The organism is Bordetella genomosp. 4, from assembly GCF_002261185.1.
Classification (GTDB): Bacteria; Pseudomonadota; Gammaproteobacteria; order Burkholderiales; family Burkholderiaceae_B; genus Bordetella_A.
The window spans coordinates 456,792-572,134 of the sequence record NZ_NEVQ01000013.1 but is presented as its reverse complement, the minus strand read 5'-3'; the positions used below and the strand labels follow the sequence as shown (position 1 = coordinate 572,134).

Below are 115,343 nucleotides of genomic sequence, written 5' to 3'. Positions count from 1 at the left end.
CCCGCGTTGGTCAGCGCGCGCGTGTAGTTCTCGACGAAATGCGGGCCGGGCAGCAGCGACATCGGTGCAGCGGCGACTTCCTGGGCGGTCTGGGTCGAGGCGACAAATGTCACATACAGCGGAAAGGCGACCAGCGCCACCCCGCACAGCAGGATGATGTGAGCGAGGATGTCCAGCCAGGGGCGGCGTTCAACCATGATGCGTAGCCTTTTTGATCAGTACTGGACTTTGCGGTCGATGTAGCGGAACTGCACGACGGTGAGCGCCACGACGATGGCCATCAGCACGACGGACTGTGCGGCCGAGGAACCCAGGTCCAGGCCGTTGAAAGCATCGCTGTAGACTTTGTAGACCAGGATGGAGGTGGACGTGCCCGGGCCGCCTTGCGTGGTGGTGTCGATCACCGCAAACGTATCGAAGAACGCATAGATGACGTTGACGACCAGCAGAAAGAACGTGGTCGGCGACAGCAGCGGAAAGACGATGGTCCAGAAACGGCGCGTAGGCGACGCGCCATCGATCGCGGCGGCCTCGATCAACGAGCGCGGAATGGATTGCAGGCCAGCCAGGAAAAACAGGAAGTTGTACGAGATCTGTTTCCAGACAGCGGCAATGAGCACCAGCATCATGGCCTGGTCGCCGTCCAGCCGCGGATTCCAGCCTATGCCCATTTTGCCCAGCGCGACGGCCAGGATGCCGACCGATGGGGAAAAGAGGAACAGCCACAGCACGCCAACGACCGCAGGCGCGACGGCGTAGGGCCAGATCAGCAGGGTTTTGTACAAGCCTGCACCGCGGATGACGCGATCGGCCATGACGGCCAACAGGAGGGAAACGGCCAGCCCGACAAAGGCCACCAGCGCCGAGAACACGGCGGTGACCCGGAAAGATTCCAGATAGGCCGTCTGGTTGAACAGATCAACGAAATTGTCCAGGCCTACGAATTCAGTAGATAGACCGAAGACATCCTGTAACTGCGTCGATTGCCACAGGGCTTGGCCGGCAGGCCAGAAAAAGAACACCAGCGTGACCGCAATCTGCGGCGCCAGTAACAGGTATGGCAGGGTCTTGTGTCGGAAGACGACGCGTTTTTCCATGAGGCAAGCCCTGGTCAGCTAGCAAAAAGGTCCGTCATCAGACCTATCAATGTAATTTGGAAATACATATCACCGCAAAAAAAGCGGCGGCTCTCCTGATGAAAGCCGCCGTGACAGCGGGTTTTACTTCACGCTCTTTTCGAATTTCTCGAGCAGCTCGTTGCCACGCGTGACCATGGTCTTGATGCCATCCTGGGCGCTGGTCTTGCCGGAAACGATGCGTTCGATTTCCTGATCTTCGATTTCACGGATCTGCGGCAGGTAGCCCAGGCGCAGGCCGCGCGATTGCGCCGTGGTCTGGACGTTCAACTGTTTGACGCCGACTTCGGTACCCGGATTCTTGTCGTAGTAGCCGGATTTTTTGGTTTGCTCGTAGGCGGCGACGGTGACGGGCACGTAGCCGGTCTGTTGGTGCCAGCGGGCAGCGATTTCGGGGCTGGCCAGGAAATGGAAGAACTTGGTCACGCCTTTGTAGACCTCGGGCGATTTCTTGGCAAAGACCCACAGCGAGGCGCCGCCGATGATGGTGTTCTGCGGTGCGCCTTTGACGTCCGCGTAGTAGGGCAGTGTCGAGGTGCCGAATTCGAATTTGGCGTTCTTGGCGATGTTGGCGCGCAGACCGCTGGAACCCGTAATCATGGCGCATTTGCCGCCGATGAACAGTGAGTTGGGCTGGTCGCCGCGGCCGCCGTACATGAAGATGCCTTCTTTGGCGAGCTTGGCCAGGTTTTCCAGGTGGCGTACGTGCAGCGGCGTGTCGATCGCCAGACGGGCGTCCAGGCCGCCAAAGCCGTTGTCTTTGGTGGCGTAGGGCACGTTATGCCAGGCCGACAGCGTTTCCAGCTGGACCCAGGACGGCCAGGACGTGGTGTAGCCGCATTCCTGGCCGGCGGCCTTCAGTTTCTGGCCGGCGTCCGCGAGCTCTTCCCAGGTCTTGGGCGGCTTTTCGGGATCGAGGCCGGCTTTCTTGAAGGCGTCCTTGTTGTAGTAGAACACCACCGTCGAACTGTTGAACGGCATGGAGATCAGCTTGCCGTCTTGCGACGAGTAGTAGCCTGCCACCGCGCCGATAAAGGCTTTCGGATCCAAGGGCTCGCCGGCTTCTTCGGACATCTCCTGCACCGGCTTGACGGCGCCCTTGGCGTACATCATGGTGGCCGTGCCGACCTCGAATACCTGCAGAATGTCGGGAGCGTTGCCGGCGCGGAACGCGGCGATGCCGGCGTTCATCGACTCGCCATAGTTGCCTTTGTAGACGGCATTGACCTTGTAGTCGGGATTTTTCTTGTTGAATTCCTGGACGAGTTCATTGACGCGCTCACCCAATGCGCCTTCCATCGAGTGCCAGAATTGGATTTCCGTCGCGGCGTATGCCGAGGTCGCGGCAAAGGCAGTCATTAGTGCGGCAAAGGTGAGGGCTAGGCGTTGCGGTCTCATGGATTTGTTCTCCGGTTTGCGTGCGTAGTGGGGGCCAAGGGTACTGGGCCGCAATGAACACGACACCTTATGTATGGGATGTGACAGAGTTGTGACTTTTACACCACTGAGGGGCGCTGTCAAATATCCAGAGGTTCGGGCCGCGCCAGATTCCACATCAGCGCTCGGAAGGGTGCCAGCATGCTGACGTTGACGACCAGTTTGATGGCCAGATCGCCGAGCATCCAGGTCACCCACGGCGTTCCGGTCGCGGCAAAGGCTACGCTGAAAAACACCGCGGTATCGAGCAGGGCGCCGACAGTGCCTGACAGCAGCGGCGCGCGCCACCAGCGCTGATCGCGCAGCCGGTCAAAGACCTGGATGTCGGCCAATTGTGCGCAGATGTAGGCCAGCCCCGAGGCCAGCGCGATACGGGGAGAGGCCAGCCAGATGGATACGGCGAGGGCCAGGGCAAAGCCCACCCAGGCGACGCGGCGCGCTGCGCTCGGGCCAAAGCGCCGGTTCAGGACATCGGTCACCAGAAACGCGATCGGGTACGACAGCCCACCCCAGGTCAGCCAGTCGTTGAGCGGTACCTGGACGAGGATGTTGGACCCGACGACGATCAGACCCATGCAAAAGACGGCCACGGCGAACTGGCCGGCCGTCATTGCCTGAAAATGGCGGGATGTGGGCGGGGCCGGGTTGATGCTGCTCAAACCAGGCTTAGGGGTATTGATGTTCATTGCTTGCATGGAGGGTATCTGACATCGCGATGTCAGATACCCCCTCGGGACTTATTTGCCGAACTCGTCAGCGAGCTCTCGCGAGCGCTGCGCGGCGGCTTCGAGAGCCTGGCGCACGATGCCGCGCAGGTCGGCTTGCTCAAACACCTGCAATGCAGCGGCAGTGGTGCCGCCCTTGGAAGTGACGCGTTCGCGCAATACTGATGGCGAATCGGTAGCCTGCTCGGCGAGCTTGGTTGCGCCAGCCAGGGTGCCCAGGGCCAATTGATGTGCCTGGTCAGGGCTGAGGCCGACGGCCACGCCGCCTGCAATCAGGGACTCCAGAAACAGGAAGACATACGCCGGGCCGCTGCCGGACAGCGCGGTGACCGCGTCCAGGGCGGCATCGTCCGCTACCCATACGACCTGACCTACCGAGGCCAACAGGCTTTCGGCCAAGGAACGGCCCGCATCATCGACGCCGGGCAGGGCAGCCAGGCCGGACACGCCCGCACCGACCAGCGCCGGTGTATTGGGCATGCAGCGCACCAGGTTCTGCCAGGGCCGGCCGGGCTCGCCCAGCCACTCGGCCAAGGTGTCAGCGCGGATGCCTGCGGCCACGCTGATAATGAGGGTATCGGGCTGCAACCACTGACGTGTCGCGGCGACGACATCGCGCAGTTGTTGAGGTTTGACGGCATAGAGCCAGACTTTGCAGGCGCGCAGTGCCTCGTCGGGTGCGCCTGCGGCTGTCGCGCCGCGTTGGCGCCAGGCGTTTTGTACGTCGGCGTTGGGGTCGACGACATGCAGGTTGCCAGCAGGGCAGGTTTTTCCGGCGAGCCCGCTGGCCAGCGCCGTGGCCATGTTGCCGCCACCGATAAAGGCGATAGAGAGGTCGTGATTCATGGCGTGATTGTAGCTGTCAGCCAGGAATATGGGCGTGAGACGTCGGTGTTTTCCAGGGGTATTTATTATTTGCAAGCTTGGCGTAAGTAAGCTGATGAATACTTGCGCGCCTCTTTTTCCCAGGGCAGCGGGGGAATTCGGTAATGAAAAGGCTGCGTGCGCCATGTCCGGCAGACAGGTGGAGCGCCATGGCGAGATTGCTGCGATGCGTCCCTGAATATGTGGCATTACACGATATTGGGGATTACACGCAGTGACAGGGTGTCAGGCAGCTTTCAGAATACCGCCCACGCTGTACCTTTGCCCAAGAAGCCGGCAATGCACGTCTGGGGCCGCCGGGTATCCCCCGTCGATGCCAAAGCCGTACAACGCTGTCCATCCTTATCGCCGGAGAATATCGAATGAAGCTTCTGCATCGCGTTAACCCCATCGCTTTGGCCCTGGGTTCGTTGCTGTTGGCTGGCGCTGCCCATGCAGCCGACACCATCAAGATCGGCATGCCCCAGCCCATGACTGGCCCCAATACTCAGTATGGGACGCAGATCCAGGCCGGCGCGCTGACCGCCATTGAAACCATCAATGCACAAGGCGGCGTCAAGGGCAAAAAGCTCGAAGCCATCCTGATCGATGACGGCTGCGAGCCCAAGCAGGCCGTGCCTGCCGCGAACCGCGTAGTCAACTCCGGCGCCAAGTTCGCCGTGGCGCACGCGTGCTCGGGTGTTACAGTGCCCGCAGTGAACGTCTATGAACAAGAAGGCATCGTTGCCATCACCCCGGGCGCGACGTCGCCGCTGGTGACGGACACGATCAAGCCGCATTTCTTCTTCCGCACGATCGGCCGCGATGACCAGCAAGGCCCGTTCGCCGCGAATTACATCGCAAAAACGCTCAAGCCCAAGAAAGTCGCCGTGCTGCACGACAAGCAGACTTACGGCTCGGGCGTGGCCTCGCAAGTGAAGGCCTCTCTGGAAAAAGAGGGTGTGAACATCGCCCTGTACGAGGGCATCAACGTTGGCGATAGCGACTATTCGGCCGTGATCACCAAGCTCAAATCCGCGGGCGTAGATCTGGTCTATTTCGGCGGCTATCACCCCGAACTCGGCTTGTTGCTGCGCCAGTCGCGCGAACAGGGCCTGACCGTGCAGTTCATGGGCCCCGAGGGCACCGCCAACCAGGATCTGGTGGCAATCGCCGGTCCGGCCATCGAAGGCTTGCTGGTCACGCTGCCGGCTGACTTTACCAAGATGCCCGGCAACGAAGGCATCGTGAAGGCCTTCAAGGACGCCAAGCGCGATCCGGACGGCGCGTTCCAGATGCCGGCCTACGCCGCTGTGCAAATCCTGGCCAAGAGCATCGAAGCCGTGGGCGAAGATCCCGCCAAGGTTGCGGACTACATGCACAGCCATTCGTTCGATACCGGTATCGGTAAAGTCGAATACGACGCCAAGGGCGACCTGAAGGACTTTGAGTTCGCCGTATTCAAGTGGGACAAGGACGGTAAGAAAACCCAGCTGTAAACACGCGAAGCTCTGGCTATCCGCTAGGGCTTGTCCGCACGCCCAGGTTTCCGGCTCCGGGTTGTTGTTACCGGGGCCGGTGCCATTTGGAGCATAGGTAATTATTCATGTCAGACCTTATCCCTCAACTCACCCAGCAGATCTTTAACGGTCTGTCTCTGGGCGCGATTTACGCGTTGATCGCCATCGGCTACACAATGGTCTATGGCATCATCGGTATGATCAACTTTGCTCACGGCGAGATCTATATGATCGGCGCCTACGTGGGCCTGGTCACATTGACCGCGATCGGCACAGGCAGCGGTTTGCCTCTGCCGTTTATCGTAGCTGCCATGCTGCTGGTGGCGATTGTGGTGACCGGTATCTATGGCTTCAGTGTCGAACGCGTGGCCTATCGGCCGGTACGCGGCAGCCAACGGCTGGTGGCGCTGATTTCCGCTATCGGTATGTCGATTTTTCTGCAGAACTGGGTCGCATTGGGCCAGGGCGCACGCGATATGGCGGTGCCGTCGCTGGTGTCAGGATCGCTGCAGTTCCACATGGGTACGAACTTTGATGTCACGCTGCCGTATTCGCGCATCATGATTATTGTGGTGACGGTGCTGTTGATGATCGCGCTGTCGCTGTTCATTAAATACTCGCGTATGGGCCGTGCATCGCGCGCTTGCTCGCAAGACATCCACATGGCCAATCTGCTGGGTATCGACACCAACCGGGTGATTTCCTTCACCTTTGTTCTGGGCGCGATGCTGGCGGCGGTAGGTGGCGTGTTGATCGCTATCACGGTCGGCAAGCTCAATCCCTTCATCGGCTTTCTCGCCGGGATCAAGGCGTTCACGGCGGCGGTGCTGGGCGGTATCGGCAGCATTCCCGGCGCGATGCTGGGCGGGGTGTTGCTGGGGCTGGCAGAGACGCTGGCGGCAGCCTATATCTCGTCGCAGTACAAGGACATCGTGGCTTTTGCGCTGCTGGTCTTGATTCTGCTGTTCCGCCCGACCGGGCTGCTCGGCAAACCTGAGGTGGAAAAAGTCTGATGGCTAATAACACGATAAAGAACGCTTTCATGGCGGCCGTGTTGACGGCTGTCATTGTGATGCCGGTGTTTGGGCTGCAACTGATTCGTCAGGGCGCGCAAACCCATCTGGAATCCCGCTGGGACCTGGTGGCTTTGGCCGCCGCAGTGGTGTTCGTTTTCCAACTTTTGCGCCCGTGGTTGGCGGTGCCGTTCCGGCGCCTGAAAACCAGCGTGCCGGTATTACCGGCGGCACCGACCAAAGGCCGTAAATGGATCTTTGTCCTGCTGATCGCGGCGGCGGTGATCTGGCCGTTTTTCAGCGGCCGCAGTTCGGTGGATATCGCCACGCTGGTGCTGATTTACGTGATGCTGGGCTTGGGCCTGAACATCGTGGTGGGCTTTGCAGGGCTGTTGGATCTAGGCTTTGTGGGCTTTTATGCGGTGGGCGCGTACACGTATGCCTTGCTGTATCACTGGGCCGGCTGGGGCTTTTGGGAGGCGCTGCCTTTCTCCGGCGCCATGGCGGCGTTGTTCGGTTTTCTGCTGGGATTCCCGGTGCTGCGCTTGCGCGGGGATTATCTGGCGATTGTGACGCTGGGCTTTGGGGAAATCATTCGCCTGTTGCTGATCAATTTGAATTTCTTCACGGGCGGTCCGGATGGGATTTCGGGGATTCCGAAACCTACCGTCTTTGGCTTTGAGATGGCGCGCCGTCCGAGCGAAGAGGGCACGCAGACCTTTCACCAGTTGATGGGCTGGACGTTCGATAACCAGCACATGGTGAACTATCTGTATTTGATGGCTTTGGCGCTGGCGCTGGTGACCTTGTTCGTATCGACGCGCTTGATCCGCATGCCGGTAGGACGCGCCTGGGAAGCTCTGCGCGAGGACGAAATCGCTTGCCGTTCGCTGGGGCTGAACCCGACGCGGATCAAGCTGTCGGCCTTTACGCTGGGCGCGATGTTTGCCGGTTTTGGCGGCGCTTTTTTTGCGGCCCGCCAAGGCATGGTGAACCCGGAATCCTTTACCTTCATCGAGTCGGCATTGATCCTGGCGATCGTGGTGCTGGGCGGGATGGGGTCGCAGGTGGGCGTCATTCTCGCGGCGATTCTATTGACCGTGCTGCCCGAGGTGGCGCGCGAGTTTGCCGAGTACCGGATGCTGATGTTCGGTCTGGTAATGGTGTTGATGATGATGTGGCGTCCACAAGGGTTGTTGCCCATGAAGCGTCCCCACGTGGAGCTGGATAAATGAGTGAAGCCTTGTTGAAAGTATCTGGCCTGACGATGCGGTTCGGCGGTTTGTTGGCCGTCGACAGCGTCGGGTTCGAGGTCAAGCGTGATGAGGTTTTCGCCATCATCGGTCCTAATGGCGCGGGCAAGACGACTGTGTTCAACTGCGTGGGCGGTTTTTACAAGCCGACCGGCGGCGAGATCATCATGGATGGCAAGCCCATCACCGGTTTGCCCAGCCACAAGGTGGCGCATCATGGGTTGGTGCGCACTTTCCAGAACGTGCGCTTGTTCAAGCAGCTGACAGTGTTGGAAAACCTGTTGGTTGCGCAGCACACGCAGGTGGAGTCGCGCCTATTGCCTGGGCTGTTGAAGCTGAAGTCGTATCGCCAGTCGGAGGCTGACGCGTTGCAGCGTGCGGCGCAGTGGCTGGATTTCATGGGACTGCGCGAATACGCCAACCGCGAGGCGGGCAATCTGGCCTATGGCCACCAGCGCCGTCTGGAGATCGCGCGCTGCATGATCACCAAGCCTCGTCTGTTGATGTTGGATGAGCCCGCAGCGGGCCTGAACCCTCAGGAAAAGCGCGATCTGCAGCATTTGATCGACCAGTTGCGTCGCGAGTTCGGTGTGGCGGTGTTGTTGATCGAGCACGATATGAGCCTGATCATGGGCATCTCGGACCGGATTCTGGTGATGGAACACGGCAAGCCTATTACGACGGGCACGCCGGATCAGGTGCGCAACGACGAGCGCGTCATCAAAGCGTACCTGGGGGAAGAATGATGCTGAAGCTGGACAATATTCATACCTACTATGGTGCGATCCAGGCGTTGAACGGCGTGTCGGTCGAGGTCAATCAAGGTGAGATCGTCACGTTGATCGGCGCGAACGGTGCGGGCAAGACGACGTTGTTGATGACAGTGTGCGGGAATCCTCGGGCGCGTTCCGGGACGATCACGTTCGAGGGCGAGGATATTACGCACAAGGAAACGCATCACATCATGCGTAGCGGGATCGCGATTTCGCCCGAGGGCCGTCGGGTGTTCAAGGATCTGACGGTGGCGGAAAATCTGATGATGGGGGGCTTTTTCGCTGACCGTCATGCGATCGAGGCGGGGCTCGAGCACGTGTATAAGCTGTTCCCTCGTCTGAAGGAGCGGGCTTCGCAGCGTGCGGGGACCATGTCTGGCGGGGAACAGCAGATGCTGGCGATTGGGCGGGCGTTGATGACGCAGCCTAAGTTGCTGTTGCTGGATGAGCCTACGCTGGGCTTGGCGCCGCTGATTATTGCGCAGATCTTTGAGATCATCCGGACGATACGGTCCGAGGGCGTGACGGTGTTCTTGGTCGAGCAGAATGCGAACAAGGCGCTGCAGGTGGCGGACCGAGGGTACGTGTTGGAAAACGGCAAGGTCGTGCTGCAGGATACGGGGGCGAACTTGCTGGTTAACGATGCAGTGCGGAAGGCTTATCTCGGAGCGTGACGGTCAGAGAGCCCTATGATGCGCCTGCAAGCGGCGTCGGTCTTCAGGCTCTCTGATGTGACGAGCGCGGCAGGTCAGTTCGCCATGCCGCTGTGGCGCAGCAGGGCGTCGATCCGTGGGGCGCGGCCGCGGAAGGCGGCAAAGGATTCCGCTGCGGGACGGGCGCCGCCAACGGCGAGGATTTCTTTGCGGTAGCGTGCGCCGGTGACAGGATCCAGGGTGCCCGCCGTGCTGTTTGCGTTGGCTTGGGCGGCTTCTTCGAATGCCTCGTAGGCGTCGGCGGACAGGACTTCGGCCCACTTGTAGCTGTAGTAGCCAGCGCCATAACCGCCTGCGAACAGGTGGGAGAAGGCGTGGGGGAAGCGGTGCCAGGCGGGCGGGAATAAGACGGCGACTTCTTTGCGGACTTGCTGTAGCAGGTCCATGGTCTGCGCGATGGTCGCGCCGTCGGTGCGGCTATGCAGCAGCATATCGAATAGTGCGAATTCGATTTGACGCACGGTCTGCATGCCGCTTTGGAAATTGCGGGCGGCGACGAGTTTGTCGTACAGCGCACGTGGCAGGGCCTCGCCGCTGGTGACGTGGGCAGAGAGGCGTTGTACGACGGGCCATTCCCAGCAGAAGTTCTCCATGAACTGCGAGGGCAGTTCGATGGCGTCCCATTCGACGCTGGAGAATGCCGAAGCGCCGGGCTCGTCGACTTCGGAAAGCAAGGCATGCAAGGCATGGCCGGTTTCGTGGAACAGCGTGATGACGTCGTCGTGGGTGAGCAAGGCGGGCTTGCCGTCGCCGGGGCGAGCAAAGTTGCAGGTGAGGTACACGACCGGCGTCTGGACATGATCGCCTAGACGGCGGCGGCTGCGCTCACTGTCGACCCAGGCGCCGCTTTGTTTGCCGGCACGGGCGTAGAGGTCCAGGTACAGGTGGCCGATCAGCGCACCCTCGGGCGATTCGACGCGCACGCCTCGTACGTCGGCGTGCCAGCGCGAGACGTCGGTTTCGCGCAGGCGTACGCTGAATAGGGACTCAATGACCTGGAACAGGCCTTCGAGGACACGCGGCTCGGTGAAGTACTGTTTGATCTCGTCTTCGGAGTAGGCATAGCGCGTCTCGCGCAGGCGCTCGGAAGCGTAAGGAATGTCCCAGGGCTCGAGCTCGGCCAGCCCGAGTTCGCTGGCGGCAAAGGCCTTGATCTCTGCCAGGTCGCGTTCGGCGTAGGGGCGGGCACGTGATGCGAGGTCGCGCAGAAAACCGGTGACCTCGTCGGCATCGCGGGCCATGCGGGTTTGCAGGCGCAACGCGGCAAAGGTGCCAAAACCCAGCAGGCCGGATTCCTCGGCGCGCAGGGACAGCAGTTCCTCGATCAGGGGGGAATTATCAAAGCGGGTGTCGCCTTGTTCAGAGGCTACGGTGCCATAGGCGCGATACATCTGTTCGCGCAGGCTGCGGTCGCGTGCGTATTGCATGACGGGCAGGTAGCACGGCATTTTCAGAGTCAGTTTCCAGCCGGTATCGTGTCCATCATCCTGAGCAGCCTGGCGAGTGGCCTGCAACACATCGGCAGGCAACCCTGCGAGGCGGGATTCGTCCTCGACGAGCAGCGACCAGGCGTCGATGGAATCGAGAACGTTTTCCGAGAATTTTTGCGACACCTGCGCCTCGCGGTCGGAGATCTCGGCATAGCGCTCGCGCGCTTCGCCTTGCAGTTCGACGCCGCTCAGCCGGAAATCACGCAACGCCAATTCGATCACCCGGCGCCGCACTGGATCCCAGCTATCGAAATCGCTGGCGGCACGCAGGCGTTGGTATTGCTTGTACAGTCCCTCGTGCAGGCCCACCCAGGTCGAAAACTCAGTCACCAGCGGCAGGGCAGCGTTATAGGCCTCGCGCAATTCCGGCGTGTTGACCACGGCATTCAGATGGCCCGCGACCGACCAGGCGCGCCACAGGCGCTCTGAAGCGGTATCCAGCGGTTGCACCACAGATTCCCAATTGGCCGGCAAGCCCGGATCCGCCGCTGCATCAACAGCCTGTCGCGCGCCGGCCAGCAGTTCTTCGATGGCGGGCACGATGTGCGCGGGCTGCACGGTGGCATAGTCGATCAGGTCGGAGACGGGGGCAAGCAGGGGATTTTGAGTCATGTGCGGTGTCGCTGCGGATGAGACGGATATGCGATAAAGATGAGGGCGTTTGTGCGGAAAACAAGGGCAGTCCTGCGGGAGGAACTCGCCGACGATAAAATGCCCTCTGTGCTGCACAGCTTATCGCAGTTCAGAGGCGTTTGGGATGATCGATATTGTGGTGAAGACGCTGATGTGGGGGACGTCTTCGGTTTTGCTATTGGCTTATTTCTTTGGCGTTACGCTGAGAAAACCGTTCAAAACGGTGGCTGTGCATTTTTTGATGGTGCTGGCTGTGCATGTCGTGCTGAGTGCAGCGGCGATCCTGCTCACGAAACATGGTCAGGGCATCAAGTCTTTAGGGCTGCGGGGTTCCCCGGGCGTGGCAGCGGCACTGCTGCTCGGCATCAAGCTATACATGGCGGTCTTGATGATTTTTCTGCTCAATTTTTTCGCCGCCCTGGCGCAAAGAGGTGTGAGCGCAATGGCGAAATTTCACACCACGCATAATGCCGCCAATCTGGATCGCCAGCCTGTGCGAGGGTTCTTGCGTCATCAGCAGCCCATCGTCAGGGGATATCAGGCCCTGTTCATGACGGGCGGCGTGTTCATGCTGTGGGCGTTGTGGTTCCGATTTCGATAGGAACTTGAGGCGATAGTCAACGATGCCAGGAATTTATGATGATCCCCGGCATCGTTGCCACATATCAGGCAGCCGCTCGTTCAGCCGCCTCAACGGTATTCACCAGCAGCATGGCAATGGTCATAGGTCCAACCCCACCCGGCACTGGCGTGATAGCACCAGCGACTTCACGCGCCGAAGCAAAATCCACGTCTCCGCAGAGCTTGCCGTCGGCGCCGCGGTTGATGCCGACGTCGATGACGACCGCACCCGGTTTGATCATGTCGCCGGTGATCATGCCTGGCTTACCCGTTGCGACCACCAATACATCCGCACGTCGCGTCTGCGCGGCCAGATCACGGGTTTTGGAATTGCAGATCGTGATGGTGGCGCCGGCCTGCAGCAGCAACATGGCCATGGGCTTGCCCACGATGTTGCTGGCGCCCACGATGACAGCCTCGGCGCCACGCAGGGTGACGCCCTCGGATTCCAGCATCTTCATCACGCCGTAGGGCGTGCAGGGGCGAAACAAGGGCTGGCCTGTCATCAGCAGCCCGGCATTGCTGATGTGAAAACCGTCCACGTCCTTTTCGGCGGCGATCGCTTCGATGACCTTGTGGCTGTTCATGTGCGGCGGCAGCGGCAGCTGAACCAGAATGCCGTGAATCGACGGGTCGCGATTGAGCGCATCAATGCGGGCCAGCAGATCGGCCTCGGTCATGTCCGCGGGGTACTGCTCTTTGATCGAGTGCAGGCCGGCCTTTTCGCAAGCAGCGACCTTGTTGCGTACATAGACCTGCGAGGCGGGGTCTTCGCCGACCAGCACGACGGCCAGACCGGGACGGGTTCCCTTGGCGGCGAGGGCCTGCACACGTTGTGCGACCTCTTCGCGGATGCGTTGCGACAGAGCGGTGCCGTCAATGATGCGTGCGCCTTGGACGGCGGGTGTAGAAGGGTCCTGCAGGGTCATGCGTGTGCCTCGGGTTTTGCCAGCGCGACTTTCATCAAGTCGGCGACAGTGGTGACTTCCAGTTTTTCCATGATGTTGGCGCGATGCGCTTCCACCGTTTTGATGCTGATGCCCAGATCGTCGGCGATCTGCTTGTTCAGACGGCCGGCGACGATGCGTTCCAATACCTGCTGCTCGCGCGCGGTCAGGCGGGCCAGCATGGCTTCGTGGTCCTTTTGAGCCTGGAACTGGCTGATGCGCTGGGTCGCTTGCTCGAGCATGCGGGCCACGATCTCGCGCAGATCCGATTCATTGAAAGGTTTTTCCAGAAAATCGACCGCGCCCTTTTTCATGGTCGATACCGCCATGGGAACATCGCCGTGACCGGTGATGAACACGATGGGCAGCGGGGCATTGCGGGCCAGCAGTTGCTCTTGCAACTCGAGGCCGCTCATGCCGGGCATACGCACGTCGGCGATCAAGACGCCGATCTGGCTGGGATCATATTCCTCGAGAAAGGTCTCGCCACTGGCGAAAGCGCGCACGCGATAACCGTTGGCTTCGAGCAGCCAGCGCAATGAATCGCGTACCGCTTCGTCGTCATCGACAATGAATACCGTGCTCGACTGGGGGGGGGTGTTCATGCGTGCAACTCCTCAGGCTGATCGTTCTGTGCGGGCTTTTCAGGCACCGCGCAGGGCAGTGTAAAGCGGAAAATAGTACCGCCGGCGGGATTCGGATCCGCCCACAGGCGGCCATGGTGCGATTCGATAATGGTACGGCAGATATTCAGACCCATGCCCAGGCCCTGGGTCTTGGTGCTGAAGAAAGGCTCGAACAGACGCTCGGGATCGGTCAGGCCATGGCCACGATCCACGACAGCGACTTCGATGTGCTGTTCATGCGGAATGACCGCGACCTTGAGCTCGTCGGAATCGCTCTTGTCCATGGCCTCCAGGCCATTTTTCAGCAGATTGAGCAATACCTGTTCGATCAGAATCGGGTCGGCCAGCACGTCGGGCGCGTTGGACGGCACAAACGAATCAATGCGGATGCGGCGTTTGCGTGCGTCGATCTCGGCAAAACCGATGGCATTGTCGACGATGCGGCTGATCGGCACGCGCTGGCGGCGCGGCTCGCTGCGTTTTACGAATTCGCGGATACGGCTGATGATCTTGCCGGCGCGCTCGGCCTGCGACGCGGCCTTTTCCAGTGCGGGCAGCAGCATGGTCGGGCTGGTGTGGCCGGCTTTGACCAAAGCGACCGCGCCCATGCTGTAGTTGGCGATGGCAGTCAGAGGCTGATTCAGCTCGTGAGCCAGGGACGAAGCCATCTCGCCCATGGTGGTCAGGCGGCTGGTGAGCTGGATCTTTTCCTGCTGGATGCGCGAGGCTTCTTCGTGGTCGCGGCGCTCGGTAATGTCGCGTGCGACCTGCATGCGTACGCGGCGGCCATCGGTCCAGGCCAACATACGGTGGTGCACCTCGAACCAGCGCTGTACCGAGGGCGCAAATATCTCGATCGCCTCATCGGTGAAGCGGCCGCGGCGTCGTGCCAGCAGTTCGTTGTGGCCGCCGGTCTGCGCGCCGAACACGCGGCGGTAAGTGCGGTTGGCGAATAGCAGTTCGAGGCCGTCATGAGTGTCCGCAGTCACGGAAATCGCGTCGTCGAGCCCTTCGAGCACGGTCATGAAACGTTCATGCGCGGCGGTCAGGGCCTCGCGAATGCGCTTGGGCTCGGTGATGTCCGTCATCGAGGTCATCCAGCCGATCTGCGTGCCATTGGGGTCGAGCAGCGGCGATACATACATCCGAGCAGTAAAGCGCGAGCCGTCGCGGCGCTGGGCTTCGATTTCGAGTCCGCTGCTGGGGGTTTTGCCCGAGGTCAGCACATCGAGCGTGTGCTGGTGCTGCTCGTGCCGCCCCGGCACCCAATAGGGGAAAGGGGGACTGCGTCCGATGAGATCCGCCTCGTTCCAGCCGATCATGCGGCAGAACGCGGGATTGACATAGGCGATGCGGCCCTCCATATCGAGTACGCGCATCCCCGTGGACATGGAGTTTTCCATGGCGCGGCGAAAACCGGTCTCGGCAATCAGCGCGGCCTCGGCAGTAGAGCGGAAACGGGTGTAACGCCACAGCATCAGCAAGCTGATGATGATCACACAAGACAGTGCCAGCACGACCCAGATCAGACGCTGTTGGCGGACCTCCTGGTCGATCGTGACGAACATGACGCTGTCGTCGTGCAGGCGCTGCAGCCAGAAAAACGCACCCATTACGCACAGGTACAGGATCAACACCACCGCTGGCGTGACCCAGTACACGCCCCGCCGGCGTTTGCGAGCGTGGTCGTGAAACGAATTGGGAATGCTGGATTTGTAAGGGCTGGACATGACAGTCGGCACGTATAGACCCGGCATTTTAGAGCGTGTTGCGCCTGTGTGCGCAGAGTAGGGTGCTGCGGTCTGTCATGATGAGGAAAATAGATTCAGGAATTTGTCATTATTCCGCATTATGAAATGCCGTACCGCAACATGAAATTTTCACGCAGACAGGTTAATCTTCGCGTTTCGTACTTGCTGCCTGACGCGATAGCATTGAGCGTTCAGGCGGCAAGACACGCCCCGGCCAGGAGCCGGACCCCTTTGGATTGCCCGGTCCATGACATTGGAGCGGGCCTGCTCAGAACTCCCACAGGAGACATACGATGTCCTCTAATGCCCAGGCTAGCGCGCTATCGGCCGCCAACGACGAAGACACTCTAGAAACCCAAGAGTGGCTTGAAGCCCTGGCTGCCGTACTCGACCGCGAAGGTCCCGAGCGTGCCCATTACCTGCTGGAACGCCTGATTGACGAGGCCCGTCGTTCGGGGGCGCATATCCCATTTTCGCCCAACACGGCCTATGTCAACACCATTCCGCCTGGACTGGAGCCGGCCCATCCCGGCAACCTGGAGCTGGAATCCCGTATTCGCTCCTATGTGCGCTGGAACGCCATGGCCATGGTGGTCAAGGCCAACAAGCATAACCCGCCCGACGGCGGCGATCTGGGCGGCCACATTGCCTCGTTCGCCTCGCTGGCCACCATGATTGGCTGCGGTCAGAACCATTTCTGGCATGCCGAGAGCGAAGACCACGGCGGCGACCTGGTGTATTTCCAGGGCCACACCTCGCCGGGCATGTACGGCCGCGCCTACCTCGAAGGCCGTCTGACCGAAGAGCAGCTCAACCATTTCCGCCAAGAAGTCGACGGCAAGGGCCTGTCCTCGTATCCGCATCCGAAGCTGATGCCCGATTTCTGGCAGTTCCCGACGGTGTCGATGGGCCTGGGCCCGCTGATGGCGATCTACCAGGCCCGTTTCCTGAAATACCTGCATGCCCGCGGTCTGGCCGACACCAGCAAGCGCAAGGTCTGGGTATTCTGCGGCGACGGCGAAATGGACGAGCCCGAGTCGCTGGGCGCGATTGCGCTGGCCGCTCGTGAAAAGCTCGACAACCTGATCTTCGTCATCAACTGCAACCTGCAGCGTCTGGACGGACCGGTGCGCGGCAACGGCAAGATCATCCAGGAACTCGAAGGCGATTTCCGCGGATCGGGCTGGAACGTGATCAAACTGATCTGGGGCGGCTACTGGGATCCGCTCTTGGCGCACGACAAAGAGGGCATCCTGCGCAAGATTATGGAAGAAACCGTCGACGGCGAGTACCAGGCGTACAAGGCCAACGATGGCAAGTTCGTGCGCGAACACTTCTTTGGCAAGCACCCCAAACTGCTGGAAGCCGTCTCGCGCATGAGCGACGAGGACATCTGGCGCCTGAACCGTGGCGGCCACGATCCGCACAAGGTCTACGCGGCATTCAAGGCGGCCAGTACGCACACCGGCCAACCCACCGTCATTCTGGCCAAGACCATCAAGGGCTACGGCATGGGCCACGTGGGCCAGGCCAAGAACCCGACTCACCAGCAAAAGAAACTCGAGCTCGAGTCGATCCGCGAATTCCGCGATCGTTTCGCGATTCCGATTCCCGACGACCAACTCGAAAAACTGCCTTATTTCAAGCCGGCCGAAGACTCGCCGGAAATGAAGTACCTGCACGAACGCCGCAAAGCGCTGGGCGGCTACCTGCCTGCGCGCCGCGCCAAGGCCGACGAGCAGCTCAAGGTCCCGACGCTGGACGCATTCAAGGCTGTGCTCGAACCCACCGCCGAAGGCCGCGAGATCTCGACCACGCAGGCGTTTGTGCGTGTGTTGAATCAGATCCTGCGCGACAAGGACCTGGGTTCGCGCGTCGTGCCTATCCTGGCCGACGAGTCGCGGACTTTCGGTATGGAAGGCCTGTTCCGCCAGATCGGTATTTATGCACCGGAAGGGCAGAAGTACGTGCCGGTCGATAAAGACCAGGTCATGTACTACAAGGAATCCGCCGACGGCCAACTGCTGCAGGAAGGCATCAACGAAGCCGGCGCGATGAGCTCGTGGATTGCCGCGGCCACGTCGTACTCGACGAACAACCGCATCATGGTGCCGTTCTACATCTATTACTCGATGTTCGGCTTCCAGCGCATTGGCGATCTGGCTTGGGCGGCAGGCGATATGCAGGCGCGCGGCTTCTTGCTGGGCGGCACTGCTGGCCGCACCACGCTGAACGGCGAGGGCTTGCAGCACGAGGATGGTCATAGCCATATCCTGGCCTCGACCATTCCGAATTGCGTGTCCTATGACCCGACGTTCGGCCACGAGCTGGCCGTGATCATCCAGCACGGCTTGAAGCGCATGGTCGAAGACCAGGAGAACGTGTACTACTACCTGACGGTGATGAACGAAAACTACCCGCAGCCCGGTCTGACCAAGGGCGACGAGGAAGGCATCATCAAGGGGATGTACAAGCTCAAATCCCATGGCAAGGGCAAGACCCGCGTGCAACTGATGGGCTCCGGCACCATCCTGCGCGAAGTCATGGCGGCTCAGGAACTGCTCGAAGCCGACTGGGGCGTCGCCTCGGATCTGTGGAGCGTGACCAGCTTTACCGAGCTGCGCCGCGATGGCCTGGATGCCGATCGCCACAACCTGCTGCACCCGGAACAGAAAAAGCCGCAGGTGCCCTATGTCACGCAGCAGCTCGAAAAAACCGAAGGCCCGATCATCGCGTCGACCGACTACATGAAGTTGTTCGCCGACCAGATCCGTCCGTTTGTGCCGAAGGACCGCACCTATCGCGTACTGGGCACCGATGGTTTCGGCCGTTCGGATTTCCGCTACAAGCTGCGCGAGCACTTCGAGGTCGATCGCCATTTCGTGGTGTTGGCCGCATTGCGCGCCCTGGCCGACGAGGGCAAAGTCCCCGCTGCCAAGGTCGCCGAGGCCATCAAGAAATACGGCATCAACCCGGAAAAAGCCAACCCGCACCACGCTTGAAGGTAAACAGACATGAGCAAACTCGTGGAAATCAAGGTACCCGACATCGGTGATTTCAAAGAAGTCGAAGTCATCGAAGTTCTGGTCGCGGCGGGTGACACGATCAAGGCCGAACAAAGCCTGATCACCGTCGAGTCCGACAAGGCATCGATGGAAATCCCGGCGTCGGCCGGCGGCGTCGTGAAGTCCGTCAAGGTCAAAGTCGGTGACAAGGTTGCCGAAGGCACCGTCATCCTGGAAGTCGAGGCGGGCGAAGCGTCGGCTGACGCCGCGCCTGCAGCAGCCCCTGCGGCCGAGGCCGCTCCGGCGGCAGCGCCTGCAACTGCTGCCGCACCGGCGGAACAGGACCAGAAAGGCGGCGGCCTGGTGGAAGTTGCCGTGCCCGATATCGGCGATTTCAAGGAAGTCGAAGTCATCGAAGTCATGGTCGCGGTGGGCGACACCATCAAGGCCGAACAAAGCCTGATCACCGTCGAGTCCGACAAGGCCTCGATGGAAATCCCGGCGTCGGCCGGCGGTGTGGTCAAGGAAATCAAGACCAAGGTGGGCGACAAGGTGTCCAAGGGCACCGTGATCGTGGTAGTGGAAAGCGGCGCCGGCTCCGCGCCTGCAGCAGCCGCGGCACAGCCCAGCGCACAGCCCGCAGCCGCTGCCGCCGCACCGGCTGCCAGCACCCCTGCGCCTGCCGCAGCACCTGCTGCATCGGCTGCCAAGCCCGCGCCTACTGCCGCGCTCGAAGATCCGGGTCTGAAGCCCGGCCAGTTGCCGCATGCGTCGCCCTCGGTGCGCAAGTTCGCGCGCGAGCTGGGCGTGAACCTGAGCAAGGTCAAAGGCTCCGGCCCGAAAGACCGCATCACGGCCGACGACGTGCGCGCCTTCGTGAAGCAAGCCTTGGCGGCTCCGGCTGCAGCGGCTTCTGGCGGCGCCGACGGCGCTGCGCTGGGCCTTCTGCCGTGGCCGAAGATCGACTTCACCAAGTTCGGTCCGATCGACGCCAAGCCGCTGTCGCGCATCAAGAAAATCTCGGGTGCAAACCTGCATCGCAACTGGGTCATGATCCCGCACGTCACCAACAATGACGAAGCGGACATCACTGACCTGGAAGCCTTCCGCGTGACCTTGAACAAAGAGAACGAAAAAGCCGGTGTCAAAGTCACCATGCTGGCGTTCTTGATCAAGGCCGTTGTTTCTGCGCTGAAGAAATTCCCCGAGTTCAATGCGTCGCTCGATGGCGATCAATTGATCTACAAGCAATACTTCCATATCGGTTTTGCTGCCGACACGCCTAACGGTTTGGTCGTGCCGGTCATCCGCGATGCGGACAAGAAAGGCATTATCGAGATCGCCAAGGAAATGGGCGAGCTGTCCAAGAAGGCTCGCGAAGGCAAGATCTCTCCCGCCGAAATGCAGGGCGGCTGCTTCTCGATTTCGTCGCTGGGCGGGATCGGCGGCACGCACTTCACGCCCATCATCAATGCGCCGGAAGTCGCCATCCTCGGTGTGTCGCGTTCGGCGCAAAAGCCCGTCTGGGACGGCAAGCAGTTCGTGCCGCGCCTGACGATGCCGCTGTCGCTGTCCTATGACCATCGTGTCATCGACGGTGCCGCTGCCGCGCGTTTCAATGCGTACTTGGGTCAGTTGCTGGCCGACTTCCGCCGCATCTTGCTGTAAGGAGGCCTCATGAGCACACTGGTTGATATCAAGGTACCCGACATCGGTGACTTCAAGGAAGTCGAGGTCATCGAGGTGCTGGTTGCCGCGGGCGACACGATCAAGGCCGAACAAAGCCTGATCACGGTCGAATCCGACAAGGCCTCCATGGAAATCCCCGCGTCCGCAGGCGGCGTGGTGAAATCCGTGCAGGTCAAGGTCGGCGACAAGGTCGCCGAGGGCACGGTGATCCTGCAGGTCGAGGCTGCTGAGGCGGCGTCGGCGGACGCGGGCAAAGCCGCAGCACCCGCGGGCGGCAATGCCCAGGCCGAGACGAAAGCGAGCGGCAACGCGTCGCAGGCCTCGTCTGCGCCGGCACCGGCACCGGCGGCTGCCGCGGCTGACAAAGCCCCGGCGCCGACGGCGGCGTCGTACAGCGGCTCCGCAGATCTGGAATGCGACATGCTGGTCCTGGGCGCAGGCCCCGGCGGCTATTCGGCGGCTTTCCGTGCAGCAGACCTGGGTCTGTCCGTCGTGCTGGTCGAGCGTTACGAAACGCTGGGTGGTGTCTGCCTGAACGTAGGCTGCATTCCGTCCAAGGCGCTGTTGCACAACGCAGCCGTCATCGATGAAGCACGTGCGCTGGCTGCGCACGGGATCAGCTTTGGCGAACCCAAGATCGATCTGGACAAGCTGCGCGGCTACAAAGACAGCGTGGTGGCGAAGCTGACTGGCGGCCTGGCCGGCATGGCCAAGGCGCGCAAGGTCAAGGTGGTCACGGGTGTCGGCGAGTTTGCCGATCCGCACCACTTGTCGGTCAAGAGCGCTGATGGCAAGACACAGACCATCCGTTTCAAGAACGCCATCATTGCGGCGGGCAGTCAATCGGTGAAGCTGCCGTTCCTGCCCGATGACGAACGTATCGTCGACTCGACCGGGGCATTGCAGCTGCGCGAGATTCCGAAAAAAATGCTCATCATCGGCGGCGGGATCATCGGCCTGGAAATGGGCACGGTGTATTCCACCTTGGGCGCGCGTCTGGACGTCGTGGAAATGCTCGACGGCCTGATGCAAGGTGCGGATCGTGATCTGGTCAAGGTCTGGCAGAAAATGAACGCCGACCGTTTTGACAACATCATGCTCAAGACCAAGACCGTCGGCGCCGAAGCGAAGAAAGACGGCATTTACGTCAGCTTCGAAGGCGAGGGCGCACCGAAAGAACCACAACGCTATGACCTGGTGTTGCAGGCGGTGGGCCGCAGCCCGAACGGCAAGAAAATCGCCGCCGACAAGGCCGGTGTTGCCGTGACGGATCGCGGCTTTATCGAAGTCGATCGTCAAATGCGCACCAATGTGCCGCATATTTATGCGATCGGCGACATCGTGGGCCAGCCCATGTTGGCGCACAAGGCCGTGCACGAAGGCCATGTGGCTGCAGAGGCTGCGGCAGGCCAGAAGTCGTTCTTCGATGCCCGTGTGATCCCGTCGGTAGCCTATACCGATCCGGAAGTTGCATGGGTCGGCTTGACCGAGGACGAGGCCAAGAAACAGGGTATCAAGGTCGAAAAGGGCCTGTTCCCCTGGGCGGCATCGGGCCGCGCGATTGCGAACGGCCGCGACGAGGGCTTTACCAAGCTGCTGTTCGATGCCGAAACGCACCGCATTCTGGGTGGCGGCATTGTCGGCACGCATGCGGGCGATTTGATCAGCGAGATCGCGTTGGCGATCGAGATGGGCGCGGATGTAGTCGATATTGCCAAGACCATCCATCCGCATCCGACGCTGGGCGAGTCTGTCGGTATGGCGGCTGAAGTCGCGGAAGGCGTGTGCACGGATTTGCCTCCGATGCGCAAGAAGTAATCCTTTCGTGAACGCCTGTTTGCCCAGCCCATGAGCGTCAAGACAGCGCTGCGCGTCATCGAGATCATAGAAACCTATGCTCGCGAGCGGCGCGCGTTGCCCTTGTCGGAGCTGGCGCGCCTATTGGGCGTGCCGGTTTCGAGCTGTCTGGCGCTGATTCGTACGTTGGCCGATCTCGGCTATTTGTACGAGACAGGACGTCGGCAGGGTTATTACCCTACGGGTCGGCTGCTGGCGATGGCGCAACGCATCGCCGCGTCTGATCCGGTCCTGGACCGTGTTTATCCCAGCTTGGTCGAACTGCGCGATGCGACGCAGGAAACGATTGTGTTCGGCAAGCTCAGCGGAGACGGCAAGGTTGTCTATCTGGATGTGCTGGATTCTCCGCATACCATTCGCTATGCCCCGGTAGCGGGCGAGTTTCGCGAGGTGCATGCGAACTCTTTAGGCAAGGCGTTGCTGTCTGTCCTGGATACGAAGGCTCGGCATGCGTTGCTCAATAGCTATTCTTTGACTCGCTATAACGAGCGTACCTTGACCTCCATCGAGGCCGTTGATGCCGACCTCGAATTGTCTCGGCAGCGGGGGTGGTTCATGAATCTCGGTGAGTCGATTTCCGACGTTTGCGCACTGGCTTGGCCTGTGACATTGTCGGGGGAGACGTATGCGATTTCTGTGGGGGGGCCGGTTTATCGGCTGGAGCCTCGGCAGGAGGAGTGTGCTCGGATATTGAGGGCGGCTTGTACGGGGTTGGAGCAGGGATAGGGTTTTTGCTTGCGGTGAGGGGTTCTATTGGTCGTCGAGCCGAGGCAATCGGCCCGGCCGGGCTTTACAAAGTCGGTCCGGCGCGCGGGCGCCGGACACCGTGTTCGCTCACCTCGTCCGGCCCGTTCGGGCCTACCTACGGTGTCCGCTCCACTCGACTTTGAGGCGCCCGGCCGGGCCGATTGCCTCGGCTCGACTGGCAGCAATTAGAATTCTCTGCATCGCTGGCACGACTTTCTTGCTTGGCGTTTTTTTGCCGCCGCAATGGTAGAGAGAAAGATCTTGCGGTGCTGCTTTCGGCGGCCGCCCTGCGCGGCCACCTCAAGCTATCGGTCCGGGCATGCGGGAGGGGGGGGCGTGGTGCCTGGTTGGAAGATCTGTTTGGCTGCGTTGAGGCTTGCGACGATGATGCGGGGAGGGTCTCTTTGGAGACTCGTTGATTGCATGCCTGCGCCTCGCAGGAGGTCCGTCAGTACTCTCTAATCTTCAACACCAATAGTCTCTCCACGCCGATTCAATAAGACTTTGGCAAACCCAGCACCTTCTCCGCTATGAAGCACATGATCAATTGCGGGCTGACCGGTGCAATGCGCGGGATATAGCTCTCCCGCAATAAACGTTCAACGTGGTATTCCTTGGCATAGCCCATGCCACCCAGGGTGAGTACGGCTGTCTGGCAGGCATTATGTCCCGCCTCTGCAGAGAGATACTTGGCCGTATTGGCGTAGGGGCCGCAGGCCAAGCCGGCGTCGTACATGCTGGCTGCTTTGAAGACCATTAGATTGGCTGCTTCCAATTGCATCCATGCTTGGGCCAAGGGATGTTGAATACCTTGGTTCTGTCCGATGGGGCGTCCGAATACGGTGCGTTCGCCCGCATACTGCACGGCTCGATCGAGGGCGGCGCGGCCTATGCCGACGGCTTCGGCGGCGATGAGGATACGTTCGGGGTTCAGGCCGTGCAAAATGTATTCAAAGCCTCGGCCTTCTTCACCGATGCGGTCTGCGACGGGGATGCGCAGGCCGTCGATGAACAACATGTTGGAGTCGACGGCTTTGCGGCCCATTTTGTCGATTTCGCGGACTTCGATTTTGCTGCGGTCCAGGTCGGTGTAGAACAGCGACAGGCCCTGGGTGGGTTTGGCGACGTCGGCCAGCGGCGTGGTGCGGGCCAGCAGCAACATCTTGTGAGCGACTTGTGCGGTCGAGATCCAGATTTTGCGGCCATGGACAATGTACTCGTCGCCATGACGTTCTGCTCGCGTGGAAAGTTTGGTGGTGTCCAGGCCTGCATCGGGCTCGGTGACAGCAAAGCAGGCCTTTTCGCGGCCAGCAATCAACGGTTCGAGCCAGCGCTGGCGCTGTTCGTCGCTGCCAAATACGACTACCGGATTCAAGCCAAAGATATTCATATGCACGGCTGATGCGCCGGCAAAACCCGCGCCTGAGGCGGCGATGGTTTGCATCATCAGCGCGGCTTCTGTCATGCCCAATCCGGCGCCGCCATACGCTTGCGGCATGGCAATGCCTAACCAGCCATCGCGTGCCAGATCAGCATGAAAGTCATGGGGAAAACCGCCGTCGCGATCTCGTTCGAGCCAGTATTCATTGGAATAGCGCTCGCACACGCGTTCAATTGCATCGCGCAACGCCAGTTGATCGGATGAAAATTCAAAGTCCATGTCGAAGTTCCTCTGTCGGCCCGCGACGCCCGAGTATGGCGGCGCGGTGTGTGTCTTTCTGGTGCCACGTTTTCTGAAGCAGGTCGTCGATAACCCTCACGTACGTCTGGCTTCCTGCGTGGCTCGCGCGGCAATCAGTGCGTCAATCTCGGCATCGGTGCAACCGGCTTCGCGCAGGATCTCCCGGCTGTGTTCTCCCAAGCGGGGCGCAGGCCGGCGTATGGTGGTCGGGGTGCGCTCGTAGCGTCCCAGCGGCGCGGTCGTACGCAATTTTCCCTCGGTCGGATGGTCTAGTTCGCGAATAAAACCCGTGCTCTGCAGATGTGTGTCTCGAATCAGATCGTCTACTGAATAAAGGTGCGCCGCGGGAATGTCTGCTTGCGTCAGGTCTGCGAGCCATTCGGCACTGCTGCGCGTACGCATGATTTCGGCCACAAAGGCATACGCCTCATCAATATGACGAGCGCGAGCGGTGTGGCTGCTAAAACGCGGGTCTTGCTCCAACTCGGACCGGCCGATTAATGCAAAGAAATTTCGCCAGTGCTTGTCGTTGTAAATCAGCAGGCACAAATAGCCGTCTGCGGTTGCGTAGGGGCGCCGATGCGCGGCGAGCAGGCGGGCATAGCCGGTAGGACCCAGCGCTGGCTCGAATGTCGCGCCGCCCAGGTGATCGCCCAGCACCATATGGGCCATGCCTTCGAACATGGGGATTTCAACCGATTGGCCTTGGCCTTGCGCACGAGCATGCAGGACGGCGGACACGAGCGCGATGGCCACATGCAGGCCAACGGCGCGATCTGCCAGCGTCAATGGCGCATAGCGCGGAACGTCGCCACTCTGTTGGCGAAACAGATCCGCAATGCCTGTTTGTCCCTGGATCAAATCATCATAAGCAGGTCGCCCCGCATAGGGGCCGGCCTCGCTGAAACCATAGGCGCCAATATAGACCAGGCGCGGGTTGCGGGCGGACACGGCCTCGTACGATAGGCCTAGTCTCGCCATGGCTTGAGGCCGGATGTTGTAGAGCAGCGCATCGCAGTTCTCTGCCAGCTTTAGACACGCTTCGCGGCCCGCTTCGGTTTTCAGGTCCAGCACGATGGACCGTTTATTGCGATTCAAATGCAGGTACAAATGTCCCATGCCGGCGTTGCGCATCGGGCCGACGGCCCGCATGTTGTCGCCAGCGGGAGATTCGACTTTGATCACGTCTGCGCCCAGGTCACCCAATACCTGCGTGGCATACGGGCCCATGACGACTGAGCTCAAATCCAGAATGCGTACGCCGGACAGCGGACCGGTGTTCACAGGTGATGAGCCTGCGTCAATGTCAGATGTCGGCCCGTTGCGGGCGGGTGCGTCATCATGCTGCATAGTGTTCGAATCTCTGTGGTTTGCTGGCGCCGTACACTTCGTCAACACGCATCAATGCAGGTGCAGAGGGCGAGGCGCAATCTGTATATCTCTGTAAAAACAGCGCGATCATTGCGCCTGGATCCCTGCGTCTTTAATCAGTTTCCCCCAGAGGTCGCGTTGTTCGCTGACGAAGGCGGCGAAACTTTCGGGTGTGCCGCTAAACGCGTCGAACCCGAGATCTGCCAAGCGTTTACGCACGTCGGGTTTGTTGACGATCTGGTTGATGGCGGCATTGAGTTTGGTCACGATCTCCGGCGGCAACCCCGCCGGGCCGAAATAGCCGTTCCATGAGTTCAAATCAAAATCGCTCACGCCGGCCTCACGCATCGAGGGCAGGTCTGGCACGATGGTGCTGCGTTCTGCCGTGGACACGGCCAATGCGCGCAGTTGGCCGGATTGCACGAACGGCAGGCCCGAGGCCAGATCAGTAAACATGATGTTGACCTGGCCGCCGACGAGATCGGTCAGAGCCTGCGGGGTCCCTTTGTAAGGCACATGCAGAATGTCGATGCCGGCGCGATGCGCCAGGGTGCCGCCTGCGACGATGCCTGTGCTATTGCCACTGGCATAGGTGACTTTGCCCGGATTTTTGCGGGCGTAGTCGATGAGTTCCTTTACCGTGGTGTAGGGCTGTTTGGGATTGGCCACCAACAGAAATGGCAAGTTGCCGCCACGTGCAATCGGCGTGAAATCCTTGACCGGGTCGTAGGGGACGTTCTTCATCAGGAACGGTGCGGCGGAATGCGAGGTGTTCGTGGTGACGAACAAGGTGTAGCCGTCGGGTTTGGCGCGTGCGACGTACTGTGCGGCGATGGTGGCGTTGGCGCCGGGTTTGTTTTCCACGATCACTTGTTGACCCAGTATCTGGCCTAGTTCGGCGGCAAAGATCCGGCCTACCGCATCGGTGCCGGATCCTGCGGGAAAGGGCACGATCAGCGTGATCGGTTTTTCAGGATAGGCGGCTTGGGCGGGGGACGTGAATACGGACGCAAGTGCGATGCTGCATAGCGCCGCGGCGCGTAGGATGCGTAACAACATGGGGTCTCTCTCCGGTTGGTGGATGGCTGCGGCTCTGTGATGGCGGTTTAGCTGGCCGTGGCCGCTGGGCCGGGTGGCAGGGTATTACGTGGACGCTTTTCCCGTTGCGGGGGCTGGGAAACCGCGTATTACGCGATCTGGTGATTCTTCGTAGGGCGGCGAGTAGATGACCAGCAAACGCACGGGGGTGTCGCTGGTGACGGTGAAAACGTGCGGGATGTCCGGGGGGAAATAGCAGCAGTCGCCAGCGACCATGTCGGCGGATTCGTCACCGACTTGCGCGCGGGCGGTGCCTTCTAGCAGATAACAGACTTGCTCGATGCCGGGGTGCGCATGGGGTAGGGCGCCTTGGCCTTTTTCTATTACGCCTAATAGGACTTCTACGTGTTTGGCGCCGACGTTTTCTCGGCCGATCAGACGGCGGTTGAGGGTGCCGGTGTGGTTGGCGGGGTGGTAGCCGGGGACTTGGGATTCGCGGACTAGCCAGGTGGGGAGGTTGGGCATGATTGGATGGTTGAATTTTATGAGTGTGAAAATTATTTCATGGATGTGAAATGTTGGGCAAGGGGGTTTTCCCGGGCAGCGGAATGATTTGTTTACGGGGGGAGAGGGTTCTGTTGGTCGTCGAGCCGAGGCAATCGGCCCGGCCGGGCTTCACAAAGCCGGTCCGGCGCGCGGGCGCCGGACACCGTGTTCGCTCACCTCGTCCGGCCCGTTCGGGCCTACCTACGGTGTCCGCTCCACTCGACTTTGAGGCGCCCGGCCGGGCCGATTGCCTCGGCTCGACTGGCAGCAATTAGAATTCTCTGCATCGCTGGCACGACTTTCTTGCTTGGCGTTTTTCTGCAGCCGCGATGGCAAAGAAGAAGATCTTGCGGTGCTGCTTTCGGCGGCCGCCCTGCGCGGCCACCTCAAGCTATCGGTCCGGGCATGCTACGGGGGGGGGGCGTGGTGCTTGGTTGGAAGATCTGCTTGGCCGCGAGTGAGGCTTGCGGCGATGGTGTCTGGCCACTAGCTGGCAAAACAACTGGATTTCACTGCTGCTGTAAATCCCACAAAGCCGCCAACATATGCCGTGTAACGGGCTCGCTCAGTTGCTCGCGATAAGCGACGCCTAATTGCCGCCACAAAGCCGGTCGCAATGGCCGCATGAGAATGCGTTCATCCGGCGCTGGCGCGCCCGCCTCGTGAGGCAGCAATGTCCCACCGTAACCTGCACCGACGAGGCTCTTGATGGCGTCGTTGTAGTTCAACGCGATGCGGGGAACAGGCCGCAGGCCGACCTTGGCAAACCACTGTGTGGTCAATCGAGACAGGTGGGTGCCGGGGTCGTTCAGGATGAGCGGCCGTTCGGCCATCCAACGCGGGGTGATATGAGCAGGTGCACGCCAGGCCGCTGGCAGGAATGCCACAACGGGATCACGCCGCCAGGGCTGGATGGTCAGGCCTGCAACCTTGGACTGGGGCAAGGCGACGATGCCGATGTCGAGCGATCCGTCGCTCAATTGCGCAAGGGTTTGTTGCGAGGTCAGGACTGCGATTTGTACGTCAATGGCTGGATGCGATTGCGCTAAAGACGCCAGCGCTCGCGGCAGTAAATGAGCGATGACGCCGGTGGACGCTCCCAGACGGACGCGGCCCGCCAGACCTTGGGCCTGGCGTGATACGTCATCCAGCGCATGCGTCACGTCCGCCAGCAGCTTTCGTGCATGGTCGATCAGGCTCTCGCCAATGGCCGTGGGGCGTACATGGCCCTTGGCCCGGGACAGCAGTTGTGCGCCTACGCGCTGCTCCAGTTCGCTGATGTGCAGGCTGACCGTGGGCGGCGCCAGGTGCAGCAATGCCGCTGCCTTGGCGAACGAACCCTGGTCAGCAATCGTGACGAGCGTGCGCAACTGATCCAGGTTGATTTCCCGCATGATGCCTCACAGGTCAGAATTTCTGAATAAATAGATTATTAAATTCAACTTTTCTAATTCTACGGTCGGAGGCACGATAAACGCCATCGAACTTTCACCAGGATCATTGCGATGACCATCCCTCATGTTTTTATCGACGGCGACCAAGGCACGACGGGCCTGCAGATCCATGCGCGCTTGCAGGGGCGCGGCGATATCGTCATTGACACTTTGCCGGCGGCTTATCGCAAGGACCCGCAACGTCGCGCCGAGGCGTTGAACGCCTGCGATATTGCCATTTTGTGCCTGCCCGACGCGGCGGCGCGCGAGGCGGTGGCGCTGGTTAAAAATCCCGACGTGCGCATCATCGACGCCAGTTCGGCCCATCGCGTCCAGGATGGCTGGACCTATGGATTTCCGGAGTTGAGCGCCGATCAATCGCGTCTGATTGCGCAGTCCAAACGCGTCACGAATCCGGGTTGTTATCCTACGGGCGCTGTCGGCCTGCTATCGCCTTTGGTGACGGCGGGCTTGCTGCCGTCTGACTATCCCCTGGCCATTCACGCTGTGTCGGGGTATTCCGGCGGCGGGCGCGCGGCTGTCGAACGGTACGAGGGCGTCGATCCGCACAGAGCAGGGAGCAGCGGCAGCCAACAGTCCAGCAGCCTGCCCGCGTTCCAGATCTATGGCTTGCCGCTGCAACATAAACACGTCCCGGAGATTCAACGTTATGCCGGCTTGGCATTGCCGCCGGTTTTTGTGCCGGCGTACGGGTCTTATCGCCAGGGGATCGTGCTCACTATTGCGTTACAACAACGGCTGTTGCCCGCGGGTGCGGATGCCGAGGCGGTGCACGCCTGCCTTGCCGATCATTACGCGGGTGCGCAACACGTGCGTGTGTTGCCGCAAGCCGGGTCTTCCGCGTTGCAGGCCCTGGACCCCCAGCGTTTGAATAACACCAATAATATGGAGCTTGCTGTTTTCTCCAATCCCGAGCATGGCCAGATTCTTTTGACAGCAGTATTCGATAACCTGGGTAAGGGGGCTTCGGGGGCAGCGGTGCAGAACCTGGATTTGATGCTGCAAGCGGCGTAGTTTTCGCCTGGGCCGACCAGTCGCCGAATCCATCAACGGCAACAGGGACTATGCCCCGGTAGGCCAACGCGGCTGTTACACTGCCGCGTCTTCGCCTTTTTCGAATATTTTCATGTCTGCCCCCCGTTTAGACGCCGCCACGCCGTTGCCTCAGTGGCTGCAGTACCTTGAATCCATTCACAGCAAGGCTATCGATCTGGGGCTGGACCGGGTCAAGCAGGTGGCGGACCGCCTGGCATTGCAACTGAACGGCGTGAAGTTCGTCGTCGGCGGCACCAATGGCAAGGGCTCGACCTGTGCCATGCTCGAGGCCATCTTGCTGGCCGCGGGCTATCGGGTGGGCTTGTACACCTCGCCGCACTTGATCGATTTCAATGAACGCGCCCGGGTCAACGGCGAGATTGCCAGCGACGCTGCGTTGACCGAGCAGTTTGCCGCAGTCGAAGCGGCACGCGGCGAGATTACGCTGACCTATTTCGAGTTCACCACGCTGGCAATTTTGCGTTTGTTTGCGCAGTCGAATCTCGATGCCATCGTGCTCGAGGTGGGTCTCGGGGGGCGTCTGGATGCCGTCAATATCGTTGATGCCGATTGCTCCATCATCACCAGCGTCGATCTGGATCATACCGACTGGCTGGGCGATACCCGCGAAAAAATCGGCTGGGAAAAGGCCCATATCTACCGCAACGGCCGGCCGGCCATATGCAGTGATCCGCAGCCGCCACAATCGTTGCTGGACTACGCCGCAGAGATCGGCGCCGATCTGTGGCTGTTTGGTAAAGACTTCAACTATTCCGGCGATCGCCAGCAATGGGCCTATGGCGGCCGCGGCCAGCGCCGCAATGCATTGGCCTATCCCGCATTGCGGGGCGCAAATCAATTGCTGAATGCGTCCGCTGCACTGGCCGCACTGGAGTCGGTGCGCGACCGTCTGCCCGTGCCCCAGCAAGCCGTCCGCATCGGTCTGTTGCAGGCATCGGTGCCGGGCCGATTCCAGATTTTGCCCGGTCAACCCACCATCATTCTGGATGTCGCGCACAACCCGCACGCGGCGGCAGTGCTGGCGCAAAACCTCGATAACATGGGTTTTCATCCCTACACCCATGCGGTCGTCGGCATGCTCAACGACAAAGATGTCGACGGCGTGCTGGCCAAGATGCTGGGGCGTATCGATCACTGGTATTGCGCAGGGTTGCCAGGGCCCCGCGGAGGCAGCGGGGACGACCTCGCCAAGCACGTCTCATCTGCCATCGAGACGGCTCCGGCTGATTCCGACGGCCCTACTGTGCAAGCGTACGCCGACCCCGCGGCAGCGTTCGCTGCGGCCCGTGAACGGGCAGGCGAGGGTGATAGAATCGTGGTGTTTGGCTCGTTTCTCACCGTTGCCGCGGTTTTGCAGGCACTGGGTCGCAAAATTTAAGGTTTCGGCAGTCGGGGCGCAGGCTCCGGTCAGGTCGCAAGGAATTCCTGCCCATGGGATTTTTCACTCGCAAAGACTCCGCCTCTCAGGCATCGCCCTCTAGACCGCGTCCGTCGGTATCGAGCGAAGCCCAGGCGGCAGAACTCCGTGGGCGTGCTCGCCGGCGGTTAGCTGGCGCCGTCGCGCTGGTGCTCGCAGCTGTCATCGTGCTGCCGATGGTATTGGACTCCGAGCCCGTACCAGTGGCGGACGATATCCCCATTCGTTTGCCGGATCGCAATACGCCTTACCAACCACAGGTTTCGCCACCGGCCGTGGCCGACGCGGGCAATGCTGCCACGGGTACCACGCCAGAGGGCACCGCGGTCACACCGCCTGCGACGACTCCCGCAGAGCCGCCGGCCGTTCCCATGCCGCCCGACGTCTCTACACCGCCCGAGACGCCGCCGCCTGCCACCGCTCAGCGCCCCGAGACACCGCCTGCCGCGGTGACCCCGCCCAAGCCGCCGGCGACCAAACCGCCAGTCACGCCGCCCAAGCCGCGCGACGACGACGGTGCGCGGGCGTTGGCGCTGCTGGAGGGCCGTTCTCCTACAGACACGCCTGCGCCAGCTGCACCCAAGCCGGCCGCGCCTAAGCCCGCCGCCAAAGGCAATTTCGTCCTGCAGATCGCCTCGTACGGCGCCCAGGCCGATGCCCAGTCGCGACGTACCAAGCTGCACCAGGCCGGCGTCACCAACGCCTTTGTCGAACAAGCTTCCGTTGGAGGTAAACAGTCGTACCGCCTGCGCGTGGGGCCATTCCCGTCGCGTGAGGCAGCCCAGGCCGCTCAGGCACGCCTGCGCACGCTGGGTTATGACAACGGCTTCATCGCCAGCCAGTGACCGGTTTCGATTTCGTCGTGTTGGCCATCCTGGCAGCCTCTGGTCTGCTGGGGTTGGTACGCGGCCTGCTGAAAGAAATCCTGTCGTTGATGGCGTTTCTGTTGGCCTTCGTGGCAGCGATCTGGTGGGGGCCCTCTGTATATGGCTGGATTGAACCCTATATAGAGACTCCGATGCTGCGTATGGGTATTGCGTACGCAGCGGTGTTTATTTTGGTGTTGCTAGGGGTAGGGCTGCTCAATATGACGTTGGCTGCCCTGATCCGTACGACCGGCTTGTCGCCGGCAGATCATGGCCTGGGCGCCGTGTTCGGCTTGGCGCGAGGTTTGTTGTTTGTGTTGATATTGGTGGCGTTGGGCGGCTATACGCCGTTGCCGCAAGAGCCCTGGTGGCAAAACGCCATGTTTTCGCATTCGGCCACCGAGGCCGTCAGGCATATCAAGTTGTGGTTGCCGCCGTCATTGGCGACGTGGCTGCCCTACTAAGTTTCGTTTAACGGGAAATCACCATGTGTGGAATCATCGGGGTCATTGGGCGCGGGCCGGTCAACCAGCTGCTCTATGACGGTTTGCTGCTGCTGCAGCATCGTGGCCAGGACGCGGCTGGTATTGCGACGTCGTCCCAAGGCAGCCACTTCAACATGTTCAAGGCCCACGGCCTGGTGCGGGATGTTTTCCGCACCCGCAACATGCGATCGCTGCCCGGTACCAGCGGTATCGGTCATGTGCGCTACCCCACGGCGGGCTCCAGCGCCAGCGAAGAAGAAGCGCAGCCGTTCTACGTGAACGCCCCGTTCGGCATCACTTTTGCCCATAACGGCAATCTGACCAACTGGCGCGAGTTGCGCGAGTCGCTGTATCGCGATGACCGCCGCCACATCAATACGAATTCCGATTCCGAGGTGCTGCTCAATGTGCTGGCGCACGAGCTGCAGTCGGCTGCCACGGGCGTGTCGCTCAATGACGACACGCTGTTTCGCGCTGTCGCAGCCGTGCACAAACGGGTGCGTGGCGCTTATGCTGTCGTGGCCCAGATTTCCGGCTATGGCATGTTGGCATTCCGCGATCCGCACGGCATTCGTCCGTTGTGTATCGGCCGCCAGGAAACCGATGAGGGCGTCGAGTGGATGGTCGCTTCGGAATCGGTCGCCCTTGAGGGTAGCGGTTTTGCGTTTGTGCGCGACGTCGAGCCGGGCGAGGCGATTTTTGTCGATCTGGACGGCCGCATGGTCAGCCGCCAATGCGCTGAAAATCCGCAGCTCGTTCCGTGTATTTTCGAATACGTGTATTTCGCACGTCCGGATTCGATGATCAATGGCGTGTCGGTGTACGACGCCCGTCTGCGCATGGGTGAATACCTGGCCGACAAGGTCGCGCGCAATATGCGCCTGGGCGACATCGACGTCGTGATGCCGATTCCGGATTCGTCGCGTCCTGCCGCCATGCAGTTGGCCGCCCGTCTGGGACTCGATTATCGCGAAGGCCTGATCAAGAACCGCTACGTGGGCCGTACGTTCATCATGCCGGGCCAGGCGGTGCGCCGTAAGTCTGTTCGCCAGAAACTCAACGCGATCGGCAGCGAGTTCAAGGGCAAAAACGTGCTGCTGGTCGATGATTCCATCGTGCGCGGCACGACCAGCCGCGAAATCGTCGATATGGCGCGTGCCGCTGGCGCAAACAAGGTCTACTTCGCCTCTGCTGCGCCTCCAGTGCGCTTCCCCAACGTGTATGGCATCGATATGCCTACGCAGAGCGAGTTGATCGCCACCGGCCGTTCTGACGAGGAAATCGCGCGTACGATCGGTGCTGACGGGTTGATCTATCAAGACCTCAGCGATATGCAGCGCGCGGTCACGGATATCAATCCGGCTCTGACGCGTTTTGAGTCGTCGTGCTTTGACGGTCAGTACGTGACCGGCGATATTACGGCGGAATACCTCGAGCGCCTGGGCCAATCGCGTGGCGACCCAGGTGGCGATGAGTCTACCGGCGGGCTGCAGTTCAACATGGGATATTCGTCGAACGACGCCTGATACGGCGCATGATCGGTCTTTCCTTTCTGTAACGATGCCGGGCTGTGGTATGGCCCGGCATCATATTTTTTACCTCGGTGCACATTACATGCAATCTTCTCGTCGCCTGTTATGGCTGATCGCCATTCTCTGCTTTGGTGCGTTGGGCGTTGCCCTGGTGTCGCAGCATGTGTATGACATGCCGCCTTGCGCATGGTGTGTGTTGCAGCGCTTGATCTATCTGACTATCGGCGTGATTGCTTTGATCGGTGCCAATGTGCGGGTGCTGGCTCGGTTGTGCGCGGGGTTGGCGGCCTTATTGAGCGTCGGCGGGATTGCTGCGGCTTGGTATCAATATGATGTGGCGGCGCATATGTTTTCTTGCGATCAGACGTTTGCGGATCAGTTCATGAGTGCGTCGGGGTTGGATGGGGCGGTGCCTTGGCTGTTTGGGATTTATGCCAGTTGCATGGATGCCATGGTGGAAGTGCTCGGGGTGGAGTATGCGCTCTGGAGTTTGAGTTTGTTTGTTTTGTTGTTGTTGGCGAGTTTGTGGGGGATGTTGCGGAGGTAATCGCGCAGGACGGGGGGATCGAGTGCTATTGGACGTCGAGGCGGGGCAGTGACCGTGTTGGCGCTTCACGTGGCTGGTCGGCCGCCTGCGCGTCCGACACCGCTTCGTTCACCTCGTCCGCGCCTGCGCGCTCCCTACGGTATCCACTCGCTCGGCCACGAGGCGCGCCAACACGGTCACTGCCCCGCCTCGACTCGCAGTATCTCTGATTCCCTCGTCGCTGGCACGGGTGGTCTACGTAGGCTTCGTAGGAACTGGCTTTTGCAAGGATGAAGATCTTGCAGGGCTGCTATTCATGGCCGCCTACGGGCGCGGCCATGAATAGCGTGCGTGATCTGCATGCGAAGGCTTTGGCATCGGAGATGAACAGAAGATCTCTCGAGCTAGGGCGTCGTGACACATAGAGACTTACTACGCATCGTCGGATGCGCCACATGCGTCATGCTCTACATCTCGTCGTACGTTCTACGTATCATCGTCGCATGCATCAACTCTAGCCAAGCAGATCTTCCAACTTGGCACCACGCCACCCCGCCGCATGCCCGGACCGATCGCTATTCGCGCGTGTGCAGGGCACGCGCGAATAGCAGCCCTGCAAGATCTTCCTCTTTGCCAACACGGTCACAGAAAAACGCCAAGCAAGACAGCCGTGCCAGCGATGTGATGAGCTTGAATTACTGCGAGTCGAGCCGAGGCAATCGGGCCGTGAGGGCGCCTCAAAGCCGAGTGGAGCGGATACCGAAGGAAGCGCGAAGGCGCGGACGAGGTGAGCGAACACGGTGTCCGGCGCCCGCGCGCCGGACCGGCTTTGTGAAGCCCTCACGGCCCGATTGCCTCGGCTCGACGTCCATAAGCACGCCACCCTCCCCACGACTATTCAGCACCAACTAGCCAATCGGTGAACGCGGGTGCCGCACGCTGCGACGAGTCAATCGTATGAGGAGAGGCTGCGGACTGCCAGACGGTTTATCAGTCTGTACGATGCTGCAGGCTGTAGGTAGCGCGGTCGTCTTGCGCTAGCAATTTCGTCAGGACGGGCATCGTTTCTTTCAATGCCGCGTGCAAGGTCCAGGGCGGGTTGACGATGAACATGCCGCTGCCATGCAGGCCGAACCCATCGGCTGCGGGTCGTTTTACCGTCAACGATACGTGCAGCCAGTTTTTGATCGGCAGGTTTTCGAGGTGGCGAGGCATTTCGGTAGCCTCGCGCCGTTGAACCAGCGGATACCAGACGGCATAGGTGCCGGTGGCAAAACGCTTGAGGCCTTCCTTGACGGCGTTCAGAGTGCGTTTGTAGTCCTGTTTGTCCTCGTATGAGGGATCGATCAGCACCATTCCACGCCGCGTGGGCGGGGGCAATAGTGATTTCATGCCTTCGAAACCGTCGGCCGCGAAGATAGTGGTTTGACGTAATGCGACGCGGTCGAGTTTCTCGAGATTGCTGGCCAAGATGCCGGATTCGTTCGGATGCATTTCGAACAGCCGCAACCGGTCGCGGTCGCGCAGTGCGTCCAATGTCAGCCAGGGCGAGCCGGGGTAATGACGCAAGCGCCCGTTAGGGTTATAGCGCCGGACTTGGGCGACGTAGTCTTCCAAAAGCGGCGGCAGGTCTTTCAGGTCCCACAGGCGGCCGATGCCATCGGCAAATTCGGCGTTCTTGTTGGCCCATTCGCCATCGAGCGCATACAAACCTGCGCCAGCATGGGTGTCGATGACCCAGTAGGGGGTGTCCTTGCGGTTCAGATAATCCAGCATTTGAACCAGCAGCGCGTGCTTTAACACGTCGGCATGATTGCCGGCATGGAAAGCGTGTCGATAACTAAACAAAATAATTTCCTGTCGTCAGGCAAGAGGGGAAATACTGGCCAGCTCGTCGGTGAAAATGGCGTCCATGCCCCAGGATAGCAGCAGTTGCGCGCGCGCCGGCTCGTTGACGGTCCAGGCGGCGATGCGGTAGCCCGCGGCGTGTACGTCCGCGATCAGTTCAGGCGTGGCATCACGCTGATTGATGTTAAGGGCGACGCAATCATACTTGGCCAAGCGTTCACGCCAATCGACGGGCACTTGTTCGACCAGCAGGGCCCTGGGCAATTCCGGTGCGGCGGTCTGGGCGGCGGCCAGAGAGGCTTCGGAAAACGAGGACAGCAAGGGCGCGACGGTGGCGCCCTGCCAGAGCGCCCGTGCTGTTAACGCTACTGCGGTGCCGGTTTCGGCTTCGCGGCCGGGACTGGGTTTGATTTCGACGTTGCAGGCAATGTGGTTGGCAATCGCGTAGCGGGCTACGGCCTGAAAGCTGGCAACGGGTTCGCCCACATAGTCCGGTGAATGCCAGCCGCCCGCGTCCAGCAACACCAGTTCCGTGTAGGGCAGGGCGCCAGCAGGACCACAGCCGTCTGTTGTGCGATCCAGGTCATCGTCGTGCAACAGAAAGGCGACGTTATCGCGACTGAGTTTGACGTCGAACTCGACCATGCGAAAACCATGCGCTGCACCCACGCGCATCGCAGCCAATGTGTTTTCGGGCGCCAGGCGGCCGCCGCCGCGATGAGCAATATGGGTGGGATATGGCCAGGAAGCGGACATAGGCATGATGGTGTGATAGTGAAAACGAGACTGAATAAAGGCCGAGATTGCAAGAATAACCCTTCAGGGTTCATTAAGCTGGGTTTCCAGAAAATTAAATAGGTCCTGACCGGGGGGTATACCTATACTTTGTCACCACAACAGAGAAGGGTGTGACTCACACCCGGGTAACCCCCTATCGCTGTGTATGTACGACCTTGTTTATCTGCAGGACAAGGCCTCACGTTCCAGCGGTATTCCATAAAAGAAGGAGACAAGGTTTGACCTGGGATCTACTGCCTCTGGCCTTGGTAGACGGCGTGGCTTATGCCAGCCTGCTATTTTTGGTCTCGATGGGCCTGACGCTGGTGTTTGGCGTCATGGGAATACTGAACGTCGCTCATGGTGCGTTTTATGCGTATGGCGGTTATGCGGCGGCCACTTTTGTCATGGCGCTCGCGCCGCATAGCGAATCCCCCGTTTTGTTGTTTGCGGCTCTGTTCGCGGCCGCGATTGTCGTGGGGCTGGTGTTAGGCGGCGTGATGGAGTTTTTGCTGATCCGCCGCGCGCAGAACTACGATCCCATCCTCAAACTGCTGCTGACCTTTGGGGCGTTTTTGATGCTGGAAGATATCCAGCGCATGATCTGGGGTGCGCAGCCCTATAGCGCCAGCGAGGTGGTAAACCGGCTGGGCAATATCGAGTTGGGCGACATCACCTACACGACGTATCAGTTGATCATCGTGCCGGTGACCGCCTTGCTGGCTTATGTGTTCCTGGAGTTTTTCCTGAAGCACACCAAACTGGGCAAGCAGACCGTGGCCATGACCCACCATCGCGAAGTCGCGACGTCCCTGGGCATCAACGCAAAGAAAATCGGCCTGGTGACTTTTGTGATCGCGACGATTCTGGGGGCTCTGGGCGGTGCGCTGGCGGCGCCCACGACCTCGCTCGTGCCTGGCGCCGGTACGGATATGACGGTGTTGTCCTTTGCTGTGGTAGCCACGGCAGGCCTAGGGCAGATCACAGGTGCGTTGATCGCATCGCTGTTGATCGGCATCATCCGCGCCATGACGGTCTACACCGCGCCGGAACTGGAAGTCGCAGTCCCTTACATCATCATGGTGCTCGTGCTGATCATCCGGCCGCATGGCTTGTTCACCGTGGCTCAAGCGAGGAGGATCTGATGAGCGTTCCTATCCTCAGCGTACTGGCCGCGCTTATCACCCTCATCGTGGGCTATAGCTTTTCCTGGACCATCACGCCGATTGTGATCGGGCTGACATACGCCATCGCTGCCCTGGGGGTCTCGATCATGGCGCGCGCGGGCCAGGTGTCGTTCGGTCATGCCATGTATGCCTGCATCTCGGCATATACGGTGGCATTCCTGGCGCGGGCCATGCCCGGCGCAGATGCGTTGTTATTGATCCTGGCGGGTGTCGTCGCCAGCTTCGCCGCTGCATTGATCGTCGGCTCATTTGTGGTGCGCTACCGGGGGATTTTCTTCGGGATGTTGAACCTCGCGCTCAGCATGGTGCTCTTTGCGTTGCTGGGCAAGCTCTATCACTTGACGGGCGGCTCAGATGGTTTGCGCATCGTGCGTCCTACCTTGTTCGGCATGGTTATGGAACGCGCGGCCTTTGAGCGTGGCCTGCTGGTGCTGACCTTGGTGTTGTCGCTGCTGCTGGCGTGGTGGGTACAACGTTATTTCCGTTCAGGCAGCGGGCAGGCATTGTCCGCCATCAAGACCAATGAGACTCGCATCGAGTACCTGGGCTTTTCGGCCTATCTGATCATGTGGAAGGGGTATCTGTTGTCGGCTGTGGTGGTGGGCATATCGGGTGCTTTGCTCGCCTTGATGCAGGGGTTGGTCACGCCTGAACTGGGTTCCTGGCTACGGTCAGGGGAGTTCGTCTTCATCACCATTCTGGGCGGTGCGGGCCACGCGGCTGGCGCATTCCTGGGTGCCGCCGCGTTCGAGTTCGTCAAGCTGGCGTCGGCCGCCTATTTCCCTGGACTGTGGCAGTTCCTGTTGGGGCTGACGCTGATCTTGGTGATCTTTATCTTCCCAACTGGCTTTGTCGGTCAGATCGTGAAGCGCATCGCCAACTCCAAACCGGCAAGGAACTGAGCATGGAACCGTTAGTGAAAACGACCGGCCTGACGCTCGCCTTTGGCGGCGTGGTGGCGGCGGACAATATTGATTTTGAGCTGCATGAGGGCGAGCGCCTGGCCGTGATCGGGCAGAACGGTGCGGGCAAGACCACGTTCATCAACATCTGCACCGGATACCTGAAGCCTTCAAAGGGCAAGGTGTACTTCAACGGCAAAGACGTGACCGGCATGGCGCCGCGCAGGATAGTGCGGCTCGGCCTCGGACGCTCGTTTCAATTGCCGCAGTTATTTACCGAGCATACGGTGCGCCAATGCGTGCAAATTGCCGCCGCGAGACGCAATAAAGACCTGAGCTGGTTCCGTGCCCTGGAGCACACCATAGATGGTCGCGAAGTCGATGCGACCTTGGATCTGGTGGGCTTGCTGCCGGACGCCGATGCGCTTTGCATTGAGCTGCCGGAGGGCAAACGCAAGCTGCTGGACGTGGCGATGGCTCTGGCCCTGCAACCCAAACTCCTGATCATGGACGAGCCCACCAGCGGCGTAGCCTCGGAGGACAAACACGGCTTGATGGAAACTGTCATGCATGCGCTGGACGAGCGCAGGGTGACGAGCTGGTTCGTGGAACACGACGTGGATATCGTATCTCGCTACGCCACGCGCGTGGCGGCGTGGATCGCCGGCAAGGTCGCTGCCGACGGTTCGCCCGAGCACGTCCTGAACCATCCGCAAATCAAGAGCGAAGTCCTGGGGGTATGAGCCATGTTGAATCTATCGGCCATTAACGTAGACCTCGCCGGCAATCGCATTCTGCGTGATGTCACCGCCCGATTCGAGGCGGCGAAAACGATCGGCATTGTGGGCCGCAATGGCGCGGGCAAGACTACGCTGTTGCGCACCATCATGGGCCTGACCCGGCTGAAATCCGGGCGCATCGAGTTCGACGGCATCGAACTCTCGGCATTGCCGGGACATCTGCGGGCGGCACACCAGATCGGCTATTCCCCCGAGGACCGCGTGATTTTTCCCACGATGACGGTGGAGCAGAACCTGCGTCTGCCTTGTGAAGTCCAGGGCCAGTCGAATGACGCGATCCGGCAACGTATCGACACGGTGCTGAAGGTCGTACCTCAGCTGGAACCCATGTTGGCGCGTTCCGGCGCGGCCCTGTCGGGCGGGCAGGGCAAGATGGTGGCGCTCGCGAGAGCGGTGATGGTGGGCACGCGCCTGTTGATGCTGGACGAGCCCTTTCAGGGGCTGGCGCCGAAGCTCGCGCGCGACTACACCGAGGCGCTGGCCCGGTTGAAAGACTTGCAACCTGATCTGTGTGTGGTGATTACCGAGTCCAATGTCAAACTGCTCGGCGATATCCCGGACCAGATCTGGACCATTGAACGTGGCGCGATCGCGCTGAATTGAGGTGAGACTTCATCGCAGGGCCGCATGTAAACACAATACGGGTGGCCCTCAGTGAATCGTGTTCTTGACACTGAAGACCATTTGGCAACACGGTAAGTAACCCCAGGCAGAAGACGGAGAGAGAGATGGGTCAATTACAAGGCAAAGTCGCCATCATCACGGGCGCAGGCAGTGGCTTTGGCGAAGGCATCGCCAAGCTGTTCGCCAAAGAGGGCGCTCAGGTCGTGATCGCCGACATCAATAAAAAGGCCGCTGATCGCGTGGCCGGCGAGATCGGCAGCGTCGCGCTGTCACTGCAGGCGGATGTCTCCAGCCGTGCGGACATCGATGCGATGGTCAAGCACACCCTCGAAGCGTTTGGCGGATTGGACATCGTGGTGAACAACGCCGCCATCACCCACAAAAACCAGCCCATGCTGGATGTGGATGAGGAAATGTTTGATCGTATGTTCGCGGTCAATGTGAAATCCATCTACCACATGTCGCAGGCCGTGATTCCGCACATGCGGCAGCAAAAGCGCGGTGTGATCTTGAACATCGGCTCCACCGCGGGCATTCGTCCGCGTCCCGGGCTGAGCTGGTACAACGCCTCCAAAGGCGCTGTAAACGTATTGTCCAAGTCGATGGCCGTTGAACTGGGGCCCGACAATATCCGTGTCAACGCCATTTGCCCGGTGATGGGCGTGACGGGCATGTTTGAGCTGTTCATGGGGCTGCCGGACACGCCGGAGAACCGCGCGAAATTCTCGTCCACGATTCCATTGGGCCGTTTCTGCCAACCGTCGGATGTCGCCGCGGCTGCGCTGTATCTGGCCAGCGACGCCGCGGAGTTCATCACCGGCGTCGAATTCCCGGTGGACGGTGGCCGCACGATTTGATGCAGAGCGGCGTGCTTTGAATGGTGTAGTCATGCGATCCTGTGTGGCACGATTGAAGGACGTAGTCATGCAGCACAGGATTCAGCGATTCGTATTGACAGGTACTGACGCATAGCTGGGTGCCTGAGGTTTTACATAGATGTGTCTTTGCTGCAGCCGGTTCGCAGCAGCCATGCGTTCAGATTTTTCGGAGTTGTCGATGAAAATCAAAGCCGCCGTTTTGCGCAATATGGGCCTGACTGCACCTTATGCAGACAGCCGTCCCTTGCAAATCACCGAAGTCGAACTGGACCCGCCAGGTTTTGGCGAAGTCTTGGTGCGTATCCGTGCCGCGGGCCTTTGCCATTCAGATCTATCCGTCATCAATGGCGACCGCCCACGCGGCCTGCCTATGGTGCTGGGCCACGAATCATCGGGTGAGGTCGTGGAGGTCGGGGCCGGTGTCACGGATCTGAAAGCCGGCGATCATGTCGCCATGGTCTTCGTCCCCAGCTGCGGATGCTGCCATCCCTGCCTGGAGGGCAGGCCGGCACTATGTGAACCAGGGGCGGCCGCGAATACGCAAGGGACATTGTTGAGCGGCGCGCGGCGTTTGCATGTCGGTGACGAGTATCTGAATCACCACACCGGTGTGTCGTGCTTTGCCGAATACGCCGTGGTGTCACGCCGTTCATGCGTCAAGGTCAATGTCGAACTATCTCATCGCGAGGCGGCACTATTCGGTTGCGCCGTCTTGACCGGGGCGGGAGCGGTGTTGAACCGCGCCCGCGTCAAGGCAGGCGACGATGTGGCGATTGTCGGTTTGGGCGGCGTGGGTCTCAGCGCCTTGCTCGCTGCCGTCGCAGCTGGCGCGCGCCGGGTAGTGGCGGTGGATCTGTCCGATGACAAACTGGCCTTGGCGCGTGAGCTGGGCGCCACGCATACGGTGAACCCCAAGCAGGTCAAGAGCGATGACGATCTCTATGACCTGGCTGGCGGCCGCGTGCACTACGGGCTGGATATGGCGGGCGCGGTGCCGGCGTTTGAAACTGCCTACAAACTGACTCGCCGGGGCGGTGCCACCGTTACCTCAGGCCTGCCGAATCCCAAACTGGGTTTCTCGCTGTCATTGTCGCAAATGGTGGGCGAGGAACGCGAAATCCGAGGCAGTTATCTGGGCTCGGGGGTGCCTGCCATCGATATTGGGCGCTATATCGATCTGTACAAAGGCGGCCGTTTGCCGGTAGACAAGATGATGGGCAAGTCCTTTACGCTGGATCAGATCAACGAAGGTTTTGACGAGTTGGCCACAGGGAGCAATCTGCGCGACGCGATTGTGTTTTAACGAGGGTGCATTTCATTACCCATTTGCATTGACAACATAAACCGTTGGACCAGGAGACAACACAATGAAGAAACTTTCCAGGCTGACCCCCATGCTGGGCGCCGTGCTGCTATCGAGCGTGGCGGCATTTGCCCACGCCGCCGACAAACCCAAAGAGCTCAGTGTCGGCATCTCGACCTATTTGTCGGGTTCGGCCTCGGTGTTCGGGATTCCCGCCCGCGATGCTGCCGAAATTTTGATCCAGGACATCAATGCCAATGGCGGCATCGATGGCGTGAAAATCGTGCCCAGCTATATCGACGAGGGCGGCGGCGGCGAAAAGCTGTTGACCGAGTATCGCCGTTTGGCCGAGGGCGGCACGCGTGTCATGCTGTCGGCAATTTCCAGCGGCCACTGCAATATCGTGGCGCCGGTCGCCGAGGACCTGAAGGTCCTGAACGTGCTGTGGGACTGCGGCACGGAAAAAGCGCTGGAGGGCAAGAAATACAAATACGTGGTCCGTACCCAGGCCAACGCCACCACCGAGATGGTGGCACAGGTGCTGTACCTGATGAAGGTGAAGCCGGACTTCAAGACCCTGGCCATCGTCAACCAGGACTACGCCTGGGGCCGCGATTCGCGCGACATCTTCATGGCAGCGCTGAAGAAATTCAAACCCGATGTGAAAGTCGTCGCCGAGATGTTCCCGAAATTCGGTGCGGCAGACTTCTCCACGGAAATCAGCCGCCTGCAGGCGCTGCGTCCGGACGTGATCCTGTCGACCTCATGGGGCGGCGATCTGGATAATTTCGTACGCCAGGCCTCGCAACGCAATCTGTTCAAGAACTCGACTTTCGTCCTGTCCCTGGCGGAAAGCTCGCTGGAGCGGCTCGGCAACGCTCTGCCCGAAGGCGTTTACGTCGGCGCGCGTGGCGATCATTATTTCCTGCACCCGGAAACCAAAGATGATCCCGCCCACCAGGCGTTCATCAAGAAATTCCATGACAAAACCGGCGCCTATCCGATTTACTCGGTGTACCACATGGTGCAAGCCCTCAATGGCCTGAAAGCGGGTTACGAAAAGGCCATCAAGGACAACGGTGGAGCATGGCCTACGCCCGAGCAGGTGGCCGCGGCGATGCATGACATCAAGTTCAAAGGCTTTGGGCGCGAGCTGACGCTCAATCGCGTCGACGGACAGAGCCTGGAGGCACAGCTTTTCGGCGTGACCAAAAAGAGCGACAAGTATCCGTTCAAGGTGCTGTCGGATATCACCATCGTGCCGGCCGATCTGGTCACCCCGGGCGTTGAGGAGACCTCGATGGGCTGGATCGAAAAGAGCTTGAGTGCCGAGGTGCTCAAGAGCGATCAGATCAAGGTTTATAAAGACTGATTGTTCTGCATGCCCGTGACATTCGGCGCCCGGCAATTTGCGGGCGCCGATTTTTTATGGGTCACACGATCGATACGGGATTCGCGCCGGAGACGATTTGCGTTACTTTGAGGGGGCAGATGACCCCGCATTTCTTTGAGGAGACGCGCAATGAGCAGCAAAAACACGATCTGTTTGTGGTTCGACCGCGACGCGTTGGACGCTGCGACGTTCTACGCCGAAACCTTTCCCAATAGCTCGGTGGGGGATATTCTCCGAGCCCCGGGCGACTATCCCGATGGCAAGCAGGGTGATGTCTTGACGGTGCAATTTACCGTCGCTGGCATTCCGTGCGTTGGCCTGAATGGTGGCCCGGTGTTCAAGCACAGCGAGGCGTTCTCGTTTCAGATCGCCACTGACGACCAGGCGGAAACCGACCGTCTGTGGAATGCCGTCGTCGGCAATGGAGGCCAGGAGAGCGATTGCGGTTGGTGCAAGGATCGTTGGGGATTGTCCTGGCAAATCACGCCCCGAGTCCTGCTCGAAGCCATCACCGATCCCGATCCTGCTGCTGCGAAGCGCGCCTTCGATGCCATGATGACAATGCAAAAAATCGATATCGCGACGATTGAAGCAGCGCGGCGCGGCTGAGGCCGGGGCAGGTCGAAACGTTCGGCGCCCCTGTTGTTCGGTAAGACGCCATCCTGAGGCGTGGATTGTCATCGCCTGTCGTGCCTGATGGATATTACATTTAGACAATTAATGTGATACTTTGCGGCTTCGGCCGCATTTTTGTCTTTTTATATCTGGTTGCGCTGGCGCTTGCCGTCTTTGCCGCGCGGTTTGAGGAATCGTATGAGCCAGTCGTTCACATTCACCCTTCCGGCCGGCAGTTTTGGGTATACGGTCTACACGGGTACCGAGTTCAGCCAATACACCGATCAGGTGGTCATCAAATCCCCGATAACAGAGACTCGCACCTATACTGTGACGCAAGACGCTGACGACGGCGCGTTCAGTACGGGCGATGCTGTTGATCTCTATGAAGACGGCGTTTATATCGGTTCCGGGACGATCGGCGGGGTGACGGGTACAGGGATCCTCCTCCATGTCGAAGGGGGATTCAGCGCAACCTATTTCACGACCGACCTGAGCGAGTCTTATGAGGTGGGAGACACATTTCCGTATTCCACCACGGATACATTTCCGGTCTGTTTCGTGCGTGGCACGTTGATTGAGACCTCCTCGGGGCCGGTAGCTATCGAAGAGCTTGTTCCAGGCAACCAAGTTCTCGGCAGTACGGGATGGCGTACGGTCAAATGGGTGGGTTGGCGCCACTATGGCGCGTTTGGACTGCGTACGCCCGAACAAAAAGCGCGCTGCGCGCCGGTACGTATTCGCAAGGATGCAATAGCTGATAATCAACCGGCACAGGATCTGCTCGTCTCACCTTGGCATCATCTGTACGTCGACGGCGTGCTGGTGCGTGCCCATGACCTGGTCAATGGAATCACGATCACCCAGGAAACGCAGGTCACAAGCGTGTCGTACTACCACGTGGAGTTGGATCAATTCGACGTGGTGCTGGCCCATGGCGTCTATTCCGAGTCGTGGGCTGACGGCGGCAATCGCGATTTCTTTCAGAACGTCGATGTCACCGCATTGCGCCCTGAGGACAAGCAACGCCGCATGGCGGACCGTCCCGGTTTCAAGGCGCTGCGTCAGGCTCGAGAGATCGCGCCGATCCATGGCCGTCTTGCGCAACGGGCGGGCGCATTGGCCCCGGCGCAGCGCTTATTGAATGCTGCTTGATCTGCACGGCGCTGAGCCTTTGCATCGGGGCGCCTGTAGCGCCCCAAAAAATGCAAGCTCCGCCTGGCAGATCCCGAAGATCGGATATCGAGTCGGCCATCCAGACGTGGTGTTTCTGATTGTTGCTCTCCATTCTTTTTGATCACATTTTGACCATCAAATGCTATATTTTTAAACATAAAACAGCATTTGTTGTCATGGTGTGTCTGGCTGCGTGAGCAGTGAACGCTTCTGGCGCTCGGTTAATTAAAAGGAATCGCAGTGAGCCAATCATTTACGTTCGAGTACCCAGCTAATAGTCATGGCTATCTCGTAGACAACGCGGGTGTTGTGCTTTACAAGTTACCCGTGACATCGAATGTGAGCTACCGTGTCACCGAAGGGTCCGATGATGGCAGTTTCGCGATCGGGGATACTGTGACGGTCGAAACCACAGTCGACGGAGAGACTCAACTCTTCGAGGACGTGAGGATTATCGGCGTTACGAGTAACGGTATCATGGCGCAGATGGGCGAGGCGCCCTATCTATCCTATCTGACCACTGACTTCAGCCAGTCCTACGAAGTCGGCGACACGATTCCCTTTTCGACTGATCCCGCAGACGTGTTTCCAGTATGTTTTGTGCGTGGCACGTTGATTGAGACCCCCTCGGGGCCAGTAGCCATCGAAAACCTCGTGCCGGGCTGGCAGGTCCGTGGCAGTACGGGATGGCGTACGGTCAAGTGGATAGGGTGGCGCAACTATGGCGCGTTTGAGTTGCGTACCGCCGCACAAAAAGCCCGCTGTGCGCCTGTACGTGTTCGCAAGAATGCATTGAGCGACAACCAGCCGGCACAGGATCTGCTCGTCTCGCCTTGGCATCATCTGTACGTCGAGGGCGTACTGGTGCGTGCCCATGATCTGATCAACGGCATCACGATCACGCAAGAAGATCAGGTGACAAGCGTGTCGTACTACCACGTAGAGTTGGACCAGTTCGATGTGGTGCTGGCCCATGGCGTCTATTCCGAGTCGTGGGCGGACGGGGGCAATCGCGATTTCTTTCAGAACGTCGATGTCACCACACTGCGCCCCGAGGATAAGCAACGCCGTATGGCGGATCGCCCTGGGTTCAAGGCGCTGCGTCAGGCTCACGAAATCGCGGCGATCCACGGCCGTATCTCGCAAAGGGCGGACGCACTGGCCTCGGGGCAGAGTTGGCTGAATGCGGCTTGATCTATGCAGCCATGGACGCAGCCTGGAGAAACGTTCAGAGTCCTGCTGCCGTGAGATGCTCGTAAAGAATCGTGGAGCCGATCCCGATCAACGCGATTCCGCCCAGGATTTCGGCACGTTTACCGGCAATACTGCCCAGAGCGCGGCCCACCATGACGCCTATTGTGACCATCAACGTGGTCGCCAGGCCGATGGCGATGGCGGTGACGACGATGTTGTTGTCGATGAAGGCGAGGCTGACACCGACCGCCATGGCGTCAATGCTGGTGGCAAATCCAGTGGCAGCCAGCAGCCAGAATGAATGACGGCTTACGGGGGCTGATTCCTCATCCTCTTGCTTGAACGCATTGCGGATCATCATCAGCCCCAGAATACAGAGCATGACGAACGCGATCCAATGATCCCATTCCTGGACGTATTTCGCGGCGACGGACCCTAGCGCCCAGCCTATGAGCGGCGTGAGGGCTTCGATGACACCGAAGATGACCCCTGTGCGCAGGGCCTCTGGGAAGCGGGGTTTGTGCAGGGCAGTGCCTTTGCTGACAGCGGCGGCAAAAGCGTCCGTGGACATCGCTAAAGCGAGCACGAGCGTGGAAAGTGCGTTCATCGTGACCTGATCAGCCGGGCATGGACAACATAGACCAATCACACGCCCGGCAGGATGTGAAGGATCTATGGTCTCGCCAAGCCGCAAGGGCCGCTTGCGCCATGGCCACGGTTGGGCCAAGAGTGTTGACGCAAGCCTCTTTCAGATAATCCTGAAAGGAAGCTACTCCCCAGAGAGAACCGGGAGTTTAGCAGAGTTCATGTTAAGCTGCTTATACCTTAGGAGGGTATCCTATGTCCCATTTATCGACTCACAAAGATGAACTGCTCAAGCGCGTACAACGGATTGCAGGGCAGGTCCAGGCGGTCCAGCGTTCTCTGGAGACCGAGGCCGACTGCGACAAGATCCTGCATCTGGTCGCAGCGACCCGAGGCGCGCTGAATGGCCTGTTGGATGAATTGCTCGAAGCCCACGCCCGCGAGCACGTCGCCCATCCGGATTTGACCGAAGATGAACGGCAGCAGGGGGTCGAGGCACTGGTCACAGCCATCCGGCGTTACTCCAAGTAATGGACTGTTGAACGTCCATGACATCAGACACACGTATCAGCTGATCCTGCAGCCTTGCCGCTGCATTCTTTCCGTCTCTGTAATCTGGCCCTATCGAGTTACACAATGCATACGATCGACAACCTGTCAGCGGACCAGCATGGACATTCGTTCCTCGGCCGCGACCACGACGCCAACGCAAAACGCACGACCTGGGTCGTCGCCCTGACGTTCGTCATGATGGTGGGGGAGGTCATCGCAGGCTATGTCACGGGCTCCATGGCCTTGCTGGCCGATGGTTTTCATATGGCGACCCACGCTGGGGCGCTGGGCATCGCAGCTGCGGCATACAGATACGCTAAACGTCATGCAGATGATCGTGCATTCAGCTTCGGGACGGGCAAGGTCGGCGAATTGGCTGGTTTCGCCTCCGCCTTGATCCTCGGCATCGTGGCGCTGTTCATCGGGGTGGAATCGGCGCTCCGGTTGGTCAATCCGAGCTCGGTGGCGTTCGGCGAGGCCACCGTTATTGCGGTCATCGGGTTGCTGGTCAATATCGTGAGCGCCATGCTGCTCTCGGGCGGGCACGGGCATCACCATGGGCACCATCATCACGCGCACGGTCATCGGGACCACGATAGCCATGAGGCGCACAGCCACGGACATGCCAGTCACGGCCATCATCGCCACGAGCACAAAGACCACGAGCACAATGCTCATGGCCACGGCCAGGATAACAACTTGCGGTCGGCCTATTTACATGTGATGGCCGATGCCTTGACCTCGGTATTGGCTATTCTGGCCTTGCTGGCAGGCCGCTATCTCGGCTGGGTATGGCTCGATCCTGTCATGGGCATCGTCGGGGCTGCCGTCATCGCGCGCTGGGCCTGGACACTGATGCGTGACACCAGCAGCATCCTGCTGGATGCCACGGACGATCACGTCGCCGAGGAGATCCGGGATGCCCTTGAATCATGCACCGGCACGACCATCACTGACCTGCACGTCTGGCAGATCGGCCCGCAGGCGAGGGCAGCCATCGTCAGCGTCAAGGCAGCGGCTGGTATTACTGCAGGCGAGATTCGCGCCAAGCTCGCTTCTATCGATGAAATCCGTCACTTGACGGTGGAAGTCGCCCCTCTGACGGACGCTGCCAAACCGCTTGTCTGATATCCCGCTGACAATGGTAAACTCCGGCGGCTAACCTAGTGCGGTTATAGCAGTGGCAAGGGCGAATCGGTTCGCCCTTTTTTGCCCCAGCTGCCTCAAGGCATGAACGTCCCGTCGGGGTGTCCTGCCGGCGGGACGGGGTAAGGTGCCATCGGCCGTTGATAGGAAAGTCTTCCCTCTGAGGAGACCCTTGCAGGGAACCCCTTTGGGGTAGCGCCGCCGCGCCGTGGCAAGCGTGGCGTATTTATTTGTGCCGGGCCATCTCGAGGCAAAACATGTGTCTTCGGGATAATGCCATTCATGAGATTGGCGTTGCGGTCTGTTTTGATGCGTTTTTTTGCGGCGCGGGGTCCGTTTATGCCGGGCGCCGCGTAGGGCAAACAAGGATTCCATGTTCGAACTAATACGCAATCACCGTCGCTGGATGCAGTTCATTCTGCTGATTTTGATCGTGCCGTCGTTTTTCCTGGTCGGTATCCAGGGCTATGACAGCTTCATCAGCCGTGAACCAGAGTTGGCCACGGTCGCCGGGCAACCCATTACGCGCGGCGAGTTCGACAACGCGCACCGCAATCAGCTCGAGAATTTCCGCCAACGCCTGGGCAGCCGTTACGACCCGGCCCTGGTGGATACGCCGGCCATGCGTGAGCAGCTGTTGAACCAGTTGATCGACCAGCGCCTCTTGGCCCAGGTCGCTCAGGACAACCGCTTTTCAGTCTCGGATAGCACACTGCGCAATACCATCGCTTCTATTCCCCAGGTTCAGGATAATGGCCGTTTCTCGCCTGAGCGCTACCGCCAGGTGTTGGCCAGCCAGGGAATGACGCCGACGATGTACGAGGCCGGCTTGCGCAGCGATCTGGCGATCGGGCGCGTGCTGCAGCCCGTGGCAGAGTCCGCTACTGCGCCGGCGGCTGTGACGGCGTCGCTGGAGTCGGCACTGACTCAGGAACGCACCGTGCAGTTGCGCCGCTTTGCCGCCGCCGATTACCGGACGCAAGTCTCCGTGTCCCCCGAGGACATCAAGACCTGGTACGACGCCAATCAGCAGCAGCTGACCGTGCCCGAGCAAGTCACCGCACAATACCTGGTGCTGGACGAGGCGGCCGCCTCGCAAGACATCCAGGTCAAAGACGAGGACGTCACCGGCTATTACGAACAGAACAAGAACCGTTTTGGCCAGCCAGAACGCCGCCGCGCCAGCCACATCATGATTCAGGTGGCCGCCGGCGCCTCAGATGCGGATCGCCAGGCCGCTCGTGCCAAGGCCGAGTCGTTGGCCCAGCAGGCGGCCGCAAACCCCGCCGGCTTTGCTGATCTGGCCAAAGCCAACTCCCAGGATGCAGGCTCGGCCCAAAAGGGCGGCGATCTGGGATGGATGGCCTCCGGCATGCTGACCGGCGACCTGAACAAGACCATTTTCAGCCTGAACAAGGACCAAGTCTCTGGCGTGGTCGAGAGCCCGTCGGGCTTTCACGTGATCCAGGTGACCGATATCCAGCCGGCGAGCGCCAAGCCCCTGGCCGAGGTCCGTGACGAGATCGTGGCCGAGATCCGCAAACAGATCGCGGCGACGCGATTTGCAGAGATGGCCACCAAGCTGACCGAGATCGTCTATGACCAGCGCGATAGTCTGCAGCCTGCCGCCGATGCGCTGGGCTTGAAGATTCGCAGCGTCAGCGGCATTACTCGCCAGGGTTTGCTGCCTGCGGATAAAACTGTCGGTGCGAATCCGGCATCGGCCAGCAGCGATGCGGCCTTGCTGGACAATCCGCGCGTGCGTGAATCCCTGTTCTCGAACGACACCCTGCGTGAAAAGTTGAATTCCGGTGTGATCGAGCTCTCGTCTGACACCTTGCTCGTCGTGCGGGTGGCAGAGGTTCAGCCGCAACACGTGTCGCCGCTGGACAAAGTCACGGAGTCCATCCGTGAGCGCCTGACCAACGAGCGCGCCGCCGAGGCTGCCCGCAAGGCAGGCGAGGACGCCTTGAAAACCTGGTCGGCCGATGCGGCCAGCCTGCCCGAGGGCTTTGGCGCGAGCATCACTGTGACGCGCGAGCAGCCGCAGCAGTTGACCGCACCTGTGTTGCAGGCTGCAATGCGTTTGCCTTCGCAGCCTGTGCCTGCTTATGCAGGGGCTGTCGACGGCAATGATTATGTGGTGGTGCGCCTGGACAAGGTCGAGCCCGGCAAAGTCGAGGCCGCTGACTCCGAGCTCTTTAGCCGGCAACTCAGCGCCGCCTGGGGCGATGCCGAGTCCGCTGCCATCATGAAAATGCTGCGCGAGCAGTATCAGGTCAAGATCCTGCCCGAGGCGGCAAATGCGATCAAGGGGTCGGATGACCCCGAGTCGGCCGCAGGCTAGGGCTGTTTAGCCGTTTTGCTTGTTGTTTCCAGTATGGGCCGCAATGCGGCCCATACGTTTTTAAGCAGGGCGGGTTGCGCTTGTTCGTTGGGATGAATGCCATCGGCCTGAAACTGCGTGCGGTCCGTGGCGATGCCTTCCATCAGGAAGGGCGCCAGATGAGCTTGCTCGGATTTGGCGACCGTCGGAAAGACATTGGCAAAGCGCTGGGTGTAATCCCGGCCATAGTTCGGCGGGATCTGCATGCCTACCAATAGCACCTGAGCTCCGGCTTTTTGCGCGCTCTGCGTCATCGTGCGCAGGTTCTGCTCGGTCATCTGCAGTGACAGGCCGCGCAGCGCATCATTCGAGCCCAGTTCGATCACGACAATATCTGGATGATGGCGCTGCAGCAGTGCCGGCAGGCGGGCGACGCCTCCGCTGGTCGTGTCGCCGCTGATGCTGGCGTTCGCGACCTGATAGTTAGGGTATTGTTCTGACATTCGCTTGGCCAGCAGGTCCACCCAACCGGATCCGCGCGTCAGGCCATATTCGGCCGACAAGCTGTCACCGACGACGAGTAAGGTGTGCTCTGCGGAACCCGCGGAGGGATTGGGAGTCTGAGCGAAGGCTGTCGCGGAAATGGCCAACGCGCCTATGGCAAAACAACGGAAAAGCATACGCATGGATAGTAAGGTCTCGATTGAAGTCTCAGGGCTGGGCAAACAGGTTTCCGATGCCGGCGGTACCTTGTCGATCCTGCAAAATATCGATTTTACGGTGGCTGCCGGCAGCGCTTTGGCGATCACTGGCAGTTCCGGCTCCGGTAAATCTACCTTATTGGGACTGATGGCGGGGTTGGATGTTCCCTCTTCGGGCACGGTCCGGCTGGCAGGGCAAGACCTGTTTTCTCTGGACGAGGACGGCCGTGCGCAATTGCGCGCCCGGCACGTGGGGTTCGTGTTCCAGTCTTTCCAGTTGCTGCCTAATCTGACGGCGCTGGAAAATGTCATGTTGCCACTAGAACTCGCCGGCCAGCCGGCGCGAGAGGCTGCACAGAGCATGTTGCAACGCGTCGGCCTGGGCGAGCGCCTGCATCACTATCCCCGTACATTGTCCGGCGGTGAGCAGCAGCGCGTATCACTGGCGCGCGCGTTTGTGGTGCAACCCGATCTGTTATTTGCCGACGAGCCCACCGGCAGTCTCGATGCCGCGACCGGCGAGACGGTGATAGACCTCATGTTCGATTTGCATCGCGAGCACGGGACGACGTTGATCCTGGTCACCCATGACCCGCAACTGGCCTCGCGGTGTGGCCAGCAACTGGTGCTTTCGGCTGGGCGCGTCGTCGACGCTTGATGGGCTGTGCAGAGGGCTATCAAGCCTGCCGTACTTGCCGTGCAGTGGTCTGACCCCGGCGCCATTCAATCAGCCCCGTCACGATACCGCTGGCGCAAATGATTGCAATTCCGAGCCAGGTCAGCGCATCGGGAAAGTGTCCCCAGGCCAGCCAACCCACTGTCGTCGCGCTGACGATCTGCAGGTAGACGAATGGCGCCAGCGTTGACGCCGCCGCATTGCGGTACGCGCCGATCTGCAGCAGATGGCCCAACGCGCCCGAGAACCCCGTGGAAATCAGGAGCATCCAATTCCCGGGGCTCAGATTGCTCAATACAGGAAGCGCAGCCGGCAGGATCAAGGGCAACATCAGGGTCAGGCAGACCGAGCCTACAGCGCCGCTCCAGATCAGCGAGGTGTAGGGATCGTCACCGGCAATGCGGCGCGTGGCGATGTATTGCGCGGTAAAGCAGCACGCGGTCAAGAGGCCGAAGAGCACGCCTAATGGATGCAGGCCGCCACCGGGGCGGATGATGATCAGCACACCACAGAACGCCACTACGGCCGCCACCCAACGCGACATGCGCGCAGGTTCTTTCAGCACCCAGGGCGCCAAGGCCAGGACCAGCAGCGGCGCCAGAAAGTTGATGGCCGTGGCCTCGGCCTGCGGCATATAGCTCAGCGCGGTAAAGAAAGACGCGGTCGCGCACAGCATCGCGCCGCCGCGGATGAGCTGCTCGCGCGGGCGTGTGCTGCGTAAAATGCCCATCCCTCGTTTGGGCAACACCAGCCCCAGCACCAGCACCAGATGCACCATATAGCGTACCCAGCATAGAAACCACAAGGGCACGCCTGCCTCCATCACCCATTTGCCGCTGGCATCCAGGCAGGTGAGCGTCCAGGCCGACAAAATCAACAGGACAATGCCCAATACCGGGCGCGCTGACGGTGCGCGCGGCGCAGAGGGCAATGGCGAAGCTGCCGGTCTGGATCCGGCGGCGGCCCGGTGCATGCGAGTCTCCTTGGTTTTAATGCAGGGCAAACGCAAGCCGGCGCAAGGCCGGCTCGATAAAACGCAACATAATACGCCTATCCCTCGGAAAGGGATGCGGCGGCTATGATGAGCGGACCATGATCGATCTACGCAACATCGAAACTTTCTTTTGGGTATCCACGCTGGGCAGTTTTCGGGCGGCGGCGGAGAAACTCAACACCACGCAGCCGGCGATTTCTCAGCGGATCGCCTCGTTGGAGGGCGACCTGGGGGTTCGGCTGTTTGAACGCGATGCCCGGGGCGTGACACTGACCGGCAAAGGGCAGGAGCTGTTGTCACATGCCGAGCGGATGCTGCAGTTGCGCAGCGATATGTTGCGGGCGGCACGCGAACAGAACGTGATGCGGGGGCCTTTGCGTCTGGGTGTAGCCGAGACCATTGTCCAGACCTGGTTGCCGCTGCTGATCGAGCACGTTCACGCCGCCTATCCGGCCTTGGTGCTGCAGATCGAGGTCGATACGACATCGGTCCTGCACAGCCATCTGACGTCGCGCCAGATTGATCTGGCTTTCTTGATGGGACCGATCCTCGAGCCGCGGTTCGAGAATCTGCCGCTGTGCGCGTATCCCTTGGCATGGGTGGCCAGCCCGCGCCTGGCGCTGGGCCCGGAGCCGCTGACGTTGGAGCGCATAGGCAAACTGCCGCTGATTACGTATCCCTCGAGCAGCCGGCCATATCAAATGGTGCGCGATATGTTGACGCGCGCCGGCGTGCAGGCCCCGCGCATGTACGGCAGCGCCTCGCTGTCGATGGTGGTGCGCATGACGCTGGATTGCATCGGCACCAGCGTCATCGCGCCCGTGTTTCTGGATAAAGAGCTCGCCAATGGCGAGTTACGCATCCTGAATGTTCAGGCCGATCCCTTGCCGGATCTGGCCTTCACCGCGACCTGGGTACAAGGACCGGATAGCCATGTGGCCCGCACGATAGCATTGCTGGCGCAGCAAGCGGCCGAAGGCAAATTGCAGCCCTTGCCGCAGAGCGGGATGGTGGGCTCGTAATTTTCCTCGCCGTGCAATCGCTCGGGCCGACGTACCTGCCGGAGCGTTGGACACCGCAGTTGGAGTTGAATCGCCGTTCCAAACGGGCTAGGACTTTCCCTGATCCTTGCGCATGATCGGGTGTTCATCCGCATCCAACATGCTGATGCGTTTTGGGGCTAGCTGGCGGCAAACCCGCGCCGTTGTTGGCTTTGCGGCAGCCGGCCTTCTGCCCGGGATATAGACATAAAAAATATTTATATCTCAGCATCGCAACTTACGATTGGACAGGGTTACGTCCAGCCGGTGGAATGCGTGCGAGAGCAAGGCCGGCTGCAGACAGTCTGCGGCGGTCGTTTTGCTGATCGCAGCGCGTCATCGGGTAACGGGGCCTGGCGCGTATCGAATCCCGCCTGCAAGGAGAGCCTCCATGAAGAAGCCGTTGATCTCAGCTGCCATCGCCGCAGCGTTGTTGGCCACTGCCGCACATGCTCAGGATCTGCCCAAGACGCATTTGAAAGTCGTCGGTGGCCTGAGCAACCTGACTGCCTACAACGACTACGAAAAACCATTCTGGACCAAGACCGTTCCCGAGCTTTCCAAAGGCCAGGTGACGGCAGATATCAAAGGCTTTAACGAAATGGGCTTGAAAGGCCCCGAGTTGTTGCGCCTGATGTCGCAGGGCGTGATCGAGTTCGGCACTGCCACGCTGTCTTACTTTGCCACCGACAATCCGATCAACGAGGCGATCGACCTGGCTGGCCTGGCCCCCGATGTCAAAACCGCGCGCGCGGTGACGAATGCCTTCGAGCCGGTCTACGCCAAGGTCTATGGCGAGGGCGCCAACGTCAAGCTGCTGGGCATCTCGACCTATCCTGGTCAAGTACTGTTCTGCAATGCCGACATTAAGAGCCTGGCTGACATCAAAGGCAAAAAGGTTCGCACCAGCAGCCGCACGACGGCCGAATTCGTACAGGCGCTGGGTGGCTCCAGCGTCACCATGGCGTTTGGCGAGGTCGTTCCTGCGCTGCAAAACAAGGTGGTGGATTGCGCGATCACCGGCTCGCTGTCCGGCTATTCTGCGAAATGGTACGAGGTGTCCACGCATCTGTATGCCTTGCCTATCAACTGGAATCAACAGATTCATGCGGTAAACCAAAAAGCCTGGGACAAGCTCGATCCCAAGGTGCAGACGTTCCTGCAGACCAACATCGACAAATTGGTGGACGACATCTGGGACGCGGCCGCCCGTCAGACGCAAGAAGGCTATGACTGCAATACGGGCGCAGCCGCATGCCCGTATCCCGTCAAGGGCAAGATGGTGCTGGTCCAGCCTACCGACGCTGACCGCGAATTGCTGAAGAAAGTCCTGGCCGAAGCCGTGTTGCCGAAATGGGCGGCACGCTGCTCGGCGCAATGCGTCGAGGATTTCAACGCGACCATAGGCAAAGAGTTGGGCGTCGTGGCCAAGAAGTAATGGCTGATACATGACTACCTGAAAGCGCCTGGCGCTGCGGGTAGTCATGCCGTCAAACGATGGTGACACATCGTTCAGATGATCGCGCACAACAGGTACGCCATCATCGCAATACACGCCGTGCATCGCACGTGAGGCGACGTTCGTGCTGATGCGCGGCAACGAAGGTAGATATTTATGACCTCATCCGAACATTTTCGTGCTCTGGGCAGGCTATTGCGTTGCGCAGAGTCCTTTTCGCGAGCGGCCGTCTGGGCTGGGGGCGCGCTCATTCTGGCCAGCGTGCTATTGATTTCGTTCGACGTCGTGGCGCGCAAACTCTTTGGCTTTACCACGGGCGGCGCCGACGAGTTGTCCAGCTACGCGTTTGCCATCAGCACGACGTGGGCCTTGGCGTTTGCCACCCTGCAACGCGCCAATGTGCGTGTAGATGTGCTGTATCAGTTTTTGCCTGTGCGCATATCGGCCTTGCTCGATTGGATTGCCTTGGTCGCCCTGGGCGTCTTCATGGCGTATCTGACGTATTACGCCCTCGAGATCGTGCAGACCTCATGGACGAGCCGTTCCGCTGCGAACACGCCGTTGGCGACCCCGCTTTGGATTCCTCAGGGCTTGTGGTGGCTCGGGCTGGTATGGATGTGCATCACCGTGGCCCTGATGCTGGTACGTGCCTCGCTGGCGCTGGTGACGGGTGATCTCGCGTTGGTTAAATCCATCTGCGGCGTGCGCTCAACGCAAGAAGAGGCAGAGGAAGAAGCCGCCGCCGGCGAGCGTATGGTGAAAGGGGATGCAGCATGATCACGACTGCTTTGACACTGCTGCTGGTGCTCATCGGGATTTCGATTCCGGTCGGTGCGGCGTTGGGCGTGCTGGGCTTGATCCTGGACCCGCTGTATTCGATGCTGCCGCTCACGCGCGCCATGGGCGAGGTTTCATGGAGCACGAATAACGAATTCCTGCTCGTCGCGATTCCCTTGTTCATCATGTTGGGCGAAATCCTGTTGCGTTCCGGATTTGCCGAACGCATGTATAGCGCGATGAGCCTGTGGCTGTCGTGGCTGCCAGGGGGATTGATGCATGCCAATATCGGTGCATCGACCTTGTTTTCCGCGACCTCGGGGTCCAGCGTGGCTACAGCTGCCACGGTTGGCACGGTCGCATTGCCGCAGATCAAGAAGTACGGCTATAACGAGCCGCTGTTCCTGGGCAGTCTCGCTGCGGGCGGCACGCTGGGGATCTTGATTCCGCCGTCTATCAATCTGGTCATCTACGGCGTGTTGACGAACTCGTCGGTGCCCAAGCTGTACTTGGCGGGGATCATCCCGGGCCTGGGCTTGGCAGCATTGTTCATGCTGACTGTCGTGATCGCTTGCGTAATCAAACCGGCGTGGGGTGGGCACAAGATCCACGCGACGTGGGGCCAGCGCATTGTCAGCCTGACACATCTGGCACCGCCGTTGGGGATTTTTCTGCTGGTGGTCGGCTCTATTTACGCGGGTCTGGCCACGCCTACCGAGGCAGCGGCCTTGGGTGTACTCGGCGCATTGGTTCTCGCCGCATGCTATGGCCGGTTGACACTCACCATGTTGCGCGATGCCATCGAAGGCACGATGCGTTCCACCGCGATGATCATGTTGATCGTGATTGCTGCCAGCTTCTTGAACTTCATTCTGGCAGCCACGGGGATCACCGATGCGTTGACGCAATCCATCACCGGGCTCGGCCTGTCGCCTGGGTGGATGCTGCTGATCGTGATTCTGTTCTACCTGGTTCTTGGCTGCTTCATGGAAACGCTGTCCATGATGATCACCACCATTCCCATCGTGGCGCCCATCATGATCGCCTTGGGCTATGACCCGATCTGGTTGGGCATCGTCATCATCGTGCTGGTCGAGGCCGCGCTGATTACGCCACCCGTGGGCCTGAATCTGTTCGTGGTGCAGAGCCTGCGCAAGAGCGGAAACATGACGGCAGTCATCGTCGGCGCGTTGCCGTTCGTGCTGGCCATGTTCGTGCTGTTGGCGCTGTTGGCCTTTATCCCGGACATCGCGCTGTGGCTGCCGCGTGTATTCGGTTGATGCCATCTCGACGTATTGAACTTATTTGCAGCCTCGCGGCTGCATCCTTTTTCCTCCTGGCATGGATGCCGAGGTCTCTCGGAGCAACAAATGAAAGCTGTATTCCAAGTCGAATCCGCTGTTGACAATGTCGTCAGCGCCATCGAAGTCGACATTCGCAATCTGGTCGTAGCGGGTTGGGCGGGGCGTGATCGCGCCGCCATCGAGCACCATATCGAAGAGCTCGCCGCGATCGGCGTGCCGCGTCCCAGCAGTGTGCCGTTGTACTACCGCATCGCGGATAACCAATTGACGCAGACCGATCGCATTCAGGCGGTCGGCGACGCCTCGTCGGGCGAAGTCGAGACGTTTGTTTTCGCCGTGGGTGGCGAGCTTTACGTCAGTATTGCCTCGGACCATACCGACCGCAAGCTCGAATCGCATAGTGTGGCCTTGTCCAAGCAGGTCTGCGCGAAACCCGTAGGAACGTCGGCATGGCGTCTCTCTGACGTCGCCGAGTACTGGGACGAGCTCGTGATTCGTTCCCGCATCATCGAAAACGGCGCAGAGATCCTGTATCAAGAGGGTACGCTGGATGCGCTGCGCACGCCCCAGGAACTGATCGCCGGTTATACGGGCGGCTCAACGTTGCCCGACGGTACCGGCATGACCTGCGGCACCGTGGGGGCGATCGGCGGCATACGCGCCTCGACGACCTTCATCATGGAACTGTTCGACCCGCGCCGCCAACGGTCGTTGCGCCATCGGTATGATGTAGAGGTATTGCCGGAAGTCGCTTGAGTGTGACCCGGCACCAGACCATCATAGACGCGCCGCTCAGGCGGCTACGAGGATTTTATGCTTCCCACATTGCATGACACCGCCACGGCCTTGCAACAAGGCCGTTTGAGCGCCGTCGAGTTGACTGAAACCGCACTGGCGCGCGCTGCCGATCCGGCAGGCGAGGGCGCTAGAGTATTCACGCGCATTTATGCCGAGCAGGCCCGCGCAGCGGCACAAGCCTCTGACACCCTGCGTGCCGCGGGCCTGTCGCGTTCGCCGATCGATGGGTTGCCGATTTCAATCAAAGACCTGTTTGACGTTGCCGGTGAAACCACGCTGGCGGGCTCTGTCGCTTTGCAGGGGGCGCCCGCTGCAGAGGAACATGCTGTTGTTGTGCAGCGCTTGTTGGCAGCGGGCGCGGTCATCATCGGCCGTACGAACATGGTCGAATTCGCCTACTCGGGCCTGGGCATCAATCCTCATTATGGTACGCCGCTCAATCCCTGGGACCGCGCCAGCGGCCGTATTCCGGGCGGTTCGTCCTCGGGGGCGGGGGTGTCCGTCGCCGACGGGATGGCGCTGGGCGCGATCGGCTCCGATACCGGCGGCTCGGTACGCATTCCTGCAGCCTTGTGTGGTCTGGCTGGCTTTAAGCCCAGCGCGTGGCGAGTGTCCATGGCTGGCGTGTTGCCTTTGTCGGCCAATCTCGATTCCATCGGCCCATTGGCGCCCACAGTACGGTGTTGTGCGACCCTGGATGCGATCCTCGCTGGGGACGATATCGACAGCGTGAGCCCATCGTGGCAGCCCGCCGCTGTGCGCGGCCTGCGCCTGGCGGTGCCAACGACGTTGGCTTTGGACGGCATGGACGCCAGCGTCTCTGCCGCTTTTTCTGCGGCCATCAGCCGGCTGTCGGCTGCAGGCGCGCTGGTTGATGAAATCGAGATTCCAGAATTTGCGCAGTTGGCAGCCATCAACGCCAAAGGCGGTTTTACCGCCGCCGAGGCCTGGGCTTGGCATCGTAATCTAATCGCCACGGCGGGCGATCGCTACGATCCGCGCGTGGTTTCGCGCATTCGTCGCGGCGAGAGCATGTCCGCGGCCGACTATCTGGACCTTCTGGACGCGCGCGAGGCCTGGGTCGCCGCGGTTGATCATCGCATTGCAGGCTACGATGCCTTGATCATGCCGACCGTGCCCATTACCGCGCCGACCATTGCAGAGGTCACCGCCAGCGACGAGGTCTACTACGCCACGAACGGCTTGATTCTGCGCAATCCCACGTTGATCAATTTCCTCGACGGCTGTGCCGTTTCCGTGCCGTGCCATGCAGCGAATACGGCGCCCGTGGGGCTAATGATCGCGGGGTCCAATGGCGCGGATGCCCGTGTCCTGTCGATAGGGATGGCGATTGAAGACCTGTTGCGCGCGTAACGCAACAGCGGCATTCGCCGATCCCGATGCCGCCGTTTTTTTTAGAGGTGCGGTGACCCCTTGCAACCCAGGGGGCCGCATAGAATCATGACCAACACTGCTGATACCCATCCTGCTTACCGCGCGCGTCTTGACGCGCGAGACGGACTGTTGACTGGTCCCACCGCCAACATCGCGCCGGGTTACGTGCAAGCCAACCTGGCAATTCTGCCATCGAATCTGGCGGCGGATTTTCTGCGGTTCTGCCAACGCAATCCCAAGCCGTGCCCTTTGCTGGCAATGTCTGAGCCCGGCAGTCCGGCCTTGCCCGATCTGGGGCATGACATCGACATCCGCACCGATGTGCCGCGCTATCGCGTCTGGCACAATGGGCAACTGGTGGATGAACCCATCGATGTCCGGAACATATGGCGCGATGATCTGGTGTCTTTTTTGATCGGCTGCTCGTTCTCGTTCGAAGAGGCCATGCTGGATAACGGCCTGCCTGTCCGTCACATCGAGCAGGGTTGCAACGTGCCGATGTATCGCACCTCGATTCCGACGCAGCCTGCGGGCCCTTTTCATGGACAACTGGTCGTCTCCATGCGCCCGCTCAAGGCCGCCGATGCGATCCGTGCCATCCAGGTGACGTCGCGATTCCCCTCTGTACATGGCGCGCCCGTGCATTTCGGCGATCCTGCTGAAATTGGCATTGCGGACATTAACCGCCCGGATTATGGCGACGCGGTTGAGATCCGCCAGGGCGAAGTGCCTGTGTTCTGGGCCTGTGGCGTTACCCCTCAATCGGTCGTTGCCGCGGTACAGCCGGAGTTCTGTATTACGCATGCGCCCGGGCACATGTTGATTACCGATCTGTTGAATAGTCGGATGGCAGTGCTGTGAATGCTGCGCCGTGGTTGGACGTCGTGTTTCTTTAGGCCTTCGGTACCGAGTACCGAAGGCGCTGGGACGCAGCAACTATCCGCGCTAGTGCGTCAGTGCTACCAGCTCTTTGAGCGAGGGCGCCGAGGCTAATGTCCAGCATGCATCCAGCAAGGCGCGTGTGCGGCTTTCGCCCAGCAACGGATTGCTCATGTTGCTGAATTTCGCCTCCAGGTCCTGATCCGTCATCGGCCGCTGCAGTGAGCCGATTGCATGCTCAACGACGACTTGGATCTGCCGGCCATCCTTGAGAATAGCGGTGGCATGAACCGCAGCCTCGTCAATACTGTCATCGACGACGGCTTGGACTTTTCTACGCGTGGCCACGACGTCTTCCCGGGTCACGATATCGTCGGCGTACTCGCTTTCGCTGGCGCGGCCAAAGAGCAGTCCTACCGCGCAGCCGTGATAAACGCTGAACTTGCCCTGCAGTCCATCGGCGGGTTCTTTTTTACCGGTCAGTTCCAGCACCAGCGAATGCACGCGCAGTTTCAGTTGTTCCAGGTTATCGGGCGTGACGCCTTGGTCGCGCAGCTGCACGCTGGCGTCAATGCTCGGATGAATGACGATGCCGCAGGCGAAAGGCTTGTACGCGTTGTAGGCAATTTCGAATCGTTGGCCGAGTTCGCCGGTGATCTCGTTCCAGTCGTATTTCGTCGAGGTGACCTGGGCGAATCCACGCGGCGCTTCGATGGCGCGGGGACTGGCGGTAAAGCCTTCGCGTGCCAGCAGGGCTGACATCAGTCCGGCCTTGGCGGCGCCACCGGGATGAAAAGGCTTGGTCATGGTGCCGAACTGGTCGCGCAGGCCCACCGGCTGAGAGGCCGCAATGCCGAGCGCCATGGTAGTCTGCTCCACGTCGAGTCCCAGCAGACGCGCGCATGCTGCGGCGGCGCCGAGTGTCCCGGTCGAGCCGGTGATGTGCCAGCCACGATCGTAATGTTGCGGATAGATCATGTTGCCGATGCGGCACGACACGTCGATGCCGAGTACGACGGCGTCGATGATCTGGCGGCCGCTCGCACCCGTATGTTCCGCCAGGGCAAATACCGCCGAGCACACCGGGCCCGCTGGGTGGATGATGGTCTTGAGGTGCGTGTCGTCAAAGTCGAAGGTATGCGAGGTGATGCCATTGATCAGCGCCGCGTTGCTGATGTCCACCCGTTCCGGGCGGCCAAAGATCGCGGCCTGTGCCGCAGGTTGCAGGAATTGGACGGCGCTCAGCGCTGCGTCCGCGGCCTCGTGTTGGGCAGCGCCGATGGCGCAGCCCAGCCAGTTCATGATGGTGCGATGGGCCTCGTGTTCGATCTCGTCATTCCAGCCGCGCGAAGGATGCGTGGCGACAAACTCGGCCAGGATGCGGGTGACAGGAGGCGCGTTGTGATCGGCTTCGACTTTCGTGTTGATGGCCATAGGTCTCGTGTTTCGTTGCGGTCAAGGGAATAGGGAATGTGGCTGCGGACTCATCCGTCGAGCCGGATGTTTTGTTCTTCGGCGACGCGTTTCCATCGCTCCAGGTCTTTGTGTACGTAGGCGGCAAATTCCTTGGGCGTCATAGGCATGGGAACCACGGCCTCGATTTCCAGGCGTTTGTCGACCTCTGAGGATTTCAGTGTCTTGTTCAGGCTGTCGTTGAGTGTGTTGACGATGGCGCTGTCCATGCCGGCAGGGCCCGAGACGCCGTACCACTGCAGGATGTCGTCAAAACCGTCCAGTCCCAGTTCGGTAAACGTCGGCACATCGGGAAAACGCGGGCTGCGTGCCTGGCCGGTAACGGCCAGTGGCCTGACGGTTTTTGCGGTGAGATGTGGGACGGCTGCCGCCAGGCCGGGGAACATGGCTTGCGTGCGCCCGCCTATGATGTCCTGAAACGCTGGCGCGATGCCCTTGTAGGCAATATGCTGGATCGGAAGGTCGAGGCGTTGTTTGAGCAGCTCCATCAGCAGGTGCGTCAACGAACCTGCCCCAGCGGACCCATAATTGGCATTGGGATGCGCCTTTGCGTATTGCGCGAACTCTTTCAATGTGCGGATCGGCAGCTTGGCATCGACGATCAGCACATTGGGTGTTCCACCTATCATGCCTACTGCGGTGAAGTCTTTGATGGGATCGTAGGGGACGGTGCGCGTGGCAGGACTGGTGCCCAGGGTGGCGACATAGCCTTGCATCAGCGTATAGCCATCCGGGTCTGATCTCGCTGCGCGTTGACAGGCGATGACGCCGCCGCCACCGCTGACGTTTTCGACGACAAACGAAGCATTGTTGCCCAGCGATTTGCCCCATTCGCTGGTGACCGCGCGCGCAATGTAATCACTGCCGCCGCCGGCTGCGACTGGCACGATAAAGGTGATAGGTCGTTGCGGAAAACCGGTGGCAGCCCGAGATGCAAGGGGAAAGCCCGCAACGCTGGCAGCACTCAAGCCGCACAGGAACGATCGACGGTCCATGCTGTTTGTCTCCTCTGGTTTTTTTGGGGGGGTAAGGTCAGTCGCTACATATCAGACAGGCGTTCGTGAGCATTGATGACGTGATGGGACAGCAGTTCGGCACAGCGCGCGGCGCCGCCGATCGAGGCGTGGGAATCGATCAAGGCGCGGACGATCTGTTTGTGTTCCGCGTTTGATTGCACGCGGTGCTCTTTCGAGGAAAGATTCTTTACGCGAGCCAGGTGCAGTTTCTGAATGACTTCGCGGTAGCTTTTGGCGATTTCCTGATTGCCTGCGTACTCGATGAATAGCCAATGGAATTGCAGGTTGGCGTTGTAGTAGACCTGCGTGTTGCCGGTCTCGATGGCGTCGTCCATGGCGGTGGTGCAGGCCAGGAGTTTGTCGATCAGTTCGGTCTGTTGGGCTTGGGGTAATTGCGTGACGATGCGACCTGCATGGCTGTCCATCAGGGCGCGGAATTGGTACAGGTCGTGGACTTCCTGGGTAGTGAGTTCGCGGATGTAGACGCCGGAATGTTTGCGCGAGACGACCAGTCCCATGCTTTCCAGCTCGCGCAGGGCTTCGCGCACGGGGACGCGGGAGACTTGCAGTTGCTCTACGAGATCGGGCTCGCGTAACGGTTGGCCGGGTTGCAGGGCGCCGGCCATGATTTGGGTCAGCAGGTGGTCTCTCACTAGTTTGCCTAGTGAGGTGTTTTTCAGGTGGGTGAAGGCTTCGGGAGTGAGGTTGGGGGTGGTCCAGTCCATGTCTTCTCTCTCAGTTTTGTAGAATCGTATACGAAAATACGAGACATGGGTAGCTCACGAAGGTATGGGTGTTTGGGCTGGCTGAGGGGGTCTCTGTTTAGGCGTCCGGGCCGTGTGCGTGGGGGCCGCACCGGCCTAATCGCAACGGCTCGGCGCAAGACCAGGCGCCGAGGTCCGCTTCGCGGACTGCCCGTCGCTCAAAAGGCCGGTGCAGCCCCCACGTACACGGCCCGGACTCGCGGCAGGGGATGGCCTAGTCAGGAAAGACGGCCCGGATTTGCGGCAGGGGCGGGCCTGGTCAGGAAGACGGCCCGGACTTGCAGCAGGGGCTGGCCTAGTCAGGTAGTAGGAATCTGCATTGCTTAGAAGATGTGGCGGAATCCTACTGCGGCGCCTAGTTGGCTGCCGCTGCCTGCGATTTCGTCGCTGGCGGCGTCTTTGACCTTGTTGTAGTCGACGGTCACGTAGACTTGCGAGCGTTTGGACAGGGCATATTCGGCGACGCCGACCAGGGCGTAGCGCTTGCCTTTGTCACCTGAGACGACGACGTTTTCGCTGCGGTCATAGTAGGCCGCGCCGGTCAGGGCCCAACTCGGGGTGGCCTGCCAGGTGACGCCGGCGAAATAGCCGTTGTCCTTGCGGTCCAGGCCTACGACGGGGTTGCCGCCCATGACGGCATTGACGAATCCGGTTTCGTCGCGGCCGTTGAAGTAGCCGGCAAAGACTTTGGCGGATTCGAATTGGTATGACGCGTTCAAGTTCCAGACGCGTTGGCGATAGTCCGAACTGGTTTCGGAATAGGTCTGCTGGTAGGCGCCGCCCACTGCGAATTGGCCAAAGGTATAGCGCAGCGATGCGCCGTACTGGGAGCCGACTTTGTGGTCGTCGTAGTCCTCGCCGTTGGCATAGGACAGCACCAGCGCCAGGTCGCCTAGCGTGTTGGCATAGGTGAACATATTGCTCGTGCGCACACGCGACATGGCGGCGGGCAGCCAGGCGTTTTGATCGTAGTTGCCGACGGTCAGGGGATCGAAATGATCGGCCAGCAGGTTGAACATGGGCGTGTTCTGCAAGCCCAGCGTCAGGACACCGAGCGAGCCGCCATCCAGACCGACGTAGGCCAGGCGGCTGAATGTCTTGTCTGGATCGGTGCCATTTCCGTTCTGGACGTTGAAGCCATTCTCCAACCGGAAGAATGCTTTATTCCCGTCGCCGAGGTCTTCGACCCCGCGCAGTCCCCAACGGCTGTTGGAAATGGCGCCGTTGGCCAATCCGATGTGGCTGCTGTCGACTTGGTTGCTGCGATTCAGGTACCGGATGCTGACATCCGCAATCCCGTACAGGGTCACACTCGATTCGGCGGCGGCGGTGCCCGCGGCCAACCCACCCAGCGCCATCAGCGCCATAGCGGCTTTCTTCATTGTCTCGCTCCCTGAGATCCGACTCGTAGTCGGAATTAAATATGGCCGCCTCACAGCGGATAGCTGCGAGGAGGCCGAGAAATCAGGTCGCAAGTCTATACCGAAAATCGGTCGGTCTGTCCTTTAGCGGGGGAGGGTTTGCCCGGGGGTTGTTTCGAGCGCCTTGAGTTCACGGATGCGGCGCACTTGATCGTCAAGTTCCCGCCGTATGTGCTCGACCTCTTCCGCAGGCGCTACGCGTTCTATCGCTTGGCGCAGATCTGTTGTCAGTTGGGCCAGGCGGTCGACTTCCGCGTTGGCTGCCGGCGAGTCGGCGCGTCTTTGGTGGCGGCGCTTAAGGACGTTGCTGAAGCGGTCGCGCAGCGCCACGGCCGCCATCGCTCGCATCGGTTTCTTTAAAAATCGGGGCCACCCGATGACGGCGCCGGCCGCCAGCGCCGTGGTGGATGCCCATCCGCTGGATGTTTTCGTGTGAGTGGCGGCGCGCGCAAAGGCGTCAGCCAGCTCCGCTCTATCGCGCTCCATCTTCGCCAGCAGGGCGTCTTTTTCAGCTTGTGTGGTCGTCTTGGGCATAATGACTCCGGGCGGCGGCGGCATCCAGGCGTACTTGGTGGCTGAGTTCGGAAAAAAGCGAGTTCTTTGGCGCGTTGCGGGCGGCAATGGTCAGGGCGATGAGGGTGATCAGCAGCCACGCGCCAGCCACCAGCCACGCCACGAGCAGCCGACTATCCGTGTCCCAGAAACTCACGATGGCTGCTACCGATATAAAGGCTAGTGTACCGAGTCCGCAGAACAGCAGCGCCACGCTGCTGATCAATGTGGTGACCAAGGCCGAGCGGTATAGCGACAGTTCAATGCCGGCTAATTCGAGATAATCGCCGCTGCGTTCAGCGACAAACTCAGCCAGATGGCGTATCCGCTTCAATCGTTCTGAAATCATGGCATCCCCTAGGTTTGGTCACGTGGCGCTGCAAGTCGCATACCCGGGTCGGCAACTTCCCTCGAGCGAGATGCTGCCTCGCCGGGATTTGATATGATTACTGGATAAATATCCAGTTTTGCCAGATGCTTCCATCGCACCGTTACTACTATCTGCATAACTTCCAGCGTGCGCTGCAGGTCGTGGCCGATCGTTACGCCGATTTGCTCGATGAGGGCGAGCGCGTCTTTTTTGACGAATTCGACCGCTTGCCGCAGATGTCGCGCGCGCTGTTCGTGCGCATGGCAATGAGACGGGGCCCGTGGTTTCGAGCCAGCCGCCTGGCGTATGAAGAAATTCCCGATCTGCTTGCAGCCGCTGCGCCGTTGGTGTCGCTGGGCTGGCTTGATGCCAGGGCACCGATGGCGTTGGATGAGTTGTTCGATATCTGCACCTTGCCAGAGTTGCGTGGCTTGTTCCCGGCGTCTGTCAGGGCGGGGCTGCGTAAGCCGGAATGGCTGGCCGTATTGCGCGAGCAGCATGATGAGGTCCAATCCTACGAACAATGGTGCCCTACGTCGCCGGAACTGGTCTGGCGCTTCATGCTGGGAGAACATTGCGACCGGCTGCGCCTGATGTTTTTCGGTAATCTGCGGCAGGACTGGTCAGAGTTCGTGTTGGCCGATCTGGGGGTGTTCCGCTACGAATCCGTCGCGTTCGACCACGCGTCGCGTGCATTCCAGGCACGCGCCGATATCGACAGGTATCTGACGCTGCACGCATGCCGCGAGGCGCTGGAGACGGACCCCGAGATCGATGATCTGTTGGACGTCGTGCAGTCCTGTGTCAGCACAAACGCCTGGCTGGAGCAACGCCGCGCCAAGGTGCTCTTGCGCATCGGTCACGCCTGTGAGCGCGCGCGGCATTGGGACAGGGCCTATCGCGTGTATGAGCAGTGTGCTTATCCGGGGGCTCGTCATCGCCGTATTCGGATGCTCGAGCGCATGGGACGCCATGGTGATGCGTTAGGGCTGGCTCTGCATGCTCGGCAAGCCCCGGAAAGCGAGGCGGAGAGCCAGGCGCTGGCGAGAATGCTGCCGCGCCTGCGGCGCAACGCCGGGGCGCCTGCGCCGGCTCGAGCACCCATTGCCGCCCCTGTCCGGGTCGATCTGACACTGCGGCGCCCCGTTGAGCAGCAGTCTGTCGAGATTGTCGCGCGCGATCATCTGCACTGTGACGCTGCGCCGGTGTACTACGTCGAAAACACCTTGATCAACGCGTTATTTGGCTTGCTGTGCTGGCCGGCCGTTTTCGCGCCATTGCCGGGTGCCTTCTTTCATCCCTTTCAGCGCGGCCCTGCGGATTTGTCTGCGCCGGACTTTGTTTCACGCCGTGCAGATCTGTTTGACTCAGCTCTGTCGCAGCTGGAATCGGGCGTTTACCGCGACACGATATGGCGCCGCTACACTGAAAAAGCCGGCCTGCAATCGCCTTTTGTGTTCTGGGGGGCGTTATCCGAGCCACTGCTGCGTCTGGCGTTGGAGTGCCTGCCCGCGCATCATCTGAAATTGTTTTTCACGCGAATGCTGCAAGACATCGCGCAAAACCGCACGGGCTTGCCCGATCTGATCCGGTTTGTGCCAGGCGAAAAGCGTTATGAGCTGATCGAAATCAAGGGGCCGGGCGACAAACTGCAGGATAACCAGATTCGCTGGCTGCAGTATTGCGCCGCGCATGGAATTGCGGCGCACGTGTGCCATGTTCGATGGCTTGAGGATGAGACATGAGCGAATCGGTCGCAATGCGCCCTTGGCACGAGGTCACCGACGCAGCATGCTGGCATGAGGTCCAGGCATGAGCTATTCGGTTGCAGTGCGCACGCTGTGTGAATTCACCGCTAGAGCAGGGGATCTGGATCTGCGTTTCACGCCCGCGCCGACCGGCCCGGAAGGTGTGGCTGGGCACGCTACGGTAGTGGATCGGCGCACCGCTGCCTACGAGTCCGAAATCGCATTGTCGGGCCAATACCAGGATCTGCTCGTGCGTGGCCGTGCCGACGGTTACGATCCGGACACGAATCAACTCGAGGAAATCAAGACCTACCGAGGCGAACTGAGCAGTGTGCGCGACAACCATCGTGCCCTGCATTGGGCGCAGGCATGCATCTATGGCCACTTGTTTTGCCAAGCGCGAGGCATCTCCCGTCTGCGCGTGGCCGTCGTGTATTTCAATGTCGTCACCGAGGAAGAAACCCAATTTCCCCGCGACTACGACGCGGCGGAACTCCGGACTTTTTTCGAAGAGCAATGTGCGCGTTTTCAGGCGTGGGCGACCACCGAGCTCGCCCATCGTCAGGCGCGTGATCTCGCGTTGGCGCAATTGGATTTTCCATTGGGCCAATTTCGCGCGGGACAGCGGGAGTTGGCAGTATCGGTATATCGTACGGCCCGTGATGGAGGCTGTTTATTGGCGCAAGCATCCACGGGTATCGGCAAGACGCTAGGCACCTTGTTTCCGCTGCTCAAGGCCGCACCCGATACGCGTATCGACAAGGTATTTTTCCTCGCCGCCAAGAACGCGGGCAAGGCGCTGGCGCAGCAGGCGTTGGACCGTCTCAACGAGTCGGCCGCGCAACCGGGATTGCGAGCGCTCGACCTGCAGGCGCGCGATAAAGTCTGCGTATATCCCGACAAGGCCTGCCATGGCGAGTCCTGCCCATTGGCCCGGGGTTTTTATGACCGTCTGCCTGAGGCTCGTGCCGCCGCGTTGGCGCATACGCGGTTAGATGGATCAACCGTACGGACCGTCGCTCAGGCACACGGTGTATGCCCGTACTATCTGTCGCAAGAGCTCGCACGCTGGAGCGATGTGGTGATCGGCGACTATAACTATTATTTCGATAGCAATGCCATTTTGTACGCGCTCGCTCAGGCTCATCAATGGCGTGTGGCGGTGCTGGTGGACGAAGCGCACAATCTGGTGGATCGCGCACGCCATATGTACAGCAGCACGCTGTCGCAACCTGCCCTCAAGCGGGCGCGTCAGGCTGCGCCAAAGGCGCTGCGCAAACTGCTGGATGGCTTGAACCGGGCATGGAATGCACTGAACCGCAAACAAGCCTGCGCCTATCAAGCCTACGACGCCGTGCCCGCCGGTTTGCTCGCCGCCGTACAGAAGGCCATCGTTGCCGTCGCGGAACACGTGGGGCAGGCGCCTTTGGCCCAGGACGATCCCCTGTTGCTGTTCTATTTCGAGATGCTGAGCTTTGCCCGATTGGCAGAGCAATTCGGCCCGCACGCGCTGTTCGATGTCACGCGAGATCGGCGTGATGATTCAGACGTCCCCACGAGCCCATCCACGCTCTGCGTTCGCAATGTCGTGCCCGCGCCGCACTTGGCGGCACGTTACGCTGCAGCGCACGCCACGGTATTGTTTTCCGCCACGCTCAATCCGCAACAGTATTACCGGGATACGTTGGGACTGCCCGACAAGACGGGTTGGATCGAGGTGGCTGCGCCTTTTCAGGCGGAACAGTTGACCGTGCATGTCGCGGGTAATGTGTCTACCCGCTATCGTGACCGCAAACAGTCTTTGCGTCCTATCGTCGACCTGATCGCGGCGCAATATGCGAAAAACCCAGGCAACTATTTGAGCTTTTTGAGCAGTTTCGAATACCTGGAGCAGGTGGCCGATCTGTTGAGCCAGTGTCATCCGCAGGTCCCGCTCTGGAAACAAACGCCTGCCATGAACGAAGCCGGCCGCGAGGCATTTCTGGCCCGGTTTACCGAATCCGGGTCCGGGGTCGGCTTTGCCGTGCTGGGAGGCGCGTTTTCAGAGGCTGTCGATTTGCCCGGAAAACGCCTGATTGGCGCTTTTATCGCGACACTGGGTTTGCCTCAGGTCAATCCCGTGAACGAGCAGATGAAGGCCGCCATGGAAAAACTCTATGGCAAGGACCAGGGATATGACTACACGTACTTGTATCCCGGACTGCAAAAGGTCGTACAGGCCGCTGGCCGCGTGATCCGCGGCGAGCACGATACGGGTACGGTCTATCTGATCGACGATCGTTACCGCAGAGGAAAGGTGCAGGCATTATTGCCTGGGTGGTGGCAACTAGGCGCCGTCCACCTGTCGCAGACGGCGCCAGCGTAGTCAACACGTGTGCTGATCGTCAGCCCGGCATCACAGCGTCATATGCTGCGGCAACCAGGTAGCAATCCCTGGCACCACATACAACAACAGCACCGCCAGAATCATCAAAAAGAACATCGGCAACGACGCCTTGGCGATATAAGGCAGCTCTCGTCCAGTCATCCCCGACAGCACAAAAAGATTGAACCCGACCGGCGGCGTAATCTGTGCCATCTCGACCACAAACACGATAAAGATGCCAAACCAGATCAGATCGATGCCGGCTGCCTGCACGGTCGGCAACAAGACTCCCATCGTGAGCACGACGATGGAGATACCGTCCAGAAAGCAACCCAGCACGATGAAAAAGACCATCAGCGCCATGATCAATCCGAACTGCGACAGTCCCAGCGCGCCGATCCATTCAGCCAGCGCGCGCGGCAGACCGATATAGCCCATGGACAGCGTCAGGAACTGTGCGCCGGCCAGGATCAATGCGATCATGCAATACAGCCGGGTCGCGCCCATCAGCGATTGCCAAAAGCTATCCTTGTTCAACGAGCCTTGCAACGCGGATAGGATCAACGCACCCACTACGCCTATGGCTGCCGCCTCCGTCGCCGTCGCAATGCCCGTGTAAATCGATCCCAGCACCGCCGCGATCAACAGCAATACCGGAATCAAATGGCGGGATTGATGGAGCTTTTGCCGCAACGTCATGTGTTCGTCCGACGCGGGCACCTCTTTCGGATTGCGTATGGCCCACCAGGCGATATAGCCCATGAACAGCACGGCCAGCATGATTCCCGGCACAATGCCCGCGATGAACAGGCGAGCGATCGAGACGTCCGCCGCCACGCCATACACGATCATGATGATCGACGGCGGAATCAGCAGCCCCAGCGTGCCGGCGCCCGACAACGTGCCCAACACCTTGCTCTCGGGGTAACCCCGCCGCTTCAATTCGGGGATCGTCATCTTGCCGACCGTCGCGCAGGTTGCCGCCGACGAACCCGATACCGCGGCAAAGATCGCGCAGCCAATCACGTTGGTGTGCAACAGACGGCCGGGAAGGCGATTCAGCCAGGGCGCGAGCCCCTTGAACAGATCTTCTGACAACCGCGTGCGAAACAGAATCTCGCCCATCCACAAAAACAAGGGCAGCGCCGTCAGCGTCCAGCTTGACGAGGCGCCCCATATCGTGACGGCCATCGCGTCTCCGGCAGGCCGGCTGGAAAAGATCTCCATGCCTATCCATGCCGTGCCCGCCAGCGTCAAGCCAACCCAGACACCGCAACCCAGCAGCGCAAAAATCGAGACGACCAATAAGGTAATGACCAGGACTTCATTCATGGGTTTGGTGTGACGTAGGAGCAGGCAGACCGTGCAAGCGGCGGATCAATTCGTCGACCAGCGACACCAGGAACAACACGGTCCCGACAGCCATGCTGATCTGGGGTATCCACAAGGGCGTGGCGTCGTTGGACGTAGAAACATCGTTATAGGTGTGCGAGTCCAGCATCAGCTTGATACTGAAGAACGCAAAGGCGGCCGCGAGCAGGGTGCCCGCACACAGCGCGAAAATATCCAGTCGCCGGTTGCCACGCGCCGCCAGCGAGTTCAGCAAGAGCGTGACGCGGATATGCTCGCCGTGTTTGAACGTACTGGCTAATGCTAAAAAACCTGCACCGGCCATGAAATATCCAGCGTAGGCATCGATGCCGGCCACATGCCAATCGATCTGGCGTCCAATGATGGAAATCAGTACTGAAATCAGCACACCTATCATGCACAGGCCGGCCAAGAGGCCGGCCGCGCCGTACAGAGTATCGAGTAAACGGCGCATGAGGATTACATCTTGCGGTAGGCTTCGATGATGGCTTTGCCGTCATCGCCGGCGCGCTCGGTCCACTCGTTGATCATGACCTCGCCGATCTTGTTCAAGCCGGCCTTCAGCTCAGGCGTGGGTTGAATGATGGTCATGCCATTTTTCGTGAGTTCCTTTTTGTACCATTCGCCTTTTTCCTGGGCGAGTTTCCAGCCGCGCTCTTCGGCCTGTGCACCCGCTTTCTTCAGGGCCTCTTGGGTCGCCGGATCCAGCGCGTCAAAGGCTTTCTTGTTCACAATGATCGCGTTCTTGGGCAGCCAGGCCTGCGTGTCGTACCATTTCTTGATGTACTCGTAGGTCTTGGAGTCATACCCGGTCGAGGCCGAAGACATGTACGAGTCGATCACACCGGTGGCCATGGCTTGCGACAGCTCGGCTGCCTGGACCGTGACAGGCTGTGCGCCAGCCAGCTCAGCGATTTTGGCGGTGACCGGGCTATAGGCACGCCATTTCAGGCCTTTCAAATCGTCGACGGTTTTCAGGTCGCGGTTGGCAAAGATGCCTTGTGGAGGCCAGGCGACGGTAAACAGCAGCGTCATGCCTTGCGAAGCCAGTTTCTTTTCCAGGTACGGCTTTTGTGCCTGATAGAGCTTGAATGAGGCGTCGTAGCCCGTGGCCAGAAAGGGCAGGCCGTCCAGGGCATAGATCGGGTCTTCGTTCGCGAAGTTGGTCAGCAGGATCTCACCGATCTGCGCCTGGTTGCCTTGCACAGCACGCTTGATCTCGGGCGCTTTATAGAGCGACGCATTATTGTGTATCGTGATCTTGAGTTTCCCGCCCGACAGCGAATCGACGTCTTTGGCAAAGTTATTCAGGTTTTCGACGTGGAAATTGCTGGCAGGATAGGCGCTGGGCAGATCCCACTTCGTTTGAGCCATAGCGCTGGCGCTGAAAGCCAGCACAAAGCTGCCGGCCAATAGGGGGAGGGTCTTTTTCATCACGGAGATCCTTCTTCGCATAGAGAGGGCGATGAGCCCGGCATATCACAGAAACACTGCGAGCAAGCATTGCGGTGCCATAAGCGTTGCAATTCTACGGGGCCAGGAACGCCGATTGCCCCAGGAAACCCCTACATAGGGGAAAGTCCTAGGGTCGCGCTGTGTCAAAATTTACATTTTGGAGGTCCGAGCTTTCATGTCTCTCGAACACAAACCCGTCGCCAATGGGGTGGAATACCGATTGCTGAATCACGCAGACGTCGCGGTCTTTCGTGTGTTGCGCGCGCAGATGCTCGCAGACTCGCCCGAGTCTTTCATGAGCAGCCTGGAGGATGAGGCCGTGCTGTCAGAGGCGGATTGGTCTGCCCGGGTTGGTCCCAACGACGGCGCCTTGATCGTCGGCGCATTTGTCGCTGGCGAGCTCAAGGGCAGCGCGGGCGTATTCCGGCATCGAGGCAAAAAGGCCATGCATAAGGCCACGATATGGGGCGTGTATGTGCATCCCGATCTGAGGGGAAAGGGGGCGGCCAGGGCGTTAGTCACGGCGGCTATAGCCCACACTCGCAAACTGCCGGGAATTCGACAAATCACCTTGAACGTGACAGCGTCCAACACGGTGGCGTTTCAGCTCTATTCAAGCCTGGGCTTTCAACTGTGTGGCGAAGAGTCTGATTCGCTATGCATCGATGGCAAATTTTATGCGGACAGACATATGTTCTTGAGACTCGTAGATCCCGCGACTGCGCCGGCGCCGTTTCAACATCAAGCGTAGTGCAACGCGTGCAGCCTTCGCCCTTATTGCAAGACATACTGCGTACGGTGAGGCGCCGATATCGGCTGCCCGCGATGCCGACGGCGGCGTCGAGCTCGGCAAGCGAGAGTCCATCGACGGCGCTTGCAATTGTGCTGGAACAGGTTCGAGTCTTGCTGGAGGCAGGCGATACGCCGGACGATGCCCTGAAATGCAGGTTCTTCGATGCGCTGGATCGTTTGATTCGAGAGGCGATGCAGCCGACGCGGGGAGACACCGCTTTTCAGGCCATGGTCTTGCGCCATCAGACCACTGCGGTGCGTGAGTATGCCTCGCTGGCTGCCCACGCCAGTCAGGATCGCCGCGAAATCCATGCAGCGGTCAATACCATCGCTCATCCGGCGAAACTTCAACGTATGCCCCCAGGGACGCTGCATGCGGCGCTGACGCAATTGCAGGCCTTTGCGGCCGCAGAAGACTGGAATGCGCTGTCTGCGTGTGCGGAGCAAGTCCTGCCTCTGGCACAGGCCGAATCCGAGTCGGCGATTACGCGCGGCACGGACCGTTTGTTTGGCAGCCCGGCGCTAGGGCGGTTGCAACGTCTGTCGGTGTTGCTATCGGACCAGCAGGTGCAGCGGTACCGGTCGCTATGGGACCAGCAAGGGCCCCGTGCTGGCAGTGCCGTGGCGATGGAACAAGGCGCTGCGTCGCAGCAGCGTGGTGCGGCAGTTGAAGCACGCGCGGCACAGGCGCTAGAGGTATTGGCCCAGCGGCTGAACGCGCAAGCGCAGGACAAGACAGCCTATCGCGTCGTGACGTCGATGCGTGCCTCGCCGTCGCTGCCCGGGAATGCCGACTATGCCAAGAGTGAGTGGGATGCTGTGCTGTTGCAGCAAACTCCTTCGGATGGAGACACGTCGGCGTTTGATGTCTGCCTGCTGATTGAGGCCAAAGCCTCTGTCGATGCGGCGACTACCGATTTACCTCGCCTGCTGCGAGGCTTGCGGCTATTGGCCAGTGCGCAGGGCGATGCCACGTATGCGTTTGACACCCATCAGGGACGCGTGCGATTGCGCGGCTCATCATTAAAGAGATTCGCCGCTGACGATACCCCTGTGTCAGGCAGTGTTCTTTATTGCTGCGATGCCGAGGCTGAGGCCTATCCGAAATTGCTCAGTACTGCCACGCGTATGCAGCTCTTGTCCGCACCGGGCAGCGTGGCGTATGCCAGCAGTTTGGCAGATGCCGCCTCAGGCGATAGGCAGAGTCTGGCATCTGTCTGGGAACAATTGTTGACATCTGCGCGGTGGGACACGGTGCGGCGTCAATATCCATTGTTGCGCCAAGTCCGCGACTTGATGGTACATGTCGATGATCTGTCTATGGCGGTGAACGGCCAGTCCGGGCCTGGCGCGGCCTGACCGGCTGTTCCAGGCATCGGGCATGGCAGGAGCAGCCCAAGTTATTGAATCCAATCTACATCCGGGGCGAAACATCACGGCGTCTCGCCCCGGGGGGGCATCAGCCTTGGCCCATCTCGGGATCCGAAACCGAGTCTTTGCCGTTTTCCACACGGCCGGCAAAGCGGCGCGACCAGACTTTGGAGTCGCCTGCGTTCACGACAAAGTCATACCAGTTGCCGCTGTCACCCAGCGCCCAGCTCAGCTCGCCGATTTTTCCGGCCTCGACCAGACTCGTCCAAGGACCATCCTGGCGATAGCCTTGCGCGGTCACGCTGAAGGTGACTGCGCTGCTGCTGCGGTTGAACAGCTTGACCTGGACTTCTGCGGGTTCGCAGGATTGATAGCAGACCTGGATTTCCAATCCCGATGTTGCCGTATCGCGCAGATCGCCGATGAACTCGCGATGGTAGCCATTGGGTCCCAGTATCCAGAAATGGTATCGGCCGTTGTCCACGTTGACGTCGATCGTGTCGTCGAGTTCCTTGCCGGCTTCGACCATATAGCGGCGCGGGATCTGGCTCAGGTGCAGTTTGTCGTACACGTGAAACACCGCACCGGCCTGACCGCTATTGGCAAACGCCAGCGTAACGGTCCCTTTGCTGGCATCGGGTCTGGCAGTAGTGTGCAGCTCGTACGGTAAAGCGCGCGAGGGCCGTGTGCCCGTTTCCTGATGCGGCAAGGCAGGATCCGCCGGTACAGGAATTGCCGAGGCGGATTCTTGTTGAGCGACCAGTTCGGCCGCCGCTTCTTTCGTCGTGCTGCCGCCCAGCGTCGGCAGCGCCTCGCCGTTCGGATTGGCGAAATTGAAGGCCGTCGTCAGGTCGCCGCATATGGCGCGGCGATAGGCGCTGATGTTGGGCTCTTGTACGCCAAATCGCTTTTCCAGAAACAACAGCGTCGACGTGTGATCGAACACCTGGGAATTCACCCAGCCGCCACGGCTCCAGGGAGACACCACCCACATCGGCACGCGTGGACCCGGACCAAAAGGTTTGCCGTCTTGTGCCGGATGTGAGGACGAGGCAGGAGCGTAGTTGTGGTACTCGAAAGCCATCTCCTCGTCGCTCAGCGTCGTTTTCCCGGCCAAGGAGCCATCCTCACGAACCGATGGGGCAGACGGCGGCGGTAGATGATCGAAAAAACCGTCGTTTTCGTCGTAGTTGATCAACAAGACGGTGTTGGCCCACACCTCGGGATTCGAGGTTAATGCATCGAGGACCTCTTGCATGTACCACCCGCCTTGCGCAGGGCTGGAGGGGCCGGGATGTTCGCTGTACGTCGACGGCGGAATGATCCATGACACAGCAGGCAAGGTGCCATTTTTCACGTCGTCTCGCAGGCTTTGCAGCAGGCCATCGGGCATGGTGTTGCCAAAGCCTTTGGCGAGCGGGCTGAGGGCATCGTCGATGGCCGGATCATAGGTCGGCGAAATGGCGGGCAACGCTACCGGACGGCGATCCGCGGGCATGGCTTCCATGGCCTCGCGCCAATGGCGAAACGACATGAGCTGGTTGCAGCCGAAGTTATCGTCCAGGCTTTGGTAGACCTTCCAGCTGACGCCGGCCTTTTCAAGGCGGTCTGCATACGTGGTCCATGTCCAACCTTCGGTCGACGGCCCCACATCGTTGCCGCCGTTGTACTGGTTGATGATGGCCGCATAGTTGTCGCCTGACGGGCCGTTCGTGCCGGTCCAGTAGAACAGACGATTCGGGATCGTGCCCGTGTGCATGGAACAGTGATACGCATCGCATAGCGTAAAGGCCTCGGCCAGCGCGCGATGAAACGGGACTTCGGCGTTTTCCATATAGGCCATGGATAGCGGCTGTTTGGCAACGGGCCACCGGTTCATGCGGCCGTGGTCCCACGCAGCTTGCGCGTCCGGCCAGGTGTGTGGTGTGCCGCCGGCACGCTGTGCATTGCCCTTGCTGCCGTCCAGGTGATAGGGCGTTTCCGTATTGCCATTGGCGTCGGTCTGATAAAGCACATGGCTGCCGTTGGCCAATGGGATCGGATGGCGATCGCCAAATCCGCGCACGCCGCGAAAGGTCCCGAAATGGCTGTCGAATGAACGGTTTTCCAGCATCAGCAACACCACGTGCTTGACGTCTTGCAAGGTGCCTGTGACGGAGTTCGCCTCAATGGCCAGAGCGCGCCGGATAGACAGCGGCAAGGTCGAGAGGGCAGTCAATGCTGCGGTGGTTCCTAGCGAAGCACGCAGGAACCCGCGCTTGGAGGGATCAAATGACATGTTGGGTACGTGATTGTCGTGAATGAAAGAGGGGATCAAGGCGCGGGTGCGCAATGGACGTCGGCGGTGCATTCGGTGGTGCCGCCGCCGGGAGGAGGAGTAGGAGCGGTCTCGTCGTCGTCCGAGTCGCTATTGCTGCAAGCTGTCAGCAAGACTGCCAACGACAGGCTCAGTGCCCATGCCAGCTTGCGCGCATGGGGCCATCCCTCAGTGTTACTTCGCATCATCGTGTCGTATCGCCTGGAAAGAGTGTGCGTGCTCGCGGTGATCAGGCGAGAGTGCGCACGTTGATAAGCCAGCTTAAAAAAAGGGTCGGATTGCAACCGTCAGGGGCGGAAGTCTAGGCCTGAAAAAAGGCATTTTTTTGACAGCGATGCATTGCCGCGTTGCGGATTTTGGAGTTCAGTCCGAGCGTTGTCTTGGCGCTGTCATAGAGCGCGAGTGGCCTCCTATGAAAAAAGCGGACAGCGACGGTCGATGGCGATGGATTCGCTTAATGCTTGGAAGAATGTTTTACAGATCCCTTTCGCTGACTACAGCAGTCCGCCGAAGATTTGAGTCCATGTGGCGTGAGCTCGGGAAATTCTCCAAAGGGTGTAGGAATAGTCTGGTTTTAGTGGTGATCAATGTCCTTAGATATCTAAGAGCCAAATCGGCCTGCCTAGACCAACATTAACTCTTTGAAAAATAGCGGAAAACGGGGTGTTCCTCATCAAATATTCAAGGGGGGACTGGACGTTTTTTCGGAAAGAATGGTGCTTCTTTTGAAATTTGATATTTGAAGTCTCTGTGGCCCAATCCGAAAAGTTTTCCCAACAGAAAAATTTTTGAAGTCCCCAAATCCTTGGACAGCCGGTATCCCGTTGCTGTCTTCGCATCGACGTTTTGGTATGGCCGCTTCCGTACCGAAGAGAAACAAATGAAAAAGACCCTTAAGCCAATCTGGCATCAGCGCTCGCATTGCTCCGTACTCGTACCGGAGTGGCCGAAAAGTCCCGCAAAAAAAACTGTGTCTGTGGCTATTGCCGTATTGTTGGGACCGTTGCTACCCAGCATGGCGCAATCGCAGACTGCGACGTCGTCATCCTCTAGTGCGGCGCAATCTCCGAGTCTGACGAAATCTGCGAGTTCGACGCCAATTCCGAGCTGGCAGAAACTCACGAGTGCAGCACAATCAGCGAGCGTGACGCAATCTCCAGGTTTGACGAAATCTGCGAGTTCGACTCAAGTCCCGCGCTTGCCAGCACCCACGCGTCCGGCGCAACCAGCGAGCGTGACGCAATCTCGGAGTTTGACGAAATCTGCGAGTTCGACTCAAATCCCGATCTTGCAGAAACTCACGCGTGCGACGCAATCAGCGAGCGTGACGCAATCACCAAGCGCGACGCAATCTCCGAGTTCGACACAAACTGAGATCATTGACCGTTCGCCAGAGCGATTTGAAATTGATGATCAAGAGGATCGGTTCCCTGATGATGTGGAGATCATTATTGAGGAAGCCTCAGACTTTGAGGATGACGATTCAGATGCTTCATCTGATGACGGCGGGGAGACTCCTGATCCTTTGGACGAAGATCAACCCGACCAGCGGCACGGGCCTGAAGAGGAAACTGATGCCGCGCCTGACATTGCGACGTCATCCTCGCCAGCGCCTGCGCCGGGGCTATTCCCTGAGAAAGGCATAGTCGTTGTCGCTCCCCAGGCAGGCTCCTACAACAGCAACGCCTGGGCGGCCAACACGATGTTCCAGATGAACCTGAACGATCGCCTGGGCAGCTACTTCCAGGGCGAAGGCCATCCGCATCAGGGCAGTGCCTGGATCCGGTACAGCGGCTCGCACAGCGCTCTGAAAGACGAGTCTGGCCAACTGCGCACCAAGGGTGACAGGAATACGGTCGTGATGGGTATCGATATGCTGGCGGACTCGACCAATGACCGCGATCAGGTGACGATTGGTGTGATGGGCGGGTACGGCCACTATGACGGCAAAACCAGTTCGAGCCTGGCCGGCTTTGGCAGCAAAGGCAAAGTCGAAGGCTACGGTCTCGGCCTGTATGGGACCTATCAACAGAATGCTGAAACCGAGCAAGGGGTGTACGTCGACACCTGGCTGTTGTGGAATCAGTTCGATAACCGCGTCAAAGGTGACGACCTGCCGAGAGAGAAATACAAATCAAAAGGTATGACTGCATCGCTGGAACTCGGCTACAACGCCAAGATTGCCGAGCACAATAACGTGAAATACGTGCTGCAGCCACATGCGCAGCTGACCTATCAACATGTGCGTTCGGATAATTTCACCGACAGCAATGGCACACGTATCGAGTTCCTGAATGGGTCGCGTATTCAGACCACTGTGGGGCTGCGCGCCGCTGCGCATGTTCCCACGGGGCTGACGTCTGTCATCACGCCGCACATCGAGGCCAACTGGCTGCATTCGACCAAGGGCTATGGTGTTCGGATGAACAATGCCGATGCAAGGATGGATAGCGGACGCAATGCCGGTCAGTTGAAATTGGGCGTGGAGGGCAACATCAACCAGCGCCTCTCGCTCAATGTCGAGGTGTTCCATAACCAGGGAAATGCTGGCTATCACGAGACCGGCGGCAACCTGATGGCGAAGTACCGCTATTAATCCCCCCGATAGGGCATAACACCCTAGCCGCGTAGTCAGCGGTCAAGATCATTCTCGATCTTGACCGCTTTTTGCGCAGTGAGTTGCATCACAACGCGAGGAAGGTCAGTGTCGCCTTGCGCCCATCATTTGATGGCGAGGCTTTGCGCCGCGGTCGCTTTCCTATCGTAAACCTTCAGGGTAACGTGGGCATCGTCCAGGGTAAATACCGCAGTTGCCAGGGTGTTTTCCTCATCGGGGTCGTCCGCTGCGCGCCGCAGGATGGGCAGGTTTCCCTCTTTGTCGTGCAAGGCGGCGACGACGTCGCTTTCGGTGATGTCTTCGTGCCAGCTATCCAGCAGGGTGTCGATGCGGCTTTGGCGTGCGCGGGATGAATCAGTGATGATTTGCGCGACGCCTTTGCTCGCCGCATGCACGAGGTGATTTGCATGCCCATATCGGCGCTGGATGGGCTCGATGGAGCACAGACCAGGCATAGCCTCTACGCTGAACAATCGCTTATCGCCCGCCGCGCCCAAGGTGTGATGAAACGCACCCGCACGTGGCGTGTCGTGCAGACGCGTGATCGCCTGATCCAGGGTCATGCAGTCCAGCACGGCACGCGCCAAAAACATACGCGGTACGCCAGCACGCCGGCTACGCGTACGCAGATTATTGATGGTCTGAACAATCCCCGCGCGATTGGCGGCAAAGGTATGCCCGGGCAATGACCCCGGGTAATAGAAACTGACATAACCTGGCGCATCATCCGGCTGTACGTCGACCAGATGGCAACGCCCATAAAGGTAGGGGTCACCGTCCTCGTTGTGGCCGATCCATCGTGCGCCATCGGGCCCATGTATCGCTACAGAAGTGCAGCCGTCAGTCGTCTGATGCAACAGATCACCACGACAGTTCCACAGCAGCAAATCGTCTGCGGACATTTGCAGGCCCTCGACCATGCCTTCGAACTCTTGCCAGAGTTCAGGCAGATTGCGCTGGATGTGTGCGGCGAGCTCCTGCAGATAGGCATGACCGCGCCAGGGACGTAATGCTCGCCATGTCGTGCTTTGATCCAGATAGACCGACATCAAAGGTCGGGCAAGCTTTCCTAATGCGACGCCGACTTGGCGGCGGGTGCCTGTGATGCGTACAGGTTTGAACGGCATGAGTCGTCTCCGGCATAGAGCGTCATCGAGGAAAAGATCACACCCCACAGGATACTTTCCGCCGGGCTCCACGATATTTCCAGTGAAGTTACATTTTGGGGCCGGAATGAGGATACGCGTCGTCCCGTATACGCTCATGGGGACGCATGAGTTAAGATGGATTACAGACATGCAGCTACCCGTTGCAATGTGTCTAGGGGCCTATCTGGGTTTCCCAGAGGCCGGATGTCTCTACAGGAGCAGATCGATGATGAAACGCAAATTTGCCGCCGTGCTGATGGGCTTGAGCCTGATTGGCGCAGTTTCCACCGCCGCGGCCCAAGATAAAGAGTTGATCGTCGCCACGGATACGGCGTTTATTCCGTTTGAATTCAAGCAGGGTAGTACCTACACCGGTTTTGACATCGACCTCTGGGCGGCCATCGCCAAAGAGCTCAACCTGAAATACAAGCTGCAGCCGATGGATTTCAACGGCATCATCCCCGGTCTGCAGACGAAAAACATCGATGCGGCGCTGGCGGGGATCACGATACGGGATGACCGGAAACAGGTCATCGATTTCTCGGATCCTTATTACGAGAGCGGTTTGGCCATTCTCGTGGCTGAGAACAACACCGATATCAAGGGCGCCTCCGATCTGGCGGGCAAAAGTGTCGCCGTGAAGACCGGCACGGCAACTGTCGATTTCATGAAAAAAGAGGTACCCGACGCCAAGCTGCGGCTGTTTCCCAATATCGACAATGCCTATCTCGAGTTGGCTACCGGTCGTGTCGACGCCGCCGTGCACGATACGCCGAACGTGCAGTACTACGCCAATACAGCGGGCAAGGGCCGTGTCAAAGTCGCCGGCACGGTCAAGAGCGGGGATTTTTACGGGATCGCTTTTCCCAAGGGCAGCGATCTGACGGCCAAGGTCAATCAGGCCCTGGCCACGCTGAAATCCAACGGCCAATACGACCAGATCTATACCAAGTGGTTTGGTAAAAAGCCCTGACTAGTTTGCCGAGCACGCTGGGTGCGAGCGAGGCCGCTCGCACCCACTTAGCAAACGACGCGCGGTGCCAGCCGGACCCGCGCCATCAAAACGAAGGGGAAGACCGTGCAATTCGACTGGTCTGTCATCTGGGCTGCCTTGCCCAATCTGCTCGACGGTACGCTGATGACCGTCAAAATCACGTTTTGGGGGCTGGTAGGAGGCTTCGTGCTCGGGGCGCTGGCCGGCATCGCGCGAGCGTACGGGCCCGCGATTCTCTCAGGCATTGCCCAGGTTTATGTATCGATCATCCGCGGTACGCCGATCGTCGTGCAAGTGATGTTCATCTACTTTGCCTTGCCGTTGATGATCCCGGGTTTGCGCGTAGACGCTATCTGGGCGGCGATCGCCACCTTGATCATCAACTCGGGCGCCTATATCGCCGAGATCGTGCGCGGCTCGCTGCTGTCGGTGCACAAGGGCCTGAAAGAGGCCGGCCAGGCGATGGGCCTGCCGTTTCACAAAATTCTGCTGCACATCATCGGGCCGGTGGCGTTTCGCCGCATGATTCCCCCATTGGGAAATCAATGCATCATCAGCTTGAAAGACTCATCGCTGTTTATCGTGATCGGCGTGGCCGAACTGACGCGCCAGGGTCAGGAAATCATGGCCAGTAATTTTCGGGCCGTGGAGATCTGGTCCGCTGTGGCGATCATCTATCTGATTCTGACCGGGGCGCTGGCCTTGGCCCTGCGCTTGGTCGAAAAAAGGATGCGGATCTTATGAGCATGGTCGAGTTTCACGATGTCATCAAACGCTTTGGCGATTCTGTCGTACTGAACGGCATCACGCTGAATATTGATGCGGGCGAGGTGGTGGTCGTGGTCGGGCCCTCGGGCTCAGGCAAATCCACGTTCCTGCGCTGCATCAATGTGCTGGAAACGATCGAGGGTGGCGATCTGCTGGTCGATGGCCTGAGTGTGAAAGGGCCCTCTGCACAGATACGCGAGATCCGGCGCGAGGCGGGGATGGTATTCCAGCAGTTCAATCTGTTCCCTCAGATGTCGGCGCTGGATAATGTCATGTTTGGGCCGATTCATACGCGAGGTGTGCCGCGCCGAGAGGCACGCGCATTGGCCGAGGAGCTATTGCGCAAGGTCGGCCTCGGGGAGCGGATGAATCACTATCCATCGGAGCTGTCGGGCGGGCAGCAACAACGTGTGGCTATCGCGCGCGCGCTGGCGATCAAACCCAAACTCATGCTGTTTGATGAGCCGACCTCGGCGCTGGACCCGGAACTGCGGCACGAGGTGCTCAAAGTCATGCGAGACTTGGCCGAAGAAGGCATGACGATGGTGGTCGTGACGCACGAGATGGAGTTCGCGCGTAAAGTCGGCAGCCGATTGATTTTTATCGACGGCGGCAAGGTCGCCCATGACGGGCCACCGGCGGAGCTATTGTCCAATCCGCCGAGCCAGCGCCTGAAAGACTTTTTACAGCATGTGGCTTAAAAGGCCTTCAGGTTTTGACCCGAACGATTTTCTGGACCTGCGGCACGTGTCGTATCGAGCGAATGACCTGAGCCAAGTGTTTGCGGCTATCGACTTGGATCGTCAGATGCAGCGAGACCGTTGAGATGGCATCATCGTGCATGGTGATTTGCACGATGTTGGCGTCGGCTGCGGTGACCTCGGCGGCGAGCCGGCCCAGGACTCCACGTTCATTGCGTGTAATGACGTCCAGACGTGTCGACAGGTGCTTGGCGGTATGTGTGTCCCATGCGACGTTGACCCAGCGATCTGGTTCGCGGGCCCGTAGGCGCGTCGCAGTGGGGCAGTCGGCTGTGTGTACGACCAGGCCTTGGCCCAGACGCAACCCAGCGACGATGGGGTCGCCGGGCAATGGCCCACAGCAGGAGGCCAGTTGTACTGCCTGACCCTCGTTGCCCTGGATCAGAATGGGGGCACTGCGCGCGGATGTGATCTCGTCGACGGCGGCGGCTGTCGTGGCAACCAGTTGGTGTTCGGGCGCAAAGCGTCGCGCGACGACGGCAGCCAGCCGCTTGCCCAAACCGATATCGGCCAGAATTTCGTCGCGAGAGCTCGCGCCCGTGCTGCGCGCGAGTTTTTGCCAGGCTGGATCGTCCTCTGCGGGCAGGTTCAGATGCAGCTCTTGCAGGGCCTGTTCCAGCAGCCGCTCGCCAAAGGCGACCGATTCCTCGTACTTGACCGTGCGCAGATAGTGGCGGATCTCTGACCGTGCGCGCCCGGTGCGCACGTAGTTCAGCCATTGCGCATTGGGACGCGAGGCAGGCGAGGTGATGATCTCGACCACGTCGCCGCTGCTGAGCTCTGTGCGCAGCGGCACGAACTCGTTGTTGACCTTGGTCGCCACGGCCTGGTTGCCGATGTCGGTGTGGATCGCGTAGGCGAAATCCACCGGTGTTGCGCCGCGCGGCAAGGAAATGATCTTGCCTCGTGGGGTGAATACGTAGACGGCATCCGGGAACAGATCGACTTTGACGTGCTCGAGGAATTCGCCGGAATCGCCCGTCTGGCTTTGGATGTCCAGCAGCGATTGCAGCCACTGGTGCGTACGCTTTTGCAGATCGTTCAGCGTGACATCGGATCCCTTGTAGAGCCAGTGCGATGCGACGCCTGCCTCGGCAATGTGATGCATGTCGCGCGTGCGGAACTGGAATTCGACGGGCGTGCCATAGGGGCCCACCAGCGTCGTATGCAAGGATTGATATCCGTTGACCTTGGGGATGGCGATGTAGTCTTTGAACTTGCCAGGCACCGGGCGATAGAGCTGGTGCAGCGTGCCCAACGCCAGATAGCATTCCGGCAGCGTGTGCACAATGACGCGGAATCCGTAGATGTCCAGCACCTCGGAGAAAGACTTTTTCTGTTCGACCATCTTGGTGTAGATGCCGAACAGGGTTTTTTCACGGCCGGAGACCTCGGCCTCTATGCCGGCGGCGGGCAGGGCGGCGCGTACCGCGTCGCTGATTTTGCCTATGACTTCGCGCCGGTTGCCGCGTGCGGCCAGTACGGCCTTGTACAGAACCTGATAGCGATTGGGATACATGGCCGCAAAGCACAGGTCTTGCAGCTCGCGAAACAGCACGTTCAAACCCAGGCGATGCGCGATCGGCGCATAGATGTCCAGCGTCTCGCGGGCGATGCGGCGGCGCTTTTCAGGGCTGACGGCATCCAGTGTGCGCATGTTGTGCAGGCGGTCGGCCAGCTTGATCAGAATGACACGCACATCGCGCGCCATGGCCAGCAGCATCTTGCGAAAGCTTTCGGCTTGTTGCTGGGCCTTGGTTGCGAAATCCAGGCGATCGAGTTTGGACAGGCCGTCGACTAATTCGGCGACTTGTACGCCGAATTTTTCGGCGAGCTCTTGCTTGGGGATACCTTGGTCTTCGATGACGTCGTGCAGCAAGGCTGCCGACAGCGCGTTCGCGTCGAGCTTCCAGGCCGCACAGATTTCTGTCACCGCGATGGGGTGCGAGATATAGGGCGCACCGCTGGCGCGGAACTGGCCCAGATGCGCCTGATCGGCGAAGCGATAGGCTTCGCGCACCCGCTCGACGTCTTTTTTGTCGAGATAACTGCTGATGATCTCGGTCAGCGGCGCGAGCGAGGCGACAGGAGAGGCGGGGGTATCTGAAAGCGCGCCGTTAGCAGTCGTGCTGGAAAGCTCGACAGGCGAGTTTTTTTTGTCGGAACGGCGTCCGAGCCGTGATCCTGCTCGCAAGGCAGCGAGCAGGCCCGTAGAAGCGTACTTCAGCCGGGGAAAAGCCATGTTGCCGCCCCCTGGACTGGATCAGGTGGGGACTTTACGCAGCATTTCCAGGCCGGTATGGCCGCTGGCGATTTCGCGCAGGGCGGTAACGGTGGGCTTGTCTTTGCTGTCGATACGCGGGGCGTGGCCCTGCGCCAGCTCGCGAGCGCGATAGGTAGCAGTCAGCGTGAGCTTGAAGCGGTTGGGAATCTGATTCAGACAGTCTTCGACAGTAATGCGAGCCATGAGTTATACCTGGAACGGGCTGTGAAAAGGAGGATCGTCTCAGTGATCGGCCGGAATGCCCAACTGAGCGAACAGCGGAGCATGGCGAACGGCCTGAGACGAAAAACGTAGCCGGGCAGCACTGATCACCTGAGACAGTTCCGCCAAGGCTACGCTAAATTCTTGATTAATAATAACATATTCGCATTCCGGCGCGTGCGCGATTTCGCCGCCGGCCGCTAGCAATCGACGAGCGATGACTTGGGGGGCGTCCTGGCCGCGGGCCTTGAGGCGATGTTCGAGTTCCTCGATCGACGGCGGCAAAATAAAAATGCCGATGGCTTGAGGAAAACGTTGCCGGACCTGGCGGGCGCCTTGCCAGTCGATCTCCAGCAGTACGTCGCGGCCGTCCTCGGTAGCTTGATCGATCAGGTCACGCGGGGTGCCGTAGAAATTGCCGTGTACTTCGGCCCATTCGAGCAGCGCCTGATTCTGGCGCAGGTCGTCAAATTGCTCTTTGGTGATGAAGCGGTATTCGCGCCCGTCAACCTCGCCACTGCGCGGCTCGCGCGTGGTGCAGGAAATCGACAAGACCAGTGATTTGTCATGGTCGAGCAGGGCTTTGACCAAGCTGGACTTGCCAGCGCCGCTGGGCGCAACCACCATGAACACATTACCGGGGCGTTTTGACATAAATCAGATCGACTAACGGGATACAGGACGCGAAGAATAACAAAATTACGCTTTTAACTATTATATTTGGTCTCCGAGCCCGAGTCCTTGTGACGGAGGATAACAGCGCCGGTGCCCCCGGAGTGACGCAGGATTATCACAGTTGTTTGCAACGCGAGTCGCGCGATTGCTTTAGGATTACGCGACGTAGATCCCTACAGAGAGACAAAAAAATGCAGTCAAATGAGCAGACAGGTATTTCGCCAGTGGCGTTGGTGACAGGCGCGGGTAGCGGCATTGGCCGTGCCGTTGCGCTGGAGTTTCTGGCGCAGGGTTATCGAGTGGTGCTGGCGGGCCGCCGGCGCGAACAGCTCGAGCAGACCCGTACCGCGGCTGGCGAAGACGGCGCACGCGCTTTGGTGGTGCCTACGGATGTCAGCGACGAGCAGGCCGTGCGCGAGCTGTTCGATGCAATACAGCGGGATTATGGGCGGCTTGATGTTCTGTTCAATAACGCGGGGCGCAATTCGCCGGCGGTACCTATCGAGGACCTGCCCGTGGACGTGTGGCGCGAGGTGGTGGATGTCAACCTCACGGGCATGTTCCTGTGCGCGCAAGCGGCGATTCGATTGATGAAGGCCCAACAACCCGGTGGCGGGCGCATCATCAATAACGGATCGATTTCGGCGCACGCGCCCAGGCCCTTGTCGATCGCCTATACCGCGACCAAGCATGCCGTGACGGGCCTGACCAAATCCATTTCGCTCGATTGCCGTGCTTACGGCATTGCATGCGGACAGATCGACATCGGTAACGCAGCCACGGACATGACCCAGCGCATGGCCGAGGGCGTGTTGCAGGCCAACGGCGACCGCCGTCCGGAACCTCGTATGGACGTCGGGCACGTGGCACATGCCGTCGTCTCAATGGCAAAGCTGCCGTTGGATGCCAATGTACAGTTCATGACGATCATGGCGACGAATATGCCGTTTGTCGGCAGGGGCTGATTCGCCGGGATTCGTTCGCGCCCACGCAATCAAAAGGGAGCCGCCGGCTCCCTTTGATGTTGGATCGTACCTGCTTTGGGCGGAGATTACTGGCCCGTGTCGGCCTTGGCAACGAGATGGCCTTGAGGGGCAGTGTCCGGCTCAATGTAGCGCCGTGCCGCGACGTAGTGACGCGACCAGTAGCTGTTGTCCAGGCTGTCGACACGGACTTTCGAGCCACGTGTGGGGGCATGGACAAACTGGTTTTGGCCGATATAAATGCCCACATGCGAGACGCCGCGACGGCGCATCGTCGCAAAGAACACCAGGTCGCCGGGTTTGAGCTCGCTTTTCTTGATGCCGGTACCCTCGAGCCGCTGCTCGCGTGCCGTGCGAGGCAATTCCATGCCGACGATCTCGCGATAGACGAATTGCGTCAGGCCACTGCAATCAAAACCGGCGTCGGGATCCTCGCCGCCCCAGACATAAGGGGTGCCGATGGTTTCCAGGCCGGCCCGCACGACCATGTCGGACAGGCTGGGAACCGTAAGGGGATCAATCAGCCGCAGGCCCTGCATCGAAGCGATTGCTTCGGGAGTCTTGGTGGCGTGAGCGGTGGGGAGCCAACTGAGGCCGAGAGCCAAAAGCGGGGCGGCCAGGAATGAGGGGAGTACGAATAAATTAGGACGGTCTTTTCGCGTCGGTGGAGTCATTTGCGACACTTCAACTTTCGGAGTGGGGCGGAATGGCTGACTACGTCAAGCCGGCGAAAATGTGGCGGGCATACAACGCAGCCACGGGGCATTGTAACCCATTGACGATTTTTTGCATTTTGGGGTTACTACTAACCTGATCGAAACAAATGATGGCGGGTTGAGGGGGATTTGGTGCTGTCATCGTGTTAATGCATGATAAGCATATGCTGCGTAGGCGTGCCGTTTTTACGGAAATCTAAAAAATGACTGTTGACTTTTCGATTGGTTCCCATAGTTCTCCGCCTTCTCTGGGGTTCGAGGCTTTTCACCAGGCGCAGGCCGCCGTTGAGCGCCTGACAGAGATTTATGGCCGCAATACGGCGTTTATCCGGGCGGCGTTTCAGGATGTGGTGAATGGCCGGGAACTGCCGGGGCCGGTGCGGGCGTATTACCCCGCTATCCGCATCAGGGTGGATACCTATGATCTGATTGACAGCCGCCTGTCATTCGGCCATGTCGCCGAGCCGGGGGTATATCAAACGACGGTGACCCAGCCAACGCTGTTTCGTGACTACTACCTGGAGCAGATCGGTCTGCTGATTCAGAATCACGGCGTGGCAGTCGAGGTCGGGGAGTCGGATAGCCCCATTCCGTTGCATTTCGCCTTCCCGGAAGGCGCTTATGTCGAGGGTGAGCGCCTGTCGGGTATGCGCAGGCCATTGCGTGATCTGTTTGATGTGCCGGACTTGGCGGTGACGGACGATGCGATCGTCAATGGTTCCTGGCATGGCCGGGACGGCGAGCCGCGTCCCTTGGCGCCGTTTACTGCGCCGCGGGTGGATTATTCGCTGCATCGCCTGCAGCACTATACGGCGACTGCGCCGTCGTATTTTCAGAATTTCGTGCTGTTTACGAATTATCAGTTTTATGTGGACGAGTTCTGCGCGCGGGCCCGTGCGCTGATGGCCCAGGGCGGAGGCGATTACGATGCGCTGGTCGAGCCGGGTAATCGCATGACGCACCGTGGCGAGACGGCCGCGGCGGCGCCAGCGGGCGCCGTGCGGTTGCCGCAAATGCCGGCGTATCACCTGGTGCGTTCCAATCATTCGGGTATTACCTTGGTCAATATCGGCGTGGGCCCCTCGAATGCCAAAACCATCACCGATCACATCGCCGTGCTGCGCCCCCATGCATGGCTGATGCTGGGGCATTGTGCCGGGCTGCGTGATTCCCAGCGGCTGGGAGATTATGTGCTGGCGCACGGTTATGTGAGAGAAGACCACGTGTTGGACGACGATCTGCCCACATGGGTCCCGGTTCCGCCTTTGGCCGAGGTGCAAGTGGCGCTGGAGCAGGCGGTGGAGGAGGTGGCAGGCTTATCCGGTTGGGAACTGAAGCGCATTATGCGCACCGGTACGGTAGCCAGTATCGATAATCGCAATTGGGAACTCCGGGACCATACCGAGCTGGTGCAGCGTTTCACACAGTCGCGGGCGATTGCGCTGGATATGGAGTCCGCGACCATCGCGGCAAATGGGTTCCGGTTCCGCGTCCCGTACGGGACCTTGTTGTGCGTGTCGGACAAGCCCTTGCATGGTGAGCTCAAGTTGCCGGGGATGGCCAGCGCGTTTTACCGGGACCAGGTGAATCAGCATCTGGAAATCGGGATACGGGCGCTGGAGCGCTTGCGGGATATGCCGCCAGAACGTCTGCATTCCCGCAAACTGCGTACCTTCATGGAGACGGCGTTTCAATAGCATTAAAGTAGTTAATTTTGATAAAAAACTACTTTGATGCCATTTTTTGGCTTGTTGAATGGCAATACAGTAGTTATTATTTTAATAACGCTACTTTATTGCTATGGATTGCTAGCATGAACAGCCTATCCGATATCGCCGATATTCTGCGAGCGCGCTTGCAACAGCAGGGACAGACGCAGGCTCAATTGCGCCAGTCCGCAGGGATTGCACAGCGCACGCTGACCAATGTCTTGAGCGGCGAACAGGACTTCAAAGTCAGCACATTGCTGGCACTGGCCGATCGCCTGGGGCTGGAAATGCTGTTGGTTCCCAAGGGCGCAGCCGCAGCGGTGGACGCGGGGGATGCGGTCAAGCCGAAGATTCCCACGCGCATCGAGGTCGCACGTCGACAACTAGGTGAGACACAATGAACGTGCAAGCACTGGCCATTTTCATCGGCGCCGAGCGGGTCGGCGTGCTGTTCCAGTACCGCATGCAGGGGGCGGACGTGGTGACCCGTTTTGTGGCCGACGATGCTTTCGCGCATCAGCGGGATGCGCCGGTGGTGTCGGCCGCCTATGTGGCGAACTCTCCCGAGGATCAGGCTGCGTTCTGGGCGGATGTCCGTAGCGAGACGCTAAATGGACGTTATTCTCCGCAAAACGGTTGGCTATTGCCGGCATTTTTCCAGAATTTGCTGCCCGAGGGAGTTTTTCGCGACCACGTGGCTCGCGTGCGGGGTTGCGATCCCAAGGACCACTTCGAGATGTTGGCGGCGTGTGGCGGCGATTTACCGGGGAATGTCTACGCGCGGCCGGTCGAGTTGTCTCGCGACGAGTTGGCGCACTATGTCACACAGGACCAGGACGCGTTGGAAATGACCGTCACGGCGGACCCGATGGAGCAGGGCGTGTCGCTGTCCGGCGTTCAACCCAAGCTGGGCGTGATCAAACAGGGCCAACGTTATGTGGGACGAACGCGGGATCACAGCACCCATATCATTGCCAAGCTGCCGGTGGTGGGCCAGCCGCTGTTGCCGGAATTGGAAGCGCTGTCCCTGCAATTGGCGCAGGTGGCCGGCGTGAATATTTGCGAGGCCTATCTCGAGCCGCTGGAACATCTGGCGGCCGAACACGGCTATGACTTGGGCGACGCGGATGCACGTACGCAGTTTCTGGCAGTCGTGCGTTATGACCGCGAGCCGGGCCGGCGTATTCATTGCGAGGATTTCGCTCAGGTGCTGGGCGCCATGCCCGAGCAAAAATATCAAGCCGCTTCCTATCTGGATGTGGCTGCGGTATTGATGGCGTTCCCATCCCTAGGCGAGCCCGCGGTGCATGAGTTGCTGCGCCGTATGGCTGTCAATGAGATGCTGGGCAATCCGGACATGCACCTGAAAAATATCGGTCTCATCTACGCGGATGGACATACGCCGCAGTTGGCGCCTGCGTACGATATCGTGGCGTATGCGGCCTATCATCCTTGTCAGGGACACGCGCTGCGCATCATGCCGGAGGGACTGGAGCCGCGCCGTCCCGGCAGATCCGGTGCGAGAGCAACTGCGTCCGAAAAGGCACAAGCTCCCGCGTTCGGGACCCATCAGCCAACAATCGGCGGCGGCCATGTGCCATCAAGCACCAAGGCAGCACTGAAGCCCGCCTTGTCTCCCGCGATGCTGCGCGCTTTCTGTGCGCACCTGCGTATTCCGGAAAAACCTGCCGCCAAGGCAGTGAGCGACTGCGTAAAAGCCGCGCACGCGCAGTGGCCTGCGCTGATCGAACAAGCCAAGCTGACCGCTCGTCAAAAACAGAATCTATTGGCGCATTTCCATGCGCATCCCATGGTGAAATCGGTGCGCTGATGGCCGATTCGAAAACGGAATTCAACGGCGTTCGCCACGGCCGGCCCGAATGATGAAGTTTGTACTCTATGCCGTTGCCGTATTGGCCATCGCCCTCATCGCGGCCAGAGGGGTCTTTCGTCTGCCGGATATCTCCGACCGTCCGATGCAGGCAGCCCTGCCGATGGACCCGAACACGCCGTTGGGCCAACGGGCGGCGCACGAAATGGCCGCGCGTCCGGACCTAAGCGGCGTGGTGCCCTTGGCCAGCGGTCATGACGCGTACGGCAGCAGGCTGGCATTGGCGCGGATGGCAGAAAGGTCAATCGATGCTCAGTACTATATCTGGCACGATGACACGACCGGCCAACTATTGCTAAAGGCGCTTTACGATGCGGCCCGCCGCGGTGTGCGGGTGCGGCTGCTGTTGGACGATAACGGTGTGCCAGGCCTGGACGACACACTGGCGGCGCTGAATGCGCTGGATAATTTCGAGATCCGTCTGTTCAATCCATCCACGGTGCGCACCCCTAAATTAGCGGGTTACGCGTTCGATTTCATGCGCATGAATCGTCGCATGCACAACAAAGCGTACATCGTCGATGGCGCGGCGGCGATCATTGGCGGCCGCAATATCGGCGACGAGTATTTCCAAGTCGGCGACGACAATTATTTTCTGGATCTGGACGTCCTGGCCATGGGGACGGTGGTCGCCGATACCTCGGCTGCCTTTGACGCGTATTGGAATAGCGCCTCGGCTTTCGGAGTCGAGCAAATCATCGGACGCACGGGAGACCTGCCAGCATTTCTGCGTAAAGTCGCCGACACCGAGGCCAGCGATCGGGCGCGCACCTTCACGGATCAATTGGTATCCAGCGCAGTGCGCTTTCGCAATGGCCAAGTGCGTCCCGAGCTCACGGCCGTGCAGTTGGTGGTCGACGATCCGGTCAAAGGGCAGGGCAGGGCCAAGCGCGATCAGCTGATGATTTCGCGGTTGATCGATATCTGGGGCGGCGTCGAAAAACAATTGGACCTGGTGTCGGCCTATTTCGTACCAGGACGCGAAGGAGCTGCTTTTTTTGAGAGTCTCGCGGCCCAAGGCAAGCGAGTGCGGGTGCTGACCAATGCGATGAACACTACCGATGTGCTGGTCGTACACGCTGGCTATGCCAAGTATCGCCGTGAGCTGTTGCAGGCAGGCATCGAGTTGTTTGAGCTGAAATTGCGTGCCGGTCAACCGTCAGGCCGCGATGAGCTCAAGCCGATGGGGCTCTCGGGGGCCGCGCTGCATGCCAAGACGTTTGCCGTCGATGATCAGCGCGTGTTCATCGGTTCGTTCAATTTCGATCCCCGTTCGGCGCGGCTCAATTGTGAGATGGGGTTTGTGATCGATAGCCCGACGATGGCGGCGCGCACGCAACGCGATTTTGACGGCCCGATAGCGCTCGCGGCATACCGTCCCGTATTGACCGATGACGGCGGCATGGTTTGGCTTGAGCAGTTCGCGGATGGCCGCACCGAGATCCATCGCAAAGAACCCGGCGCGGGCTGGCTCAAGCGGGCCATCGTCACGGTGGTCGGATGGCTGCCGATAGAGTGGCTGTTGTGACGGCATGCGCTGACGCAGCGACAAACGAATCGACCGTACCGCGCCACGTCTCGGCCATGAGCGGCACGCCGAGAACTCACGCCGCCGCGATCAACGTCAACTGTTTGTATATCTCGCGCGCGCCCTCGAGTTGATCCAGCGCGATCGACTCGTCGATGATGTGCGCATCTTCTTCACGCCCGGGGCCCAGTCCCACGGTCGGGATATGTCGTCTGCCGGCGGACTCCGAGCCATTGGTGCAGAATGGCCAGACGCCGATGCGCGGTTCGCGGCCGCTGCGTTTGACAGCCTCGACGGCGCTGGTCACTAAAGGATGGTCCTGCGTCTGCTGCCACGCTGGCAGCCATCGGGCCGGCTCGGCTCGTTCCCCGGTAAACGTGCTGACGCTATCGCGCGTTGTCGTCAAGGCGTAATCCGATAGCCCATGCTGCTTAAGGCAGGCGTCGATCTGGGCCAGCACGTTTTCCTCGGTTTCGCCGCTGAGCGTGCGACGATCAAAGCGTATGGTGGTCGACGAAGGAATCATCGAGATAGACGGGTAGGGCGACGAAATCATATCGGTGGGCACCAATAACGCATCGCCCACGACAGGATCGCTGGGCAGCGGCAGCGATGCCAATGCGGTCAGCGCGCGGGCCGCGGCATGCAGCGGATTGCGGCCCAGGTGGGGCGAGGCGGCATGTGCAGGCACGCCTTTGAATGTCAACAGAATCTCCAGCCGGCCTTTCTGTGCGATCTTGATATCGAGTTTGGAGGGTTCGCAGATGATCACCGCGGCAGGCTGGCATCGGTCCAATACGCTAGCCAAGGCATGGCCTTCGATGACTTCTTCCAGTACGCTGGCTGACACCGCGACGCGGCGTTTGAGCGCGCCTTCGCGTGCGGCGGCGGCTACGCCGCAGATTGCAGCCGCGATACCGCCTTTCATGTCGGTGCTGCCGCGGCCGTACAACCGGCCTTCGTGAATCGTCGCACCGAAAGGATCAAATCGCCAGTCGCCGGATACGGGCACGACATCCATGTGGCCATCGAACAGCAACGCGACGTCCGCTTCGTCGGGTCCGATCAAGCCCAGAACAGATCCGTTTCGATCCATGGTGACTGAGGTAAAACCAAATTCATGCATGCGTTGCTTCATCAGGTCAGCCATCGCGCTTTCCTGGCCTGAAAGGCTGGGTATGCGCACCATGTCCTGGGTCAACTGGATGACATCACTAGTCATGTAATTCACTCCACTGCAAATCAGAGAGGCCGGCTTGGCGCGCCGACCGTTGAGGGATGTTGCCGGCCGTGGCGCGCACCGGCGCGCGGCAATCAACGATTGACCAGGTCTTTGGGGACGAGATAGACCAGAATGGCGCCCAGTACCGTGAACGCGGACAGAAAATACATGCCGTAATCGGTGGACCCCGTCGCGTTCTTGATCCAGCCGATGACATATGGGCTGACAAAGGCCGCCAATCCGGCGAACGAGTTGATGCCTGCAATGCCGGCAGCGGCGCTGCGGCCCTTTAGAAACGCGGTGGGCAAGCTCCAGAACAGCGGTGAGCACACCATGCATCCCGCGGCCGCCACGGACAGCATCAGCACGGCGAACGGCGGGTTATGGCTGTACACGGTGCTCAGCACGAGGCCCGTGCCGCCGATGAGAAAGGGCACGATCATATGCCAACGGCGCTCGCGGCTCAGGTCTGAATGGCGGCACACCAGCACCATCGAAATCACCGCGCAGATATTGGGCACCGCAGTCAACAGCCCGACCGACAGCAACGAGTCAACGCCGGTAGACTTGATGACGGACGGAATCCAGAAGGCCAGGCCGGACAGGCTGGATACCGTGCAATAGCAGATCAGCGCCATATGGATGACGCGCTTGTCCTTGAGCAGCGTCCACAGCGAGACGTGTTCCACTTTGGCGGATCGGTCCACGTCCAGATTGGCATTCATGCGGGCCTTGTCCGCGGCGCTGAGCCATTTCGCATCGTCGATGCGATCGTCCAGATAATAAATAACAGAGATGCCCAGTACGACGGACGGGATGGCTTCGATCAGGAACATCCATTGCCAGCCGGACAGGCTATGCACATCGTGAAAGGCCTCCATGATGTATCCCGACAACGGGCCGCCGATGATGCCGGCAAACGGTACCGCCGTCATGAAAATCGCGACGATCTGTCCTCTGCGGCGCGACGGAAACCAATAGGTCAAATAGAGGATGATGGCGGGATAAAACCCGGCTTCGGCGGCGCCCAGGAGGAATCGCAGGATGTAGAACTGCGTCGGGGTTTGCGTCAGGGCCATCGCGCCAGAGATGATGCCCCACAGGATCATGATGCGCGCCAGGGTTTTCTTTGCCCCGATGCGATGCATGAGCAGATTGCTGGGGACTTCAAAGAGAAAATAGCCGATGAAGAAAATGCCCGCGCCCAGCCCATAGACGACTTCGCTGAAACCGAGTTCGTCGAGCATTTGCAGCTTTGCAAAGCCGACATTGACTCGATCCAGGAAGGCCGCGATATAGCACAGCATCAAAAAGGGAAGCAGACGGAACGCGACCTTGCGGTAGAGAGCGTCGTCCTTGCTGTCGGATTGTGTCGAAGATACTGCATCTGCGGCGTGAGCCGGAGCCAAACTTGTGTTCATTAGCATGCACCTCGAAGAAATTTAAGGCAAACGCTCCCCTTGGGTGCCGGAAAACGCCGGCACCCTATGACCTAGCTGGAAGAGGGAAGCGGGGAGTTAAGCTGGGGACATCTCCACGTCGGCTGGGGCAATGGCACCGCGACGAGAAGTGATCAATCCATAGGCCTCGGGACGCCGATGACGCTCAAAGTTGAAGGTCGTGCTCTTGTAGGAATGGCACAGGTCCAGATCGCAACGGGCAATCGCGAGCTCATCGCCTTTGGTGGAGCAGGCCGCGACGATTTCACCGGAGGGCGCGATGATGCAGGTGCCGCCGATCATTTCGCAGCCTTCTTCCTCCCCCGCCTTGGCGACACCCACCACCCATGTGCCGTTTTGATACGCCCCTGCCTGCATGACGAGCTGATTGTGAAACATCGACAGGTCGTCATGTTCGGGAGCGGGCGGGTTATGCACGGGTGTGTTGTAGCCGAGCATGATCATCTCGACGCCCTGCAGGCCCATCACGCGATAGGTTTCGGACCAGCGCCGGTCGTTGCATAGCGCCATGCCCATGACACCGCCGAACGCTCGCCACACATCGAACGACTGGCCGGGTTCAAAGTAGTGTTTTTCGAGATGCTGAAAGGCACGCCATGGCTCGTGTTCGGCATGGCCGGGCAGATGTACTTTGCGATACTTGCCGATGATTTTGCCGTCTTGTCCGACCAGGATGGACGTGTTGTAGCGGTGCGCACGGCCGTTCTCCACCGTCAGTTCCGCGTAGCCCAGGTAGAAACCGATGCCCAGTTTGGCCGCAGTATCGAACAGAACGCGGGTCGTAGGGCCGGGCATTTCTTTTTCATAGAAGGCGTCGACTTCCTCCGGGTCTTCCATGTACCAGCGCGGGAAAAACGTGGTCAATGCCAACTCGGGAAACACCACCAGCTGGCAGCCCATGGCGTGGGCTTGCCGCAGGTGGGCCAGCAGACGCTCGATGATTTCACTGCGTGTATCGCTGCGTTGTATGGGGCCGAGTTGAGCGGCAGCGACATTGATGAATCGTGACAAAGTGGTCTCCTAGTGTTGTTCTGCAAGTTCGGTCAGCAACGTCAACAGGACGTTGGCGCCGGCTTCGATGTCGTGGTCGTGGGTGAATTCGGCGACGTTGTGCGACAGCCCTTTGACGCTGGGGACGAAAATCATGCCAGCCGGGCACATGCGCGCCAGCATCTGTGCGTCGTGGCCCGCGCCGCTGGGCATGCGCTGTACGCGGTGTCCATGCTGGTGCGCGATGGCCTCCACACGTTCGATGATGCGACGATCAAAGCTCACCGGCTGGAAGTCCGCCAGTGAGCGATGACGCAGCTGTACGCCCTCGGCGTCGGCGGCCTGTTGCGCAAACGCGAAAACACGTTGCACGGCGTTGGCCAGGACATCGCCATCGGTGTTGCGCAAATCCAGCGTGAAGACGGCGCGGTTGGGAATGACGTTCACCAGGTTCGGCGCAATCTGAATATGCCCGACAGTGGCCAATTGGCCGGCGCCCAGTTCGACCGCCAGATCGCGCGCAAAGCAGGCGATCCGGGCGGCGACCACGCCTGCATCATGGCGTAGCCGCATGGGCGTCGTGCCGGCGTGATTGGACGTGCCTTCGATGGTGAATTCGGTCCAATGGATGCCTTGTACGCCGGTGACGGCGCCAATCGTGACGCCCTCGTGTTCCAGCACGGGGCCTTGTTCTACGTGCAGTTCCACAAAGGCATGGACGGCTCTGCTGGCCACGGGATAGGAGCCCGCATAGCCGATACGCTGCAAATTTTCACGCACCGTCGTGCCGTCGATTCCTGTCGTGTTCAAGGCCGTTTCCAGCGGCAAACCGCCCTGAAAGACCAGGCTGCCCATCATGTCCGGTGCAAAGCGCGCGCCTTCTTCGTTGGTGAAAAAGGCCACGGCCAGCGGCCGCCGTGTCGTGACGCCCGCGTCATTCAGTGTCGCCACGACCTCCAGGCCGGCGAGCACGCCGAGATTGCCGTCATAGCGGCCACCGGTGCGCACGGTGTCGATGTGCGATCCCGTCATGACGGGAGGCAGATCTTCGCTGCCCCGGCGTATGCCGACAACGTTGCCGATGGCATCGATCGTCACGTCCAGGCCTAGCTCGCGCATCCAGCTGCAGACCCTGTCTCGTCCGTGGCGGTCTTCGTCGGTCAGGGCCAAACGGCATACGCCGCCGCCGTCGATTTCGCCGATCTTTCCCAATTCTGCGATGCGGCCCAGCAGACGTTGCGTATTGATGCGCAACGGCTTGTGCTCTGACGCGGGCCCCGCCGCTGATTGCAGTGATGTGGGGGAGCTCATGCCGGCGTCCTGCTGGATTCGCGCACGGCCTGCGCCGATTTACCGACGATGCGCTGGTACAGCTCAGGATCCGTCGCACCTTCGCTCCCGAACACGAGAATACGGCTCTCGGCATCCAGGCCGAGAGCGGCGCGAGCTTGCGGATCGTTCATTGCGCCCAGCATGCCCGCCAAGCCGGCCACTGCCGATTCACCGGCGACGATAGGCGTATCGCCATAACGGCCTTCGGCCAGCAAGCGCACCGTATTCAACGCAGACTCGTCATCGATGCAGAGAAACGCCCGTGCGCCTGGGTGCAGGACTTTCCAGGCGAGCAATGAGACTTCGCCGCAAGCCAGGCCGGCCATGATGGTATCCAGGTCACCGTGTACGGCGACGGGTTTGCCGGCGCGTGCGCTTTCATACAGGCAGGCGGCTTTGTCGGGCTCGACCACAATGAACTTCGGCCGCTTGGCGCCTAATGTTTCCCAGAAATGCGCGCATACGGCCGCTGCGAGGCCGCCGACGCCGCCTTGCAGGAATACGTGGGTGGGCAACGGGTCTGTGCCGATTTGATCCAGGGCCTCGTCGGCCATGACCGCATAGCCCTGCATCACGTCTTTGGGTACGTCCATGTACCCGTCGTACGAGGTGTCCGATACGACGAAACGGCCCAGGCGCTCGGCGTCGCGGGCTGCCTGGCGCACTGAGTCGTCATAGTTGCCGTCGGTGCGCACGACCTGTGCACCGTATTTCTCGATCGCTTCCTTGCGCCCCTCGCTGACGGTGGCGTGGATGTAGATGACGCATTGGCAGCCGAATCGCTGCGCGCCCCAGGCGACCGACCGGCCGTGATTGCCATCGGTCGCGCAGGTGACGGTAATGTCACGCGTGATGGCGGCGTAGCGGCCCGAGAGCAGGTCTTCTGCCGTCGCATTCTGCTCGCCCGTACGAGATGCGATCTCTTTCAACAGCAGGCGGCTGACGGCATAAGCACCCCCGAGGGCTTTGAAGCTGCCCAATCCGAACCGGTCGGCTTCGTCCTTATACAGAATCTGCGCGACACCCGCAGCCTGCGCCAGGCCCGTCAGGTCGTGCAGCGGGGTAGGGGCGTAGCCCGGCCATTGCCGGATTTGCGTGGCCGCCTGCGCGAACGCGGCGCCGCCGAGCACGGACTGCTGTTCAGCACCATAGGGGGCATCAGGTTGGACTGCCGGATTCGATGCGTACTGCAGTTTTACGTTAGAAAGAGGGGTATTCAAGCCGGTCTCCCGAGAAAGATTAGCGATGGAGATCGCCATAATGGTTATGCAGTGATTCGATGGTTTCCAGCCGTTTACGCGCCGTGGCTCCCAGCGTCGCCGCCAGGCTGGATCCCAAATGATTGATCAGGCTGATGGGCGCGACATACGAGTCGAAAATCTGTGCGCCTTGTGTCGCGCAGCGCAGGACGACGTCAGAGCGCGCAGGCAGTTCCGTGGCTGTGGGATCGGTGAGCGTGATGACTTTCGCGCCGGCGCGATTGGCGTGTTCCACCATGGGGCGCAGCAGTGTCACGCGACGGCGAAAGTCCATCACGAGCAGCAGGTCGTCCGGACCGAGATCAGCGAGGTCCTCTGCCAGATTCAGCCCCGCGCCGGGCACCAGTACGACGCCGTCGCGCAATTGGGTGAGCAGGGCCCAGGCATACTGGGCCAATACCCGGCCATTGCGGAACCCCGCTACAAAAACGCGGCGCGTGCTGCCCAGTAAATGAATCGCCTCGTCTATCGTTTTGCGCTCGATGCGTTCGAAGGTGTGAGCCAGGTTCTGGAGATCGCTTGCCAGATGCTGAGCCAGCGCATCGTCGCTGGGAGGCTCGGCATTGCCGCCCGCGAGCAGTTGCAGCGGCGAACCCAGATCCGCCTGTTCACGCACCACGGCACGTATCTCATTGAAATTGTCGTAACCTAGACGGCGAAAGAACCGGCCCGCCGTGGCTTTGGACACCCCAGCCTTTTGCGCCAGTTCGGCGCCGGTGTAGGCGGCGAGTTGGCTCAGGTGCTCCAGCATGACTTCGGCGAGTCGGCGTTCGCTGTCTGTCAGTTGGTCGTGCAGGCTGACGATTCGGTCGTGCAGGGATTGGGTCATGGTGATGTCTATGAAACTTTAGTTTCATAACTATATTTGTGTGAAACTAAAGTTCCAATCATGGTTTTCCCGATAGCGGGATAACGCTCACCTGCGCTGAATAAACGGGCTACAGTTAGAGTTGTGTGTTCTTAACGATTTCTCAGTCCCTATGCCTTTGACATCGAACGCCGTGTATTCGCGTCGCGCTTTTTTGGGCGCGTGCTTTTCAACCGCTCTTGTTGTCAGCGCCGAGGCGCTGGCGCTGGACGTGAAAAAAATGAGCCCGGGGGATTTCATTTGGCATCCCGAGGCAGCGCCTGCCGGTCCATTGGTCGTCCTGGTCAGCCTGGACGAGCAGCGCGTGTATGTCTACCGCAATGGCGTTGCGATAGGCGTATCGACCATCAGTTCCGGCAAGCCGGGGCATGAGACGCCCACCGGCGTATTCACCATCCTGCAAAAGGACCGTGATCACCGGTCCAATATCTATAACAATGCGCCTATGCCGTACATGCAGCGGCTCACCTGGAGCGGGATCGCGCTGCACGGTGGCGCGATCCCGGGGCATCCGGCTTCCCATGGCTGCGTGCGGTTACCCAATGCATTTGCACAACGGTTGTTTGCCGAGACGAAGAACGGCGATACGGTGGTGGTGGCCGATGCTCGCGTAGACCCCTCCCGGATTGCGTTTCCCGCGCTGCTGGCGCCTGTAGCGCCTGGGGCCGCGGCATCTCCCGTTGATCAGATTGCCCAGCGCGGCAAGGGAGATTTCTGGGACGAGAGTATTTCGCCGTCGGGACCGTTGAGCATTGTCCTCAGCTTGAGCGAGCAGCGCTTTTACGTCCTGCGCAACGGGATCGCAATCGGTTCCTCATGGTTGCATGCCGATTCAGGCGCACATTTTGACGGTGCGCTGTTATTGGTGATGGGGACGGGGACCGTCAACGAGCCTAGCCCGTTTGACCCGACGCAACTGCGGCACCAATGGGCCAGTTATCCCCTGTTCGGCACGCCGCCGTCCTTGACCAACCTGGAAAACAGCATCAAGGCACAGCCTGAATTCATCCGCCGTGTGTACCGTTTGCTCACGCCTGGCACCACCATGCTGATCACCAGCTTGCCTGCCGTGAGGCCTGCTCCCGACGTTGCTGGAGCAGGTCCGACGGAACGTGTACTAGAATCTGACGTTGATTGAATGTCCCTTAAGGCCAGACTTGGCCCGTCTCAAATTGGGGACGCAATGCCGGTTGTGGTCCGGCATTTCTTAGATAGACCTTCCTTGCGGCCAGCCGTGTCTGGCCGTTCTCCGGCAGGAGGCAAGGAGCTGTGATCCCCGCTAGGGGCAAAGAGACGCGGGTTTCCGCTGTTTCTTTGAGAAAGTTAGAGTTGCCCATGATTGATCATCCTTCCCGTCGTCGTGTCTTGCGTACCTTGGCCGCCCTGTCCTTGGGCGGGGTGCTTCCCTCTGCGTTTGCGCGTTCTGATGCCGCGTTCAAGCAGGCCTCGGCGCTTTCCACTTTGCCCTGTGAGGCGCAAGGCGGTGCCGGCGTGCAGACCGGTAGTGAATTCTGCAGTAGTGCCTCGTCGAATGCGGCTCAGGCCCGCACTGCCGCCAACGAGCTGGCGTTGTCGCTGGCTGCCAAAGCGCCGAACGCTTCGATGCTGGCCGTGCAACTCGCGACCGAGGCACTGGAACGTGCCCGGGCCGGCAAGGCCCTGCCCGGTGGAGATCCACGCGTGCTGGCGCTGGTGGACTTCAGCTTGCCTTCCACTGCCAAGCGTTTGTGGGTTTTCGACCTGAATACTCATGAGGTCCTGTTCGAGGAATGGGTCGCCCACGGCCGCAACACCGGCGACAATTTCGCGCGCGAGTTCTCGAATCGCCCGGAAAGCCATATGTCCAGTCTGGGGGCTTATCAGGCGGGCGAGATCTATACGGGAAAGAACGGCTATTCCCTGCGTTTGCACGGATTGGAGCCGGGGTTCAACGATCTGGCCTTTGACCGCGCCATCGTCATTCATGGCGCGCCGTATGTGAGCGCCGAGATGATCCGGGCGCACGGGCGGCTGGGACGTAGTTTCGGCTGCCCGGCGGTACGCGTGCCGATTGCGCGCCCGCTGATTGATACATTGGCGGAGCAGGCATTCCTGTTTAATTTTTACCCGCAGCGCGATTGGATGGAGCATTCCGCGTTGATCGGGGGCAGCCACGCCTAAGGCAAATCAGCACTGTAGTGCTTGACTCGGTGGGCCGAATCGTGCGACATAGCTGCCACACGATTGGAGCCCTCATGAAATTAATTGCCACGCTGTCCGCCAGTTTGATCTTGACCGCTTGCACGACCCTGGACGAAACCGTCGATTCGGCGCCCTCGACCACTATTGAGTCAGCTCGCGCGGTGAGCGATGTGGTTGACTGCATCAACAGTGCCTGGGTATTGCAGGCAACCGTGCAGTCGTCCGCCATACCTGGCGGCCAACGGCTGTACACCAAAGACCCAGGCCGTATCGGGCCCGCGCATGTGGCGGAGATCGTCCAGAACGGCAAAGGGTCGATCGTGCGGTACTGGGAAAACACGCATCAGAACGCGCATGAGTTCGAGGACCCCGTGATGGGGTGTACGAGGGGATGAAGCCTGACTATTAGGTCAGATAAAGGGCTTCTGGATCCATCCAGGAGCCCTTGTTAGTTCTACCCTCAATCACTCAATATTCTGCGCCTGTTCCCGCATCTGCTCGATCAGCAATTTCAAATCCATCGCGGCGCGTGTGACGTCCATGCTGCCGGCTTTGGATCCTAACGTGTTGGCTTCGCGGTTCATTTCCTGGAACAGGAAGTCGAGTCGTTTGCCGGCACTGCCGCTGGTGTTGCCGCGTTTGCCGTCGGCTTTGCCTTTCTTGGTGCTTGTGCCTTCCCCGCCGCCTAGCAGGTGACGGAGTTCTTCCAGGTGTGAACGCAAGCGGGCGAGTTCTTCTGCGACATCGATCCGCAGGGCGAACAGATTGGCCTCATGGGCCACGCGCTCGGATAGTTCCGCGCCGGAAATATGCGTGAATCCGCCAGGAAACGCCGTCTCCATCGATTCGCGCAGCTTATTGGCCAGTTTTTCCCGATGGTCTTGCAGCAGTTGCGGCAGGTGCGTTTCGACCGATTCCACGATACCAGCGACACCATCGGCGCATTCGAGCATGATGGCGGCCAGGCGTTGGCCCTCGCGTTCGCGGCCTTCCTGGAGCTGTGTCAGCGCTTGTTTGGCGGCCTGGATGCAGGCGGCTCCCCAGACCTGAGGATCGAGCGCATCATTGCCGCGTTGGCCGGGCCAGTTGAAAAGCTCGGCCAGGCGCGGGGCTTCGACTTCGGGCAGGATGCTGCGGGCAGCCTCGAGTTGCGTGGCCAGATGTTGCAGCCATGCGGGGTCCAGTGTGGTCAGTTCAGCGCCGGCATTACGGGCATAGGACGCTCGCACTTCGACTTTGCCGCGGCCCAGATTGGTGGTGAGCAATTCGCGCAGCGGGGTTTCCGCATGCCGCAGTTCGTCGGGCAGGCGGAAATACAGATCCAGATAACGGCTGTTGACGCTGCGCAGTTCCAGCGCCAAAGTGCCTTGCTCGAGATCGACGCGGGCGTTGCCGAAGGCGGTCATGCTGCGAATCATGGGGTGTCCTGATGAAATCTAGAAAACAGGCTGCCAGGAGCCGTATCCCGGCAGGATAACTCAAGCAGATCGACGGCGCTTTGTGAAAGACCCTCAGTGACGCTGACGGAGAGCATCGGCGCGTAGTCGGCGTGGCAAGGGCGGGCCCTGAATATATGCGTCCGTTGCGTTTTCTCGATTGCGCTGGACAAGCCTCGTACAATGCGGCGAATCGCTAATTTTGTTTGGAGCCCATTGTGTCCTCGTCCGCCACTGTTTCTCGTCCGTCCGGCCGCTCGGTCGATCAACTGCGACCGTTTAGCCTGGAGCGAGGTTTTACGCGCTATGCCGAGGGATCAGTGCTGGTGCGCGCTGGCAACACGCATGTGCTGTGCACAGCGAGTGTGCTGGATAAAGTGCCCCCGTTTCTGAAAGGCCGTGGCGAGGGCTGGGTCACTGCTGAATACGGCATGTTGCCGCGCGCAACCCATACGCGCGGCGATCGCGAAGCCGCGCGCGGAAAACAAAGCGGCCGTACCCAGGAAATTCAGCGCTTGATCGGCCGTAGTTTGCGTGCTGTGTTCGATATGCAAGCATTGGGCGAGCGCACGCTGCATCTGGATTGCGATGTGTTGCAGGCCGATGGCGGGACCCGTTGCGCGAGCATTACAGGCGCCTGGGTGGCAGCGGCAGATGCGGTGGCGTTGTTGATGCAGCGCGGTGAGCTGGTGGTCAACCCGATACGTGATGCGGTGGCTGCAGTGTCGGTGGGCATGGTCGACGGCAGGCCCGTGCTCGATCTGGATTACCAGGAGGACTCGGCCTGCGATGCCGACGTGAATGTGGTGATGACGGGGGCCGGCGCTTTTGTGGAAGTGCAAGGCACAGGCGAGGGCGCGACGTTTGCGCGTTCGGAATTGGACGCCATGTTGGGCTTGGCAGAGCGGGGCATTGCACAATTGGTGCAGGCGCAGCGCGCTGCGTTGAAAACAGGGGTCTGAGCCTCGATCTTCTGCTAAAAAGTCACAAGAGTGTTGCGAAGGGTCACGATGTAAAAGATAGCATTGCCCAGGCAGTCGCGAGCCAACTTCCACTGATATAAACCAGCTGTTTTCGGCAATCAGGGGAAGAAGATGATTTGGCTTGCGTATGCTGCCATGCGCGGTGTTTGCGCTGTGTGTCGCGGGCTGTTCCAGCGGCCGGTATTATTCTCACCCCGAACTGATGGTGCCGGTGTCGTCTGCGGATGCGGCAGTGCCGGCAGACCTGACGGCTGGCACCTGTGCCGGGCCAGTGGCGCAAGCCGTTCCGCAGGGCAGCGCTGCTTCACACGACGGCATTGCGTCGACCAGCGGCACGGTATCGGGTACCAGCACGGTACCGAGTGCGGGCACCGCGTCGACCGCCAATCCAGAGGTCAACAACAAGAACACCGTGTTCGTGCATCCAGGCATGTTGTGGTCGAGCGCGCGCTGGGATAAGGGGCTGGCCGTGGATGGCGGCAACTGGCTGGTTCGCCAGGGCTACGCCGCGAGGATTCTCGAGCTGCACGGACGGGATCCAGAGCGCATGGCTTCTGTCATGGCCCGCGATCCCGGGACACGGTTCATGGGTTTGCACTATAGCCTGGGAGGCAGCACGGATCTGGTGGTGCGCAGCGTGGCTGCCACCGAGAAAGCGTCAAAGATGTCGGGCCGTCAGCTATCCTACTTTCCGATCGTGATCGATCCCGCGTCGTTCACCGAGGTGGGAGACAGGCTGGATATGAATTCGCCTAATCTAGGTCAAATGTTCATACTCGTGGCCGAAGAGGGTTCCGCATTGCGCACCAGCATTACCTCGGTATCGCGCAAGGTTCTGGATCACGCCAAGACGCATCTCTTGTATGCCGAGGATTTTGGCTTGAGTTGGAGCCATTTTGGCGTGCTGGAAGGCCTGACCGCCGAACAGCCCACCAGTGCTCAACAGCGCGTGCACGATGTGTTCGACGTCATCGCCCGCGGTATTGATGCCGGCGCAGATGCGAGTCAAATCGAGGCGCAGTTGGACGCGCTGAAAATCGATTACGCGCGTGCCGATGAGCGGCCGGTGATGCGTGCCTGGTTGCAACATACTCAGGGCGTCTGTGGCAATCAGCGAACGGCGCGGGTAGGCTTGTGAAAGCTCGACGCAGCAGGCTGGCTGCTGCGTCGATATGTCGCCTCAGCGTTTGGGTAATAGCGCTGTGACGCGGGCAGCGTTTTCCAGATTCCAAACGCTGTTGATCACCTCGCGGACTTCTGCTTCGCTGGCCGCTTGCGCATACACGCCCAGCCGCAACGTTTTTTCTTCGATTTCGTCGCGGCTGAGTGTGTTGCCCGGATCTCCTTTCGGCTCGTCCACGCGCGCATGCAGGACACGCCCATCAGTGGTACGTACGGTCACTTTGCCGATCCATCTTTCGGGATACGCGGCATCGACTTCGGGGTCGAGTTCCATACGGACTTTAGTGCGTAGCGTAGCCACATCGGCGTTGCCTGGGGCTGCGTCGAATTCAGCCAGGCCGGCGCGGCCTTCGCGTGCGATCAAGGCCAGCACGGTGCCCATAGAGAATTTCGATTGGTGCACGGTTTTAGGGTCGACGACCGGCCCTAACACGTCAATCGCACCCTGGTGGACGTGGGTGATGACTTCCGCGATATCGGTATCGCGCAGCTTGTATTCACGCATCGCCTGTTGCAGCGCATCGGCCGCAGGATGGGTGTGGCGGCACGAGGCATGATATTTGAACGATGTCTCGGACAAGGCCCAGCGTTCGCCGAGCCGATCGAGCAGGCGCGCGGGGTCTGCGTCTGTCGACATGCCTGCTGCCACTCCTTGTGCGCCTTCGAGAATGCGGCGAGCGCCGGTGAAGCCTTCTTTGGCCAGGTACGCGGCAGTCATGCCGTCGGCAGCAGCCTTGGCAGTATGCAACTGTTTGGAATCGGCAGCATCGCGCAGAAATTCCCACAGGCCGGCAGCCTGCGTGCCCGCAGATCCCAATGCATGCAGCATTTGTTCGGCGTTCAAATTCAGCAGCTTGCCCACGGTGACGGCAGCGGCCAGGGTGCCGACGGTCCCGGTAGTATGAAAGATCTTGTAGTGCGAACGACCCAGGTATTCACCGATACGGATGCCGACCTCGTAGCCCGCTACGGCCGCCACCAGCAGCTCTTTGCCGGACCGGCCCAAAGCCTGCGCCACGGCCAGGGCAGGAGGGAACACGACGGCGGCGGGGTGAAATACCGAGCCATTATGGACATCGTCTTGTTCGACCACATGGGCTGCGGCCGCATTGACCATTGCGGCAAATAGAGGAGATGTCTGGCGACGGGAGATCAGGACCTCTGCGCCGCCGTCGGCCGGACCCATGGCGACAGCATAGCGCTCGATGGCCTGGATGGGGCGCGTATTGGCGCCTGCCAGGATCGATGCCAGACAGTCCAGAAACAAATCCTCGGCGCGGCGCAGTACGGGCGCCGGAATGTCTTCAAAACGCAGGTTGGCGGCAAATTCAGCGAGTGCAGCGCTCGGATGAGAAGTAGCAGTCATGAACGGTTTTCAATTATCGGGCTGATCAGAACGAGCGCGGCATACCCAGCACGTGCTCGGCCACATACGACAAAATCAGATTGGTCGAAATAGGCGCAACTTGATACAGGCGGGTCTCGCGGAATTTGCGCTCGACGTCATATTCGTTGGCGAAACCAAAACCGCCGTGAAACTGCAGGCAGGCGTTGGCGGCTTCCCATGAGGCATCGGCAGCGAGCAGCTTGGCCATGTTGGCTTGCGCGCCGCAGGGTTGGTGGGCGTCAAACAGGCGGCAGGCTTCGTAGCGCATCAAGCTGGCCGCTTCGACGTTGATATGCGCACGCGCGATTGGAAACTGCACGCCCTGGTTCTGGCCGATCGGACGGCCGAATACGATGCGTTCTTTGGCGTAGGCAGTGACCTTATCGACAAACCAATAGCCGTCCCCGATACATTCTGCAGCGATCAGGGTGCGCTCGGCGTTGAGGCCATCCAGGATGTACTTAAAGCCTTTGCCTTCTTCGCCGATCAGATTTTCGGCGGGGATTTCCAGATTGTCGAAAAACAGCTCGTTGGTCTCGTGATTGACCATGTTCGGAATAGGGCGCACTTGCATGCCGTGTTTCACTGCATGATGCAGATCCACCAGGAAAATCGACATGCCTTCTGATTTGCGGGTCACCTGCTCCAGGGGCGTGGTACGGGCCAGCAAGATCATCAGATCCGAGTGCTGCACGCGCGAGATCCAGACTTTCTGCCCGTTGATGACATAGCGGTCGCCGCGACGCACCGCCGTGGTTTTGATTTTGGTGGTGTCGGTGCCCGTCGTGGGCTCGGTAACCCCCATGGACTGCAAACGCAGTTCGCCATTGGCGATACGGGGCAGATACTCGCGCTTTTGCGCCTCGGAACCATGGCGCAGCAGGGTGCCCATGTTGTACATCTGGCCGTGGCAGGCGCCCGAATTGCCGCCGCTGCGGTTGATTTCTTCCATAATGACCGAGGCTTCGGTCAGGCCCAGCCCCGACCCGCCGTATTCCTGGGGAATCAGCGCAGCCAGCCAGCCGGCCTCGGTGAGCGCTCGCACAAATTCCTCGGGATACCCGCGTTCTTCGTCGATTTTGCGGAAATATTCACCGGAAAACTGGGAACACAGGTCGCGGACGGCTTCGCGGATGTCCTGGAAATCGTGATTCGTATTGGGCATGGTTCAGGTTCTATGTCTATGATGACGCCAATAAAGATAACGGCCTGCGGCGCCGCGCCTATGCTTGGCGGCGGCCCGGCGGCCAAAACAACACCGGCACTTTGCCGCAACCCGGGTACCCTTGCCAATTTATGATTGCTTAATACCGGGTTAGCAATTGCCGAAGAACAGAGGAAACCATGGCAGGGCATTTTGATCTGACAGATCTACAACTGATCGTCCATATCGGCGAGCGCCAAAGCCTGACGCGCGCTGCAGAGAAGACCCATCTATCGTTGCCGGCTGCCAGCACGCGCATCAAAAACCTGGAAGAGCATTTCGGGACGCAGTTGTTGTACCGTACCAGCCAGGGCGTCACGCTCACTCCGTCCGGCGAGGCGCTGACCCGCCATGCGCGCACGGTGATGCGTCAGGTCGAACAATTGCGCGGCGATATGCAGGAGTTTGCCCGCGGGGTAAAAGGCCATGTGCGCGTGTTGGCCAACACCACGGCAATGACGGAATTCATGCCCGCCGTATTGGGTAAATTTCTCGCGGCGCATCCGGACGTCAACGTCGAGTTGCGCGAGCGGCTTAGCTATCTGATCATGCGGGCGGTGGCTGAGGGCTCGGCCGACGTGGGTATCGTCGCGGGCTGCACGGCTGATCCAAATCTGGAATTCATTCCGTACCGCAAAGACCGGCTCGTACTGGTTGCCGCCAGCAATCACCCGCTGGCGAAAGAGGCTGCGGTGGCTTTTGCCGATACGCTCAGCAATGACTACGTCGGGCTGTCCGAATGGAGCGCGATTCATCCCTTTCTAGTGCAGGCAGCCGAGGCGCTGGGGCGCACCTTCAAATTCCGTATCGAGGTCGGCAATTTCGAAGCCGTCTGCCGTATGATCGAAACAGGAGTGGGGATCGGCGTGATTCCCGAATCCGTCGCCGTGCGTTTTGCCCGGGTATTGAAAATCGCCATTGTTCCCCTGACCGACGAATGGGCGGTGCGCAAGCTGCAGATCTGCGTGCGTAGTCGCGAGGCCTTGCCGGCGTTTGCCAGAGAACTGGTGGATATGCTGGTGGCCGACGTTCCCGAGAGCGAACGCGAAACTCCTCCCGCGGCCAAGTAAAACCCGCGCGGCATACAATGGGGACTATGACCTCTACAACGATTCATCCCTCTCTGAGCCGCGTGGTGCTGGCCTCGAACAATGCTGGCAAATTGCGCGAATTTTCGGCCTTGTTTGCCCCTTTGGGCATTGAGCTTATTCCGCAAGGTGAGCTGGGCGTGCCCGAGGCGCCAGAGCCCCATGTAACGTTTGTTGAAAACGCCTTGGCTAAAGCGCGCCATGCCAGTCAGCTGACAGGCTTACCTGCGCTGGCAGACGATTCGGGCCTGTGCGTTGCGGCCCTGGACGGTGCGCCGGGCGTGTATTCTGCTCGTTATGCGCAGCTGACCAATCCTGATGCTCCTCGCAGCGATAGCGCCAATAACGCCTTGCTGGTCAATAACTTGGCCGATGTGGCCGATCGCAGCGCCTGGTATGTGGCATTGCTGGTATTGGTGCGTACACACGATGATCCTCAACCCCTGATCGGCGAGGGCCTGTGGCACGGTGAAATTGTCGACACACCCAGAGGCGATCATGGCTTTGGCTATGACCCGTATTTCCTGCTGCCTGATCTGGGCCGCACGGCGGCGGAACTCGATCCTGCCGAGAAAAACCGTATCAGCCACCGTGCCCGGGCGTTGCAGCAGCTTTTAAGCAAGCTGGCGTCGCGCTAGTACGCGGTGTCCGCCGACACATGGTGTGGTGTGTCTTGCGTACGGGCGCGCCATCTTGTGTGAGAGCTGCAGTCACCGCTTTTCGTATTTTGAGTCTCTATCTTGGCCATCACCATTCCCATTCGCGCGGCTGGCGCAGGTAATCCGTCCCGTGTAGTGACGCCGCCGGGCGCCACGCTGACCAGCTTGCCGCCGCTCTCGGTCTACATCCACGTGCCCTGGTGCGTGCGCAAATGCCCGTACTGCGATTTCAACTCGCACGCGGCGCCCACCGAGATCCCCGAACGGGCTTATCTGGATGCGCTGCGCGCCGATCTGGAGCAGGCCTTACCCTCGATCTGGGGCCGGCAAGTCATCTCGGTGTTTTTCGGGGGAGGAACGCCCAGCCTCTTGTCGGCGGCGGCAATGGACGAGATTCTGGCCATGCTGCGGGCCTATCTCAATCTATGGCCTGACGCTGAAATCACGATGGAGGCGAACCCCGGCACCGCGGAGGCCGAGCGGTTCCGGGACTATGCGGCGAGCGGCGTCAATCGTCTTTCGCTCGGGATCCAGAGTTTTGACGATGCCCAATTGAAAAAACTGGGCCGTATCCACGATGCGAACCAGGCCCGTGCGGCCATCGACATGGCGCAGAGGGCGGTGTCCCGCGTCAATCTGGACCTGATGTTTGCCTTGCCCGGCCAGGATATGGCCGCCTGTATGCAGGACGTCGAACAGGCCTTGTCCTATGGGACAGAGCATCTGTCGATGTATCACCTGACACTGGAGCCCAATACCGTCTTTGCCAAGTATCCGCCCGAATTGCCCGATGACGATACCAGCGCTGCCATGCAGGACGCAGTCGAGGCCCGGCTGGCGGCAGCAGGCTTGCAGCGCTACGAAGTTTCCGCCTACGCCAAACCCGGCGCGCGCAGCCGCCATAACCTGAATTATTGGGAATTCGGCGATTATCTGGGGCTGGGGCCAGGCGCGCATGGAAAACTGTCATTTCATGACCGTATTGTGCGAGAGGCGCGTTTGCGTAACCCCGACACCTGGATGGCGAGCGCCAAGGCGCGTGATGGCAGCCACATCGCAGAGAGCCGCCAGGTAGGCCCCGACGAGCTGCCGTTCGAATTCATGCTCAACGCGTTGCGATTGAAAGAGGGCGTCTCTGCGGCGTCTTTCGAAGAGCGCACCGGTCTGTCGTTGGCAGCGATGTCCCGCCCGTTGCAGGCCGCCAGCGCCAAGGGCTTGCTGGACGCGGATCCCACTCGGCTGCGGGCGACTGCACTGGGTTGGCGCTTCTTGAACGACCTCCAGGAAATGTTCCTGTAATCGAAAAGCACCAACATGGTGCTTATCTGCACCATGTTATGCACTAATATAGTGCATTAATGCCCCGCCATGGATGCTTTATGTGGCTATGCCCCGTAATGGAACCTGGCACACATATTGCTTTCTACTGTTTATGCCAGCCGGAGCCAGGCTTAGACCCCCGGCGCTTTTATCTAATGGAGATGACATGGCAAGCCCGAAAGACATCCTGAAGCAAATCGCCGACAACGAAGTCAAATTCGTAGACTTCCGCTTTACCGATACGATGGGCCGTGAGCACCACGTTTCGGTGCCTACGTCTGTCGTAGACGAAGACAAGCTGGAAAGCGGCCAAGCCTTCGACGGTTCGTCGATTCCGGGGTGGAAGGGTATCGAAGCATCGGACATGTTGCTCATCCCCGATCTGAACACCGCCAACCTGGATCCGTTCCGCGAAGAGCCCACCTTGATCCTGAGCTGCGACGTCGTAGAACCGTCCGATCTCAAGGGCTACGACCGTGATCCGCGTTCGTTGGCCAAGCGCGCCGAAGCCTATCTGAAATCCTCCGGCCTGGGCGACACCGCCTACTTTGGTCCGGAACCCGAATTCTTCGTGTTCGACGGCGTGACCTGGAACACCGACATGTCGGGCACCTTCGTCAAGATCAAGTCCGAAGAAGCCCCCTGGTCCAGCGGCCTGGAATTCGAAGGCGGCAACCTGGGTCACCGTCCTGCTGTCAAGGGCGGCTATTTCCCCGTGCCTCCGGTCGATTCTTTCCAGGACATGCGTTCGGAAATGTGCCTGTTGCTGGAACAAATGGGCGTGCCGGTCGAAGTGCATCACCACGAAGTCGCGGGTGCAGGCCAATTGGAAATCGGCACCAAATTCAGCACGCTGGTGCAACGCGCCGACTGGACCCAGATCACCAAATATGTGATCCACAACGTGGCTCATGCCTATGGCAAGACCGCGACCTTCATGCCCAAGCCCATCGTCGGTGACAACGGCTCGGGCATGCACGTGCACCAATCGATCTGGAAAGACGGCCAGAACCTGTTCGCCGGCAACGGCTACGCCGGTCTGTCCGAGTTCGCCCTGTACTACATCGGCGGCATCATCAAGCACGCCCGTGCCTTGAACGCCATCACGAACCCGGGCACCAACTCGTACAAGCGTCTGGTTCCTCACTTCGAAGCTCCGGTCAAGCTGGCCTACTCGGCTCGCAACCGTTCGGCCTCGATCCGTATTCCTTACGTGGGCAACCCCAAGGGCCGTCGCGTCGAAACCCGTTTCCCGGATCCCCTGGCCAACCCGTACCTGGCTTTCTCTGCACTGATGATGGCCGGTCTGGACGGTGTGCAGAACAAGATTCACCCCGGCGATCCCGCCGACAAGAACCTGTACGATCTGCCGCCGGAAGAG

103 protein-coding genes and 1 riboswitch (2 of these 104 cut by a window edge) are annotated in these 115,343 nt (G+C 60.0%); of the genes, 60 read left to right on the top strand and 43 right to left on the bottom strand.

The genetic code is table 11. The annotated features are described in order from the left end of the window. The 5 genes from ugpE to proC form a co-directional block, all read right to left on the bottom strand. Positions 1-197, bottom strand: partial view of a sn-glycerol-3-phosphate ABC transporter permease UgpE gene (ugpE, locus tag CAL20_RS12920; protein ID WP_094821548.1) — the start only. 631 nt of this gene lie to the left of the window's left edge; the window shows 197 of its 828 coding nt (coding positions 1-197); it begins with the start codon at positions 195-197; the stop codon falls past the left edge of the window. 18 nt (positions 198-215) lie between these two features. Further along, a complete protein-coding gene (gene ugpA / locus CAL20_RS12915; protein ID WP_094838047.1) occupies positions 216-1,097 on the bottom strand; it encodes a sn-glycerol-3-phosphate ABC transporter permease UgpA in 882 nt (293 codons plus the stop codon). 123 nt (positions 1,098-1,220) lie between these two features. Beyond that, positions 1,221-2,534, bottom strand: coding sequence for a sn-glycerol-3-phosphate ABC transporter substrate-binding protein UgpB (ugpB, locus tag CAL20_RS12910; RefSeq protein WP_094821546.1), 1,314 nt, complete (start codon positions 2,532-2,534; stop codon positions 1,221-1,223). A gap of 119 nt (positions 2,535-2,653) precedes the next feature. Continuing rightward, positions 2,654-3,184 carry a queuosine precursor transporter gene (locus tag CAL20_RS12905; RefSeq protein ID WP_094822094.1) on the bottom strand — a complete coding sequence of 177 codons (531 nt, stop codon included), beginning with the start codon at positions 3,182-3,184 and terminating at the stop codon, positions 2,654-2,656. 126 nt (positions 3,185-3,310) lie between these two features. Beyond that, the gene (gene proC / locus CAL20_RS12900; RefSeq protein WP_094838046.1) at positions 3,311-4,144 is read right to left on the bottom strand and encodes a pyrroline-5-carboxylate reductase; all 834 of its coding nucleotides are present in this window, start codon (positions 4,142-4,144) and stop codon (positions 3,311-3,313) included. 401 nt (positions 4,145-4,545) lie between these two features. Here proC and CAL20_RS12895 point away from each other — a divergent pair, with 401 nt between their 5' ends. From CAL20_RS12895 to CAL20_RS12875, 5 genes are all read left to right on the top strand, one after another. Next, positions 4,546-5,661, top strand: a complete 1,116-nt coding sequence (locus CAL20_RS12895) for a high-affinity branched-chain amino acid ABC transporter substrate-binding protein (protein WP_094821545.1) — start codon at positions 4,546-4,548, stop codon at positions 5,659-5,661. Positions 5,662-5,768: 107 nt separating this feature from the next. Then, complete coding sequence (livH, locus tag CAL20_RS12890; protein ID WP_094838045.1) at positions 5,769-6,695, top strand: high-affinity branched-chain amino acid ABC transporter permease LivH; 927 nt, start codon at positions 5,769-5,771, stop codon at positions 6,693-6,695. After that, positions 6,695-7,930, top strand: coding sequence for a high-affinity branched-chain amino acid ABC transporter permease LivM (locus CAL20_RS12885; protein ID WP_176456516.1), 1,236 nt, complete (start codon positions 6,695-6,697; stop codon positions 7,928-7,930). Before livH ends, CAL20_RS12885 begins: the two co-directional genes overlap by 1 nt. Next, positions 7,927-8,694, top strand: a complete 768-nt coding sequence (gene livG / locus CAL20_RS12880) for a high-affinity branched-chain amino acid ABC transporter ATP-binding protein LivG (protein ID WP_094821542.1) — start codon at positions 7,927-7,929, stop codon at positions 8,692-8,694. The genes CAL20_RS12885 and livG overlap by 4 nt, the downstream gene beginning before the upstream one ends. Then, positions 8,694-9,395: an ABC transporter ATP-binding protein gene (locus tag CAL20_RS12875; RefSeq protein ID WP_094822092.1), complete on the top strand. Its 702-nt coding sequence runs from the start codon at positions 8,694-8,696 to the stop codon at positions 9,393-9,395. The genes livG and CAL20_RS12875 overlap by 1 nt, the downstream gene beginning before the upstream one ends. A gap of 74 nt (positions 9,396-9,469) precedes the next feature. On the opposite strand, the gene CAL20_RS12870 is transcribed toward CAL20_RS12875, so the two are convergent. Continuing rightward, positions 9,470-11,536 carry a M3 family metallopeptidase gene (locus tag CAL20_RS12870; RefSeq protein WP_094838044.1) on the bottom strand — a complete coding sequence of 689 codons (2,067 nt, stop codon included), beginning with the start codon at positions 11,534-11,536 and terminating at the stop codon, positions 9,470-9,472. 145 nt (positions 11,537-11,681) lie between these two features. On the opposite strand from CAL20_RS12870, the gene CAL20_RS12865 reads away from it, so the two are divergent. Then, entirely contained in the window at positions 11,682-12,158 is a 477-nt protein-coding gene (locus tag CAL20_RS12865; RefSeq protein WP_094838043.1) for a hypothetical protein, read from the top strand. 64 nt (positions 12,159-12,222) lie between these two features. Here the strand turns inward: CAL20_RS12865 and folD are convergent, their stop codons facing one another. From folD to CAL20_RS12850, 3 genes are read right to left on the bottom strand one after another with little or no spacing between them, the layout of a single operon-like run. Next, positions 12,223-13,107 (bottom strand): bifunctional methylenetetrahydrofolate dehydrogenase/methenyltetrahydrofolate cyclohydrolase FolD, encoded by an 885-nt coding sequence (gene folD, locus CAL20_RS12860; RefSeq protein WP_094838042.1) that lies wholly within the window; start codon positions 13,105-13,107, stop codon positions 12,223-12,225. After that, the gene (locus tag CAL20_RS12855) at positions 13,104-13,730 is read right to left on the bottom strand and encodes a response regulator transcription factor (protein WP_094821538.1); all 627 of its coding nucleotides are present in this window, start codon (positions 13,728-13,730) and stop codon (positions 13,104-13,106) included. The genes folD and CAL20_RS12855 overlap by 4 nt, the downstream gene beginning before the upstream one ends. Then, complete coding sequence (locus tag CAL20_RS12850; RefSeq protein WP_094821537.1) at positions 13,727-15,481, bottom strand: PAS domain-containing sensor histidine kinase; 1,755 nt, start codon at positions 15,479-15,481, stop codon at positions 13,727-13,729. Before CAL20_RS12850 ends, CAL20_RS12855 begins: the two co-directional genes overlap by 4 nt. Positions 15,482-15,795: 314 nt before the next feature. Between CAL20_RS12850 and aceE the strand changes: the two genes are divergently transcribed. From aceE to CAL20_RS12830, 4 genes are read left to right on the top strand one after another with little or no spacing between them, the layout of a single operon-like run. Continuing rightward, the gene (gene aceE, locus CAL20_RS12845; protein WP_094821536.1) at positions 15,796-18,504 is read left to right on the top strand and encodes a pyruvate dehydrogenase (acetyl-transferring), homodimeric type; all 2,709 of its coding nucleotides are present in this window, start codon (positions 15,796-15,798) and stop codon (positions 18,502-18,504) included. Positions 18,505-18,516: 12 nt separating this feature from the next. After that, a complete protein-coding gene (gene aceF, locus CAL20_RS12840) occupies positions 18,517-20,175 on the top strand; it encodes a dihydrolipoyllysine-residue acetyltransferase (protein WP_094838041.1) in 1,659 nt (552 codons plus the stop codon). Between the two features lie 9 nt (positions 20,176-20,184). Then, entirely contained in the window at positions 20,185-22,014 is a 1,830-nt protein-coding gene (lpdA, locus tag CAL20_RS12835) for a dihydrolipoyl dehydrogenase (RefSeq protein ID WP_094821534.1), read from the top strand. 30 nt (positions 22,015-22,044) lie between these two features. Next, on the top strand, positions 22,045-22,779 hold the full coding sequence (locus tag CAL20_RS12830; RefSeq protein ID WP_094821533.1) for an IclR family transcriptional regulator: 735 nt from the start codon (positions 22,045-22,047) through the stop codon (positions 22,777-22,779). Between the two features lie 514 nt (positions 22,780-23,293). Here CAL20_RS12830 and CAL20_RS12825 read toward each other — a convergent pair. From CAL20_RS12825 to CAL20_RS12805, 5 genes are all read right to left on the bottom strand, one after another. Further along, complete coding sequence (locus CAL20_RS12825; protein ID WP_094838040.1) at positions 23,294-24,460, bottom strand: acyl-CoA dehydrogenase family protein; 1,167 nt, start codon at positions 24,458-24,460, stop codon at positions 23,294-23,296. Between the two features lie 96 nt (positions 24,461-24,556). Further along, entirely contained in the window at positions 24,557-25,831 is a 1,275-nt protein-coding gene (locus tag CAL20_RS12820) for a CaiB/BaiF CoA transferase family protein (RefSeq protein ID WP_373558294.1), read from the bottom strand. A gap of 108 nt (positions 25,832-25,939) precedes the next feature. After that, positions 25,940-26,911 (bottom strand): Bug family tripartite tricarboxylate transporter substrate binding protein, encoded by a 972-nt coding sequence (locus CAL20_RS12815; RefSeq protein ID WP_094838039.1) that lies wholly within the window; start codon positions 26,909-26,911, stop codon positions 25,940-25,942. A gap of 84 nt (positions 26,912-26,995) precedes the next feature. Beyond that, the gene (locus CAL20_RS12810) at positions 26,996-27,415 is read right to left on the bottom strand and encodes a cupin domain-containing protein (RefSeq protein WP_094838038.1); all 420 of its coding nucleotides are present in this window, start codon (positions 27,413-27,415) and stop codon (positions 26,996-26,998) included. A gap of 530 nt (positions 27,416-27,945) precedes the next feature. Beyond that, positions 27,946-28,830 (bottom strand): LysR family transcriptional regulator, encoded by an 885-nt coding sequence (locus CAL20_RS12805; protein WP_094838037.1) that lies wholly within the window; start codon positions 28,828-28,830, stop codon positions 27,946-27,948. 111 nt (positions 28,831-28,941) lie between these two features. On the opposite strand from CAL20_RS12805, the gene argC reads away from it, so the two are divergent. The 6 genes from argC (at position 28,942) to CAL20_RS12775 (ending at position 34,793) form a co-directional block, all read left to right on the top strand. Beyond that, positions 28,942-29,904, top strand: coding sequence for an N-acetyl-gamma-glutamyl-phosphate reductase (gene argC, locus CAL20_RS12800; RefSeq protein WP_094838036.1), 963 nt, complete (start codon positions 28,942-28,944; stop codon positions 29,902-29,904). 112 nt (positions 29,905-30,016) lie between these two features. Further along, positions 30,017-31,324, top strand: a complete 1,308-nt coding sequence (gene folC, locus CAL20_RS12795) for a bifunctional tetrahydrofolate synthase/dihydrofolate synthase (RefSeq protein WP_094838035.1) — start codon at positions 30,017-30,019, stop codon at positions 31,322-31,324. Between the two features lie 53 nt (positions 31,325-31,377). Continuing rightward, positions 31,378-32,208 (top strand): SPOR domain-containing protein, encoded by an 831-nt coding sequence (locus CAL20_RS12790; RefSeq protein ID WP_094838034.1) that lies wholly within the window; start codon positions 31,378-31,380, stop codon positions 32,206-32,208. Continuing rightward, positions 32,205-32,693, top strand: coding sequence for a CvpA family protein (locus CAL20_RS12785; protein WP_094820789.1), 489 nt, complete (start codon positions 32,205-32,207; stop codon positions 32,691-32,693). The genes CAL20_RS12790 and CAL20_RS12785 overlap by 4 nt, the downstream gene beginning before the upstream one ends. A gap of 23 nt (positions 32,694-32,716) precedes the next feature. Beyond that, entirely contained in the window at positions 32,717-34,240 is a 1,524-nt protein-coding gene (purF, locus tag CAL20_RS12780; RefSeq protein WP_094820790.1) for an amidophosphoribosyltransferase, read from the top strand. Between the two features lie 88 nt (positions 34,241-34,328). Then, on the top strand, positions 34,329-34,793 hold the full coding sequence (locus tag CAL20_RS12775; protein ID WP_094838381.1) for a disulfide bond formation protein B: 465 nt from the start codon (positions 34,329-34,331) through the stop codon (positions 34,791-34,793). Positions 34,794-35,762: 969 nt separating this feature from the next. Here the strand turns inward: CAL20_RS12775 and CAL20_RS12770 are convergent. Then, complete coding sequence (locus CAL20_RS12770; protein WP_094838033.1) at positions 35,763-36,620, bottom strand: 23S rRNA (adenine(2030)-N(6))-methyltransferase RlmJ; 858 nt, start codon at positions 36,618-36,620, stop codon at positions 35,763-35,765. A 15-nt stretch (positions 36,621-36,635) separates the two neighbouring features. Further along, positions 36,636-37,382, bottom strand: coding sequence for a glycerophosphodiester phosphodiesterase (gene ugpQ, locus CAL20_RS12765; RefSeq protein WP_373558293.1), 747 nt, complete (start codon positions 37,380-37,382; stop codon positions 36,636-36,638). Between the two features lie 254 nt (positions 37,383-37,636). Between ugpQ and CAL20_RS12760 the strand changes: the two genes are divergently transcribed. The 10 genes from CAL20_RS12760 (at position 37,637) to CAL20_RS12715 (ending at position 47,469) form a co-directional block, all read left to right on the top strand. Continuing rightward, positions 37,637-38,542 (top strand): branched-chain amino acid ABC transporter permease, encoded by a 906-nt coding sequence (locus CAL20_RS12760; RefSeq protein ID WP_094821366.1) that lies wholly within the window; start codon positions 37,637-37,639, stop codon positions 38,540-38,542. Continuing rightward, complete coding sequence (locus CAL20_RS12755; RefSeq protein ID WP_094838031.1) at positions 38,542-39,486, top strand: branched-chain amino acid ABC transporter permease; 945 nt, start codon at positions 38,542-38,544, stop codon at positions 39,484-39,486. Before CAL20_RS12760 ends, CAL20_RS12755 begins: the two co-directional genes overlap by 1 nt. Before the next feature lie 2 nt (positions 39,487-39,488). Further along, positions 39,489-40,229 carry an ABC transporter ATP-binding protein gene (locus tag CAL20_RS12750; RefSeq protein ID WP_094821364.1) on the top strand — a complete coding sequence of 247 codons (741 nt, stop codon included), beginning with the start codon at positions 39,489-39,491 and terminating at the stop codon, positions 40,227-40,229. A gap of 3 nt (positions 40,230-40,232) precedes the next feature. Next, positions 40,233-40,889, top strand: a complete 657-nt coding sequence (locus CAL20_RS12745) for an ABC transporter ATP-binding protein (RefSeq protein WP_094821363.1) — start codon at positions 40,233-40,235, stop codon at positions 40,887-40,889. A gap of 125 nt (positions 40,890-41,014) precedes the next feature. Next, positions 41,015-41,767 carry an SDR family oxidoreductase gene (locus CAL20_RS12740; RefSeq protein ID WP_094821362.1) on the top strand — a complete coding sequence of 251 codons (753 nt, stop codon included), beginning with the start codon at positions 41,015-41,017 and terminating at the stop codon, positions 41,765-41,767. A 199-nt stretch (positions 41,768-41,966) separates the two neighbouring features. Then, positions 41,967-43,091, top strand: a complete 1,125-nt coding sequence (locus tag CAL20_RS12735; protein WP_094821361.1) for a zinc-dependent alcohol dehydrogenase family protein — start codon at positions 41,967-41,969, stop codon at positions 43,089-43,091. A gap of 64 nt (positions 43,092-43,155) precedes the next feature. Beyond that, entirely contained in the window at positions 43,156-44,463 is a 1,308-nt protein-coding gene (locus CAL20_RS12730; protein WP_218830710.1) for an ABC transporter substrate-binding protein, read from the top strand. Positions 44,464-44,613: 150 nt separating this feature from the next. Continuing rightward, positions 44,614-45,093 carry a VOC family protein gene (locus CAL20_RS12725; protein ID WP_094821359.1) on the top strand — a complete coding sequence of 160 codons (480 nt, stop codon included), beginning with the start codon at positions 44,614-44,616 and terminating at the stop codon, positions 45,091-45,093. Positions 45,094-45,297: 204 nt separating this feature from the next. Then, on the top strand, positions 45,298-46,254 hold the full coding sequence (locus CAL20_RS12720) for a Hint domain-containing protein (RefSeq protein WP_094821358.1): 957 nt from the start codon (positions 45,298-45,300) through the stop codon (positions 46,252-46,254). A gap of 261 nt (positions 46,255-46,515) precedes the next feature. After that, positions 46,516-47,469, top strand: a complete 954-nt coding sequence (locus tag CAL20_RS12715) for a Hint domain-containing protein (RefSeq protein ID WP_094821357.1) — start codon at positions 46,516-46,518, stop codon at positions 47,467-47,469. Between the two features lie 34 nt (positions 47,470-47,503). On the opposite strand, the gene mntP is transcribed toward CAL20_RS12715, so the two are convergent. Next, positions 47,504-48,076, bottom strand: coding sequence for a manganese efflux pump MntP (gene mntP, locus CAL20_RS12710; RefSeq protein WP_094821356.1), 573 nt, complete (start codon positions 48,074-48,076; stop codon positions 47,504-47,506). A 4-nt stretch (positions 48,077-48,080) separates the two neighbouring features. Next, positions 48,081-48,259, bottom strand: a riboswitch (yybP-ykoY riboswitch). 50 nt (positions 48,260-48,309) lie between these two features. Here mntP and CAL20_RS12705 point away from each other — a divergent pair. The 3 genes from CAL20_RS12705 to CAL20_RS12695 all read left to right on the top strand — a co-directional run bounded on the left by CAL20_RS12705 (position 48,310) and on the right by CAL20_RS12695 (position 52,099). After that, complete coding sequence (locus CAL20_RS12705; protein ID WP_094821355.1) at positions 48,310-48,585, top strand: metal/formaldehyde-sensitive transcriptional repressor; 276 nt, start codon at positions 48,310-48,312, stop codon at positions 48,583-48,585. A 105-nt stretch (positions 48,586-48,690) separates the two neighbouring features. Next, positions 48,691-49,734: a CDF family Co(II)/Ni(II) efflux transporter DmeF gene (dmeF, locus tag CAL20_RS12700; RefSeq protein ID WP_094838029.1), complete on the top strand. Its 1,044-nt coding sequence runs from the start codon at positions 48,691-48,693 to the stop codon at positions 49,732-49,734. 391 nt (positions 49,735-50,125) lie between these two features. Beyond that, positions 50,126-52,099, top strand: coding sequence for a SurA N-terminal domain-containing protein (locus tag CAL20_RS12695; RefSeq protein ID WP_094821353.1), 1,974 nt, complete (start codon positions 50,126-50,128; stop codon positions 52,097-52,099). Here the strand turns inward: CAL20_RS12695 and CAL20_RS12690 are convergent. Next, a complete protein-coding gene (locus CAL20_RS12690; RefSeq protein ID WP_094838028.1) occupies positions 52,096-52,764 on the bottom strand; it encodes an arylesterase in 669 nt (222 codons plus the stop codon). The genes CAL20_RS12695 and CAL20_RS12690 overlap by 4 nt on opposite strands. Here CAL20_RS12690 and CAL20_RS12685 point away from each other — a divergent pair. Next, positions 52,763-53,437, top strand: coding sequence for an ABC transporter ATP-binding protein (locus CAL20_RS12685; RefSeq protein ID WP_176456505.1), 675 nt, complete (start codon positions 52,763-52,765; stop codon positions 53,435-53,437). The two genes, CAL20_RS12690 and CAL20_RS12685, sit on opposite strands and share 2 nt — an antisense overlap. A gap of 19 nt (positions 53,438-53,456) precedes the next feature. Here the strand turns inward: CAL20_RS12685 and CAL20_RS12680 are convergent, their stop codons facing one another. Continuing rightward, the gene (locus CAL20_RS12680) at positions 53,457-54,428 is read right to left on the bottom strand and encodes a DMT family transporter (protein ID WP_094821350.1); all 972 of its coding nucleotides are present in this window, start codon (positions 54,426-54,428) and stop codon (positions 53,457-53,459) included. Between the two features lie 119 nt (positions 54,429-54,547). Between CAL20_RS12680 and CAL20_RS12675 the strand changes: the two genes are divergently transcribed. From CAL20_RS12675 to CAL20_RS12645, 7 genes are all read left to right on the top strand, one after another. Beyond that, positions 54,548-55,471: a LysR family transcriptional regulator gene (locus tag CAL20_RS12675; protein WP_094821349.1), complete on the top strand. Its 924-nt coding sequence runs from the start codon at positions 54,548-54,550 to the stop codon at positions 55,469-55,471. Positions 55,472-55,880: 409 nt separating this feature from the next. After that, positions 55,881-56,927, top strand: a complete 1,047-nt coding sequence (locus CAL20_RS12670) for a TRAP transporter substrate-binding protein (protein WP_094821348.1) — start codon at positions 55,881-55,883, stop codon at positions 56,925-56,927. Positions 56,928-57,104: 177 nt separating this feature from the next. Beyond that, a complete protein-coding gene (locus CAL20_RS12665) occupies positions 57,105-57,725 on the top strand; it encodes a TRAP transporter small permease subunit (protein ID WP_094821347.1) in 621 nt (206 codons plus the stop codon). After that, complete coding sequence (locus CAL20_RS12660) at positions 57,722-59,005, top strand: TRAP transporter large permease (protein WP_094838027.1); 1,284 nt, start codon at positions 57,722-57,724, stop codon at positions 59,003-59,005. The genes CAL20_RS12665 and CAL20_RS12660 overlap by 4 nt, the downstream gene beginning before the upstream one ends. A 90-nt stretch (positions 59,006-59,095) precedes the next feature. After that, a complete protein-coding gene (locus CAL20_RS12655) occupies positions 59,096-59,785 on the top strand; it encodes a DUF2848 domain-containing protein (RefSeq protein WP_094838026.1) in 690 nt (229 codons plus the stop codon). Between the two features lie 57 nt (positions 59,786-59,842). Then, positions 59,843-61,201, top strand: coding sequence for an amidase (locus tag CAL20_RS12650; protein ID WP_094838025.1), 1,359 nt, complete (start codon positions 59,843-59,845; stop codon positions 61,199-61,201). Positions 61,202-61,288: 87 nt separating this feature from the next. Further along, entirely contained in the window at positions 61,289-62,083 is a 795-nt protein-coding gene (locus CAL20_RS12645; RefSeq protein WP_094838024.1) for a putative hydro-lyase, read from the top strand. An 84-nt stretch (positions 62,084-62,167) separates the two neighbouring features. Here the strand turns inward: CAL20_RS12645 and CAL20_RS12640 are convergent, their stop codons facing one another. The 6 genes from CAL20_RS12640 to CAL20_RS12615 all read right to left on the bottom strand — a co-directional run bounded on the left by CAL20_RS12640 (position 62,168) and on the right by CAL20_RS12615 (position 67,676). After that, entirely contained in the window at positions 62,168-63,535 is a 1,368-nt protein-coding gene (locus CAL20_RS12640; RefSeq protein WP_094838023.1) for an MmgE/PrpD family protein, read from the bottom strand. Positions 63,536-63,585: 50 nt separating this feature from the next. Continuing rightward, positions 63,586-64,569, bottom strand: coding sequence for a Bug family tripartite tricarboxylate transporter substrate binding protein (locus CAL20_RS12635; RefSeq protein WP_094821341.1), 984 nt, complete (start codon positions 64,567-64,569; stop codon positions 63,586-63,588). 44 nt (positions 64,570-64,613) lie between these two features. Then, a complete protein-coding gene (locus CAL20_RS12630) occupies positions 64,614-65,315 on the bottom strand; it encodes a GntR family transcriptional regulator (RefSeq protein WP_094821340.1) in 702 nt (233 codons plus the stop codon). A 362-nt stretch (positions 65,316-65,677) separates the two neighbouring features. Beyond that, entirely contained in the window at positions 65,678-66,736 is a 1,059-nt protein-coding gene (locus CAL20_RS12625) for a porin (RefSeq protein ID WP_094838022.1), read from the bottom strand. Between the two features lie 123 nt (positions 66,737-66,859). Further along, the gene (locus CAL20_RS12620) at positions 66,860-67,309 is read right to left on the bottom strand and encodes a hypothetical protein (protein WP_094821338.1); all 450 of its coding nucleotides are present in this window, start codon (positions 67,307-67,309) and stop codon (positions 66,860-66,862) included. Further along, a complete protein-coding gene (locus tag CAL20_RS12615) occupies positions 67,284-67,676 on the bottom strand; it encodes a phage holin family protein (RefSeq protein WP_094821337.1) in 393 nt (130 codons plus the stop codon). Before CAL20_RS12615 ends, CAL20_RS12620 begins: the two co-directional genes overlap by 26 nt. A 125-nt stretch (positions 67,677-67,801) precedes the next feature. Here CAL20_RS12615 and CAL20_RS12610 point away from each other — a divergent pair, with 125 nt between their 5' ends. Together CAL20_RS12610 and CAL20_RS12605 are read left to right on the top strand one after the other, a co-directional pair. Next, on the top strand, positions 67,802-69,442 hold the full coding sequence (locus tag CAL20_RS12610; RefSeq protein ID WP_094838021.1) for a VRR-NUC domain-containing protein: 1,641 nt from the start codon (positions 67,802-67,804) through the stop codon (positions 69,440-69,442). 67 nt (positions 69,443-69,509) lie between these two features. Continuing rightward, positions 69,510-71,810 (top strand): ATP-dependent DNA helicase, encoded by a 2,301-nt coding sequence (locus tag CAL20_RS12605; protein WP_094838020.1) that lies wholly within the window; start codon positions 69,510-69,512, stop codon positions 71,808-71,810. Positions 71,811-71,840: 30 nt separating this feature from the next. Here the strand turns inward: CAL20_RS12605 and CAL20_RS12600 are convergent, their stop codons facing one another. Genes CAL20_RS12600 through CAL20_RS12590 form a run of 3 tightly spaced genes read right to left on the bottom strand, consistent with a single transcriptional unit; the run spans position 71,841 to position 74,615 of the window. Further along, positions 71,841-73,142 (bottom strand): TRAP transporter large permease, encoded by a 1,302-nt coding sequence (locus tag CAL20_RS12600; RefSeq protein WP_094838019.1) that lies wholly within the window; start codon positions 73,140-73,142, stop codon positions 71,841-71,843. Continuing rightward, positions 73,135-73,635, bottom strand: coding sequence for a TRAP transporter small permease (locus tag CAL20_RS12595; protein WP_094821333.1), 501 nt, complete (start codon positions 73,633-73,635; stop codon positions 73,135-73,137). Before CAL20_RS12595 ends, CAL20_RS12600 begins: the two co-directional genes overlap by 8 nt. A gap of 5 nt (positions 73,636-73,640) precedes the next feature. Continuing rightward, the gene (locus CAL20_RS12590) at positions 73,641-74,615 is read right to left on the bottom strand and encodes a TRAP transporter substrate-binding protein (RefSeq protein WP_094821332.1); all 975 of its coding nucleotides are present in this window, start codon (positions 74,613-74,615) and stop codon (positions 73,641-73,643) included. A gap of 196 nt (positions 74,616-74,811) precedes the next feature. Here CAL20_RS12590 and CAL20_RS12585 point away from each other — a divergent pair, with 196 nt between their 5' ends. Both CAL20_RS12585 and CAL20_RS12580 read left to right on the top strand, forming a co-directional pair. Then, entirely contained in the window at positions 74,812-75,387 is a 576-nt protein-coding gene (locus CAL20_RS12585) for a GNAT family N-acetyltransferase (RefSeq protein ID WP_094838018.1), read from the top strand. 74 nt (positions 75,388-75,461) lie between these two features. Next, a complete protein-coding gene (locus tag CAL20_RS12580) occupies positions 75,462-76,787 on the top strand; it encodes a 3-deoxy-D-arabino-heptulosonate 7-phosphate synthase (RefSeq protein WP_373558301.1) in 1,326 nt (441 codons plus the stop codon). 100 nt (positions 76,788-76,887) lie between these two features. Here the strand turns inward: CAL20_RS12580 and CAL20_RS12575 are convergent, their stop codons facing one another. Continuing rightward, a complete protein-coding gene (locus CAL20_RS12575; RefSeq protein WP_094838379.1) occupies positions 76,888-79,077 on the bottom strand; it encodes a phosphocholine-specific phospholipase C in 2,190 nt (729 codons plus the stop codon). Positions 79,078-79,095: 18 nt separating this feature from the next. On the opposite strand from CAL20_RS12575, the gene CAL20_RS25465 reads away from it, so the two are divergent. Then, a complete protein-coding gene (locus CAL20_RS25465; protein ID WP_143277064.1) occupies positions 79,096-79,368 on the top strand; it encodes a hypothetical protein in 273 nt (90 codons plus the stop codon). A 1,273-nt stretch (positions 79,369-80,641) separates the two neighbouring features. Further along, positions 80,642-81,712 (top strand): autotransporter family protein, encoded by a 1,071-nt coding sequence (locus CAL20_RS25625; protein WP_179266667.1) that lies wholly within the window; start codon positions 80,642-80,644, stop codon positions 81,710-81,712. 125 nt (positions 81,713-81,837) lie between these two features. Here the strand turns inward: CAL20_RS25625 and CAL20_RS12565 are convergent, their stop codons facing one another. After that, positions 81,838-82,860: a C45 family autoproteolytic acyltransferase/hydolase gene (locus tag CAL20_RS12565; protein ID WP_094838016.1), complete on the bottom strand. Its 1,023-nt coding sequence runs from the start codon at positions 82,858-82,860 to the stop codon at positions 81,838-81,840. Between the two features lie 247 nt (positions 82,861-83,107). Between CAL20_RS12565 and glnH the strand changes: the two genes are divergently transcribed. The 3 genes from glnH (at position 83,108) to glnQ (ending at position 85,344) form a co-directional block, all read left to right on the top strand. After that, a complete protein-coding gene (gene glnH, locus CAL20_RS12560; protein ID WP_094821328.1) occupies positions 83,108-83,854 on the top strand; it encodes a glutamine ABC transporter substrate-binding protein GlnH in 747 nt (248 codons plus the stop codon). A 105-nt stretch (positions 83,855-83,959) separates the two neighbouring features. Further along, entirely contained in the window at positions 83,960-84,619 is a 660-nt protein-coding gene (gene glnP / locus CAL20_RS12555; protein WP_094821327.1) for a glutamine ABC transporter permease GlnP, read from the top strand. Then, positions 84,616-85,344: a glutamine ABC transporter ATP-binding protein GlnQ gene (glnQ, locus tag CAL20_RS12550; RefSeq protein WP_094821326.1), complete on the top strand. Its 729-nt coding sequence runs from the start codon at positions 84,616-84,618 to the stop codon at positions 85,342-85,344. The genes glnP and glnQ overlap by 4 nt, the downstream gene beginning before the upstream one ends. Positions 85,345-85,351: 7 nt before the next feature. Here the strand turns inward: glnQ and CAL20_RS12545 are convergent, their stop codons facing one another. From CAL20_RS12545 to gmk, 3 genes are read right to left on the bottom strand one after another with little or no spacing between them, the layout of a single operon-like run. After that, positions 85,352-87,646, bottom strand: coding sequence for a RelA/SpoT family protein (locus CAL20_RS12545; protein ID WP_094821325.1), 2,295 nt, complete (start codon positions 87,644-87,646; stop codon positions 85,352-85,354). A 21-nt stretch (positions 87,647-87,667) separates the two neighbouring features. After that, on the bottom strand, positions 87,668-87,871 hold the full coding sequence (gene rpoZ / locus CAL20_RS12540; RefSeq protein ID WP_094821324.1) for a DNA-directed RNA polymerase subunit omega: 204 nt from the start codon (positions 87,869-87,871) through the stop codon (positions 87,668-87,670). Between the two features lie 39 nt (positions 87,872-87,910). Then, positions 87,911-88,543: a guanylate kinase gene (gene gmk / locus CAL20_RS12535; protein WP_094821323.1), complete on the bottom strand. Its 633-nt coding sequence runs from the start codon at positions 88,541-88,543 to the stop codon at positions 87,911-87,913. Positions 88,544-88,755: 212 nt separating this feature from the next. Between gmk and CAL20_RS12530 the strand changes: the two genes are divergently transcribed. Then, on the top strand, positions 88,756-89,529 hold the full coding sequence (locus tag CAL20_RS12530; protein ID WP_094821322.1) for an SDR family oxidoreductase: 774 nt from the start codon (positions 88,756-88,758) through the stop codon (positions 89,527-89,529). An 86-nt stretch (positions 89,530-89,615) separates the two neighbouring features. Here CAL20_RS12530 and CAL20_RS12525 read toward each other — a convergent pair whose 3' ends face one another. Continuing rightward, positions 89,616-90,221, bottom strand: a complete 606-nt coding sequence (locus tag CAL20_RS12525) for a C40 family peptidase (RefSeq protein WP_094821321.1) — start codon at positions 90,219-90,221, stop codon at positions 89,616-89,618. Between the two features lie 245 nt (positions 90,222-90,466). On the opposite strand from CAL20_RS12525, the gene CAL20_RS12520 reads away from it, so the two are divergent. The 4 genes from CAL20_RS12520 (at position 90,467) to CAL20_RS12505 (ending at position 95,391) form a co-directional block, all read left to right on the top strand. Next, positions 90,467-91,960, top strand: coding sequence for an AMP nucleosidase (locus CAL20_RS12520; protein WP_094821320.1), 1,494 nt, complete (start codon positions 90,467-90,469; stop codon positions 91,958-91,960). A 116-nt stretch (positions 91,961-92,076) separates the two neighbouring features. Further along, the gene (locus CAL20_RS12515) at positions 92,077-92,373 is read left to right on the top strand and encodes a helix-turn-helix domain-containing protein (protein WP_094821319.1); all 297 of its coding nucleotides are present in this window, start codon (positions 92,077-92,079) and stop codon (positions 92,371-92,373) included. After that, complete coding sequence (locus CAL20_RS12510) at positions 92,370-93,803, top strand: type II toxin-antitoxin system HipA family toxin (RefSeq protein ID WP_094821318.1); 1,434 nt, start codon at positions 92,370-92,372, stop codon at positions 93,801-93,803. Before CAL20_RS12515 ends, CAL20_RS12510 begins: the two co-directional genes overlap by 4 nt. Before the next feature lie 49 nt (positions 93,804-93,852). Next, entirely contained in the window at positions 93,853-95,391 is a 1,539-nt protein-coding gene (locus CAL20_RS12505; RefSeq protein ID WP_094838015.1) for a phospholipase D family protein, read from the top strand. Positions 95,392-95,467: 76 nt separating this feature from the next. Here the strand turns inward: CAL20_RS12505 and CAL20_RS12500 are convergent, their stop codons facing one another. The 6 genes from CAL20_RS12500 to CAL20_RS12475 form a co-directional block, all read right to left on the bottom strand. Then, positions 95,468-96,613 carry a YgeY family selenium metabolism-linked hydrolase gene (locus tag CAL20_RS12500; protein WP_094838014.1) on the bottom strand — a complete coding sequence of 382 codons (1,146 nt, stop codon included), beginning with the start codon at positions 96,611-96,613 and terminating at the stop codon, positions 95,468-95,470. Positions 96,614-96,705: 92 nt separating this feature from the next. Further along, a complete protein-coding gene (locus tag CAL20_RS12495; protein ID WP_094821315.1) occupies positions 96,706-98,034 on the bottom strand; it encodes an MFS transporter in 1,329 nt (442 codons plus the stop codon). Positions 98,035-98,130: 96 nt separating this feature from the next. Next, positions 98,131-99,084, bottom strand: coding sequence for an N-carbamoyl-D-amino-acid hydrolase (locus CAL20_RS12490; protein WP_094838013.1), 954 nt, complete (start codon positions 99,082-99,084; stop codon positions 98,131-98,133). A 9-nt stretch (positions 99,085-99,093) separates the two neighbouring features. After that, complete coding sequence (locus CAL20_RS12485; protein WP_094838012.1) at positions 99,094-100,374, bottom strand: M20 family metallo-hydrolase; 1,281 nt, start codon at positions 100,372-100,374, stop codon at positions 99,094-99,096. Beyond that, positions 100,371-101,615: a diaminopropionate ammonia-lyase gene (locus CAL20_RS12480; RefSeq protein ID WP_094821428.1), complete on the bottom strand. Its 1,245-nt coding sequence runs from the start codon at positions 101,613-101,615 to the stop codon at positions 100,371-100,373. Before CAL20_RS12480 ends, CAL20_RS12485 begins: the two co-directional genes overlap by 4 nt. Positions 101,616-101,634: 19 nt before the next feature. Then, entirely contained in the window at positions 101,635-102,483 is an 849-nt protein-coding gene (locus tag CAL20_RS12475) for a MurR/RpiR family transcriptional regulator (protein WP_094838011.1), read from the bottom strand. 151 nt (positions 102,484-102,634) lie between these two features. Here CAL20_RS12475 and CAL20_RS12470 point away from each other — a divergent pair, with 151 nt between their 5' ends. The 3 genes from CAL20_RS12470 (at position 102,635) to CAL20_RS12460 (ending at position 105,098) form a co-directional block, all read left to right on the top strand. Then, positions 102,635-103,660, top strand: a complete 1,026-nt coding sequence (locus CAL20_RS12470; protein WP_094838010.1) for a L,D-transpeptidase — start codon at positions 102,635-102,637, stop codon at positions 103,658-103,660. Positions 103,661-103,857: 197 nt separating this feature from the next. Then, the gene (locus tag CAL20_RS12465; protein WP_218830709.1) at positions 103,858-104,682 is read left to right on the top strand and encodes a murein L,D-transpeptidase catalytic domain family protein; all 825 of its coding nucleotides are present in this window, start codon (positions 103,858-103,860) and stop codon (positions 104,680-104,682) included. 74 nt (positions 104,683-104,756) lie between these two features. Then, a complete protein-coding gene (locus CAL20_RS12460; protein ID WP_094838009.1) occupies positions 104,757-105,098 on the top strand; it encodes a hypothetical protein in 342 nt (113 codons plus the stop codon). Between the two features lie 69 nt (positions 105,099-105,167). On the opposite strand, the gene CAL20_RS12455 is transcribed toward CAL20_RS12460, so the two are convergent. Then, positions 105,168-106,121 carry a YicC/YloC family endoribonuclease gene (locus tag CAL20_RS12455; protein WP_094838008.1) on the bottom strand — a complete coding sequence of 318 codons (954 nt, stop codon included), beginning with the start codon at positions 106,119-106,121 and terminating at the stop codon, positions 105,168-105,170. Between the two features lie 236 nt (positions 106,122-106,357). Here CAL20_RS12455 and rph point away from each other — a divergent pair, with 236 nt between their 5' ends. Next, positions 106,358-107,101, top strand: a complete 744-nt coding sequence (gene rph / locus CAL20_RS12450) for a ribonuclease PH (protein ID WP_094838007.1) — start codon at positions 106,358-106,360, stop codon at positions 107,099-107,101. Positions 107,102-107,243: 142 nt separating this feature from the next. After that, entirely contained in the window at positions 107,244-108,260 is a 1,017-nt protein-coding gene (locus CAL20_RS12445) for a hypothetical protein (RefSeq protein WP_143277062.1), read from the top strand. A 42-nt stretch (positions 108,261-108,302) separates the two neighbouring features. On the opposite strand, the gene CAL20_RS12440 is transcribed toward CAL20_RS12445, so the two are convergent. Then, a complete protein-coding gene (locus tag CAL20_RS12440) occupies positions 108,303-109,670 on the bottom strand; it encodes an MmgE/PrpD family protein (RefSeq protein ID WP_094838005.1) in 1,368 nt (455 codons plus the stop codon). 25 nt (positions 109,671-109,695) lie between these two features. Then, positions 109,696-110,856, bottom strand: a complete 1,161-nt coding sequence (locus CAL20_RS12435) for an acyl-CoA dehydrogenase family protein (RefSeq protein ID WP_094821305.1) — start codon at positions 110,854-110,856, stop codon at positions 109,696-109,698. 179 nt (positions 110,857-111,035) lie between these two features. On the opposite strand from CAL20_RS12435, the gene CAL20_RS12430 reads away from it, so the two are divergent. The 4 genes from CAL20_RS12430 to glnA form a co-directional block, all read left to right on the top strand. Beyond that, on the top strand, positions 111,036-111,965 hold the full coding sequence (locus tag CAL20_RS12430; protein WP_094838004.1) for a LysR family transcriptional regulator: 930 nt from the start codon (positions 111,036-111,038) through the stop codon (positions 111,963-111,965). Positions 111,966-111,991: 26 nt separating this feature from the next. Then, the gene (gene rdgB, locus CAL20_RS12425) at positions 111,992-112,621 is read left to right on the top strand and encodes an RdgB/HAM1 family non-canonical purine NTP pyrophosphatase (RefSeq protein ID WP_179266666.1); all 630 of its coding nucleotides are present in this window, start codon (positions 111,992-111,994) and stop codon (positions 112,619-112,621) included. Between the two features lie 102 nt (positions 112,622-112,723). Next, positions 112,724-113,941, top strand: coding sequence for a radical SAM family heme chaperone HemW (gene hemW, locus CAL20_RS12420; protein WP_094838002.1), 1,218 nt, complete (start codon positions 112,724-112,726; stop codon positions 113,939-113,941). Between the two features lie 187 nt (positions 113,942-114,128). Beyond that, positions 114,129-115,343: the 5' portion of a type I glutamate--ammonia ligase gene (gene glnA, locus CAL20_RS12415; protein WP_094821301.1), read on the top strand. Its footprint extends 198 nt past the window's final position; 1,215 of the gene's 1,413 nt are visible here — the first part of the coding sequence; it begins with the start codon at positions 114,129-114,131; its stop codon lies beyond the right edge, outside the window.

What these genes read in the sequence shown, in the direction of transcription:
- CAL20_RS12730 (WP_218830710.1), top strand. Translation starts at nt 43,156, where the DNA reads ATGAAGAAACTTTCCAGGCTGACCCCCATGCTGGGCGCCGTGCTGCTA.
- CAL20_RS12595 (WP_094821333.1), bottom strand. Translation starts at nt 73,635, where the DNA reads ATGCGCCGTTTACTCGATACTCTGTACGGCGCGGCCGGCCTCTTGGCC.
- CAL20_RS12585 (WP_094838018.1), top strand. Translation starts at nt 74,812, where the DNA reads ATGTCTCTCGAACACAAACCCGTCGCCAATGGGGTGGAATACCGATTG.
- CAL20_RS12525 (WP_094821321.1), bottom strand. Translation starts at nt 90,221, where the DNA reads ATGACTCCACCGACGCGAAAAGACCGTCCTAATTTATTCGTACTCCCC.
- CAL20_RS12435 (WP_094821305.1), bottom strand. Translation starts at nt 110,856, where the DNA reads ATGCCCAATACGAATCACGATTTCCAGGACATCCGCGAAGCCGTCCGC.
- CAL20_RS12665 (WP_094821347.1), top strand. Translation starts at nt 57,105, where the DNA reads ATGACCTCATCCGAACATTTTCGTGCTCTGGGCAGGCTATTGCGTTGC.
- CAL20_RS12820 (WP_373558294.1), bottom strand. Translation starts at nt 25,831, where the DNA reads ATGCAGCATGATGACGCACCCGCCCGCAACGGGCCGACATCTGACATT.
- proC (WP_094838046.1), bottom strand. Translation starts at nt 4,144, where the DNA reads ATGAATCACGACCTCTCTATCGCCTTTATCGGTGGCGGCAACATGGCC.
- CAL20_RS12500 (WP_094838014.1), bottom strand. Translation starts at nt 96,613, where the DNA reads ATGACTAGTGATGTCATCCAGTTGACCCAGGACATGGTGCGCATACCC.
- CAL20_RS12675 (WP_094821349.1), top strand. Translation starts at nt 54,548, where the DNA reads ATGATCGATCTACGCAACATCGAAACTTTCTTTTGGGTATCCACGCTG.
- CAL20_RS12670 (WP_094821348.1), top strand. Translation starts at nt 55,881, where the DNA reads ATGAAGAAGCCGTTGATCTCAGCTGCCATCGCCGCAGCGTTGTTGGCC.
- CAL20_RS12495 (WP_094821315.1), bottom strand. Translation starts at nt 98,034, where the DNA reads ATGAACACAAGTTTGGCTCCGGCTCACGCCGCAGATGCAGTATCTTCG.
- CAL20_RS12690 (WP_094838028.1), bottom strand. Translation starts at nt 52,764, where the DNA reads ATGCGTATGCTTTTCCGTTGTTTTGCCATAGGCGCGTTGGCCATTTCC.
- CAL20_RS12545 (WP_094821325.1), bottom strand. Translation starts at nt 87,646, where the DNA reads ATGGCTTTTCCCCGGCTGAAGTACGCTTCTACGGGCCTGCTCGCTGCC.
- ugpQ (WP_373558293.1), bottom strand. Translation starts at nt 37,382, where the DNA reads ATGCCTATGTCCGCTTCCTGGCCATATCCCACCCATATTGCTCATCGC.
- CAL20_RS12885 (WP_176456516.1), top strand. Translation starts at nt 6,695, where the DNA reads ATGGCTAATAACACGATAAAGAACGCTTTCATGGCGGCCGTGTTGACG.
- CAL20_RS12530 (WP_094821322.1), top strand. Translation starts at nt 88,756, where the DNA reads ATGCAGTCAAATGAGCAGACAGGTATTTCGCCAGTGGCGTTGGTGACA.
- CAL20_RS12680 (WP_094821350.1), bottom strand. Translation starts at nt 54,428, where the DNA reads ATGCACCGGGCCGCCGCCGGATCCAGACCGGCAGCTTCGCCATTGCCC.
- folD (WP_094838042.1), bottom strand. Translation starts at nt 13,107, where the DNA reads ATGACCCTGCAGGACCCTTCTACACCCGCCGTCCAAGGCGCACGCATC.
- CAL20_RS12745 (WP_094821363.1), top strand. Translation starts at nt 40,233, where the DNA reads ATGTTGAATCTATCGGCCATTAACGTAGACCTCGCCGGCAATCGCATT.
- ugpA (WP_094838047.1), bottom strand. Translation starts at nt 1,097, where the DNA reads ATGGAAAAACGCGTCGTCTTCCGACACAAGACCCTGCCATACCTGTTA.
- CAL20_RS12630 (WP_094821340.1), bottom strand. Translation starts at nt 65,315, where the DNA reads ATGGACTGGACCACCCCCAACCTCACTCCCGAAGCCTTCACCCACCTG.
- CAL20_RS12810 (WP_094838038.1), bottom strand. Translation starts at nt 27,415, where the DNA reads ATGCCCAACCTCCCCACCTGGCTAGTCCGCGAATCCCAAGTCCCCGGC.
- gmk (WP_094821323.1), bottom strand. Translation starts at nt 88,543, where the DNA reads ATGTCAAAACGCCCCGGTAATGTGTTCATGGTGGTTGCGCCCAGCGGC.
- CAL20_RS12790 (WP_094838034.1), top strand. Translation starts at nt 31,378, where the DNA reads ATGGGATTTTTCACTCGCAAAGACTCCGCCTCTCAGGCATCGCCCTCT.
- argC (WP_094838036.1), top strand. Translation starts at nt 28,942, where the DNA reads ATGACCATCCCTCATGTTTTTATCGACGGCGACCAAGGCACGACGGGC.
- CAL20_RS12740 (WP_094821362.1), top strand. Translation starts at nt 41,015, where the DNA reads ATGGGTCAATTACAAGGCAAAGTCGCCATCATCACGGGCGCAGGCAGT.
- CAL20_RS12625 (WP_094838022.1), bottom strand. Translation starts at nt 66,736, where the DNA reads ATGAAGAAAGCCGCTATGGCGCTGATGGCGCTGGGTGGGTTGGCCGCG.
- CAL20_RS12830 (WP_094821533.1), top strand. Translation starts at nt 22,045, where the DNA reads ATGAGCGTCAAGACAGCGCTGCGCGTCATCGAGATCATAGAAACCTAT.
- CAL20_RS12635 (WP_094821341.1), bottom strand. Translation starts at nt 64,569, where the DNA reads ATGGACCGTCGATCGTTCCTGTGCGGCTTGAGTGCTGCCAGCGTTGCG.
- lpdA (WP_094821534.1), top strand. Translation starts at nt 20,185, where the DNA reads ATGAGCACACTGGTTGATATCAAGGTACCCGACATCGGTGACTTCAAG.
- dmeF (WP_094838029.1), top strand. Translation starts at nt 48,691, where the DNA reads ATGCATACGATCGACAACCTGTCAGCGGACCAGCATGGACATTCGTTC.
- CAL20_RS12855 (WP_094821538.1), bottom strand. Translation starts at nt 13,730, where the DNA reads ATGAACACCCCCCCCCAGTCGAGCACGGTATTCATTGTCGATGACGAC.
- CAL20_RS12685 (WP_176456505.1), top strand. Translation starts at nt 52,763, where the DNA reads ATGGATAGTAAGGTCTCGATTGAAGTCTCAGGGCTGGGCAAACAGGTT.
- CAL20_RS12720 (WP_094821358.1), top strand. Translation starts at nt 45,298, where the DNA reads ATGAGCCAGTCGTTCACATTCACCCTTCCGGCCGGCAGTTTTGGGTAT.
- livH (WP_094838045.1), top strand. Translation starts at nt 5,769, where the DNA reads ATGTCAGACCTTATCCCTCAACTCACCCAGCAGATCTTTAACGGTCTG.
- CAL20_RS12610 (WP_094838021.1), top strand. Translation starts at nt 67,802, where the DNA reads ATGCTTCCATCGCACCGTTACTACTATCTGCATAACTTCCAGCGTGCG.
- CAL20_RS12470 (WP_094838010.1), top strand. Translation starts at nt 102,635, where the DNA reads ATGCCTTTGACATCGAACGCCGTGTATTCGCGTCGCGCTTTTTTGGGC.
- CAL20_RS12870 (WP_094838044.1), bottom strand. Translation starts at nt 11,536, where the DNA reads ATGACTCAAAATCCCCTGCTTGCCCCCGTCTCCGACCTGATCGACTAT.
- rpoZ (WP_094821324.1), bottom strand. Translation starts at nt 87,871, where the DNA reads ATGGCTCGCATTACTGTCGAAGACTGTCTGAATCAGATTCCCAACCGC.
- CAL20_RS12430 (WP_094838004.1), top strand. Translation starts at nt 111,036, where the DNA reads ATGGCAGGGCATTTTGATCTGACAGATCTACAACTGATCGTCCATATC.
- CAL20_RS12895 (WP_094821545.1), top strand. Translation starts at nt 4,546, where the DNA reads ATGAAGCTTCTGCATCGCGTTAACCCCATCGCTTTGGCCCTGGGTTCG.
- CAL20_RS12750 (WP_094821364.1), top strand. Translation starts at nt 39,489, where the DNA reads ATGGAACCGTTAGTGAAAACGACCGGCCTGACGCTCGCCTTTGGCGGC.
- CAL20_RS12510 (WP_094821318.1), top strand. Translation starts at nt 92,370, where the DNA reads ATGAACGTGCAAGCACTGGCCATTTTCATCGGCGCCGAGCGGGTCGGC.
- CAL20_RS12705 (WP_094821355.1), top strand. Translation starts at nt 48,310, where the DNA reads ATGTCCCATTTATCGACTCACAAAGATGAACTGCTCAAGCGCGTACAA.
- CAL20_RS12620 (WP_094821338.1), bottom strand. Translation starts at nt 67,309, where the DNA reads ATGCCCAAGACGACCACACAAGCTGAAAAAGACGCCCTGCTGGCGAAG.
- folC (WP_094838035.1), top strand. Translation starts at nt 30,017, where the DNA reads ATGTCTGCCCCCCGTTTAGACGCCGCCACGCCGTTGCCTCAGTGGCTG.
- CAL20_RS12655 (WP_094838026.1), top strand. Translation starts at nt 59,096, where the DNA reads ATGAAAGCTGTATTCCAAGTCGAATCCGCTGTTGACAATGTCGTCAGC.
- CAL20_RS12865 (WP_094838043.1), top strand. Translation starts at nt 11,682, where the DNA reads ATGATCGATATTGTGGTGAAGACGCTGATGTGGGGGACGTCTTCGGTT.
- CAL20_RS12640 (WP_094838023.1), bottom strand. Translation starts at nt 63,535, where the DNA reads ATGGCCATCAACACGAAAGTCGAAGCCGATCACAACGCGCCTCCTGTC.
- CAL20_RS12875 (WP_094822092.1), top strand. Translation starts at nt 8,694, where the DNA reads ATGCTGAAGCTGGACAATATTCATACCTACTATGGTGCGATCCAGGCG.
- CAL20_RS12735 (WP_094821361.1), top strand. Translation starts at nt 41,967, where the DNA reads ATGAAAATCAAAGCCGCCGTTTTGCGCAATATGGGCCTGACTGCACCT.
- CAL20_RS12520 (WP_094821320.1), top strand. Translation starts at nt 90,467, where the DNA reads ATGACTGTTGACTTTTCGATTGGTTCCCATAGTTCTCCGCCTTCTCTG.
- purF (WP_094820790.1), top strand. Translation starts at nt 32,717, where the DNA reads ATGTGTGGAATCATCGGGGTCATTGGGCGCGGGCCGGTCAACCAGCTG.
- CAL20_RS12475 (WP_094838011.1), bottom strand. Translation starts at nt 102,483, where the DNA reads ATGACCCAATCCCTGCACGACCGAATCGTCAGCCTGCACGACCAACTG.
- CAL20_RS12650 (WP_094838025.1), top strand. Translation starts at nt 59,843, where the DNA reads ATGCTTCCCACATTGCATGACACCGCCACGGCCTTGCAACAAGGCCGT.
- CAL20_RS12815 (WP_094838039.1), bottom strand. Translation starts at nt 26,911, where the DNA reads ATGTTGTTACGCATCCTACGCGCCGCGGCGCTATGCAGCATCGCACTT.
- mntP (WP_094821356.1), bottom strand. Translation starts at nt 48,076, where the DNA reads ATGAACGCACTTTCCACGCTCGTGCTCGCTTTAGCGATGTCCACGGAC.
- CAL20_RS12565 (WP_094838016.1), bottom strand. Translation starts at nt 82,860, where the DNA reads ATGCCGTTCAAACCTGTACGCATCACAGGCACCCGCCGCCAAGTCGGC.
- CAL20_RS12660 (WP_094838027.1), top strand. Translation starts at nt 57,722, where the DNA reads ATGATCACGACTGCTTTGACACTGCTGCTGGTGCTCATCGGGATTTCG.
- CAL20_RS12505 (WP_094838015.1), top strand. Translation starts at nt 93,853, where the DNA reads ATGATGAAGTTTGTACTCTATGCCGTTGCCGTATTGGCCATCGCCCTC.
- CAL20_RS12600 (WP_094838019.1), bottom strand. Translation starts at nt 73,142, where the DNA reads ATGAATGAAGTCCTGGTCATTACCTTATTGGTCGTCTCGATTTTTGCG.
- CAL20_RS12725 (WP_094821359.1), top strand. Translation starts at nt 44,614, where the DNA reads ATGAGCAGCAAAAACACGATCTGTTTGTGGTTCGACCGCGACGCGTTG.
- CAL20_RS12460 (WP_094838009.1), top strand. Translation starts at nt 104,757, where the DNA reads ATGAAATTAATTGCCACGCTGTCCGCCAGTTTGATCTTGACCGCTTGC.
- CAL20_RS12580 (WP_373558301.1), top strand. Translation starts at nt 75,462, where the DNA reads ATGCCGACGGCGGCGTCGAGCTCGGCAAGCGAGAGTCCATCGACGGCG.
- CAL20_RS12645 (WP_094838024.1), top strand. Translation starts at nt 61,289, where the DNA reads ATGACCAACACTGCTGATACCCATCCTGCTTACCGCGCGCGTCTTGAC.
- CAL20_RS12905 (WP_094822094.1), bottom strand. Translation starts at nt 3,184, where the DNA reads ATGACGGCCGGCCAGTTCGCCGTGGCCGTCTTTTGCATGGGTCTGATC.
- CAL20_RS12805 (WP_094838037.1), bottom strand. Translation starts at nt 28,830, where the DNA reads ATGCGGGAAATCAACCTGGATCAGTTGCGCACGCTCGTCACGATTGCT.
- rdgB (WP_179266666.1), top strand. Translation starts at nt 111,992, where the DNA reads ATGACCTCTACAACGATTCATCCCTCTCTGAGCCGCGTGGTGCTGGCC.
- CAL20_RS12515 (WP_094821319.1), top strand. Translation starts at nt 92,077, where the DNA reads ATGAACAGCCTATCCGATATCGCCGATATTCTGCGAGCGCGCTTGCAA.
- livG (WP_094821542.1), top strand. Translation starts at nt 7,927, where the DNA reads ATGAGTGAAGCCTTGTTGAAAGTATCTGGCCTGACGATGCGGTTCGGC.
- CAL20_RS12465 (WP_218830709.1), top strand. Translation starts at nt 103,858, where the DNA reads ATGATTGATCATCCTTCCCGTCGTCGTGTCTTGCGTACCTTGGCCGCC.
- aceE (WP_094821536.1), top strand. Translation starts at nt 15,796, where the DNA reads ATGTCCTCTAATGCCCAGGCTAGCGCGCTATCGGCCGCCAACGACGAA.
- CAL20_RS12775 (WP_094838381.1), top strand. Translation starts at nt 34,329, where the DNA reads ATGCAATCTTCTCGTCGCCTGTTATGGCTGATCGCCATTCTCTGCTTT.
- CAL20_RS12485 (WP_094838012.1), bottom strand. Translation starts at nt 100,374, where the DNA reads ATGAGCTCCCCCACATCACTGCAATCAGCGGCGGGGCCCGCGTCAGAG.
- CAL20_RS12440 (WP_094838005.1), bottom strand. Translation starts at nt 109,670, where the DNA reads ATGACTGCTACTTCTCATCCGAGCGCTGCACTCGCTGAATTTGCCGCC.
- CAL20_RS12755 (WP_094838031.1), top strand. Translation starts at nt 38,542, where the DNA reads ATGAGCGTTCCTATCCTCAGCGTACTGGCCGCGCTTATCACCCTCATC.
- CAL20_RS12695 (WP_094821353.1), top strand. Translation starts at nt 50,126, where the DNA reads ATGTTCGAACTAATACGCAATCACCGTCGCTGGATGCAGTTCATTCTG.
- CAL20_RS12455 (WP_094838008.1), bottom strand. Translation starts at nt 106,121, where the DNA reads ATGATTCGCAGCATGACCGCCTTCGGCAACGCCCGCGTCGATCTCGAG.
- CAL20_RS12590 (WP_094821332.1), bottom strand. Translation starts at nt 74,615, where the DNA reads ATGAAAAAGACCCTCCCCCTATTGGCCGGCAGCTTTGTGCTGGCTTTC.
- ugpB (WP_094821546.1), bottom strand. Translation starts at nt 2,534, where the DNA reads ATGAGACCGCAACGCCTAGCCCTCACCTTTGCCGCACTAATGACTGCC.
- glnH (WP_094821328.1), top strand. Translation starts at nt 83,108, where the DNA reads ATGATGAAACGCAAATTTGCCGCCGTGCTGATGGGCTTGAGCCTGATT.
- CAL20_RS12605 (WP_094838020.1), top strand. Translation starts at nt 69,510, where the DNA reads ATGAGCTATTCGGTTGCAGTGCGCACGCTGTGTGAATTCACCGCTAGA.
- glnQ (WP_094821326.1), top strand. Translation starts at nt 84,616, where the DNA reads ATGAGCATGGTCGAGTTTCACGATGTCATCAAACGCTTTGGCGATTCT.
- CAL20_RS12575 (WP_094838379.1), bottom strand. Translation starts at nt 79,077, where the DNA reads ATGTCATTTGATCCCTCCAAGCGCGGGTTCCTGCGTGCTTCGCTAGGA.
- CAL20_RS12825 (WP_094838040.1), bottom strand. Translation starts at nt 24,460, where the DNA reads ATGGACTTTGAATTTTCATCCGATCAACTGGCGTTGCGCGATGCAATT.
- CAL20_RS12850 (WP_094821537.1), bottom strand. Translation starts at nt 15,481, where the DNA reads ATGTCCAGCCCTTACAAATCCAGCATTCCCAATTCGTTTCACGACCAC.
- CAL20_RS12615 (WP_094821337.1), bottom strand. Translation starts at nt 67,676, where the DNA reads ATGATTTCAGAACGATTGAAGCGGATACGCCATCTGGCTGAGTTTGTC.
- aceF (WP_094838041.1), top strand. Translation starts at nt 18,517, where the DNA reads ATGAGCAAACTCGTGGAAATCAAGGTACCCGACATCGGTGATTTCAAA.